The organism is Chryseobacterium caseinilyticum (genome assembly GCF_014837145.1).
GTDB classification, from domain to species: Bacteria; Bacteroidota; Bacteroidia; order Flavobacteriales; family Weeksellaceae; genus Chryseobacterium; species Chryseobacterium caseinilyticum.
Window position 1 is genome coordinate 1 of the sequence record NZ_JACYFS010000004.1, and the last position, 115,343, is coordinate 115,343.

Below are 115,343 nucleotides of genomic sequence, written 5' to 3' on the forward strand. Positions count from 1 at the left end.
CTCGGCTTGCATGTGTTAGGCCTCCCGCTAGCGTTCATCCTGAGCCAGGATCAAACTCTCCATTGTATGTTTGTCTGACTCACTCAAAGTTTCTTATATACGCTTTAGTTTTTCCTTAATTTTTGGTTGTTATATCTATTTTTCAATGATCTCTTTTCTTTCGCTTTTTAACCAAGACTACTTTTCTGTCAGTTTCGTCTCCGTATTTGCGAGTGCAAAAGTAATAAGTTATTTTCAATTGACCAAATGTTTTCAAAGAAAATTTTAAAGTTTTTTGATGACCTTAAATTTCTTTCTTTACATCCTCTCAATCAACTCCTGCGCTTCCCCATAATTGGGTCTGCAAATATACAACTGTTTTTTATTCTTGCAAATTTTTCAGTGTGTATTTTTTCTGAAGTTTCTTTCTTATCTTTATCCTCCTGCGCTACTTACTTCCTTCCGTTTTCAGTGGTGCAAAAGTAGAAACTTTTACATTCCCTACCAAACTTTTATTCATATTTATTTAACATAATTAAGCAACAGACTGATTGTGTGGAGAGAAAATGTGTTAGAGGGTTGGAGGGTGCGGGTGAGATTTGAAATTTGATGTTTGAGATTTGAGATTTGAGATTCGGGGTACGGTATAGGAGGATTGGGATTTGGTGGATTCGCGGCGCAAGTAATGGATGCGAGGTGCGGGATGTAATGTAGGAAATGGGAGTTTGGAAAGAATCATTGTGCATGGTTACGTGTTATTTTTCTGCAGGCTGGTGAGCTGGTTGAATATATATTGTTGGGAATTTTTGAGCATCATTGTTTATTTTGTAAGGCTTTTCGGTGAAAATGACTATGCATTGCATGATTTGAAAATATACAAAATGAGTTTTCAGGTCGCTTTTGTGGATGTTTTTAAGATGGCACTCCTACGGAGTGCTGTTATTTTTGGAATGGTGGTTTCTACACAGATGGCACTCCTACGGAGCGCTGTGGCGTTAGTTGTCGCTTTTGCTACACAGATTTTACTCCTCCGGAGTAAGGTGGAATTTTGATTTTTGAAAGGTGTGGGAATTGCTGACATTACGTGAGTGGATTCTGATTGGATGAAAAGTGTTTTTGGCTGAACGGGTGCGAGTTCGTTTTACATAGTATCGGTGGTACGTCCGCAGCAGCAGATGGGATGATTTGAAATTTGAAGTTTGAGATTTGAAATTCGGACTGCAGAGTCCGGATGTGGAATGTGGATTGTGGGTACGGGCGGGACGACAGAATCAGCGGTGGATCCTCTGGATGCAGAATTCTGGAACAGGTAGACTGTTAAATAAGAGCAGATGGGTTTTTGAAAGTTTTATTTTTGATGAAGTTTATACTTCTATTGCACGTAAGGTTAATTTTGCACTGGTGTAACCACCCCGTCTAAAATCTGCGATTTTTGACATCCCCTCCAGAGGATGGGAATGGTTCAACGGGGTATTGGAAATAAGGGAAGTTTGTTTTTTACTGCTGGCCGGACTGAAAATGTAGTGAGAATTGATGGTTAAAACTTTTGAATTGAAGTTTTGGCTTTCCGATTATAGTTTTTGCTGCTTTCTTTAATGAGATTATTGTAGATTAATTGCTTACTGGTGATTACTTATTGCTCATTACTTATCAAAATTCAACAGTTCTCAAAAAGCAAAATCGTTACTAGCCCCGATGGCAGCGACATCCTTTTTTGTGGCGGACGTTGCGGAGTGGAGACCGGCACAAAAAAGATACAGCGGACAGCGGGTTCCCGGCTCCTGAAAATATGAGCTATGAGTAATGAGTAATAAGAACGGAATGATAATTTATTAAGTTGTAAAGGGAGTTGGCAAGCTTTTGAGATGCTGGCAATATGAGTATAGTGGGGAGGCGCGAAATAAGAGGGTCTGAATCAGAATTTTTTCGTGAGAAATTTGTAAGTGTAATATCCGATGAGGCAGCCGACGGTGTCTGCGACGATGTCGAGGGTTTCCATGGATCGGCCAAGCTTCATTTCTTCCTGGAAGATTTCTGTCAGGAAGGCGTAAATGAGGATGATCTGAATATAATAAGCAAATTTTATTTTGGGGAAGGATGCTATGAGCAGAAAGCCCAATGCCGCGAAGATACTTAAGTGTAAGACTTTGTCTATGCCATTAAACATAAACCAATATTCATGGTTTTCCTGGCCCGGCCTGAGGAGCATAAAAGTAAGAAATGCCCAATAAATGGGCAAAATCTTATTAAATATGTTTCTGTAATTATCCAATGACAGCCTGATATTCTTCTGCAGTTAGCAATTCTGACTGATCTGCACCTTCCGCGATTTCCAGTTTGATGATCCATCCGTTTCCGTATGGGTCGGTGTTTAGTAATTCCGGCTGGTCTTCTAATTCAGCATTGAACTCGATTACTTTCCCAGCGATTGGAAGGAAAAGGTCTGACACTGTTTTTACTGCTTCTACACTTCCGAAAACGGCTTCTCCTTCAAGATCTTCGTCTACCGTGTCAACGTCTACGTAAACGATGTCGCCCAACTCGCCCTGTGCGAAATCTGTAATTCCGATTGTAGCAACGTTTCCTTCAATCCTGATCCATTCGTGGTCTTTGGTGTACTTTAGTTCTGCAGGTGTATTCATTTTTATTTTTTTATACCGACAAATTTAATTTAAAATTGGTGAATGGTCAAAAGAAAATTTAATTTTTGTTGGGTTGGTAGTTCGGGATGCGAGTTACGAGATGCGATTTACGGGATTTGTGTTTTGGATTTAAGGTTAAGGTTATGGAAGATAAAGATTTATACTAAGATTTGATTTAATGCAAAGCCAGACAATGATATTATATTTTAGTTGGTTTCAATATAAACAAAGCCATAAACTTTGAAAGGAAATATAAAGTGAATAAATGTACAAGATTTTCAAAAAAAAATCCCTTTCAGTTTTCTGAAAGGGATTTTTTTGAAAATTATTTTTAGAAACCTCCTGCGTCTCCGAATGTGAAGGTCGCTCTAAGCCCTGCTCTTACGGTTGACAGCGGGAAGGCTGTGGATATTTTATATTTTGAAGTCATCTGTTCATAGAAAACTGCAAGATTTAAATTTTGTGAAACGTTGTAGTCTGCAGATAATTTAATATTCATCAAACGTTGTCCGCCTGTTACCTGAGAATCATCCAGCAAGATATTCATTATACTTGTACGGCTGTCGCGAAGGGAAATATCTCCTCTGATATTCAGGTCTGCTCCCTTATTGTTTCTGCCTCCTCCACCGGCATTTCCTAATCTGAAGTTTCTGACAATATACCCCAGACGAACTACATATTCGGTATTTGAATCTTCGGTAATTGTTTGATTTACCAAACCAAGCAACAACATTCTGTTTCTGTTGTACTGAATTCCAAACTGCATATTGTTTCGCATTGTCACATCTATTCCTACAAGCGGTGCAAAAGATTCTACATATCCCACCTGTGAGAATGTAAATGGATTGATGCGGTCTCCGTTAACGTCGAAACTTCCCGGATTATTAAAATAATCGATGCTCGACTGTACACCTGTTGCAGTGTAAGTTGCATTGTAGCTGTGAAGGATATCAAACTTGGTAAACTGACCGCTGATCACCGGAATGTTTTTTAAACCAGACCATGTGATTCTCCAGTTCGGAAAAGGAAGTCCGGATTTTCTTGCGTTACCAACCTGTCTTGGAGCCTTACCTTCTACTGCTGCACGGAATGCAGGAATCAAAACATAAGCATTCGCAATACTGTATCCTGCAGCGTAACCGTTAGCTCCCGGAGCTCCGCCCAATTGCTGCGAAATTGCCTGGGCATTTTGTCTGATCGCTGCATAAATAGCTGTATTATCTTTAAATGAAGTTTTCACCAGACTTACCGAGTTGGAATAGCTGATTAAATCTGTCGCAAAGGTAAGATTCGGATTAGCATTGCCGAAGCCATCTCTATAGTTGAAACCTGTTTGCGAGAAGTTTCTGTTATAGGTTTGAATGACATTGAAATCTATTCTTAAATCATTGACCGGCATCATCTGGAGATTAGCCCGCAAATCCCGGGTCGACATCCGGACGTAAGGATCAATCATTAAATCTGAAGTACTTACCCATCCGTTTTCAATCACTGTTCTTCGGATATCTGCCTGCGAACCGAGAAGAAACCCTACTGTTGGACCACCCAAAGTCTGCCCTGTTCCGTACCAGTTTGGTGCAGAAATAAGACCCGGAAGTACAGTTCCGTTATTTTCTGAATAGGTTACATCCAACTGTTTGAATGAGGTAAGGAAAAATGCTGCTCCCTGTAATGCTGTGAGTTTATTTTTGTATTTATATTTTTTGTAAGCATATCTCTTTTTCTCCCAAGCCTGCGTATAAGCTGTATTCAGAGAATCTGTCTCCTTTTTTCTTTTTCCTAAAGTTTCAGTAATTCTCTTAAAATAACTAAACTGACTGAAGAAACGAGGAAGATCTGCTGTAGCATTTGCCTGAATCACATTTGTGTTTTGACCAATGGAACCTAAACTTCCTTCAGGACTTGACAATAACGCTGTGGATCTTGCATTCCAGTTGTAGGTGAAACCGTAGCCAACCTCAGCATCAATAAATTCTAAATACGGAAGATATTGGAAAGGTAATTTATAATTTAACTGAACTCTGTGATTGTACAATACCGGTCTACCCGCTCTGAAAACATTTCCGAAGATGGAAGAATTATCCATCGTGTTGACATCCACCTGATCATTTAAAGTTCTTGTAGCCGAGTTGATTTCCAGTTTTAAAGATTTAGTGAAATTAAATCCTAAACCATACTGCCAGCCGAAGTAGAAGTTTCTGTTTTTAATGGCTGCGAAATCATTTCCAGGGTTTCCACTTAAAATCGATTCAATATTTCTGAATTCAAGCTCATTGTAATTTCTGTCGATTTCAGTTCTGAAAGATAATCTTGTAGGAATCGGATTAAAATTAAATTCTTTTACCCATTTCAGATATTTATACGATTTTGCAGTATCACTGATCAGTTTATTGAAAGGCTTAATCACCCAAGGTTTAAACTGATAATTATAATCTACATACCCTCGCAGATATTGTCTGTAGTTTTTCTTGGTATAAATATCTCTGTAATGATCGTCATTATATACAGCAGTCACAGAAATGTTTTCTACATCATAGAATTTTGGTTTTTTGTCAGGATTTACTCTTTCCTTATGCATATTAACAACACCTAAACTTCTCTGCTGAGTGTAAGTACGTGCTACTTTTTTAAGCTCTTCTCTATTGGCAGCCTTGCTGAATTCTACATCGGTATCTAAAGGATTGTACTTCGGATCTTCGATGGTTTGTGAGTAAGAATAGTTGACAGGAATTTTGATTCCGGTTTTTTCAGGTAGGAATTTATCTGCGTTGATAGCCGTATTAATGCTGAATGCTGACTGACTTGCCTGACTTCTCTCGGCAGGTTTAGAATCAATATTTCCGAAACCTACAGATGAATAAGATGCATTGGTGTTTACGGTTGCAAAATCACCAAGGTTGAAATTTAAGCTTGCATTTCCGGCGTAACCTCCGTCGTTTTCAATTTCAGAAAGACGAATTTCGTTGACCCAGAGAACTCTTCCGTTATCAGCAATTCTCCCACCCTCATTTCTTACACCAATCATGATGGTAGTAATATTTCCTAAACTTGGACGTCCTTTTATGTAGATTCTTTTATTATCATCCCCAAACTGGGTATCTTCTCTTCTCTCGACTATGTTACCCGGGAAATTCCGGTCTCTTCTGATTTTAGCATCTACGAAATCCTGAACATCAAAATTCATCTCATTCTCAATTGGCCAGATTTCCATCGGTGTAGTCGCCGTTCTTTGGGTATATTTTACCGAAGATTCATATTCATAATAATTATCTGCACCATCACTACCAAAACGAATAAAGAATTTCAGTTTAGGATCTAATTCTGAACTTGTTGGAGTGTCAAGATTTTGTGCATGTACAAAAAGTCTCAGTTTTTTGTATCTTCTCATATCCAGCGTAGTATTTTTGAAAACACCTCTAGATTCATTACCCATATTTCTTACTTTCAGATAAAGAGAAGATTCATTCTGTCTTTGTGCACCTGCATTTCCGCTCAAAACCTGTCTGTCGATTCCAGGAGGCAAAACGTAAGGTGGCTGGTTCAATGCATTTTCTTCAATATTTACACTTCCAACTTCGAAATTATCGTTTAATGTTGGAGACCCTGTTGTACCTTCGGTAGGTGAGTCAACTGTTGAGCTTGCAATTTGATTAGGATATTTTCTCCAGTCTGATCTTACCAAATCCATGGTTCCGAATCTTAACGTAGAAACATTATCAAAACCAGTTAATAACATTCTTGCGAAACGTACATTATTTAAGATAGACGGGTCTTTATCACCACCTGCAAGCGGATCATTGTATTTGTTAACCGGAATTCTGAAAAGGAACCATTTCACATCGTCGGTCTGACCGTTTTGAAAAGTAGCCTGAACAGTTTTTACATCAACAATATTGTTCTGTCCTAAAATTAAACTTGACTGATCAAGATTAACAACATATTCATTATAGTTTTCACTTTGATCTAAATTGTAATCTCTGTTGATATCTTCGGCGTCCGGAGTCTGTGAAGCTACTTCAAGAGAATTGCTCACTGAATTTCCTTCAGGACCTCTGAAATATTTGTAACGCTGAACCAATGATGATGCTAAATTTCCTGTAAATCTTGTAGAAAGATAAAATACGAAATCATCAACTGCGGGGTCAGCTAAGTTGGTAACGGGATTCACAAATGTATTACCGAAACGTGCCGCTTCCTGATCTGAACTCAAACCGTCATAACCTAAATCCTGCGCAGTTCTGTCTGTACCTTCTGTAGAGAAAGCATATAAAATCGGAGGTTGTTTTGGCTGAATACCCCAGTTTGAATTGGTTGTGGTAGAAGGAGCAGAAGGTACCGGAAGACCATTTTCGTACTGCATCAAACCATCCTTCAGAATATCTTCTGAAACATTTCCTAATTGAAGCAAAAGTTTCGGTGCACCTCCCGGCTGACTTAAAGGTCTGTTATCGGCATACGGATCCATCATCCAGAATTCCACGTATTCAATATTGGAATTGATGAAGTTGGAAACACTGATCGGACGCATAATACCCGCCCATCGTTGCTGCGTGGTTTCAGTTGCTGGATTTACGTTGTAAGGTCCTTTTTCGTTTGGATAGTAAGAAACATCGAAAGTATTGGTAAATGTCTGTTCACCTGCCACAAAATCTCTGTTGTTAAAAATCTCTGAAAACTGAACCCTTCTTGAAGCGTGATTGGAAACAGACTCCGCTGTAATTCCTTCCGGAGGTCTTCCTCCTACACCCCAGAATCTCGGGTCAATATTGTACCATGAAAGCAAACCTCTTCCGTAACCATTCGTAATATCATTATTTGCTCCGGCACCGTTGAAAAGTGGGTTACCCTGATTCTTTTCCGGTTTTGAAGCTAAGCTCCATGCCGTTGGTTCTTTTAAAGAAATCTTTGAAGTCGTCTGTTCAAAATCGTCAATGTACGACTGATCGTTTGTTCCTTTATTGATTCCCGGAATAAGATAGGCACCTTCCATTCTGAAATTCAGATTTGAAGGAGCTTCGGTATTAATTCCAGGGATTTTATCTGTAAGTCTTGTGAGGAAAGGCAATTGGTTGTTGTACAACATATTGATACCCGCCATCGTGTTATTCACCGCTTCCTGACCGTAATTTACCTTTTGAGTTAAAGGTGATTCGGAATAATTGACAACCGTTCCGCCAAAAATGAAGTTTTCGCTGACTCTTCTTTCTAAATTTAGACCTAAAAATCTTTTACGCTGTGTATTAAAAGTAAGCTGATTTTCAAGTGAAATATTGATAGCCTGACCGGATTGTTTTACATTTTCGTTGATGATCGTCACAGATCCCAACATATAATCTACGGTATAATCTACACCTTCTGTTAGCTGAACACCGTTAGCTGAAACTTTTACTGAACCTTGAGGCACGTTCACCGCTCCAAGTGAAATCCCCTGACCTTGAGCTCCTTTATATCTACCTTCAAGCGTATATCTCTGAGGTACATGTTGGGCATCCTGCTTTTGCCTTGCATACAAATCAGTTTGAACATATTGAGGATCATTTGTACCCAGAACCTGTGCCATATAACTTCCAAAAGGCTGAGCTTTTGTGAAAATCAGTTTCCCTAATTCTGGTCTCACGGTAATTCCACTTACGAAATCGAAAATTCCATCGCCCAAAGTACCGTTGTTTGACTGTAAGTCACCATTCAGATTGAGTCTGTCCCAGTTTAATAATTTCAATAAATTAATATCTGCAACCGAAGTACCCGGTAAATAATTTACCTTACCTCCTGTTTTTGGATCACGATAGAGCACATTCAGGATAAATCCGTCCTGATCAACCTGTCCCGCATCCAAAGCGTAGATGTTTTTCATCATCAGCTGCCACATTGGAGACGTAACTTTAACCTGAGAATTTGATTTTAGCAATTTGGTAATCAAAACAGGACTTTCTTCAGAAAACTCACCCACTTTATAAACCTGGTTGGTACCATTTACGGTGTAGGAATAGGAGACCGTTAAAAGTTGTTGTTCATTAAGTCTTTGATTTAATGAAATATATCCTAACTGTGGATGAAACGTATATTCGTTACTGTTAAGTCTTCGTGCTTTTTTATTAAATAAAAATTCTTCTCCGTTTGTATAGGGCGTTGCGCTTCCGGGAAAAGTCTGTCCCAAAAGAAGCTCACCATAATTAATTGCAGGATCTCTGGGAGCACCCATTACATTGCTTACTGCTTGGTAAAGACCATTTTGAGTATTATCCGGAGTACCGGAAGCACCCTGCCCCAAATCTCTGATCCCAACGATACCTTTTTGATAAGCAAGATTTGAATTTCCCTGATCCAAGACCCAGACTTCCATCCTGGAAATATTGATTCTTGAATTAATCTGCGGGTAATTCTGCAATGCCGCATCATAATTATTTAGAAAATACTGATCTATAAAATAATGCTGATTGTCTTCGTAATCGATGGCGTTTATTTTAAACGTATTCATCACACCACCTCCCTGTACAACGATGTTTCTGGCCTCACCCTGCTGTTGAGACATTACAACCGTTCCAAAAGTTTTCCCAAGCTGAAATTCAGATTTTATCCCGAAAAGTGACTCTGAACCACGGATTAAACTTGTAGAAAGTGGCATGTTGACATTACCAAATTCTATTCTTTTTATGATTTTATCTTCGCCTCCGGCACTGGGTTTGTTTACATCATTTAAACCTTTGGTCTGAAGATCTTTCCATGTGCCTTTTGACTGCCAAACGAGATTCATTCTGTTTTCGAATGCAAAACCGCTTTGGGTATCGTAATTGGCTTTTAACTGGAGATTTTCACCCACCTTTCCAATCAAACCCAATTGGATTCTCTGGTCAATATCGAAGGTGAAACTTGTTCTGTTTTGAGGTAAAATTAAAGGATTATCAATTTTCTGGTACAAGCCTGCGAAGTCAAAAGAAGCATATCCCGAAGGAATAATTTCGATTTTATTGCTTCCGAACATTGCTTCGAAAAGTCTGTTATTGATGGTTAAGGAAGGAATTAAACCTAACCTTTCTGCCTCCGCTTTATCCTTACGGAACATCAGACTGTATCGGTTTGATTTGTCCCTGTAATACTCCTTTGCCTGCTGGGCGTCCATAAACTCTTTGTAGTCCTGGGGCGACATTGCAGTAGGCGGACCGGTAACCGTATTTCCTACCTTTGGATAGACGAAATACATTCCGGTTTTGATGTCGTAATAGGCTTCGTAGTAAGTAGGATCTTCTACCTGCCAGTCTTTTTTTATGGTAAAACCGGTAGGTTCCTGCTGTGCAAAAGTGCTGCCTGAAACCAACAGTAAAATGAAGACCGAAAATATATTGAGAAAACTAATCTTTTTCACCAACCCTTAAATATTTTTTAAAATTTGCTTTACGAGTTCTTCCGTTGTGATGTCTGCATTCTGCTTGATCATGCGGTCTGCGATCTTCTCGCTCATCCTTTTCGGAATTCCCAAAACTTCTAATGCTGATAACGCATCTTCCTTGGTTTTATTATTCACAACAGCCGAAATCTCTTCGCCTTCAACCTTGAATTTCTGCACCTTATCTTTGAGATCTACAATGATTCTTTCCGCAGTTTTTGCACCGATACCTTTCGCTTTTTGAATCAGAGCACTGTTCGCAGACAAAATTGCTGTTGCGATTTCTTCAAGATTTAATGTTGATAAAAGTATAAGTGCGGAAACGGCTCCTACCCCATTCACGCTGATAAGAAGATTAAACATTTCTTTCTCTAAACGGGTATGAAAACCAAAGAGCAAATGAGCATCCTCACGGATAATCTGCTGAATAAAAAGAAAAGATTCTTTGTTGTGAACCAGTTTTTGGGAAGTCATTAAACTTATGCCAACATAGTATCCAACGCCTTGTACATTGAGTACAGCATAGGTGGGACTAAGTTCCTGAACGGCTCCCTGTAAAGAAAATATCATTATCAATTTTTATAACTCCCAAATATAGTAAATTAAACTAAGTAATACTTTCATCTCTGAAAGGAATGATTTTATTTGTTTTCTTTATTAAATTTTTCATAGAGAATCTAAAAATTTTATGAATGTGAAAATTAATTCATTTCACAAATTCGGTCGCATTAATTACATTTGCGAAAAACTTTGCAGACAAATGAGTTATTTCGTTGTTGACGTCGAGGCAGATGGCCCAATTCCCGGCGATTTTTCTATGGTTTCCTTCGGAGCCGTTTTGGTTGATGAAAATCTCAATCGCACATTTTATGGTAAAATAATACCAATTTCTGAACAGTATATTCCAGAAGTTCTTTCCATATCAGGATTTAGTCGTGAGGAAACTTTAAAATTTGATGACCCTTTTGAAACGATGCTGAAATTTGAAGAATGGATAGCAAAAAATTCTAAAGGAAAACCTATTTTTATAAGTGACAACAATGGATTTGACTGGATGTTTATCTGTTGGTATTTCCATCATTTTTTAAAAAGAAACCCTTTCGGATATTCGTCAAGAAGAATTTCTGATTTATATTGCGGAATTGTGAAAGACACATTTGCCCAATGGAAACATTTAAGAAAAACCGAACACACTCATAATCCTGTAGATGATGCTCGGGGAAATGCCGAAGTTCTTTTATACATGAAAAATGAACTTGAACTTAAAATTGATTTAAGATGAAAAAAGGCGAACAGAATTCCACAAATTCCGTTCGCCTTTTTTATAACTTTTACTGATAGGATTTCATCCTAACTTTTGGAACTTTTTATTTTTTAGCTTCTCTTCTCTGCGCATCCAAAACTGCAACCGTAGCAAGATTCACAATCTCATCTACACTTGAACGCATCTGTAATACGTGAACAGGCTGTTTCAGTCCCATCAGAATTGGCCCAATAACCTGTGCCACCTTCATTCCTCTGATGATTTTATATGACAGGTTTGCTGACTCAAGATTTGGGAAAATAAATGTATTAGCCGGAGTTGTTCCTAGTTTTGAGAACGGATAATCACTCAGATGATCAGAATTCATCGCAAAATCCGGCTGAATTTCTCCGTCAACTATCATTTTTGGGAATTTCTCGTGAAGAATACTTACCGCTTTTGCGACTTTTTTCGAAGTATCAGAAATCGCTGCGAAATTTTCAAAACCTAACATTGCAATTCTCGGTTCGATAGCGAAAGATTTTACGGTGTGCTCTGCCATTTTAGCAATATTTACCAAATCTTCAGCCGTAGGATTTTGATTGATTGATGTATCAGCGAAGAAAATAGGTTTCTTTTCAGACAGAATCATCATCATTGCCGCTACTTTTTCGACTCCTTTTTCTTTTTCGATCACTTCTAAAACAGGTCTTAAAGTTGATACGTAGTTTTTAGAAAAACCAATAATCAAACCGTCTGTGTCTCCGTGTTTCAGCATTAAAGGCCCGAAATAATCTCTCTGGCGCACGTATCTTTTTGCCTTGTACTCGTTCATCCCTTTTCTCTGACGGAGTTTCCAAAGTGTTTCTCTGTATTTCCTTCTGTTTTCCTTTTGGTCGTCGTCACTCGGGTCGATAATCGGAACATCAATGTTGATTCCGAAACGCTCCATTTGTTCTTTGACGTATTTTTTATCTCCTAAAAGACTTGGGTAAGCGATTCCTTCTTCATATAAAATCTGAGCCGCTTTCAGAACATTGTATTCTTCAGCATTTCCTAAAGTGATTCTTTTAGGATTCGCTTTTGCGCGGTTCTGCATCATTCTTACCAACTTCTCATCTCTTCCCATTCTGTCAAGAAGCTGAGTTTCGTATTCGTCAAAATCAGTAATCGTTTTTCTTGCAATTCCACTGTCGATCGCAGCTTTGGCAACAGCACTTGAAACTTTGGTAATTAATCTGTTGTCAAAAGGTTTAGGAATGAAATATTCTCTTCCAAACTGTAAATTCTGAACGTTATACGCTAAAATTACTGCCTCAGGAACGGGTTCTTTCGCCAAATCAGCAATCGCATGAACGGCAGCCAGTTTCATTTCTTCATTAATTCCTTTAGCCTGCACATCTAAAGCACCACGGAAAATATACGGGAAACCTAGAACGTTGTTTACCTGATTAGGATAATCACTTCTACCCGTTGCCATGATCACGTCTTTTCTGGTAGAAAGTGCTAAATCATAAGCGATCTCAGGGTCAGGATTGGATAATGCGAATACAATCGGGTTTTCATTCATGCTCAAAAGCATTTCAGGAGTCATCACATTTCCTTTAGACAAACCAATGAAAACATCTGAACCTTTACAGGCATCTTCCAAAGTTTCGATGTCGGTCTGAGCGATGAAATCTAATTTTTCAGGCGTAAGGTTTTCTCTTTTGTGATTGATAACGCCTTTGCTGTCGCACATCAACACGTTTTCTCTTTTTAAACCTAAAGAAATATACAGATTGGTACAGGCAACAGCCGCAGCTCCTGCTCCATTCACTACCATCTTTACCTCATCGATATTTTTGTTGGCAATCTGAAGCGAATTAATTAATGCCGCCGCAGAAATAATTGCTGTTCCGTGCTGGTCGTCGTGCATCAAAGGAATATCTAATTCTTCCTTTAATTTCTGTTCGATATAAAAAGCTTCAGGAGCTTTGATATCTTCAAGGTTGATCCCTCCGAAAGTCGGGGCGATACCTTTTACAATCTGGATAAATTTATCGGGATCTTTTTCGTCAATTTCAATATCAAAAACATTGATGTCAGCGAAAATTTTAAATAAAAGTCCCTTTCCTTCCATTACCGGTTTAGAAGCTTCAGCACCGATGTCGCCCAAACCAAGAACTGCTGTTCCGTTTGAAATTACGGCAACCAAATTACCTTTTCCTGTATAATCGTAAACCGTTTCAGGATTTTTCTCAATTTCAAGACATGGAATTGCCACTCCCGGAGAATATGCCAATGACAAATCTCTCTGTGATGAGTGCGGTTTTGACGGGATAACTTCAATTTTTCCCTTTGGTTCAGCTTTATGGTAATCTAAGGCGGCCTGATTGAAATTTTTCTCGTCGCGATGGGTTTTATTTGACATAAAATTTTATTTTTTTATTTAACATTTACCAAATTGAAATTCTTAATGTTCTTTTGTCTTAAAACAAAAGGACCAAAAGTTCAAGACTGGATTTCTGCGCTAAAATTTTAAAAACTTCCTAAATTTCCAAACTCGGGCGGAAACATGTAATCTTATTATATTTACAATTTCTGCCGCCACTCAAACAATGGAAATTTATTTACGGAATTTTTTAAAATTTCTTAACGCTTCGAATTCCTGAGTCATTTTTGAGATGTCCTGCATCAACTTAGATGCACTTACCAATCCAATTCGATATTAATTTACTATTTTCTTTAATGACTTACTATCAGTATTACAATATATATTGAATGTGGTAGTTGACCAGACTCTCAATAGGTTTCTGTACAACGTGTCCCACATTTAATCCGAGCTCTGCAGCTGCAGAACGCAAAATATCTTCATAATAATAAGCGATAGAGCCGATGAAATTAATCTCGGCATTTTTGGATTCTTCATAAGGAAGAACCTGATAATCGAAGAAATTTTTCATCTCTTCCAAAACCATAGTCTGGAAGTAGGGATGATTTTTTCTTTCGACAACAAATTTATTGAAATCTGCCAGATAGGCATTAGGTCTCGTCTTGTGATACATATTCTGCAATGCATCATCAATCGTCAACCCATAAATTCCTTTGAATTCTGAATGTAAATCCTGAGGAAGTTTCTGCATGAAGAATCTTCGTACCAGCTGTTTTCCGATGGCACTTCCGCTTCCTTCGTCGCCCATGAGGTAACCCAGTGAAGGAAGTTTAATATTTAAATTTTCTCCGTCGAAATAACATGAGTTTGAACCTGTACCCAAAATACAGACAATTGTCGGTTTACCGTTGTAAGCAGCGTACGCAGCAGCGTAAAGATCTTCTTTTACAACAATATCTGCATTGGTAAAAACTTTACCGATTTCCTGCTCAATGGTCTCGCAGTTTTGGCGGACACCACAACCTGAACCGTAGAAAAAAATTCTTGTAATCGAATTTTTAACTGATGTCAGACTGTGATTTTTCTCAATCTCAGGTACAATAAGTTCTTTGCTGATAAAATTGGGGTTGAAACCAATAGTTTCGGTCTTTAAGAAAACATTTTTGAAGTCATCCAGGATTACCCAATCAGATTTAGTAGAACCACTATCAACAATAGCAACCATATTTTACAATTTCATTTAAGAGTGCTAAAATATGAATTTATCTTGAAAGAGCGGGGTAAAGAACAATGACTTTATTCACAAAAACTAGGATTGCACCTCATTCTGTGATGTATTATACTGATGTAACCAGTCTTCGATTTCATCTTCGAGATAAGTGGTCTGGAGGATCATGGCGTCTAAAAAATCGTCCGGTACTGCCTCGCCCTCAGCATTTTCGAGATTCCAAAGCTCTTCCGACATATTTTCATACTCAGAGTACACTCTTTTGAACCGCGAGTTCTGTCTTTCCAGATCTGCAATTTTCTTTTGCTGAAGCTGAAATTTTCTGTATTTGTTTTGACGTTCCATACAAATATATTGGTGTTTGATGTGAATTTGGTTTAGTGAAATAAGCTGTAAACAAGCACTACAAGATAGAAAAAACTCCAATCTCAATAGATTGAATATTAATTTATTATCAGGTATCAATTCTTCAGTTCTGAAAATTAAATTTAGAAATAATTTTCAATGGAGAAAAAAAATTAACATCTTTTTTTAGTGTTTAACATATAGTTATAACTTTGCAGTAATTGATCAATTTGATGAAAGATATCCTAATAAGGCAGAAACAGGTACTTTTTTTTATTATTGCCGGCGGCCTGAGTGCCGTGGTAGAGATTGGAAGTTTTAAGATTTTCAGTTCGTATTTACCTCAGCTCATTGCAGAAGAGAAAAATTTCCACGGAATACATTTTCCTTTGAGCAATATTTTCTCCACTTCATGCGGTATTATCACCAATTACTTCCTCAGCATCTGGTTTGTTTTTGAGCGCGGAAAACATTCCAAGAAAAAAGAATTTGTCTACTTCATGGCGGTTTCTGTAGTTTCTACCTTGTTCAGTTTACTATTTTTTCAGATTTTCTACAGTTTTATATTTAAAGATAACATAGATCTTATCATTTATACATTGAGTCCTGAAATACTGAGTAAAATTTCGGCGATTCTTCTGGTTTCCATTTTAAATTACTCCGTAAAGAAAAAAGTAATATTTAATGGATAAAATTAAAATGATCCTCAACTACCTTTGGCGGGGCTGGCTGATTCTTCTGGCGTTTGTACTCACAATCATTTTCGGAATTCCTGTGTACATACTATCTTATAAAAAGAAAACTTACAAGTACGCTTACAAATTTATCCGACTGTGGTGCTACGGAATTTTCTACGGAATGGGTCTCCGGTATGAACTTATCAATCTCACCGATAAAAAAATCGACAAAAACCAGCAGTACGTAGTGATTTCCAATCATACCTCGATTATGGATATTATGCTTCCCTGCATTCTGTTTCCCAATCATCCGCTGTGTTATGTCGGTAAAAAAGAGCTTGAAAAAATCCCCATTTTCGGAACTATTTACAGACGAATCTGTGTGATGGTAGACCGCAGCAGCGCGAGAAGCCGTGCCGATGTTTACAGAAGATGTGCAGAAAAAATGGAAGAAGGCAACAGCATCGTCATCTTTCCTGAAGGAGGCGTTCCCGATGACACTTCTGTTGTTTTGGATGAATTTAAAGACGGCGCATTTACGCTTTCATCAAAACACAATTCACCGATTGCTGTATTTACTTTTATAGGTTTAAAGGAAATTTTTCCGTTTGACAATTCGAAGGGACATCCCGGAAAAGTAAAGGTATATTTTAATGATATCCTCGAGCCGACAGCATCTCCCAAAGAATTAAAATTGTCCGCTTTTGAGACAATAAAAAAAACACTGACAGAATACAGTTAATTGCATAAATAAATTATATTTGTGTAATTAAAAATTCAAAATGGATTCAAACCCACAACAGACCAAGTGGTCTCAATTTCTATCACTCATTGTAGTGTTCTTCTTCTGGGGCTTTGTAGCCGCAAGTAATGATATCCTGATTCCGGTATTTAAAAAATGGTTTGTACTTTCACAGGTACAGAGCCAGTTGGTAGCATGGGCATTTTATGTAGCTTACTTTATAGGTTCAGTAGTTTTCTTTTTAATTTCAATAAAAAGCGATATCCTTCAGAAGTTCGGATATAAAAAAACACTGGCAGTAGGTCTTGTGCTCTCTTCTTTAGGTGCATTTCTATTTGTACCGGCAGCGGCATCGGCCAATTTCTGGTTCTTCCTTACTGCTTTATTTATCGTAGGACTTGGTTTTTCTGTTCAGCAGATTGTTGCCAATCCACTGGCTATTAAAATGGGAAGTCCGCAGACAGGTGCTCACCGTTTAACGCTTGCTGGAGGTATCAACTCTTTGGGAACGACCATTGGGCCAATCCTTGTAGGTATCGCCCTTTTCGGGATGGGGAATGATAAAGAAACCGCATCTGCCGATAAAGATCTTTCTAAAATCGAAATCGTAAAAAACGAGTACATTACGCACAGAGATGAGCTTGTAAAGAATATTGTATCGCTCAAACAGGATTCAAAAGATGATCCTGCCGTTGTGGCAAAAGCTGTAAATACTGTTCAGCAGAATGTAGATGCTTTAGATACTGAAATTAACCAACTGAATAATATCTCTACAGCAAGCGATCTGCAGGTTGATGAATTTTCAGATAAACTAGGGAAGATCAAAGAAAAGACTTCTGCGATCAGCTATCCTGTGGAGTTTGTGAAGGAAAATCTGAAACTGGTGAAAGGACCGTTTATCGTTTTGGGAATTGCCTTTATTCTTGTTGCAGTCTTTATGCTTTTCTCAAAAATTGAAGACCCTGCAAAAGAAGAGGAAGAAAATATTGAAGAAGGAAGCACAAAATTCAGTATTTTAAATTACCCTCAGCTGTATCTGGGAATGCTTGCTATCTTTATTTATGTTGGCGTGGAGGTTTCAATTATCAGTAATCTACCTGCCCTGCTTCATACCAAAGAATTTGGTGGCGTTTTGGAACATAATATCGCTCCATTCGTTTCTCTGTACTGGGGAAGTCTGATGATCGGAAGATGGAACGGAAGTATCAACGTTTTCAATATGTCGAAAACTACGGTTAACATTCTGAAATTTGTAGTTCCTTTTGTTGCGTTTGCAATCATTATTATTGCCAATACATTGAGTGGTAAAGATGTTTCTTCATTCTATATCTACGGATTCTGGATTGTTGCATTTATCCTGATGAGTTTCTTAGGCGGCAAAAATGCCGGAAAAACCCTGATGATCTTCGGTATTGCAGGCGTTTTGATGATGCTGATTGGCTTAGTTTATCCTGACAAAGAGATTGCAAAATACTTCTTTATCTCTGGCGGACTTTTCTGTTCCATCATGTGGCCATCTATTTTTGACCTTGCAATTGCAGGATTAGGCAAAAACACTGGTAAAGCTTCTTCTTTCCTTGTCATGATGATTTTGGGTGGAGGTATCATTCCTTTACTTCAGGGCTACATCTGTGACTTCGACAAAGTAAACAAAGACGGAATTTTCGGAATTACATGGACGCATTTCTCTTACGTAATCCCTGTTCTATGTTTCGTATATCTTGCATTCTACGGATTTATCACTCCGAAGATTCTGAGAAAACAAGGTATTGTAATGGGCGAATCTGAATCTCATGGACACTAAAAATGTTCCACTCATAAAAACAAAAAGATTTTGGGCAGGTATTTTACTTGCCCAATTTATTTTGTTTTACATCTTTTCAAAGTCTGAATACTGGATCAGTTTCTTTGATAAATTATATGACGTTCAGAAGAATTTTCATATCAGAATTTTCAGCTGGATACCTTTCTCTGCAGGTGATTTATTTTATATTCTTATTGGAATTTTTCTGCTAGTTCAGATCATGAACATCTTCAGAAAAAACAGAAGGAAAAAAGCACTGTTTAGGATTTTAATATTCTTAAATATCATCTACTTTACATATCAGATCTTTTGGGGAATGATGTATTTCCAGAACCCGATCATTAAAAAATTAGCATCGCAGGACAAACCTAATGTAGAGAAAGCAAAACTTTTAGCTTTAAAATACCTGAAGAAGGCAGGCGAAACCCGAAAATCCGCTTCAGAGGATAAAAACGGAGTTTTTGTGATTAAAAACAGGGAAGGTTTAGTACAGGAAATCATCCGTCGTCAGAGCTTTTTGCCTAACCAAATTATTTCAAAGAATACACTCACAAAGATTTCTGTGAAGGAAAGCCTTTTCAGCAACATAATGAGTTACACAGGAATCTCTGGCTATTACAATCCATTTACAGCTGAAAGTCAGTTTAATTCAAATCTTCCTCATTCCATTATTCCGTTTACAATTGCCCACGAAACTTCCCATCAGTTGGGGTTTGCCCGTGAGCAGGAGGCAAATTTTGTTGCTTACCTTACCGGCATCAACTCAGACAATCCCGAACTTCGCTACAGTGCTGAATATTTTACATTGAAAAGTCTGTTGAGATACATTTATACTGAGGATAAAATTTTTGCTGAAAATCTCATCAGGCAATATTCTCCTGCAATGAAAAGAGACCGTGCCTACGAAAGAAATTTCATGATAAGCCATGAAGGCAGACTGGAAGATTTTTTCGGATTCACCAATGATCTTTTTCTGAAAAGCAACCGTCAGGAGGGTTCAGTTACCTATTCTTACTTCGTCAATCTTCTTCTGAACTACGAGAAATAAAAAAAAGAACCGTATCAGGCGATACGATTCTAAAAACACAAATGATGAAAAAAAATTTATTACCTTGACTTGTTCCCTCATTCAAGGTGATGTAAAAGTACGACAATAATTTAATTTCCAAAATACCTGCGACTCTTTTTTACAAAATTTAGTACAAATTTAACAAATACCACATCGTAATATACAGATTTTCACAACAATAAGAATTAACTGTACGTTAATAAAACGCTAATTATATTGTCAAAATTACCTGAAATAGAGACACATTGCTTCATTAAGAAAAATTATATACTGCTATAATTATCAATCATTTGAGTCAAAAAAAACATGGATTCTGTTAAAAAATGTTAAAACGCTAAATTTGTCCATCTGACAAACATTTAAAATTACTTTCAAACTATGGTTAATACTGAGTTTTCTGAGATAAAAAACTTTAAATTTTACTGAAAGAATTTACCTTTTAAGTAAAAAAATGATTCTGAATCTCAATTTAAGATTCGTTTTACCTTTACTAATTTTTCTGCTATTTTTAACGAAAGTAAACCAAGATTGGAAAAACATGTTTTATAAATTACCTGAAAGCAAAAGCCATAAACTTGCAAAATTCATATTGGTACAGTAATAATTTACTGATTAATTTTGAAGAACCGACAGTGCAGGATAATTATTGATTCTAATAATATTAGTTTGCAAAATAAAGTTTTACAGAAAAGGAAATTTTTCCTTCCAACTAAATATGTTTGTCATTATGAAAAAATTCACGCTGATTCTCCTCGCATTTCTACTGTCAATACCGCTTTCCGCTCAATACAAACCGTGGACTTCCGCAAAGCAGCCTTTAAAAGAAATTAAAGCTTTAAAGAAACAAATCAAAGCTCCAAAATTCAGAAAAGCAGACTATCTGATAACGGATTTCGGAGCAGTAGGTGACGGAAAAACAAAAAATACGGAAGCTTTCAAAAAAGCGATTGAAAAATGCAGCGCTGAAGGCGGCGGACGAGTTGTGGTTCCAAACGGCGTTTTCCTAACGGGTGCAATTTATCTTGAATCTAATGTGAATCTTCATTTGACCGATGGTTCAACGATTCTGTTCAGTCAGGACAGCAACGACTACCCTATCGTCTTCACGCGTTGGGAAGGGATGGAATGTATGAATTATTCCTCTTTGATTTACGCTTATGAAGAAGAAAATATTGCAGTGACCGGAAAAGGAACTTTGGATGGAAATTCAGATTTAGACAACTGGTGGTTCTGGTGTGGCGCTACAAAATATGGTTACAACACATCGCGTCCGGGAAGACAAAATCCTGCAAGAGCTAAACTTCACGAATATATGGCCAACAGAACGCCTGCAAGAGAAAGAATTTTTGGGGACGGATGGTATTTAAGACCCAATTTCGTTCAGCCTTACAAGTCTAAAAACTTCTATATGGCAGATGTTTTGGTGAAAAATTCTCCGATGTGGAATCTGAATCCTGTTTTGTGTGAAAATGTTTTAATTGAAAGAGTAAAAGTAATCAGCCACGGACCAAACAACGATGGTTTCGACCCTGAAGCGTGTAAAAATGTATGGATTAAAGATTCTTATTTTGACACCGGAGACGACTGTATTGCCATTAAATCAGGTAGAGACGAGGACGGAAGAGATATAGGAAGACCTGCAGAAAACCACATCATCGAAAACTGCGAAATGAAAGACGGTCACGGCGGTGTTGTGATTGGAAGTGAAATTGCAGGCGGTGCGAAAAATATTTATGCCATTGGAAATGTGATGGACAGCAAGAATCTTGACCGTGCGTTGAGAATTAAAACAAGCTCAAGCCGTGGCGGAACGATTGAAAATGTATTTTTCTACAACACAAAAGTGGGCGCTTACAAAGAAGCTGCCGTTCGTTTCAATATGCATTATGAAAAGCCTGGAAATCACATTCCGACCATCAGAAATATCTGGGTTGAGAATTTAACCGTTGATAAAGGCGGGAAATATGCCGTATTTTCTGATGCTTATGAATCTTCGCCAGTAACGGATTTCACGATGATTAATGCAAAAATGGTTGGCGTTCAGATTCCTTACAAAGTAGATTACCTGAAAAATGTGACTTTAAAAAATGTAACCGTTAACGGACAGCCATTAACTGAGTTAAAACCATAAAATGCGAAGAAAAACCATTTTCGCCGGACTTCTGGTTTTATCGGCATTCTCACTCTCCTATTCCCAATCAAAACATTGGCAGAATAATGAGCGTGAACTGCATTACAAAGAAGACAAAGGCGATTTTTTATTGGTCAACGGAAAATACAGATTCAACCGTGCTTTGTATGGTGATAACCGTGCTTCGAGAGTTGAAGCGGGAGATTTGCCTGAATTTGCGCTGTATCTTCCGGGAATGGGCGGAAATCTTCAGTTCGTTATTCAGAAAGGAAATTCGATTAAGAAATTAATTCAGGCTGATAATATTGAAACACGTTACCGACCGGGTTCAATGCTGTATGAAATCAAAGACCCCATTCTTGGAAACGGAACTTTAAAACTGACCGTTTTGGCACAGGCTAAGGAAGAAGGTTTGGTTTTAAAAATGGAAACCGTGAATTTAGATTCTGCAACAAAAATTTACGCAGTTTACGGCGGTGCTAGCGGAACGACTTTCAGCAGAAACGGCGACATAGGTGCAGACCCGGAATCCGGATTTTATCTGCTGCCTGAATATTGTCTGAACAATCAGTTTCAGTTGAATAAAAATCAGTTTCAGCTCAATTATTTAAATAAGAAAAAAGAAACTCAATCCGTTTACGGAAGTTTTTCAAATGTCAATTCATTACAGCAAACTGATGCGACGACTTTAGAAAAACTGGCTGAGTTTACTCAAAATAAAGCAGACAAATCTCCGATTGTTTACGCTTCTTATTCTTCTCAAAAGCAACCGGTTTACATTCAGATTGCCAAAGGAAAATCAGATAAAAACTTTTCAGATGAAGATTTGAAAAACATCTTCAATGAGGCGGAAAAATCCCGTTTGACATTAACCAACAGAATTCAGCTAAAAACTCCGGATGCGGATTTAAATAATTTCGGAGCCAATTTAGCGGTCGCAGCGGATGGAATTTGGGAAAGTCCGACCTTTCTTCACGGAGCCGTTGCCTGGAGAATGCGCTTGAATGCCTGGCGGGGCGCTTACACAGCCGATGCGTTGAACTGGCACGACAGAGCGAAAGAACATTTTGAAAGTTATGCCAATTCGCAGGTTCTGAAACCCGATTTTGCACCTGTCGAAATGGACACGATGCGACATCTTGCCCGTCACGAGGAAAAAATGGGAACTTCTGTTTTTTCAAGCGGATATATTTCCAGGAATCCGAATGACAACACAAAACCGCACCATTATGATATGAATCTGGTGTTTTTTGACCAGATGTTTTCACACTTCAATTACACCGGAGACAAGGATTTCCTGAAAAAAATGTGGCCGACAATGGTTCGTCATATGAATTGGGAAAAACGGAATTTCAAGCGTGGTGATTTGTATGATGCGTATGCGGCGATTTGGGCAAGTGATGCGCTTCAATATTCGGGTGGAAAAGTAACGCACACTTCAGCCTATAATTACAGAGCCAACCGTGAAATGGCAAAACTGGCGAAAATCATTGGAGAAAATCCTCAGCCTTACGAACAGGAAGCGGATGCGATTTTAAAAGCAATGAAAAACCAACTTTGGCTTAGAGAAAAAGGGTATTTTGCTGAATTTAAAGATGCTTTGGGTAATCAAATCGTTCACGACAAACCTGGAATCTGGTCGATTTATCACGTTTCCGATGCGTTTATTCTGAATGAATTTGAAGATTACCAAAACTTACAGTACATCAATCATCACACACCGAAAATTCCGATTACGGTAAAAGGTGCGGATAATAAAGACTATTTTACTTTAGCAACAACAAATTGGCAACCATACGACTGGTCAATTAATAATGTGGCTTTGGCGGAAAACTTACAGACCGCTCTGGCGTATTGGCAAGCCGGAAGAACTGAGGATGCTTATCAACTTTGGAAGGGAAATCTGGTGGAGTCGATGTATTACGGCATCAGTCCGGGGAATTTTGAACAGCTTTCTCATTACGATGCATTCCGTGGAGAATTGTACCGTGATTTCGCTGACCCGATTGGTGTGGCATCAAGAACTTTGACGGAAGGGCTTTTCGGAGTTTATCCAAATTTGTTGGAAAATAAAATCAGCATCAAACCGGGCTTCCCGAAAGACTGGAATTCTGCCGAGCTGAAACTTCCCGATTGGGATTATCAGTTTACCAGAACTTCAAAAAAAACGGAATATTTATTTAAATCAAAATATCAGAATCCGGTATCGCTGGAAATGCATATTCCTGTAAATTATTCCAACATCAAATCGGTGAAAGTGAATGGCAAAAAAGTGGATTGGAAGATTAAACCCAATTCGATTTCACAACCATTTGTTCAGTTTGAAACGCCAAAAAGAAAAGATTTTAAAATTGAAATCAACTATTCCGGAGAAGAACTGAAAAATGAACAAACTGATTACGTTAATTATATTTCTGATAATCTTCAGTTAAATTTTGATTCAAAAAAGAAAATTAAAAATATCTACGACCCGCAAGGACTAATAAAAAATTCCTCTCCTCTGGAGGGGTGGATTCGACCGAAGGGAGAAGACGGGGTGGTTAACCAGGCAATTACATTGGATAATAAAGAAAGAAAAGGAACTTTTTTCGTTCAGGTCGAGCAAAACGGAACAGCCTGGTGGCAACCGGTGAATGTTGACATCCGTTTTCCTTTGGAGACAAAATGGGTGAATAAAAAATTGCAGATTCAGTCGAAATCTTCCAATCCAATTACTGGAAAACTGACGGTTAATGGTTTAAACAAAACTTTTGCGATTCAAAAAAATCAAAATACAAATATTGAAATTCATGTGAATGTTTTGAGCAAAGGAACCAATTCAATCGTCCTTGATTATAACGGAATTCAACAGAATATTGAAATTACAGACTGGGAAATAGAAAACCAAGGTCAATTCAACAACATTTCACTGGCTTCAAAATACAATGAAAAAGTAACCGAGACTTTCAATCAGAAATACCTTTCACCGAGATTGGAAGTTCCGACTTTACAGCTTCCGTGGCAGGGAATCGGAAACTGGTGTTATCCATTAATCACCGCTCAAATCGATGACAGCGGATTGATGAGCAAAAGAAAAAACGGTAAAGTAGAATTTCTTGGAATTCCTTTTTTAATAGACAAAACCGATAAAAATATTGCTTTTGTAAGTCAGTGGGATAATTATTCGGATGTTCTTGAAATTCCAGTTACAGGAAAAGGAAAGAAAATCTATTTTCTGATGGCTGGAACTACGAATCCGATGCAGTCGCAGATTGTGAATGGAAAAATTACGGTTCAGTATGCAGATGGTTCGACAGCTGAATTGGAGTTGAAAAATCCGACGAACTGGTGGCCGATTGAGCAGGATTTGTTTGATGACAATTTTGCCTTTGAAATTCCGGATGATAAAATTCCGTATCGCGTAAAACTGAAAACGGGAGAATTGTACAAAGGTGGAACTTTGAGCAAATACTCAAGCATCAAAGGATTTACCGACCGTCAGGTGGATGGTGGTTCTGCCACAATTCTGGATTTGCCGATTGATGCGAGTAAAGAATTAAAATCAATAAAATTAACGGCCGTGAGTAATGATGTGGTGATAGGAATGATGAGTGCGACGGTTTTGAAATAGGTGAAAATGCCACGAATGCACGAATTAAAATATGCTTAAGATTATAAAATTACTCCCTTTAGGGTTGGGGGAAGAATTTTGATGAAATTGGATAAGCTTTAGATAAATCATAAAAATATCCTTGCATTCGAGGCAGATAAAATAAAATAATGAAAAGGCTTTTAACCGCAAAAGCATCAAAAGAAATAATTGAAATAAAGTGATTCAAAAGTTTGCAAAATGTTGAATCTAAATACTGTCATCTTGCTGACTTTTGAGTATCTAGAAAACATATAAATCTTTTGTCTCTTTTGCGGTTAAAAACATCATCAACTAATAAAATTAATTGCGTAATGAAAAAAATTACAATATATCTAGGAATTTTCCTGATGGGATTTTCTTCAGTGAATGCCCAGAAAATCGACCGGAAAAAAGTCGTTCAGCGACATAATATTGTCAACACAAAAGCCGATACGCTTTCCACTTTTACGGTGGGAAACGGAAAGTTTGCCTACACGGTTGACATTACCGGAATGCAGTCGTTTCCTGAGTATTACAAGAACGGCGTTTCTCTCGGAACACAGTCTGAATGGGGCTGGAACAGCTTTCCGAACAAAGAGAATTATAAATTTGAGGAAACTTTAAAGCCTTACGATTTTAATAACGACGGGCGAAAAGCTTTATACTCCGTTCAAATCAAAGAACCGGAAAGAAATAAAGGGGCTGTGGAATATTTCCGTGTGAACCAACACCGTTTGCAGTTGGGAAATATCGGGATTGAACTGACGAAAAAAGACGGTCAAAAAGCGAAAATTTCAGACCTGACCAACGTCAATCAGAAGATTGATTTATGGACTGGAATTATCACAAGCGAATTTTCTCTGGAAGGAACTCCGGTAAAAGTCTGGACGGCTTCTTTCCAAAATTCAGATAAAATCGGGGTGAAAATTGAATCGGATTTGGTGGCTAAAGGAAAGCTTAAAGTTTTTGCCAAATATCCACATCCGTCGGGACAGTTTTTGGATGACGCTGCATTTTATGGAAGAGAAAATGAGCATACTACGAAAATTGTTTCTTCTCAGTCGACGCAGGGTTTGATTCAGCACAAACTGCAAAGCACGGATTATTATACTCAATTGAATTTTACGGAAGGAAAACTTCGTGAGGCTGGAAAACACTACTTCGTTTACGAACCTTCTTCGAAAAACAAAACCGTTGAGTTAAGTGTTGAGTTTTCCGCTAAAAGTCCGAAATCTAACAGAACTTTATTTGCAGATGCTGAAAAAGAAAGTACTTCTGGCTGGAAAAACTTCTGGCAAAGCGGTGCTGCTGTTGATTTTGAGGGAAGTACAGACCCAAGAGCCAATGAGCTTGAAAGAAGAGTTGTCTTGTCAGAATACTTAACTAAAGTTCAGTGTGGAGGAAATAATCCACCACAAGAAACAGGTTTGACTTTCAACAGCTGGTACGGAAAACCGCACACGGAAATGCATTGGTGGCACGGCGTTCACTTCGCTTTGTGGGGAAGACCGGAGATTTTGGAAAAACAGTTAGATTACTATTTCAGGTCGTTTGATAAAGCTAAAAAATTAGCCGAAAGACAAGGCTATAAAGGCGTTCGTTGGATTAAAATGTCGGACAATGAAGGAAATGAAAGTCCCTCTTCTGTTGCAGCATTTTTGATTTGGGAACAGCCGCACATTATTTATATGACCGAACTTTTGTACCGTAACAGCAAGGATAAAAAAGTTCTTGAAAAATATAAAGATTTGATTTTTGCGACGGCTGATTTTATGGCTGATTTTGCGACTTATGACAAGGAGAAAAACCGCTACAACTTAGGAAAAGGCGTAATTCCGGCTCAGGAAGTTTTTCCAGCAAAAGACACTTACAACCCGACTTACGAGGTGGCGTACTGGGATTGGTCGCTTAAAATCGCTCAGCAGTGGAAAGAAAGATTGGGTCAGCCGAGAGATAAAAAATGGGATGATGTGATTAATAAACTGGCTCCGCTTCCGGTACAGGACGGCGTTTATTTATCGACAGAATCAGCAAAAGATTCATTCACATTTCCAAAATGGATGACCGACCACCCAGCAGTTTTGGGCGCATTGGGAATGGTTCCTGAATCTCCGAAACTGGATAAAAAAATAATGAAAAACACGCTGGATATCGTTTGGGAAAGATGGAACTGGGAACATACCTGGGGTTGGGATTTCCCAATGACAGCAATGAACGCGGCAAGACTGGGACTCCCAAATAAAGCTTTGGACGCTTTGTTTATGAACATTCAAACCAATACCTATCTGAAAAACGGACATAATTTCCAGGACAAACGTCTTAGAATTTATCTTCCCGGAAACGGTGGTGTTTTAACTACTGTTGCAATGATGTTGGAAGGTTGGGATGCTTCGACAGGAGAATTTCCTGGTTTCCCGAAAGACGGAAGCTGGAAGATAAAAGCGGAAGGTTTTAAAAAGATGCCTTAAAAATTTCACATTCATATAGTTTCTAAAGTCTGTTCCGAAAGGGGCAGGCTTTTTTTTGAATAATAATCTGAAAATTATCAGCTGTGATTTTCTTTTAATTTATCCTGACAGGTTTCCAACCACATTCGTTTATTCGCCAAAAACTTCTTCAGGAAAAGTGCTTACATAATATTCTAAATAATTGAAGTCAAGATTAAAAAAATTTTGCCCCACTGAGGTATTTCTTTTTATTTCATCAATGATGTCAGCTTTTGAATACATTTCACCATTAAGCGTGGATATCATATTGTCTTCAACAGATTTTTTATATCTTTCAATCACAAGTTTCAGCCGTAACTGCTTATCCAGTAAAGAAAGAGGATATATTTTCTTATCACCCGAAGCTACTTCGTCATATAATACAAAACTGTCTGATTGCGGATTGTAGCTCAGTGGCTTGCTTTTAGCCTCATCAATAATTGCCGGAAGGTTAATTTTTTTCATAATGGTAAAAATAAAAAATCAGGAATTATTTCTGTGAAAAATTCCTGATTTTGTGTGATTACACAGATCTGTTGGCAAAATCCTTCAGACTGATATTGTAGAACACATACGGCAGAACGGTATCTGTTTTGCTGCCCCACGCCGCTCCACTTACGGGAGAACGCAGCAGATCACGATCCTGCATAAGCAGTGCCGCTGTACTCGTTCCCGGAACCGTCGCCATCCCCACATTAAACTGGTTGACTGTATCAGCAATCGCCTGCTGTACGGTTCTGCCAATTGCCATACTGATATCAAACTGCGAATCTGCCTTCCAAAAAAGTGTCGAATTTGCCCAGGTAAAGGTGAAATTTTCAGAATATCCAGTATACGACTTTGCACCTTTTGCGATTGTATTTGGTCCCAGATCACGACCTGTACGGCAACTTAGAAAATGAAGAGAGCAATCCTGCACTTCCAGCGGATCATAAGCTCCGATTCTGAGAACAGATGAATTTCCGTGACCTGTATACAAATCATAGTTACCATGACCGATCCCGCCAATGTAAACTACTCTGGATTCTTTAGCTCTTGCGGCAAAATTAGTTCTGTTATCATTCACTCCATCTAATTTAATGACCTCAAAACCTCTGTTTGCAAATACAGGGTGAACATTATTAATTCTGTACAAAGCTGCCTGATTGGTCACACTGTCTGTTGTATTTTCACAAAAAAGAACTTTATTTCTGAACGAAATCCATTTTGCTTTTGGAATAATTTTCCACTCAGCCGGAACTGCAGGCAAAGCAATTTCTTTAGGCATCACAAATCTATCCGAAAGCAAGGCCGTTTTTCCCAGCATTTGATTGAGAAGAAATTCAGAATATTTAATCTCGGCATCTGCAATTTGTTTTCCCAGCGAGGTTTGATTTTCAATGTGAGAGATGATCTCTCTCTGGTTATAAATTCCTTCGCTTATCACTCCGATTTTGAGGTCGGATTCCATTTTTATTCTTGCAATCGCTAATTTCGCTTTGTTTTGAAATGATGTAAGATCAAGACCAAACTTAGGAGGTGTTTTTCCGGCGATTATTTCTTTGGCATACATCAGTGTGCCATCGCCTCTTACTCCTATTGGTTTCTCGGCTGCAAATTGCGGTAAGGTCAATTTGCCTAATTTAACTGTACTCATGGTTTAAAAATTTTAGGTTCGTATTTTTGTTTATTAGTTTTTTTAAAGGTTTTTCAAAACAGAAATTTATTTTATCTGTTACAGAGTAAAAACTTTTACATTGTTGAGGATCAGAGAATTTCACACAGCGGGACACTGCAGATTTCCATAACAATTCGTTACGGGTCTGGCAGGAAAATTTCACACACGAATCCAACAATGCCTGACATTTTTTTGTCTTTCAACAATCAATTTGCCAACGGTGTGAAATTAAGTTGGGTTTTCCACTACAATTATACTTTGTATTCAAATGTTATCGACATCATCAATTAAAGGAAATCAAGATTGAAACAAACCAAAATATGTTGTGAATTACTTTAAATTTAAAATAGAAAACTCAAAAATATCAACAGAAATGTTGAGAATTGAAACACGAATTAATCGGAATAGAATTTTGTAATTTTTCTCATATTATCATTGTTATTAGTTAGATTAAAGTTAGATAAAAAACACAGACAAAAAAAACTTTTCAGCAATGATTTGATAATAATTTTAATCAAAATCTCAAAATTACTGTATAGAAAGCATATTGGAAGGGGGTTTATTGAACCTGTTTAATCTTGATCCATCATATAAAACTTGTATAATTTAGAAAAGCTGACTGTTCAAATAGACAAATTTTATTAAACCATTAGAGTTTATGACTTGGGGAATCTCACAGCCTGAGATTTTCACGATGTCAGAGTTCAGAAGATCCGAAGCTTTTACAGTTTTAAAAAAACTGAGCGTTGAAACGGGAGTTTCATAAAAATTTAAGTAATTCATTTATAATCTGTAAAGAATTGATAACTAACAGTTTTAGACTATCAACATTATAAAAAACATTCATGAATCTGTTACTTCAAATTTTTGTATCTTGTTTTCAGCTATTAATCGCTTTTGATTTTAGCTGTTTTTTAACTGAATTGCATTTCCTATCTGTAAAAAATCATGGCCGAAACATTAGAAATCAACATCAATGAAAACTCCAGAGTTCCGAAATACAAACAGATTGTAGATTCTATTCTGAACGGAATTGATGGAGGGCAAATAAAAATCGGAGAAAAAATTCCGTCAATCAATGAACTCAGCGAATCCTGCTTCCTTTCCCGGGATACCGTAGAAAAGGCTTACAAAGAGCTTCGCAAAAGACAAATCATTGAATCTGTAAAGGGAAAAGGTTATTATATTTCCCGCATCAACAAGAACGACATCATCAATATTTTCTTTCTGATCAACAAGCCGAGTACCTATAAAATGATGATTTACAATTATTTCGTCAATGCAATCGGTACCAAAGGCAATGTGGAGATGTACATCTATCATTGCGACGAAACGCTTTTTATCAATGCGCTGAAGAAAAATCTTGGTGGATTTGATTATTATGTCGTGATGCCTCACTTCCGTGATGAACAGTCGAAACATACGAGTTCCACACAGGAAGTTTTAGATATTATCGAACAGATTCCGAAGAACAAACTTTTACTTTTAGACAATACAAAACCTAATATTTCTGGGGATTACGGATCAATTTTCCAGGATTTCGAGCATGATATTTATGATGCGCTGAAGGAAGGTTTAGATAAAATTAAAAAGTACGAAAAGATTATTTTGGTCTATCCTGATAAATCCATTCATCCCTACCCTTTCCGCATTGTGCGCGGTTTTGAGCAGTTTTGCAGAGATTTTAAACTCGACTATGAAATTCTGGATGAAATTTATCCCGACATGGAACTGCAGGACAAAGATATTTTCATCACCATCCGTGAGCGTGATTTGGTGAATTTGGTGAAACAGATCCGTCAGAAAAACTTAAAACTGGGTGAAGACATCGGAATTATTTCTTACAACGAAACCCCTTTGAAAGAATTGCTTGGAATTACTGTAATTACTACTGATTTTAAGGCGATGGGAGAATCTGCCGCATATATGATTTTAAAAAACAAGAAAGAGCAGGTGAATAATGTTTTTAAATTTATTCAGAGAGAATCGCTATAGATGATTGATGATTGATAAAATTATAAATGAATGTCGATTGTTAAGCATAACGCTAAGATCAGCAGTCATTTTGTCATTCTGTAGGAATTTCAACACATCAAAATAAAGCAGTTCAGGGTCCTACTGAATGACAAACAAACCGTTCAAAACTAAGTTATTACTACTAACGGAAATTCATTATATTATACTTTAAAAGAATAAGATTCTAATAATTATCGGAACAAATTAAAATCTTTAAAAAATATATCTAATTATTTATGATTAAAAAAATAATTTTCGCCCTGAGTTTTTTAGTGGCAATAACTGTTTTCGGACAGAAAAAAAATGATATCCAATCTGTAACAGATGCAGCAGAAAAACTGAGATCAGCAATGATCAGCGGTGAAAAATCAGCACTGGAATCCTTAATTGTTCCAGAACTGACTTACGGACATTCGGGAGGTCATATTGATGATGCCAAAGAATTTGTTGAAAAACTGGTCAGCAAAAAATCAGATTTTCTAACGATTGATATTACGAACCAAAATATACAAATCGTCGGAAATACAGCGATTGTCCGTCATCATTTTTATGCAACGACTGCTGATTTGGGAAAGGAGCCTGGTGATGTAACTTTGGATATTTTATTGGTCTGGACAAAGGTGAAAAACGACTGGAAATTACTGGCGAGACAGGCAGTGAAGTCGGAGAAGAAAAAGTAATAAATTGTCAATTTGATAATAAATAATTTTTTGCAGAAGGGACTTAGATTTTTTAGTAAAAAATCGCATTAAAAACTTTAAAATTATTTAATCTATTTAAGTATATTTGAAGTTAGAAAAATTTCAAAACCTAAGATTAATTTAATGACATTAATAATTTCATGGGTTGGTGTAGATGATAAAAAAACTGGTAAAGAAATATCATCTCTTTATATAGCATCTGACAGTAGATATACAGCAGGCATCAAAACTAAATTTGATTATGGAATTAAGGTTTTTGGGGCTTCAAAATATCCTGAAATTTTCGGATTTTGTGGGGACGTATTATTTCCCTCAACGATATTAGGCCAAATTATTCCTCAAATTGACAACGGAATTTTATTAAAAGAATCCGATGACTGCAACTCTAAAAATTCAAAAATTTTTACTTATATAGAAACATCATTGAAAGAATACCCTGATACTTTTTTAGGTAATACTTTTACTATTATACATGGTACAAGATTTGGAAAAGATTTTAAACTTTTTAAATTTTTTTACAATAAAAAATATGGGATTGAAGTAAGTGAAATTCCATTAGGCAAAAGGTCCACAAAAGTTCTAAGTGATGGATCTGGTGCAAAAGAATTTGATAACAAATGGTCGAAAATTTGGAACAATCCCAAACATAATGATTATAGAACTAGCCGTGCGGTTTATCACTGCCTAAACCAAACACTTAAAGAAATAAAAGATCCTCATACAGGAGGTTTACCACAAATAATTGGACTGTATAGAAATAATAATTCAAGAATTTTTGGTATAGTAGAAAATGAAAGTAAGTATATTTATGGAAAACCTAGTAGTGAGGATATAAATTCCACAAGTATTGAATGGAGAAACGAAAATTTTGAAAGAGTCGATCCAAAAACTTTAAAAATATTAGAAGGCTCACAAAGACAGCCTTTACAAGACGCAACTCCCTGACTCTCCACAAATTTAATTTATCACCATTTATTTGGGGAGGTTGAGGTGACTGATGGTAGTAATACCATCATCAGGGTATTTAAAAACCAATTGTAGTGTAATTAGATAGCACGTCCATGTCTAAATGGAAAGTCTTGGTGCGAATCCAAGCGGTTTTTAATTCAAAACAATTTTTGTAGTTTTGTAAAATTTATTAGTATTATGTACTCTTAAAATTTCAGAACTCTACTTCGCAATAAGCACCAGTTTTTTTGTATTGATTACAGTCATATTATTATGCATCACTTCACCCTAAACTTTTGCAACTCGTCCGGCGTATCACAGCAAACCTGCTCTATCACCTGTCTGAACTGCATTTTCAACATTTCAATAATGTGATCACTACCTTTCCTAAAGCTCCGACGGCATACATACACGTTCTACCCATAAAGGTAAATTCTGCGCCGCAACACAAAGCTCACGTAACTTCTTCTCTTATGCCTCTGTTTATAATTATAATACCGGTTCAGACATCCTCAAAAAAAATGCTGAAGTTCACAGATAATTCTTACTCGCATCCACCGCCACAAAAACAAAATCTTTAGCCTCTCCGTTTTCTTTCTCAGGAGTAATCTGCAAAATTTTATTTCCATCAGACTCGCCAATGTATTTGTACCCGCCGGTTCTTGGATTGTACCACCAGCATTTTTTCTTCTTACCACTGATTTTCGACAAATCGATCTGCATATTTCTTCCGGTGTAATTATAGACGAGCAGGTAATCTTCTCCGCGGGTAGCAATAAGTCTTTCGTAGCGTTCACCCACTTCACCTTTAATAATACTTTGATCTGGAATTCTTTCAAAATATGGAAATTTTAGCATTAGATTTTTTAAATATTGCATCTGCGTAAAACCTGCATCATTAAGACAGTCGAACCACGCACGCTGAGCTCCGTATGCAGGCGACAGACCTGGTCTGTAAAACTGCATAATAGAATTATGGCCGTACGTATGCCCAAAAGAACCCGCAAACACAGACCAGTATGCATATCTTCTCACGTCATGATCTTTCCATCGTGGTTCGCTGGCATCGTGAAGTCCCTGTGGAATGTCTTCGTAGGAAGGTTCGCCATCGATGATGGGTTTTAAAGGTTTCATCGAAAGTGCTTTTTCGGCATATCTCCAGTTATCTTCTTCGGTATCGGCAATTTTTTTCGCTTCACCGTCACCTTTCCGCTGTCCATATCTTCTGTGACCGCTCTGGAACATATTGAAATCTAACCAACCGGCACTGTTAAACCAATCTGCCGAACTCGTAGCACCAAAAGGATGATAGGTCATTAAATGGTTTTTGTCAACGGACTTTATGCTGTTGGCCAAAGCTTGCCAGACTTCTGTTTTGATGTCGCCTCTCATATCGCCTCCGATAAACCAAATGATATTGGGCGAATCTTTGTACCGCTCTGCTAAAAACTGTCCGTACTTTTTTGCCTGATCTACATCCATTTTTCCTGCTTTTACCAAGCCGCCCCAGATGCAGACCATCCCGATGTAAATTCCGTTTTTCTCGGCTGTTTTTACAATGTAATCCATGTGATCCCAATATCCATACACGCCTTTTTGGTTGATGTTGCTGAAATCAAAACCGTCAGTCATTGAAGGCTGTCCGTATTTATTGAACGCAGGAACGGCATTGATGGTCTGTACCTGAACGACATTGAATCCGTTTTTTGCACATTGACTCAGATAAAAATCTACTTCATCCCGATCAGTACGTTCCGGCAGAAGCCATCCGGTTTCTCCTAACCAGAAAAATGGTTTTCCGTTTTTGTGCTGCAAATATTTGTTGTTAGAGCTGACCTGCAGCGCTCCATTTGACCATGGCATTTCCTGTTTTTTGTTTTGAGAAAAGGTAAAAACTGAATAAATAATGAGGAGCAATATGAGGAATTTTTTCATGACAGTAATTTGGTTTTTAAATGATTTCGTTTTTGATTATCTTTTGTTTTCACGATGTGATTTACTACTAAGAACACTAAGCATTTCACTATAAACACAAAGCTTGTGAACCTTGTGAAAAATCTTTGTATTCCTTGTGGTAAAAAATACATATGCAATAATTTTTCAAACATTACACAAATTGTTTTTAACGCAAAGATTATTTTAATGTTGCATATTTTTTAGAAAGCTAAGGCAAATAAATTTGATTCGCAAAGCTTGAAAACATTCTTTGCATATTGATTAAAATAGTATTATAAAACAAAAAATACAATTCACCGAACTGTATTTTTTTTGCTATGATTATTCAAAATATTTTATTTCAACGCAAAGTGCACAAAGAATTTTTAAATACTATCTGCTTTTAAGTTACACAAAGCCGTTTCACTTATACAAGCTCACTAAGCTTTTCATTCATTACAAAATAAGAACTTTTTTTAATATGAAAATTGGTGGTTCGCATTCTGTAAAGCTGTATTTAGATAAAAGATCTTTCAATGAAAACTTAAAAACTTCCAGCTTCCATCACTCAGCTTCCCACTCAAACTACTTCACCCTAAACTTCTGCAATTGCTCTGGCGTATCACAGCAAACCTGTTCCATCACCTGTCTGAACTGCATTTTTAGCATTTCAATAATATGATCGCCACCTTTGTCACCTAAAGCACCAACAGCATACATAAATGTTCTACCCATAAAGGTAAATTCTGCACCGCAACTCAGAGCACGGGCAACATCCGGACCGGTTCTTACGCCACTGTCCATCATAATTTTAATTTGACCTTTGTATTTTTCGCTGATCTCTTTTACTACAGCAATAGTAGATTCTCCTGCATCAAGCTGCCTTCCACCATGATTGGAAATAATCATTCCGTCAAAACCTAAACGAACTGCTTCTGCTGCATCTTCGTCGGAAGCCACGCCTTTGATGACCAGTTTTCCTTTCCACTTATCGCGGATGGCTTTGATTCGGTCTGAATTTAATCTGCCGGAAAAAGTGGAATTCATGAACTGTCCCAGTTGTTTCACATTCATGTTTTTGTCCATGTATTTTTCCATCGTTTTAAAACTCGGAACGCCATGTTTTAAAATTTCAAGACACCATTCAGGTCTTGCTAAGGCTTGCGAAACATTTCTGAAATTCAGTTGTGGAGGCATCGCCAAACCGTTTCTAATCTCTTTTGCCCGGTAACCGAACGTGGGAACATCCGATAAAACGCACAGAACATCATACCCAGAAGCTTCACAACGATCAAGAATATCGTCACGCAACCATTCTTCTCTTGGATGATAGAGTTGATACCATGCTTTTCCTTCGGTTAATTCGGCAATTCTTTCGATACTGCTCGTCGTTACCGTACTTAAAATAAAAGGAATATTATGCTTAAAAGCTGCTTTTGCTAAAATTTCAGGGGCATTGGGCCACATCAATCCTTGTAAACCAACGGGAGAGATTCCGAACGGAGCAGAATATTTTACACCGAATAATTCCGTTTCCATATTGGCTTCCGTGTAATTGTTGTTCAGATATTGCGGACGAAGCAGAACATCGCGCAATTCGCTTGTATTCCTATCGCGGTTGATATTTTCGTTACAGCCGCCATCCAGATATTCGAATGCGAAACGGGGCATTTTCTTTTTTGCTTTTTCGATCAGCAATTCGAGAGAAGCGTAGTTGGTATCAAATGGAAAGGACATAGTTTGTTGTTAGATGTTGGATGTTGGGTGTTGGGTGATGGATGTTTAATTTGATGTTAAAAACTAAATTACTGTTTTTATTACCGGCATCTGACTTCCAGCTTCCAACAAAATTTATAAATTAAGAATTAAAGGCTGAAGCACTTTCATCTGATAATGCTGCTGTAAAAAAGTTTCGTCTATTTTTTTGTTTGAAATCACCATTGATGCACCCAAAGCCGATCCCAACGGAGAATGGGTAGACATCACATTGTAATGCTGGAAATGGTGCGACATTAGTTTCATAAAAACATCGTTATCTGTGAAGCCTCCGTCGATATAAATATTTTTTATTTCTGAATTTCCGATCGCATTGGTAATCGTATGAATCTGCAAATCCATTAATTCGATCATTAATTGATGATAGGCTTCTTCGAAAGTTTCAAATGAATTTAAATCTGTTGCGGTAATCATTTTTCTTTTTAAAATAATCCCTTCAAAACGGAAATAAATGTTTTTGTTTTTCATCAGACGCAGGTACAGATCCTGATCAAACTGCACTTCTCTGTGAAAACCATATTCTTTTCCATAGTACGCACACAGTTTTTCAACCTGAATTTTATACTCATTTCCCATGAAAAAACGGGATGCTTTCACACGTTTTCCGTCAATTCGCATGTAGTTCAGACAGTTGTTTTCGATATCTTCATCCGTTAAACTTTCATCGTTGAATGGATTTAAAGAAATACTCCATGTTCCTGTTGAAAGCAGTAAAAATGGTTCTTTTTTACTTAAAATATAAGGCAACAGTGCGGAAGAACTGTCGTGAATTCCAACGCCGATTTTAATTTTTTTATTTCTGTAAGACGTGTTGATGCTTGCAGAGGTTGGAACAATTGGTCCCAATAATGCATCAATTCCCTCTTCATAAACCCAGTCATGATAATCTGCTTTGTCGTAATCCCAAAGGTTGGTATGACAGCCGATTGAGGTAAATTCAGAAACGCAAATTCCGGTAAATAAATACGATAAATACTGTGGTAAATGAAGACTGTAACGGATTTTTTTGAAAACTTCCGGATGTTTGTATTTTAACCAGAATAACTGCAGTCCTGAGTTCAACATTCCGGTTTGTGGAGATGCTGTTTCGCGGGCAATTTTCAGTTTGCTGCCATGTTTTTCGTAAAATAAATCAAGAATATCCTGATCCATTGGTTTGGTGTAGTTGTACAAAGGCGTCAGAACATTTCCTTTCTGATCAAGGTGCACAAAACTCGCTCCGTACGTAGAAAAATTGATGGCTTTTACTTCAAAATTTTCATCATCGAGAATGGCATTGAAGTTATCTTTGATCCAGTTTTGCAATGCTGCCAAATCTTCTGTGGGATAACCATCTTCATCGGTGGTAAGGGGAAGTTCGGTATATTCACGCACAACTTCTTTGTAATTTTTATCAAATAAAAAAAACTTTTTGTTGGTTTTTCCAATATCAAATACGATGGTTACCTTTTTTTTGGACATTCCTGAGATGAATTTAATGATTTATTATAAATGGGAATTAGTTTCTTTCAAAATTTGATTTAGAATCAGTTTAAAATTTTTTCTTTTAACGCAAAGAGCGTAAAGATTTTTCTTTAACTTTTCCTGCATATCTTCAGTTCGTCCCGAAGTTTCGGAATTTTACTTGGCAAGGAAATACGAATGTATAAATTTTAAAAACCATTAAAAAGTGTTTAGTTATTAATCCTAAACACTTTTAACGGTAATAATTAAGGATATATAATTAAACTTTCGATTGCACCTGAAAGTAATTATCAAATTAAAACGGATCTTACAATCCGGTTGCTTTTGCCCAGCCTCTCTCAGAAATCAAAGTTTCTCTCACCTTTAAATTTCTGTAAGCAGCGATCGGGTCTAAAGCCGCGCCAGTCTGCAGTCTTGCCGCTTTTAACAACGGACGGACATCTGTTCTGTATGCATTCTGCAAAATATCCTGCGCCGCAACAACGTCATTATTAAGTTGTGCTTCTTTTAAAGCTTTCTGATCAACCAAAAGTGCCTGAGCATAAGCGATTAAGATGGCTTCCAAAGACTGTAATAAATCTTCCAGAGGATCTTTGATGTTGTGACTTGCGTCAATCATCCAAGCCGGATAAGGATTGTTTTTATTATTTTCCATTCCGTACACCAATTCGTTGAAGATGAGGAATAAAGCATAAGGTTTGATAGAACCTACCGTCAAATCATCATCACCATATTTGCTGTCATTGAAGTGGAAACCACCCAATTTACCTTTGTACATCAATGTTGCAACAATTTGTTCGATATTCGTGTTTGGTAAATGGTGACCCAAATCAACTAAAGTAAAAGCTCTTTCGCCACAAGCGTTTGCCAACATGAAAGAAGTTCCCCAATCCTGAATTGTTGTTGAGTAGAAATTCGGTTCGTACGGTTTGTATTCGATGAACAATTTCCAGTCTTCCGGCATTCCTGCGTAGATTTCTTTTAAGCTTTTTTCAGTGTTTGATAAAGCAGTCTGGAAATTCAGCTGTCCAGGAAAACTTGCTCCGTCAGCCAACCAAACGGTTAAGCTTTTCGAATCTAATTCTTTTCCGATTCTGATTACTTCTTTGTTGTGTTCAACAGCATAAGCTCTCGAATCTTCGTTTGCAGAATTTAAAGAACCGAATTTGTACGAATGTTTTGCATCCGGCTGATCCTGAAATGTGTTTGAATTCATTGCATCAAAGATCAGTCCGTGAGATGCTGCACTTTCTTTCAAAGCACTTACATCACTAGGAATATCCCATGGAATGTGTAGTGAAACCGCTCCAGCAGAATGAGTCAGTGCGTGAAGCAATCCAACGTCATCTAATTTCTGTTCCAAAACAGCAGGTTCGCCACCGTAAGAAAATCTTCCGAAACGGGTTCCACCTGCGCCTAAAGCCCAGCTTGGAATTGCCACCTGAAAATCGGCGATTTTGTTAACGATTTCAGTAACGTCTGAACCTGATTTTGTTAATTTATCTGATAAATATGCGAAGTCTGAATTAAAATTTTCAACTTCGTTTTTATTGTGTTGTTCAATGATATCTTTTCCTATAATCATGATTTATTTTTAAATTTATTTTTACCACAAAAGTCACAAAAGCTTTCCTGAAAATTTCTAGCTTTAATGTTTTGCGCATTAAAGTTCAAATAAGCCTTGTCTTTTCAATTCAACAAATTTCGGTAATCCTTATTTGATCTTTTCAGAATCCGAATAATAACTTGAATAACTTTGTGCCTTTTGTGGTTAAATTTTTAATATTATCTTGGGAAAGCATTCGCCATTCCGCCATCTACATTGATGATATTTCCTGTGGTTTTATCTAAGATCGCAACACAAGCGAAAACTCCGTTGGCGATGTCTTCAGGAAGGATAATTTCGTTTAATAAATTTCTTTTTGCGTAAAATGCAGGCAATTCTTCTACAGAAATTCCGTTGGCTTTTGCACGGCCTTCTGCCCAAGAACCTTCCCAGATTTTGCTTCCAACGATAACCCCGTCAGGATTTACAACGTTTACACGGATTTTATCAGCTGCCAATTCTGCTGCCAATAATCTTGTCATGTGCTGTTGCGCTGCTTTTGCAGTTCCGTAGGCTACGTTGTTTGGTCCGGCAACCAATCCGTTTTTACTTGCAATGCTTACAATGTCTCCACCTAAATTTTGCTTTTTCAAAACCTCAGCACCACTTTTCGCCATTAAGAACTGACCTTTTACCAAAACATTTTCCAGTAAATCCCAGTCTTTTGTAGTGGTGTCTTCTAAAGATTTAGAAATAGCCAAACCTGCAGAATGCACGATAATGTCTACTCCACCAAAAGCTAAAACAGCTTCTTTGAAAGCGTTCGCGATTGCCTCTTCGCTGGTCACATCACAAGTCACGGCTACAGCCTGATCTTTGCTGTATTTTGCTGTTACAGATTCTACTGCTTCCTGATTTAAATCTGTGTAAACAACGACTGCACCTTCCTGAACCATTTTGTCAGCAATTGCCTGCCCGATTCCACCACCTGCTCCGGTTACGATAGCAACTTTTCTCGAAAGTGGTTTTTCTTTTGGCATTCTCTGAAGCTTCGCTTCTTCCAATAACCAGTATTCGATATCGAATGCTTCCTGTCTTGGCAGAGAAGTGTATTCAGAAATTGCTTCTGCGCCACGCATAACGTTGATTGCATTCACGTAAAATTCATTCGCAACACGCGTTGTCTGCTTATCTTTTGAGAAACTGAACATTCCAACTCCCGGGTAGATGATGATCACCGGATTCGGGTCACGCATTGCAGGGCTGTTTGGATGTTTGCAGGTTTCGTAATAGTCTTTGTATTCCTGTCTGTACTGTTCGAAAAGTGGATTTAATTTTTCTAAAATAGCTTTCGAATCACCTAAATCTTCATTTTTATCTAAAGTCAACACTAAAGGCTGAATTTTTGTTCTTAAGAAGTGATCCGGACAAGAAGTTCCAAGCGGAGCCAGTCTTTCTAAATCATTGCTATTAATATATTCCAAAACAACGTCGCTGTCTGTGAAATGACCGACCATTCTGTTTTCAGAAGATGCTAAACCTCTCAACAAAGGCATGATTTGAGCAGCTTTGTTTTTACGTTCTTCAGCAGGTAGAGATTCTACTTTCTGTCCTCCAAAAACCTGTCCTTTTTCTTCGATTTTTTTAGCGATATATTCAGAAGCCATTTCGATTACTTCCAGACTGTTCATGTAAGATTCGTAAGAAGTGTCTCCCCATGTGAACAGACCGTGGCTTCCCAAAACGATTCCTCTGATTCCTGGATTATCGGCTAAACATTTTTCCAACTGTAAACCTAAATCAAAACCGGGACGCTGCCATGGAACCCAGCCCATTGTATCTCCCCAGATTTCTTTGGTAATCGCTTCGCTGTCTTTAGCGGCAGCTACTGCAATTAATGCATCCGGGTGAAGGTGATCGATATGTTTGAATGGAAGTAAACCGTGAAGTGGCGTATCAATAGAAGGCGCTTTGCTTTCAAGATCAAAAATACAGTGGTCGAATAAACCAACCATTCTGTCTTCGTCTGCAAGACCTCCGTAAACATTTTTTAGATTTCTTAATCTTTCCGTATATAATCCGGCGATCCCTTTTCTGGTAAGCGTTCCGATGTCTCCACCTGAACCTTTTACCCACATTACCTCAACTTCTTCGTTGGTCAAAGGATCTTTTTCGATGGTTTTGCAACTTGTGTTACCACCACCATAATTGGTAATTCTAAGGTCTGCTCCTAATATGTTTGAACGGTATAAAAATAAAGCCACCTGGTCGTCGCCAAATGATGCAGCTTTTTCTTCGTCCCATAAATAATCTACGTATTTAAATGTTTTTACGTTTTCCATTTGTTTTCTTTTTGTTTCTGAATTTTACTCAAATTTAGACTGTTATCTAATTTACAGCATCCCGTACTATACTGCTGAATGCTTCTTTTAGAAAATAATTAACATTTAATTTAAAATCAGATTAAATGTTTATGACAATCGTGAAGAGTAATTTATAATTAATAGTTTGTGATTGAGCGGATAAAAATTTAAACAGGTAATAAAAATCAAAGCAGTATCAGAGAAATTCTGAAAGAATAAAGGTCAATTTTGCCGTTTTTGTCACTTTATAAACACAAGCAATCGGTATAATATCGGTATCAGGTTCCTATAAGCTTCACTTGACATTGCGACTATTCAAATAAACTGAAGTTTGGCACTTTGACAAAAAGTTAAAAACTTAACTAAAAATGAACTTTGCTTAAAATTAAAAAAGCAGCCAAAGCGATAACTTGTTTATGGCACAGGGCTGCTTTTTACTGCTTATTTTATAATGTTTAAATTACATTGTTTTCAAATTAATAACCAGGCAACTGTGTAAGGTTAGGGTTATCAATCATTGGATGACCGGCAGCTTGGTTTGCGAACGGTAATAATTCTGTTTTATTCGGTACAAAACCATAGAATAAACCGTCACCACCACCTTCAATCCAGTTTGGATACGTTCCGCCATTTTCGGCCGAACCGGTTGGTTTAGTATAAATGATTGCTCCGATTTGAAGTACATTGAAACCACTTGTAAATCCTACTGCCTTTCTTGAGTTTCCGTTGAATGTACTTGTATAGGCTTCAAACATTCTTGCAGGATACCATTTATCATCAGTTGTAGAGGTTTGCCCGTTTGCTGCTGCAATTCCTTTAAGCGTAGTCTGGAAGGCTGCATAGTTTGCAGAACTTGTAGGAACTGCTGAGGCAGCGGCAATCTGAGCTGGGTTCGTTAAATCAATATACGTAACCGCCAAGAACGGATCTCCGTAAACCTGATTATTTTTATGATATTTGTAAAGACGAAGTGTCGGCGTGTTGGCATAAGCACCTGTTTTGTTTGAAAGATCTTTCATAGCCTGTCTTGTAGCCAGGATTTCGCTTTCAAGCTTGTTCATTCTGATTAAATCTGTACGAAGGTTAAACTCTCCTGCAAATTCCCATTTTCTTTCCTGAACAAGTGCCTGATCGAAAGCAGCCTGCCCTGAAGGAACTGCCATAGAGCCAATACCTGCACGGTTTCTGACCTGCTGTAATGCTGCAATACCTGCTGCTGTAGGACCATTATTTAAATAATTCTGAGTTTCTGCAAACATCAAAAGTACATCAGCATATCTGATCAAAGGTACATTCAGGTTACGTGAATCTGCAGCCTGAGGCTCTACACACCAAGAAATTCTGAATTTCCCCGGCATAATACATGAAAATGTAGTTCCTACATCAACCCAGGTATCAGTAGCTGCACCGCCATTTAAGAAATAGATACTGTAAGAAGTACAAGATACATCTCTTCTGGTGTCTCCCGGAGCGAATGACAGGTAGTACGTTGGCAATAAAAACTGTAAAGCTTTACGTGATCCATAAACACCACCACGACTACCCGGGTGTGCATACACTCCGAATCCGCCATTGGTATTAGGCCCAAACTGAGCAATCTGGAACATCACTTCCTGATTCAGCGTGCTTAAGTTTCTTCTGCAGAAGTTGAACCAAAGACTTTCGAAACCACTTTTACCTCCTGAGGCCTGCATCAAAGAGTTTTGACCTCCATTGATTACAGCTAAACATGCATCGTTTGCAATCTGATACAGTTGCTGTACCCTTGCATTATCGGGACGACGGGACATTGTACCTGGTGTAGAAGTATTTAAAGGCCAACGAAGTGAATATCCACCAGCATACAGTGCGATTCTCGCTAAAAGAGCATTGGCTGCAGGTCTTGTTAATCTTTCTGTGGTAGGGTAACCAGCCTGGCCTAAAGTTGGCATTGCCGGAATAGATTGCTGAAGATCTGCGATGATATGATCATAAATCTCGTCACGTGAAGCACGTTTTGGGTATAAAGTACTCGGGTCGTTAGGATCCAGTTCTTCGAGAGGCAACCAAACAGCAGGAACATCCCCATAGACTCTTATTAAGTTATAGTAGCAATATGCTCTGATTGCTTTAGCCTCCGCAATTAAAGCATCCCGTCTAGCACTCACTTCCAGTGTTGACAATCTACTGATAGCAATGTTTGTTCTTTCAATAGACTGATACATTGTAGAGTAAATACCCGTAAGTGTATTGGGCGTAAAAGCGTCGTATTTGTAATTACAGATATTGTATTTTGAATTGTTGGTAGAGCCATCTTCAGCTGAGTGCATTACGGTATCGCCTGCCCCCATCTGATAATACATTTCAGTAGGTACTAAAGCTCTGTAACATCCCTGTATAAACATATCTGCAGTTGGCAAATCTTTAAATGCCGATTCGGTATCTATAGCTGTGTAGGAAGGCTGATCGAGAAAATCTTCACTACAAGAATTAACGAATAGAGTGGCAATCACCAAAGAAGGGATGACCAGCAAGCTTTTTACAAAAGTATATTTTTTCATGATATTTAAATTTAAATAAGTTAGAATGTTAAATTGATTCCCAAAACATAACTTTTTGATCTTGGATAGGCAGAATTATCAAAGCCCGGTGTCACAGCAACCCCACTTGCAGATGAAACCTCAGGATCGTATCCCGAATATCCGGTAATTGTCGCCAAGTTATTCAAAGTTAAGTAAATACGAGCGTTCGACAATCCTACATTTTGCAAAAACTCTCTTTCGAAGCTATATCCTAAAGTAACCTGCGCAATTCTTAAATAAGAACCATCTTCCACATAATATGATGATGGATAGGTAATATTCTGAGAATTAGCATTGCTTAAGCTCCATGTACGTGAACCCTCGTCTGGATTTAATTCTTTTAACCTTTGAATATTATTGGTAATTTGCCCGGTATTAGGATCAATCAAACGGTAATAATTGCTTCCAAATTCGGTTGGCACGTTTTGATATAGAGCATACGGGCTTAAACTGTGCTTTGTTGCATTATAGATGTCGCCGCCTACACTGAATTTCATAAATACCGCAAGGTCAAAGCCTTTATAAGAGAAATTGTTCTGAAAACCTCCGAAGAAATCCGGTGTACCGTTTCCGATTTTCTGCAATTTTCTGGTAAACTGATCACCTGCTTCGTTGTCAGCGGCAAATTTCATATCACCCGGTCTTGCGGTACCTGTAGCCGGTTTTACAACACCTGGTTTCAGAGCTCCAAAAGAACCGTCAGTATTCACAAGGAAGTCATCTGTTGTATAAACTCCCTGATAAACATACCCGTACATATCTCCCAAACGCTCACCCACTGTAGCGTAATAGGTAACGACACCAGTTCTGTTTCCACCCACAGAGAATGTTTTATTGGGCTGGTTTTTCTCGAGTGATAATACTTCAGATCTATTTGCAGAGAAATTCAAATCGGTAGTCCATCTGAATCCTGCATTTTTAAAGTTGACGGTATTTAATGTAAATTCCATCCCACGGTTGGTCATTGATCCGATATTCTCAACCCGTCTTACATACCCTGTAGACGCCGGAAAAACGCTGTTTAAAAGCATTCCGACTACTTTATTATCATATACTTCAGCGGTTAATTTAATTCTGTTGTTAAATAACGCCAAATCCATCCCTAAGTTTGAGTTTTGAGACTCTTCCCAACTTGCGTTTTTATTTCCAAGGTTGGTTCCCGGCACGTAAGCAGGATTTCCCGGTGTGTTGTTGATTGGATAATCTGTCTGTACAATGTTGGTGAAAAATATGTTACTGTCAACATCATTGTTTCCTGTTACCCCATATTCATATCTGAATTTCACATCATTAATAACATTAGAGATCTTAGAGTTTTGCCAGAAATTTTCCTGCGATAGTCTCCAGGCTACAGCAGCCGAAGGGAACAGCCCCCATTTTCTCCCAATTCCGAATTTCGAAGAACCGTCATAACGAAGGGTACCTGTTACCAAATAACGGTCGTCATAAGTATAATTTACTCTCCCGAAATAAGAAAGTAAGGTATTTGGAGTACCTCTGCCAGCAGATTTATCCTGTACAGTTGCATTTCTAATATCATCCAGACCAGAATTCGCAATAGGGAATTTTATCAGCCTCATGCTGTTGCTTTCAGACTGAGAATAGACAGCTTCCTGCCCTGCCAAAGCACTTACTTTGTGCTTTTCGCCAAAAGTATTGGTATAATTTACGGTATTGGTAATCTGATATCTGTAAGACTCACTGTTTCCTATGCTTCCATTGATCCCCGTATTTACAGGATCTGTGAGGAATGCCCTTGAGTTTTCATCTGAAAAAGATGTAGATTTACTGTTGCTCCACTGGTATTGCCCTGCGGTTCTGAAAGTAAAGTTTTTAAGGAAATCAACTTCCAATCCCATATTAGCCAAAAACGTTCTTGAGCGGTTGTTTGAAGTAGACGCATTGGTCTCTACAAAAGGGTTTTCGGTATCATATCCGGAATCTAAACTTGAAAAATCCGGGAAAGTCTGCGTGTTGTACAGCTCATCATCTGTAAAAAGTGTCCCTCCGGTGATCGGCTGAAGAAGGATTTTTTTGATCCCACTGTACGCACCTCCACCATTGGTAGAGTTTGAAGTAAACATGGTGCTGAAATCTACTCTAAAGCCTTTTTTCAACTCTGAATTGATATTGGCACGCAATGAGTTTCTCGTCTCGCTGTAGTTTTGGAGCAAACCATCCTGTTTGTTGTAGTTATAACTTACAAAAGCCTGGGTTTTTTCGTTTCCTGTAGAGAAGTTTACGTTATGGTTTTGCGTCATCCCAGTACTTCCCAACATTTTTTCCTGCCAGTCTAAAGCACTTGCATTTCCGTAACGGTTTGAAATTCTGTTGAAAACACCGGTATAGAAACCAGGCGTGTCGGTACCTAAACTGTTGTCGAAGACGTTACTCCACTGCGTGGTTTTACCTTGCAGCTGAGCCATTTCATACTGATATTTTACAAACTGCTCAGAGTTTGAAATCATATCTATTCTCTTCGAAAGCATATCAAATGCCATGAAAGAATTATAATTAATTACGGTTCTACCTTTTTTACCGCTTTTCGTTTTGATAATGATAATACCGTTTGAACCACGTGCACCATAAATGGCGATTGCTGAAGGCCCTTTCAATATGTCAATACTTTCAATATCGTTGGGGTTGATTACGTTCAACGCATTATCAAGCTGGAAACCATCAACAATATATAAAGGAGAAGTACCCGAAGTGATGGATGCCCCACCACGGATGGTAACGTTGGCACCAGCACCGGGAGCTCCGCCTGATGTCACGATATTCAGACCTGCGGCTCTACCCTGCAAAGCCTGTAAAGCGTTCATTGCGGGAGTCGCCGCCAGTTCTTTTGCAGAAACCGAAGCGACAGAACCGGTAAGATCAGATTTTTTCACCTTTCCATATCCGATTACCACAACTTCCTCGATGTCTTTTGTATTGTCTGTTTTTACAGAATCATTTGCTTTCTGCTGTGCAAACATAAGACCTGATGCCAGCAAAAACAGCGGCGCCATGAGTGGCTTAAAATTCTTGTGTTTAACTTTGATAGACATATATTAATTTTTATTTACATTGAATTATGTTTGAAAAGTACATTCTTACAAATGTTTTAGCATCCTGCCATATCCTGCATTATAAAATTTATAATTTTTCTTAATAATTTATATATTATTTTATTTAAAAATGAATTTATTGTTAATTTAATCATTAAATAGCGAGAAATATTTAAATTTATACAACCATACCTGTGCTGATATTTATCATGTTTTCTCCTGAACAATTTCAATTATTGGCATAAGACTTGATAAAAAAGGCAACTAAAAAATTTAGTTGCCCATCAATAGCTAAATTGAACTCTAAAAAATATGTTAACTGAATATGAAATTTCCTGTTGTGTTTTTTTATTTTAAATAAAAAACTTCCTGTAAATCCGCGCTTTTCGGTGAATTGTCTTCATTGGTTTCCATTAAATCTTTCATGTAATCCCACCACTTCTGCATTATTGGCTGCAATGGAATGTTCTGATATCTGATTTCATCGTCATAATCCAGAACACCAAATAATACATTTGTTTCTTCATCCAAAAAAATTGAATAATTTGAAACTCCTGCATCCTTGAGCAAGTTTTTAATTTCTGGCCAGGTTTCCTCATGACGTTTTTTGTATTCAGCTTCAGCGCTTTTGTTGAGGAACATTTTAAATGCTTTCCTTGCCATTACCTTATTGAATTTCCGTATCCTACAATCAATATAGAAATAAACAGTACAAACATTCCCAATGAAATGGTAGTGATTGTTTTTTTGGAAACGCCTTTCCATTCCTTAATAATCACGCCCCAAAGGTTTGCTATTAAAATAATAAATGCCATGTGCAAAATCCATGAACTTGGGCCGTTCCCCATTTTGCTTTCTCCCATTCCGTAAAAGAAAAACTGTAAAAACCACATCGTTCCTGCCAACGCACAGAAGATGATGTTTTTTACGACAGGAACACTCTTTTTGGTATAATCTAAATATGATTTATTTTTAAATGAAAGATAAAGACAACCGATCAGATTCGACAACATACCGCCCCAAAGAACAACAACATACGTTACATTATTCTGAAAAAGAAATTCTCCCTGATTTGGATTTGCCAATTTCCATGCTTCATTGGCAACATTCGCCATTGGTTTTCCAGCTTCCAATCCGAAATTGAAACAGGCACTTAAAACTCCCGAAATAATCGCAACGATCAATCCTAAACCAAATTTATATTCCGTCTTTACTTCCATTCCGTGAGGATCGATCGCATCTGTCTGAAGTTCTTTATCTTTCATAACACCAGCTTTTCCGCTGATGATGATTCCGACAACGCAGACCAAAAGTCCTAAAAGAACCATTTTTCCCCAATCGCTGGAAAACATTAAACCGATATTGTCTTTTCCTGCTTCAGGATTAAATTCATAATAGATAGAAGGCAATAGTGAACCGATTACCATCGTAAGCCCCAACATAATGCTGCTTCCCAATGCGACACCCAGATAACGAACTCCTAATCCATACATAAAACCACCAATTCCCCAAAGTGCCCCAAATAGAAATGTAAATCCTATAATAGCCGAACTTTCATTCTGAATGATTTCCCAAAAATCAGGAATCGTAAGAAATGCAGCCAACGGCGGAACGATAATCCAAGAGAAAGTTCCTCCAATCAACCAAAAAGTTTCCCATTGCCATCCTTTTACTTTTTTGTACGGCATATAAAAACTGCCCGAAGCAAAGCCTCCGAGGAAATGAAATAGTACTCCTAATAGTGCGTTCATAATTTTTCTGATTGATTGAATTTGAAAATTAGCAAGATGTAACCGATTGCGCGTCTTGTAGTGTCATGTATGATGATTTTGAAAAATAATAAAATTCACACGATTTACAAATTTTGGTTTAAGTTGTTGTTTTAATGAATTTTATCTATAATATTTTATTCTTAAAACTTTTAAAATTTGCCCTAAATATTGTGACATTCTGGAATTTAGATTAAAACTGAAAATTAATCAGAGCTCTTTTTATTGTTTAGAGTAAAAATCCATTTCAAAAATGCGTTTGACTTCCAATTAATTTTTCATCCAAAAAACAAAAAACCTAACGGGTTTTGAAAACCCGTTAGGTTTGATCTATGGATGTTTGATGATGGGTGATTTCGTGTTAAAAAGATTAGTATTTTATTTTTAAAGACAGTTTTAGGGAAAGTTTAAAGCACGTTTGCAACATACAATCTACTTTAGGGGAAAGTTCATCACACGGGTGCGGCAAGGTTTCCCTCTTATGAGAAAGTTTATTCAATGTGTGCGATTAGGGTTTCTCATGATGAGAAAGTTTAAAGCACAGATGCATGAAACTATCTCATAAAAAAACCTTCAAGGTTTTAGAAACCTTGAAGGTTTGAGCAGACTTATATTTTAAAGATCTGCAAAATCACCTTGATCTGCGCGAGCTAAAAACTACTTCAATTTATAAACTTCACTACCCGCAAGCAGGAAACATCCTAATCCATAATCTTCGAAATCAGGAACTTTATCTACAGCTAAAGGTTGACCGTCTTTCGGCTCTTTTCCAGTTCCTTGAACCCAGCCTAAAAATCCGTTAGGCTGAACAGAATCTTTGACCATTGCATTCCATGCTTTAACCAAAACGGGTAGATAAGTAGCTCTGTCGATTAATCCGTTGTTCACGCCATACGCCATTCCATACACGAAAAGTGCAGTTCCTGTTGTTTCTTTTCCACCGAAATTGTTTGGATCGTGTAAACTCACATTCCAGAACCCATCTTCCTTTTGGATGGGAAGTAAAGCTGCCAACATATCTTTATAATCCTGCAGATATTCTTTATAATGAGGATCAGATTTAGGCGTGTCTTGCAGCGTTTTTGCTAACGCAGCCACTACCCAACCGTTTCCACGGCTCCAGTAACAGTCTTCACCATTTGGCTCTTTGTAAGGCGGTACGAAATCTTTGTCTCTCCACCAGATTTTATCGGCTTGATTATACAAACCGTTTCCGCCATGCTTGTATTTTGTATATGCATACATTTCGTAATTTTTGTCAAAATACTTTTGCTCGCCTGTGATTCTACCTAATTTAGTAAAAATCGGCATCGACATTTGAAGGGCATCAATCCACCACCAGTCATCTACTTTTTTAGTGGCAATCATGCTGTCCATCGCAGCTTTTACATTTTTAATTCTTTCAGGATGTTTTCTTCCGTCGATTTCGTAAAGGTCGAGATAGGTCTGTCCGCAAGCCTGATGATCGGCGTTTCGGGTGTATGTTCCACGCTGTAAATCCCACTTGTGATTGTTTGCCCAAGACATTGCGTAATCGTAATATTCTTTCTTTGGATCTACAGAGTGAAGCGCCATCAAACCTTCGTAGTATACCGCTCTCGTCCAGAGATTACTTGGCCAGACTTTCTTACCAACGATGTCCTTTTTGGTATCCGGCCACTTGTCCATAAAGTATTGGTTTGCTCTTCTTGAAACCTCCAAAACTTCTTTTTTGTTGGGAATTTCCACTTTGTTTGCTGAAGCATTCTTCTGTACCGAACAGGAAGTCAATCCTCCGATGATCAGTGCAAAAAAACCTGTTGTTAACAGTTTTTTCATAAGTATTATATATTTATTTTTCTCTAATTATAAGATTTAAACGCAACGTTCGCTATGCATTTATTAATTCTCTGCTGATTTTTTAGTTCGCAAAGGCGTTTCACTCAACGATGGCTTCTGTTAACATTTGCTGAACGGAGTGCCATTGCGAACGGAAAATATTCATAATGATTAAAAAATCCTTGCGCCCATAGCGTTTAGAATATTGTTTCGTTATTTTAAATACTTCTTAAGTTCACATTTCTTTAAATCCCTGATACCTTTCGCTACCAATTCAGCATTGAAAATGGCGCCTGCTTCATTGGTATGCGTATGGTCTTTTGGGAAATAGGCTTTTACTTTTTCGGCTCCCATTTTTTCATATTTTTTGATGACCATTGTATTTAAATCTAAAAAATAAGCGCCGGTTTGTTGGGCAACTTCCTGAGCCCAGATTCCGTATTGGTCTTTTTCAATTTTACCTTTCTCATCAAATTTATTTCTTGGAATTGGTGAAACGATGATGGGAATTGCACCTTTGGATTTCGCCTCATTTGCGTATTTTCTCATGTAATGACCGTAAGTATAAACCGTTTCGTCCACTTTACGGATAGGGTTGTAGATATCTTTCAACTCGTCTCCAATTCCTTTTATCGTACCTCTTGCCCTTAAAGTATCGGCCAGTTCGCCGCCATCGTTATGACCAAACTGCATCAAAACATAATCGCCTTTTTTAGTGGTTTTCATAATCGAATGCCACCGGCCTTCTGTGATAAAAGTTCTGCTGCTTCTGCCACCTTTCGCATGATTCTGAATCTCAATTTTTGCTGTATCTAAAAATAAATTCATAAAACTTCCCCATCCCCAAAGTGAGTCTGCACCTTTCCCAGAACCATTCTGTACGGTCGAATCTCCTATGATGTAAAGAACAGGTCTGTCCTGAAGTTTTTGAAATGACGCTCCGATAATTAAAATCAAAGCTAAAATTGGCAGCATGAACTTTATTTTCATAATACTTTTATTTTTTTGAACACGAAGCTCACAGAGTTTTTATTTAAATTTTTTTTTGTTTCACGAAGCCGCTTCGCTTAACTAAGGCTAATGTGAAAATCTTTGATTTTCGAAACTGATGTGCTCTCTTTAAAGGTCAAATCACAAACTCCAAATTACCAATGTGTTTAAAATCTTTTGTGATTTTGACTTCGTCGAATCTTCGATTTGTGGTTAAAATCTTTCCAGTAAATCTATTTTATAGTTACAACATTCGGTTTAGGCATTTCCTTAATCGATTCATCCAAATAATAATCGGTATGCGGTGGCTGATTGTACCCAACATTTTGCCACACTATACTCAATCTATATTGCGGATTATGCATCAAAGTGTACAGCCTGTGTTTCGTTGGAATTGTTGTAGAAAAAATTCTCAGTTCCTGATTATCGGCCGTTCTGTACATCACCTCTTCACGCCAGTCTCCGAATAAATCAGCCACCAAAGCCGGATTTTTCTTCGTTCCGTTATTCGATTCACACTGGAAACTTTTAGCATCAAAAATCAGGTTGGATTTTTCTTTTTTCCAGTCCCATTTTGATACGTTTGTTCCATCCAAAATTTCGCTTAAAAAATCACCGTCCCAATAAATTCCCATATTGGCTGGCGGATTTTTATTGCTGATTTTTTTTCCTTTCGTGTTATAAACTCCTTTCAATCCAGCTCCTGCAGCCCATGATTCCGAACCTTCGTAACGAGGGTCAATATTTAATGACAAACCTCGCCCCGGGCCCTGAAATTTACTGGATTCACTGTAAACAGTTGATGGTAATTTCCATAAAACTTTCCCGGTTTTGCCGTCCCTGAAATGCGCTCCTGCATCATCAAACCTCTCCTGAATATCAAAAATTTCCAATCCCGGATTGGATGGGTCTAAATCTCCAACGTGCAAAGCATCGCCGTGACCGAAACCTGTGCTGTTCAACACTTTTCCGTCGTCATCAACGGTCATTGCCCCGAAAACAATTTCATCTTTTCCGTCGTTATCGACATCCGCAATGCTGAGATTGTGATTTCCCTGTCCACGGTATTTTTTATTTTCTTCTGAGCTTTCGGTATCAAAAAGCCAACGAAGACTCAATTTTTTATCTTTATAATCCCAGGCTGCAATTGCCGTTCTGGTGTAATATCCTCTCGACATAATCACACTCGACGTTTTGCCATCCAGATAAGCAACAGCTCCCAAAAATCGGTCTAGTCGGTTTCCTTTCGCGTCGCCCCAGGTTTCTGTCATTTGTTCGTCGGTTGGATTTAAACTGCCTGCAAATCTTGGAACTTCATAATTGACGGTGTTAATTTCTGCTCCGGTTTCTCCGTCAAAAACAGTCAGAAATTCCGGTCCGGAGAGAATCATTCCGTTTTCGTTGACGTAATTTTTTGTCGGGTCGCCAATGAATTTCCCTTTTCCGTCTCTGCTTCCGTCGGCGGTTTTCATTACAATTTCAGCTTTTCCGTCCTGGTCTAAGTCGTAGACTAAAAATTGTGTATAATGCGCTCCTTCTCTGATGTTTTTGCCTAAATTGATTTCCCACAAAAGCTTGCCATCCATTTTATACGCCTGAATAATCGGCGGGTCGGTTTCTCCTTTTTGGCTGTTGTCTTTCGACCTTCCTGTCTGATGAAGGATGATTTCGTATTTGCCATCTCCGTCCAAATCGGCTACAGAAGCGTCGTTTGGAGTATAACCTGCTGGCGTTTTTAGAGGAATTGAAAAATAAGGTTTTTGATTCGCGACATAGTTTGCAGAATCAGTATCAACCGTTTTATCCTTAGTATTTGATTTGACGAAATAAGTGTAGTTTTTTGCTTTTTCAGCGGTTTTATCTAAAAAATTAGTTTCGTTTGAAAGTGGTTTTTCGTTCAGCTTTTTGGTTGAATTATTTTCAGTCCGGTACAAATCAAAATGAGTATTCTGAGCTTCTGTGCCAAGCAAACGCCAACTCACAAAAACACCTGAATCTGAAGGTATGGCAACAATTCCCCGTTTCAGATATTCCATTTGTCGTTGTGCTGACAGGAGTTCTGAAAAAAGAATTGCACCTAAAATAAATTTGAATTTTACATTCATAATTCTGATTTTATAAGTTTTGGTTAATGGTTGCCGTTTTCCAAAGGTTCATTTAATTGATTTTGCCCTTTCAAGGCTGTGTGAAATCTTCCTTTAATCTGTCATTGGGCATCACCCAATGCTTTTGATATTGCCCTTTCAGGGTTTTTCAAAATTTAAAAGCAATTTTGAACGGTGAATCTCTCGCAGCCCGACTTAAGCGGAGCTCTTTTTGTGAGGAGGATCGACGAGCAAAAAAGCGGGAGTCCTTCGACAAAGCTCAGGATTAACTACAGGCGGAGTAAGCTGCCCAAATAAATCTTGCTACACAACTTCAACCGATTGCACTTAAAAAAATTATTTCTTAGAAGTCTGTTTCAACAACCATTTCACCCACTCTTCAGTTCCCTGATAATTGGTGAAATCTGCAGGAAGTTTTTTGCCGTCGATATACTCGTTGTAGCACCACGGGTCGCCTAGTGCGAAAACAGTTCCTTTGCCTATTTTTGCGATGGCTGCGATGTTTTTGCCTTCCGCAGAAAGCAATTCTTTCGCCGGACTTTTCACGGAAACCGTTGCCACTTCCTTCATATATAATTTCTGCTCAGCGAAAATTTCGTTTCCGGCTGGAACCATCACTTTTCCCTGCTCAAATTCTCTTTTCTGAACTCGGTTGTAGCTGTCATCGTTGAAATGAATTCCAAATTCGCCAGCCAGTTTGTTGAAATGTTCGAACTCTGAATTGCCGTTATCGTTGCTCATCAGAACCAAAACACCACCTTTTTTCACCCAATCTGTCAGGTTTTTGATGCTGGTCGGGTCAATCAGATTCGCCTTTCCGCCGTACGCTTCTTTGTCAATATCGGCATCTACAATGATGTAAATATTGGTATTCTTCAAATCTTTTTTGGTCGGGGCCGTCGTCAAAGTACTGATTTCTGCACCTTGTTTTGTGAAGATTTCTCCCAACAGAGAAAACCCACCGTTGCTGGTGTCGTTCCACGTGTAATGCCACGACTCCAGAACTTTGGTTTCTTTATTTTCCTTTTTTTCGTTGTTGAAAAAGTTGTCTAAAACTACTTTCGGTTTTTGCTGAGCATTGGAAAAACTGAAGGTCAGCAAAGTTCCTAATGCTAATGTTTTTATGATATTTTTAGTCATAATTAATTTTTATTTCGAATAATGAATTGGAATTAATTGAATTTCTCCATCCAGACCGGAAGGCTGAACTTTCCAGTTGGATGCGTCAAACGGCTTATAGTTAATATTCACAAAATTAATTTCGTGGTAATTTCGCCACTGGATTTTCTTCTGGTCCATATCACGGATTCTGTTGGCCATCAGGTTGCAGACTTCGATTTGGATGGTATTTTTTCCTTTCTTCAAATATTTTCCGATGTTGATTTCAAAAGGCAGACTCCAGACAATTCCGGCATCCTGACCGTTGACAATCACTCGAGCACTTTCATAGAGTTTATCGAATTTCAGAAGATAATCGTCGGCGTTTTTCTTTTTTAATTTTAAAGTCGTCGTGTACACTCCGGTTCCGGAAAAACTTAGGGTTGAAGCATCTTCCGCGAAGTTCGTCCAAGGCTGAAGTTTGTCTAAAGTTCTGGTCTTCGGAAGTTCTGGACCGCCTTCTTTGAAAGTGAGTTGCCAAGGCTCGTCTAAGATAATTGATGAATCAATTTTTTCAGTGTAATTCCATTTTGTAATTGAATTATCCGGAATTTCAGAAGTTTTGAGAATTAATGATTCTCCAGATTTTAACTGAACCCTCACTAAATTATTCTGAATCTCTGCAAGTCCATAATCTCCATTTTCAGGATTCATAAAAGTCACTTGTTTTCCAACAAAATTCAACGGAATACTTTGATTGATTTCCTTTGAAGTATGGTTGACGATGTAATAGTATTTTCCGCCATCGAACTGTCTTCTGACGAATTTCAATCCCGTATCAGTCAGTTTTTCTCTTTCAATTTTTAAATATTCCAAAGCTTTTGCAACATCAGAACTCAGAACAATTTTTCCTTTACCAACGTTAGCAAATTTTACATTTCCGGACTGGTTTTGAAACGGAATCTGATTCCATAAAGATTTTAACTGCGTTCTTCTTTTTTCCACTTCAAAGTTTCCGGGAATATCTTTTGGTTCGTTTTGAAAGATAATTGATGCGCCGTTTTGTGCTAAATCCACTATTTTTTTTAAGGTAGATTCCGGCAAATACGTCAGTTCAGGAATAATTAAAACATGATAAGCCGAGCCTTCCTTTGAAACCTGAATTTTCTGATTTTGCGACGTCGATTCGCCAATCATTCTATCCGAAATCATATCGAGAGAATACCCCATTTTACTGAGCTTATTCATATTTTCGTACATCGGAGTCGGCACCAGCCATTTTTCCACGTTATGAACTTTGAACGTAACATCCTTCCCCTTCGGACTCGCCCACTGGTCGTAAATCGGCCAGTACATCAGCAGTTCGTTATCCGATTTTCCGCTTTGCAAAACAGATTGCGTGCGTTCGATATAAGAATTTAATCCTTTCAGATGCGGCCACAAACTGTTTTCAGGAACGAAATTCACCGACGCATAAAACAACCATCCCGGAAACTTCAAATCCGCTGGAGTATAAGTCGTACCATGATAAAAAACGTGGTTGATTCCTGATAAAAACACTTGTTCAACTTCCGGTTTCGCCTGTGACCACGAGGTTTTGAAATGTTCTGTCAGCCAGGTAAAAGTTTCGTTGGAAGTTAATTTTTTGCCTGTCACATTCGCTGCCGAAGAAGCAAATTTCAACATATTAAAATCCGGCATATCTGATTTCTGAATGTCCGCAGTATCTCTCTTCAACCCCGGAATCTCAAAAATCGAACTTCCGAAAGTTTCAGATTCGGGAATATCGACTGCTGCATATAAATCCAACAAATTTCCCGGCGAACCGTGTGCCTGATTGGTGTTTTTTGAGTTTTTGGAATGCGCCCAGTTGGTAAAATCTTTGGTGAAATTATTTAAAATCAATTCATTCAGAGTTTCTCTGTAATCCGATTTTACTCTTCCTGCAATTTCATTTTCCTCGTTGCTCACGAGATATTTGATGAACGGACTTAAATCATAACCTCGTCTTTTTTTGAATTCATTTAAAAAATCCGGCGTCCAATCGGCATTATAAACCTCATAACTGTCATTGAAAAAAGACCTGATTCCGTAGTTGGAATTTCCAAACGCCTTATCGAAAGTTTTCAGATAATCTTTGGTTGCGTCCGGCGAAAAGTGGTCTAAAGTGTAACCTTCGCCACCTGGCGCCGCACGTTTTACTTTTTGTAAAGTTTTGCCCACAAAAACCGCGTAAACCGTCCATTTTCCTAAACTAGGTTTCCAGTTTAAAGTTCCGTCAGCATTGATTTTATCCGTTAAAACTACAGCTTCATTTTTTTCATTGTAAGCCGTGACAACATCAAGTTTTATTGTTTTTAAATTCTTCTGTTTCTCATCTTTCAGAACGATTTTATCTGAAAATTTTTCACCCGATGAAATCGTATAGGTCTGAACAATCATCTTTGTCGCCGCATCCTGTTCGTCAACTTGTGGACCACCGATTGGCCAACCTGTTCCTACCGACATATCAACGCCCATATTCAGGCTTTTTGCTTTGTTGGTCGTGAACTGCAGCATTTTCATCCACTCCGGAGAAAGGTAAGTAAGATATTGTTTTTCAAAACCTTTTGCGCCGTAAATCGGCACGATTTCCACACCTCCAAAACCTGCTTGATTTAAAGTTGTCAGTTGTTTATCCAAACCCTTTTCGTCAACGGCATTTCCCATCCACCACCATCGGGTCCACGGTTTTGCGGTCTCGGTGGTTTTGGGCCACGGGTTTTGTGCGGAAAGATTTCCGAAGGCAAAACAGAGGAGACTGAGACTGACTATATTTTTAATTTTCATTTTTGACTGTTTAATTAACCACAAAAGTCACAAAAGATTTTTTGGACATATTAGTTATTTATTAGTGAATGATTCGACTGCTATAAAGAACACATTAGTTTTAAAAATCAAAGATTTTTTTTTGATACGTTCTGATTTCGCCCTTTCAGGGCTTGTTTGCTATTTCTTTCACTTTATCATTGGGCATCACCCAATGCTTTTGATAACGTCCTTTCAGGACATACCTGTTTCATCTACATTATTTCTCTTAACTTTTTCCTCGAGTATACTCAGAATGAAAGGAATTATTTTCTCATAACTCTCTTAGAAATTTTGCTCCCTTTAGGATTGGGGCAAACAAAATTTCGGTTCGAATCACTCTTAAATCCTAATTTCCATCAGGCTTCAAAGATTCCATAAAAACAGATTCCGGCCAGTGAAAGTCTTCAGCTTTATCAGGTTTATTTGGGTTAAAATTTTTATCATTTTTTGAAATATATTTCTTTAACGGTAAACTTTGGTCTACAATTGATTTCACGACACATTTCGCCAATTCGTAAGCTCCATACGTATTGAAGTGCGTGTCATCCGCCAAAGCCGCCGGTTGGTTGGGATAAGAATTTGCGGGATAATGTACGAATGCTTTTTTTGCTTCTTCCGGTCCCATCGCTTCGAATAAGGTTTTGCTTAAGGCATTCAAATCAATTAAATCGACTTTTTCCTCTTTCGCAATTTCACGCATTGCATCAGGAAAATCATCTAAAGTATTGACGATTTTATTATTTCCATCAAAAACTCTGCGGTTCATTGAAGTAACCAAAACAGGAATTGCTCCTAACTCTTTGGCTTTCAAAATCCATTCTTTTAATCTTTTTCGATAACCCGATTTAATGCTGTTGCCCGCTTTCTGGTCGTTGTGCCCGAACTGAATGAACAGATAATCTCCGGGCTTTATTTTATTCCAGATTTTATCGATTCGGTGACGGTCTTCGAAGGCTTTCAAGGTTTCTCCGCTTTCGGCGTAGTTGGCAATCACGACTTCATTCGGAACGAAAAAATACGGCAACATCTGTCCCCACGACGCCCACGGTTCGTACTGCGCATCCACAACCGTGGAATCGCCGGTAAGATAAATGGTTTTCGCGGTTTTGTTAGGCTGAATGATGACCGAACAAACTTTTGGTGCTTTGTCATTGAATTCAATCGTTAAAAGATTATCCCAATGCAAATATTTTCTTTCTCTCGGTTTCAGTTTTACAATTCCGATTTGAGTTCCTTCCTGATTTCGGATAATGCTGTCTTTGACGTGAACCGTGATTTGTTTTTCAATGATTTCTCCCTTTTTTGTTTTGATGTCATTCAACATCAGACGGCGGTTTTCTACTCTTACGGTTGTTTCCGAATTCCCTTCCGTATCTCCAAGATTTAATATAATATTATAATTTCCTTCAGGAATTGCGACTGAAAAATAGAATGGTTTTTCGCTGGTTATAAAATCTCCCGTTAAAGCATTTCCGCCATTATCAACAGATTTCAAACCGGAAATATCCATAAATCCGTAACCGATTTTCTTATCAAATTTCGATGTTGATGTGATGGGAATAAATCCGTTTTCGGTTCTGTCTGTGCCAAAATCAAACCTGAAACTCGTCTGTTGTGCGAACAAAAGCGAACCTAAAAACAGCGTCAAAAATCTTATCCAGCTCTTCATTTTAATCTGTTAAAATATTTTCTTTCGGCATTGTAAACTGTTTATTTTCATCGCCCAAATCCGGCAGGCCAAAATAGAAATACAGAGTTCTTTTAAAAGTTCCATTCAAATGGTTCGGTTCACTTTCAGGGCCTAAAGTCGAAGTGTCATTATTAATGTTAAACGCCAAGGCTGTTCCCAATGGAGGAATCGCATCGAAGAAAGAAATATTTCCCGTCGGTAGTTTCGGATACCCTTCAGCTCCGTAAATTCCGTAAAAATCAAAAAGTCTGACGAACATTTTTTCTTCTTTCGTTCCGACTGTTATTTTTCCCTCTGCCGTATTCAATTGCAACCACGAAATATCGTCAAAATAGCCTTTAAATTCAGGATAAATCCAAGGTGAAAAACCTGTTCTGGTTGAGTTCTTGAGATTTTGCCAAACGCTGTAAGTCTGTCCCTGAGTTCTGTTTTTCCAAACGTGATATGGACCTTTGCCGAGCCACTTCGCGCCGATGACATAATTTTCGGGATAGTCAAAACTTACACCTGCAAACTGATAATCTCCGGCAAGCGAATATTCATAATTCAATTCTAAAATACCATTCGGATTTAATCTCCAAACTGTTTTTTTTCCGTCTTTGTATGAAATCTGAATGACTTGATTTTGTCCTTCTGCAAAAGCTTTTATGGTTGATAATTCTGTTTTTCCATTCACGAAAACCGGTCCGTTTCGGAAGGTCATTTTTTTGCCTTTTTTATCTAATATGACAGACTTTAATAATCCATCTTTTTTTCCAAATGAAAATTCTTTCTCGTCTGATTTTAAAACAAATAAGGAATCATTTTCGATAACTGAAACCGGAAATTCTTTAATTAATGATTTTGAAAACTGTTTTGAAATTTCATCATTAGACCTCAATTTCCAAGTCCAGGTGTAAATCTCTTTTCCAAAGGAATCGGTAGCAGTCAGCCGTAGAACTTCATTTTCTTTCCAGTTGGTTGGAAGATTTAAATTAATATTTCCTTTTTGAGCCGGTTTTATATTTGGAGATTCTGCTTTTCCATTTTGAACAATATCAAATCCGGATTCTGAAGAAAATGGAGTTTTAAATTTGACTAATCTCCATTCAAACTGACATTCATTTAAGTTCGTAAAATGATACCGGTTTTCAACAGGAATTGTTCCATTAAAATCATTCGGCAACGTTTTCAAATCAATTTTTACCGGACTGTAAATTTCCCGAATCGCGTAAAAACTCCCCTCTTTTTCACGATGCGGACCCAACACTCCATCCGGAGCGTTGATTGCGTTCACATCGAGTTGATTATTAAAATCGGTTCGTACCAAACCTTCGTCTGCAAATGCCCAGAGAAAACCGCCCGCACCTTTTTTGGAATTCCAGTGAAGTTCCCAATAATCGGCCAGAGAAGTTCCGCCACCGCCGTCGTCCTGCGCGTGCAGAAACTCGGTTGGCATATAAATATTTTCTCCTTCAAGAATTTTTTTGGTGCTGTAATAATCTTCGTAATGGTTGCAGTCAATTCCGTTGAAAGCATTTCCAGGCTTGTGATGCGCGTGAATTACAGGACGGTTGGACAAGTCATATTTTGCATATTCCGCATCCAAATCAAAATTATGTCCGCCCTCGTTTCCGTTGCTCCAAAAAATAACGGATGGATGATTGGCATCTCGCGTAACCATTTCTCTCACGAGCCTTTTACCGACTTTGGTACTGTATTTTTTTTGCCACCCCGCCAATTCATCCAAAACATATAAACCCAAAGAATCGCAAATCTGAAGAAAGGATTTATTCGGTGGATAATGAGCGCATCGAACTGCATTCATATTCATTTCCTTGATAAGCTGAACGTCCATCAAATCGATGTTTTTGTTAACCGCTCTACCTGTTTCAGGCCACCAAACATGACGGTTGATGCCTTTCATTTTGACTTTGGTTCCGTTGATGTAAATTCCGTCGCCTTTGCGGATTTCAACCGTTCGGAAACCGAATTTTTCTTCGGTGTGGAAGATATTTTTTCTGTTTTTATTTAAACTGAATTTCGCCTTGTACAAATTTGGTGTTTCAGCTGTCCAGAGTTTTGGATTTTTAACCGAAAATTGAATCTGTTTTAAAGTATCTCCTTTTTGAATTTGAACGTGAGATTCGCCAGCAAGATTATTTTTAACATCAAAAATTTCAACCTTCACATTGTTGACAGAATTGATTCCTTTTAAATGAATATTAGAACGGAAAGTCCCGTCTGCTTTGGCATCGATGGATGTTGATGAAATATTTTCTTTAGGGTTGGCTTCTAAATAAACCGGACGGAAAATTCCACCTAAAACCCAATAATCTGCAAGACGTTCTGCGTTGTTAACCGTTTTGTCCGCAGACATTTTGGATACTTTAACTTCTAAGATATTTTCTTTTCCAAAAATTAATTTGTCCGAAATATCATATTTAAATTCGTAAAAAGCGCCCTGATGAATTTCTCCCGCTAATTTACCATTAATTTTCACCTCTGTGTCGGTCATCGAACCTTCGAAAACGATGTTCACTGATTTTCCTTTCCACGAATTCGGAACTGAAAATTTATGTTTGTACAGACCTACTTCATCATTGAATTTAAAATTTTTGCCGTAGGTGACGTAATCCCGCCCGTAGTTGTACGAGCCAAATCCCTGCTGTTCCCATTGCGAAGGAACCTGAATTTTGTTCCAGCTTACAGATTTTCTCCCGCCGGTTATCCAAAAATCCCATTCTTTCGTATGCTCAGAATCTGTCCCGCTCAGGAATTGGATTTCCTTAGATTGAGAATGCAGAAACTGTGAGCAAAAGCATAAAAGAACGAATATTTTGGTGAAAAAACTCATTTAGCAGAAATATCGGAATCGTCTTTTTTGTCGTAAGATTGCGTGAGAGAAGCAACCTGCGTCACATTGATATTTTTTTGCTTTAAATTCTGAATGTGATTCAGGTTTTGCATTTCAGGTTTCAGAGCTTTGATTTTGAAGTTTTCAAATGTGAAATCTTTTAAGTCAAACAAATCAGATTTTTCAACAGAGAATGCCGTTTCACAACTGATATCGATATTTTTTATGGTAATATTGTTGGCCAAACCTTTTCTCGGTCTTTCTTCACCTTTTAAATCAAAAAACTGATTCCAGCCTTTCACATATAAGAAAGTTTTTACATTTCCTGTAATGTTTTCAACCGTAAGAAATTCGTAATGCTGAGGCGTGTCGGGACGCATTTTTAAATGTAATAATCTCGATGCATCGTTCACTTTAGAATTTCGCAGAATCACGTTGTAATTATGAATTGATTCACTTCCGCAGGTCAAAACGCTGTGGCAAAATCCGAAGCTGTTGTCTTCGATAAGGACGTTTCTGTTTTCACCGTTGTTCGGGTCTTTATCGGATTTAGGACCTTTTCCACCTTTCAAAGCGATTGCGTCGTCATTGACTGACATGTAGCAATTTTTAATTAAGAAATTGGTGCACGCATCGATGTCAACCGCGTCTGTACTTGGCGCTTTTACAGGTTCTTTCGGAGCGAGAATCGTCAGATTTAATAATTTCACAAAATCACTTTTGTAATAATGTGTGCTCCAGAAAGGTGAATTTTTAATGGTAATACCTTCCACCTGAACATTTTTGGAATTTGAAACGTAGATAATTCTTGGTCTCATTTCATCCATATTAGTACATTTTGGATTCCACTCGCGTCTTTTCCAGAAAGATTTCCAAAAGCGAAGTCCGTTTCCGTCCAAAGTTCCTTTACCGGAAATCGTGAAACCGTCCAATCCGTCTGCGTTAATTAAAGCCGGAAAATATTTCACCGTCTGACCTTCCATTCTCGTGGTTACCACTGGAAAGTCATTAATGTCGTCACTTCCTTTTAATTTTGCTCCATTTTCGAGATGCAAATGCGTTCCCTGTTTGAAGAAAACCGAACTGATGAGAAAAGTTCCCTTCGGAACCACCACAACTCCACCTCCATTTTTTGCAGCCAAATCAATGACAGCCTGTAGTTCTTTGGTCTGAAGAATCGTGCTGTCGTTCTTCACGCCGTTGGCTGTAAGGATGTATTTTTTACCTAATTTATTGATGTCTGTTGGTTTGATTTCTTTAAACCACCTGTCGATTTTGGTTCCGTCCGGCCATTTGTCCTGGCTTTTCGCTAAAGGGGAAAAAAGAAAGACAATTAAAAAGGAAAACAGATGGATACTTTTATTTTTAAAAATCATAATCAATTTGCTGTAAAAATTTATATTTTCTGAGCATTAAAGCTAGTAAATAAAAATATACATTTTGAGAGCATGCAGTATCCTGCTCTTTCATGTCAAGGGCAAATGTATGGTAATTTGATAAAGGGTGGACAAAATAAAAAACCCCTTAAGAAAAGGGGTTTCTGTAGCGAAGACGGGAATTGAACCCGTGACCTCAGGGTTATGAATCCTGCGCTCTAACCAACTGAGCTACCTCGCCGTTTTGGTGGTGCAAATATAGAAAATATTTACAAACCTCCAAAATTATTTTAGCTTTAAATATTCCAAAACATCACCTACATGGTCTGGCTTACTGATAATCTTGTTATTAGCATCTAAAATAAAATAGGTAGGTGTTGCATGAATATTGTATTTTTCTCCATAACTGCTGTTCCAACCTTTCAATTCGGAATCATTGATCCATGGGAATGCTGCTATTTTTTTTGTATAAGCATCTTTATCCGTATCCATTGAAAGACCGATAACTTCTATACCTTTAGCTTTCATTTCCTGATATTTCGGTAGCAACTGCGGAAGCTCGTTCTCACAATGCGAACAGGTAGAAGACCAAAAAACAATCACCTTTTTGTCTGCCTTCACATCTGCCAAAGACTTCATTTTAGTATTTGTAGCGGAATAAAAAGTATAGTTTGGGAAGGTAGCACCCATCTCAACATTTGCATTGGTTTTTAATGTTGCTGCCAATCGGTCGGTGATGGTACATTTCAGATTTTTAGCCTGCGTAAGGTATTTAGTTTTAAATTCCTTCATATCGTAGGCGTCAAAAATATCAATCAGTTCAGAGAGCACTACTTGTCCTCTTGGTGTTTCCACTTTAAGTCTTTCCAAAAGTTTGTCTACCGATGCAGTGACATTATTATTACCGCCAACATTCAAATAAGATACGAGAACAGGTCTCAGTAAAGAAGATGTTTCAAGCATGTCATTAGATTTATCAATAAAATTAATAATATCGTCCTGCTTTACATCCTTCGAGTTTTCTGCCACCAAAAACTTATTGTAATTGATATTGTAGTAAGAGATGAATGGATGAGTGGAAAAATCAGAGGAAGTTTTATTTGAAAGTTTTGCAATCTCAGTATCTAAAGCTTTCCCAAAATCACTTGTACCTTTGTAATATTCTTTAATCTGAACCAATGCAGGTAAAATCATTTCTTTCTTCTGAGATCCTTCCTGTATAGAATTCATCAAAGAGTTGGCCTCATCAAGATATACAATATTCTTAACTTTATCACCATCTGTTTCCAAAGTAATGTCAACATTTTTATTTTCCGAGATAAAATTAAAACTGTTATTGGTATTAGGCAAAGTTACCTTCATCATTCCGACATAGTTTTTTGGATACTTAAAAGTCCAGACATTTTTCTTTGCCGTTTCTTTGGTGAAAATAATATCTTTTGAGCCATTGAGCGTATACAAAACAGCATCCTGTTCTTTAAAATTTGCCGGTGTTTTGATTGTTACCGTAAATTGAGCATTTATACTTAAAGCAGTAAAAAAAACTGCCGCTGCGAAAATTTTTTTCATAATGTAAAAATAAAAAAACTCCCTGATAAATCAGAGAGTTAAATATATTTTAATATAATTTTTAGATTTTTTGCGACTTGTATTTTTTAGCAAAAAACACAAGTAACATCACTGCTACAGCAGCTAGTACGTATACGTACATGTCAACTGGGATAGACTGAGCTCCAGTACCTGTAGTACCTTCACCCTCGCCAGGCGTAACGGGTGTAGTTGGCAAACCTTGCGCGTAAAATACAGATGTACTGAGGATAAAAAGCAGTGAAAAAAGTTTATTAATATTTCTCATTTTGTGTTTACTTTAAAATTTTGGTATTAACAATTTCGCCGTTATCAGCAACTATCTTTACAACATAAGCATTTTTGACAGAGCCATCTAATTTAATTACAAAATCAGTTTTTGTACTAACATTCTTTTCAGAAATAATTAATTTTCCACTCATATCATACACCTGAATATCTGCTTTTTTCCAGTTAGGATCAAATCTAACAATATAGTCTGTGATTGCCGGATTGTATATAACCATTGTTCTTGATGGTTTTACACCTTCCTGCGTACCTAAAGTACCAAGACTTGGTGCACCGTAATATAAGTCATACTCATTAGCTGAAATTGGAACTACAGAGTTATGTGCAATTTGTTGAGGTGTTCCATTTGGAGCCTTATAATAAAATCCTATCCCAGATGAAAGCGTGTTCGCACCATCTTGAATCAGCTCTGCATTTTCACGAATTTCAAACTTATAAGATACTGCAGCATTATTTACTCCATAATCATAATTAGCTAACTTCACATTTTTACCTAAGAAATCTACTTCATTAGCTTCGTTAATATACAACCAATACGCACTTGTGTAATTGTAATCATATCCGCCGTTAAGAGCTTCTTCAAATGTCCCTAAAATATTCCCGCTTGAATTTCCTGCCTGAACAGATGTATCTCCATTACTTTGATGTCCTGTTGTGAATGATCCTGAAACAACATAATAGGTTCTACCTAATTCCTTTCCATTAGCGTCAAGTGCAATTACACCAAGCTGCTTAACAGTACTTGGAGCACCATTTTTTGCAGCAGTAACACTATAACTTGTACCGTCACCTCTAAGTGTATAATTAAATCTTCTTAATGTATTGAAGTTTAAAGTTTGTGAAGCATTGCTTCTTAGTTTAATCACAAAAGTCTGCATTGGTTTGATCAACATTCCAATATCTCCTGTCGGAGCAATATTTCCCGCTGGATATGTAATAACTTTGGCACCAGTAGAATATGTTGAGCCATTACTTAGTGTCGTAATAGTTCCTGGATCATATCTTATACCTCTGATATTTGTAATATTGTTACCGTCACCCGTTACAGCTGTTTCAATATATCCGATTCTTGATAAATCTAAATTCGTCAAAAAAGGGTTACCAAACTGATAAATATTTTTTCCGTAGTTTGTACTCCAGGCACCAGCATCTGTTGTCTCGAAGCTATCCTGAAGATAAGTATTATACTTTTCTAAATATTGATTTGTTGCATTTCCTCCGGTACCATAATTAATTCCATTACCTGCATTTTGCAAAGTAACAGCAGAAGCTAAAGGAGCATACGGCACACCATTAAGTGTATAAACACTTCCCGAAGGAGTCGGTGCAATAGCAGTCATACTTGCTGGAGCAATAGCTGTATTTAGGTTTCCGTTCTTCGAACCTAACATGTAATAACCTGTAGGATCCGTAGTAGTGGTAGCTAAACTGGTATAGTGATCAGAGACAACAAGAGGGTTGTTGTATTTTAGAATTTCATTCTGAGTAAATCTTTGTGTAACGAATGTCTTTCCGAATTCTGTAGAAAGAGAACTAATCGCCTTTCCTGAAAAAGGCATAGCAACTTGTTGAAAATAAGAACCCGTAAGAGCTCCATGTCTTACCGCTCTAAATTCTTTACTTACGGTTGCTGTTACATTAGATTGGTTTAAACCATTAATGTAAAGTTGACCATACGTTAATACGGAAGGATCAGCGCCTGTAGGGTTATTTAATCTAATCACGATATTGCTACCTAATTGTCTGTTTCCACCAGTAGTGGTAATTGTTCTTACAACATCGTCGTTTGCCTGAACAGCCTCAATCATCATATTTCCATGAAGATCAATCATACCTGCTCCGCGGGTTTGCAAGCCTCCTCCGTTGTACACGAGAGTACCTTCGCTGATAAACATTTTAGCTGTATCATCTACGTGCAAAAGTACACTCTGCGCCTGAACAGAAAGACCTAAAGCTAAAAGACCAATAGTTAATAAATTTTTTTTCATTGTATAATAGTTTATGTGTTAATACAATATTCAATTGCAAAGATAGAATAATTTTGCTTTAAAAAAAATAATATCAGGAGTTTAAGGGAAATTTTATATTATGTTAATATGATCTCATCCTGCTCCCCAACACTGAACATGTAATCTTCCAGAACCTTTTCGGTGGTTCCACGAAGCCCTCTCGCACCAAGACCTTTCTCCATTGTATCGTCTACTATTTTCTCGATTGCCTCATTTGTAAATTCAAGTTTTGTACCATCCATTTTGAAAAGTTCAACAAATTGGTTCACGATCGAATTTTTAGGTTCTGTCATAATCTGAATCATCGTCTCCTTGGTTAATTTTTCCAGATAAGTGATGATTGGAAATCTTCCTAAAAGTTCCGGAATAAGACCAAAAGTACGAAGATCAATAGCATTGATACTTCTTAAGATATATTCATCTTCATCCACTTTATTGATTTTTTCCGCACTGAAACCAATGGCCTGCTTATTCATTCTTCGTTCAATGATCTCCTTAATCCCGTCAAATGCTCCACCGGCAATAAATAATATGTTTTGAGTATTTACCTGAATATATTTTTGATCAGGATGCTTTCTCCCTCCCTGCGGCGGAACATTCACAATACTTCCTTCCAGAAGTTTCAGCAACCCCTGCTGTACTCCTTCTCCGGAAACGTCTCTTGTAATGCTCGGATTATCTGATTTTCTTGCAATTTTGTCGATTTCATCGATAAAAACAATACCTTTTTCTGCTTTTTCAACATCGTAATCTGCCACCATGAGCAATCTTGAAAGAATACTTTCAACATCTTCACCAACATAACCGGCTTCTGTTAAAATAGTTGCATCAACAATACAGAAAGGAACATTTAATTCTTTGGCAATTGTTTTAGCTAAAAGCGTTTTTCCCGTTCCTGTCTCGCCAATCATGATGATGTTGGATTTCTCCAGTTCCACCTCACGGTTTTCTGTCTGTGCGTGAAGCAATCTTTTATAATGATTGTAAACCGCTATCGCAAGCTGTTTCTTAGCCTGATCCTGCCCGATTACATATTGATTAAGAAATTCTTTGATCTCTTTTGGTTTTTTTAAATCTTCCATACGTTCTGCCGGAGACAATGCAGAGTCTGTAGCCGCAGTATCTTTTACAATAGAGTGCGCCTGCTCGATGCAGCTTTCGCAGATAAAACCATTTTGCCCGGAAACCAGCATCTGTACTTCATTTCTCTTTCTTCCGCAGAAAGAACATTGGTTTGGATTCATTTTATATAGATGTATTATGAAAGAAAATCGTAAAAAATTTCTTTTCTACGATCCTCTGTATTTGTTAAGAATTAATAATTGAATTCTGAATTTCGGTGTATTCTTCAGAACTGAGTTTGAGTCTTTCGTTTTTGAAGTTCATATCTTCGACCTCATTTAAAGGAATGAGATGAATATGTGCGTGAGAAACTTCGAGACCCACTACTGCAACACCTACTCTAACGCAAGGAATTGCATTTTTTACCTGCTGAGCAACCTTTTGAGCAAATGCCCAAAGATTTTTGTACTCCTCACTTTCAAGATCAAAAATCAGATCAATTTCTTTTTTAGGAATCACCAAGGTATGACCTTTCACCAAGGGCATAGCATCCAGAAACGCGATGAAATTTTCGTCTTCAGCTATTTTATAAGCGGGAATTTCTCCGTTGATGATTTTTGTAAAAATGGAGCTCATTTTTCTCAGTTTTAAAAATGATAATTAGAGAGTAATATCTAAAACTTTAAATGAAAGTTTATTTCCGTTTGGTAAAACTATTTCTGCGGTTTCGCCAATCACTTTCCCTAATAAGCCTTTTGCAATGGGTGTGTTCACAGAAATCTTGCCAGATTTCAGATCACTTTCGTTATCCGGAACCAGTTTGAAGATCTGCTCTTTTTTAGTATCGTTGTTCAAAAGCTTTACAGTGGTAAGGATTGATACTTTTGAAGTATCCAACTGAGTTTCATCAATTACTTTTGAGGTTGTCACAATATCTTTCAGCTTGGAAATTCTCATTTCAAGCATTCCCTGTGCTTCTTTTGCTGCGTCGTATTCTGCGTTTTCAGACAAATCTCCTTTATCTCTTGCTTCTGCAATCTGCTGGGTAATTTTCGGTCTTTCAATTTTTTCCAATTGCTCAAGCTCGGCTTTCATTTTATCCAATCCTTCCTTTGTTACATAGCTTGCCATAATTTTAAAATTTTGTTTTAGTATAAAAAAATAATCCGACATTTGTCGGACAATGTTTTTGCGTGTTAATCGTTATTGTTTTACAAATATATAAAAATTTCAATTCAAATGAAAAAAACTTTTTCGCTCATCATATTTTCAATATTTCTGATTTTCAGCAATTTAAGTTTAAATTCATGCGGCAGCAGCAATGATACCGTAAGCTGTTTTCCCAATGCTCCGGTGAACGTTTCTTTAAATTTAAATCTTCCCGCCTACTTCAATCTTACACAACCTCAGGGATGGATTTATGTAGATGAACAGCAGTCTGGAACCCGTGGTTTGATTATTGTGCGAGGCTCCGGAAACACCTTCAAAGTATACGACAGAAATGCACCTCATATTTGCCCCGACGTAAACACGACCCTTGAAGTAAAAGACAACATCAGCATCGTCTGTCCAAAAGATAATGCAACATGGATTTTACTCACCGGAAATCCCACTTCCGTCACTTCACTTCCTCCTAAAACGTATCTATATAACTACGATCCTTCAACCAACGTTTTAAATGTTTATTTCTAAATGAAAGTTGTCATTCAGAGAGTTTCCGAAGCCAGCGTGAAAGTGGATGGCCAAACAGTTGGTGCCATTGAAAAAGGACTTATGCTTCTCATCGGGATTGATGAACAGGATAATTTCCCCGACGCTGACTGGCTGGTACAGAAGATTCTCAATCTCAGAATCTTCTCTGATGCTGTAGGTAAAATGAACCTGTCTGTAAAAGATATAGAAGGAGAAATTTTATGCATCAGCCAATTTACTTTGATTGCTGACTACAAAAAAGGAAACAGACCTTCTTTCATTAAAGCTTCAAAACCCGAAAAGGCGATTCCCCTCTTTGAATATTTCAAAAATGAAATTTCAAAATCCGGACTTAAAACTGAAAGTGGGATTTTTGGAGCAGACATGAAAGTTTCCTTACTTAACGACGGACCCGTAACCATTCTAATGGACTCAATTACAAAAATTTAATATTACCTCCACTTTTGGTGATTTCAAAAACACCAAATTACTCCTAAACCCGTGAAAACAGTACGGTTTCCATAAGAAACCTTTGATAGTTACAAAAACAAACTATTGCTGATTATACATCAATAACATATTATTATAACATAAATCGTAACATAATAGCATATTTTTTGCATTGGTATTATTAATTTTCACTAATTTAACACCACCTAAAAATTAAAACTTATGAAAAAATGTTATGTTTTGCTTGCTGCAGCTCTATGCAGTTATAGCATAAATGCACAGGTAGGAATTAACACTACAACTCCTAAAGGAACCTTAGATGTCACAGGAAGTCCTACAGTTACTACAATTGCAGATGGAATTATTCCACCGAGAATTACAGGAGATGCCTTAAAATCAAAGGAAAGCGCCTATGGTCCAGATCAAAACGGAGCTTTAGTTTACGTAACAACACCAGTCTCTACTACAACAGGTGCGGTAAAGACTGCTAATGTTGTGAGAAAAGGATTTTACATTTATGATGCTACATTCGTTAATTCTGGAAATGTTATGGGAACGTTTAGCGAAGTTGATATGGTCACGCCTGGTGGAACACCGGGAAATGGTGGTGCAACTGGCGACGGAGCCTATGCAGCGAGATTTACTGGTTCTTCATCTCTACTGAGTTTAAATGTGGGACTGGGCAGTACTTTTTATGCTGTACCGCTTAGCAATGCTGCAGTTGTTAACAATATCCCTTCGGTTCAGGTAGCAAATAATCAGTATACAGTTCCATCTTCTGGAATTTACCAAATCAATTACAGTTTCAGGTATGAGCAAGGCCTTATTGCCAGTGTACTTGCCAGTGCTCCCGAAATGAGAATTTTGAAAACAACATCAGGTGTCAGCTCAACTTTGGATTCAAGAACATTTGGCGGTATTACACTTCTACCAACTGTAACTCTACTTGGCATCTCTTTAGGCGCAAGTATTACCCTCGCAGATGGACAGATAAGTCATATTTATAACTTGCAACAGGGTGATGTCTTAACATTCGGAATTCAAAGAGGTGGATTGGATCTATCAGTTGCAAGTAATTCTGCAGCGGAAATTTCAGTATACAAAATCAAATAAAACTCTTCGAAAAAATATACAAATGCTTTCTCAATCTATGGGAAAGCATTTTATTTTAGATATCAATTAAGAATTTCCACAATAATTATTAGTTTTGTACCCAATAAATTTTTAGAATAAAGAATAAAAAATGAAAAAACAAACCATTGCATTGTTTTGCGTAGCAATATTCAGCGTTTCCTGCGCTCAGAAAAATGAAAAACAGGCTACTGATAAATTAACAGATGATCAAAAAGCTTCTTATTACATCGGGCTGAATATTGCCCAAAATATGAAAAAAGAAGGCTTCAAAGTAGATGCAGATCTTTTGGCACAGGCTATCAAAGAAGATTTAGAAGGGAAACCAAAACTTTTACCTGAAGCAGATATGAATACATTCATGCAGAGCTTTATGCAAAAGCAGCAGGAGAAAAAACAATCTGAAGCAATAGCCAGCGCAGGAGAAAACAAGAAAAAAGGTCTTGAATTTCTTGCTAAAAACAAACAAAACGCAAAGGTGAAAACTACTGCATCTGGTCTTCAGTACGAAGTTTTGGCAGAAGGTGACGGTAAAACCAAACCTACAGCGACCGGTATGGTTTCAGTAAAATACACCGGGAAATTACTTGACGGAACTGTGTTTGATTCTACAGACAAAAACGGAGGTGCACCAATAGATTTAAATCTTGGCAGCGTTATCAGAGGATGGACTGAGGGAATCCAGCTCATGAGCAAAGGTGCGAAATACAGATTTTATATTCCTGCAGATCTCGCTTATGGGGATCAAGGTGCCGGAGGTGCTATTCCACCGGGAGCAACAATTATCTTTGATGTAGAATTGGTTGAAGTAAAGTAATCTTTATCATCATAAAAGAATGTCTTTCAAAATATTTGAAAGACATTCTTTTTATTTAAAATTCTAATGTGATTATCTTACCGGTACACTGCTGAAATTGAGTGCTACTTTAAGCGTCATATCAGATGATGTCTGATTTTTCAATTCATAAACAGTTCTTACCGTAACTCCAGAACTTTTCACAACAGAATCCAAAAATCCTGTTTCGTTATTTAAATCCAGGTTTAGGTTTGAAGATGTTGTAGCAATATTTGATCTTGAAGCCACGAGTCTTTCGCTGGTTCCGTCAGAGGAAATATAGATTTTTACAGATTTTAATGCACTTAAAGTTCCGCCTGTAGGAGATGCCACAGAAATTTTTGCATCGGAAATTCTTACATCTTTAATCTGAGCGTTATTGTTTCCTCCAAACCAAGTCTGAACATTGGTAGCTGTTGATGTTGAAGAAACTTCTTTATCTGCAGGAACTCCGGTAGAAACCAAAACGCTCGTCGTATATGGAAACGTATTCTGTACAATAGATTGCACGGCACCGCAACTTGTTAAAACTGCTGATGCTATTACTGCGGTTGGAAATATTTTTTTCATTTTAATCAAATTTCTGTTTCTGGCATCAGAAATTATACCAATCATTCTACCGTCACTGAAAAGTCTCCTGTGATAATTCCGTCGGCCATATTGTTTTTGCCGATGACAAGCCACAGTTCGCCGGTTCCTTGCACCTCATGACTCAATTCTTTACCAAATGGCCCATCCATAGAGCCATCGGGCATCTTAATCTGATTGAATCTGATGTTTTGGTTCTTATCTTTCACTTTTATTATGGCTGAAATATTTGATTTTTTAAAGTTTGTGATTTTCAAAATCAGTTTATCATGATCTGGTGTAAACTTTTCTCCAATGGTAAACGGAAGCCTTTCTCCATCGGCCATTCTCACGATTACACGGTCTTTCTCCTCGCGCATCACACCGTTTTCTAATACTTCTTTGGTTTTTGGTGCATTGTTGATGACGGAATCTTTCATTTTTACTGCAACAGAATCTTTAGGATTTTGATTTACTGCCTGCTCATCAACTATTATTGAATCATTGGTTTGAGCTACAGTTTCCTGTTTTTCTTTCTGACATGATGTTAGAAATAACAGCGTGATAAGTATCGGTACAAATTTCATATTACTTAGTTTTGGTGGTTTCATAGAACAAAATTTTTGAAAGAAAAGTATTCTGTTTTTGCTGTTCAGTTTTTACAGTAACCTCTTTCAAGAGTTTCTCGTCTTTCTTTTCTTCAGCATATTTAATCAGTTGTTTTTCGCTGAAGCTGATGGAATGAAGATGAAAGTTGACGGCAAAATCACTTCTTTTGCTGTTTTGCATGGTGATAATTCCGCCCCAATTGATGAAAGAACATGCTAAAACTGTTCCATAAACAGCCCAAACCATTGAATTAAAAAGATATGCATTTGTTTTCTGCGTGTGAATTTTGATAAAAGTAAGAATCAAGCCAATCAGCGATAAAATGAGAAAAGCATACACTCCCATTTTTTTATATGTGAAACCCATATCAATGATGTACTCTGTATTTTTTACAAATGCCGAGATGATTAAAATGACATTTAAGAAGATCCATACTTTAGCCAGGATTTTTAAAGATTTAGCCTTCACGTCGAAGTTAAAACCACCTTTAAAGTACATCATAATAACCAAAATCGCCATGATGATTGATAAAATAACGGCATTTACTCTTTCGTGGGTTTCTTCTCCGAGCTGAATGGTTGTTTTCTGAACCTCTACAAACTGTTCATAATTAAAGGTGAAAATAAACACCGCCAACAAAATATTGAGGCAAAAAAGCGAAATGACACCGCTCATTCTTTCAGAATTTAAATCTAAAAATGAATAGGTTGGCTTTTGAATTTTCGCAGCTTCACCAAACTCATTATCCAGAATATGGTTTTGTCTGTAAATCAGTCTCTCGACAGCAAAATTCCAGTAGTTGAAAGCGATGAAAAATCCTAAAACGGTAATAACAATCAGCTGCCAGATATTGACATCCCATTCGTAATTGCTGAAAAGATCTGCGAAATGCGAACTTCCGGCAGCATAGATCCCGAAAAAGATCGCCACTAAAATCAAGGGGATGAGGACAAAAGCGATGACTTTCTGCAGCAAGCCTGAGGTATTGGTTTTTGGCAACCATTTGTCAAAGTTGAAAAACCTGCAGATAAAAGTAAAGCCGTTGACGACGAAAACCGGTATCAGCAGTAGAATTTTCATTTTTCTGTTTCTGGAGCGGTAAGCAAGTAGAAGATGCGAACTTAACACCGCAAGGAATGATGCAAAATCTCCGTACCATGCAAATGCAATACTTGAAAGAATGCTCATGACAAAAATAATAAGAAATTCTCTGGTTTTGTTTTGTCCAGGTGTTTTGTAGAGTGCTAAAACTGCGTAGGCGATTCCTACAATTCCGAGATTGAGACCAATGTCTTCGTTGTAAAATACGATGACGAAAATTAGAGTAGTAAGAAATATATAGTGATGTGTTTTCATGAGGGTGAGATTAGATGTTGGAGGAAGGATGTTAGAATAAAACCTGTGTTTCTTTTTGTCTGAAAAAATCTTTTACGTTTTCAAAATTCTGCCAGAGAAGTTCTTCAAAATCGACGTGGTGAAAGGCACGCATTGATTTTCCTTTTTGGTATGCGTTTCTGTAAATTTTATGATATTCAGGAAGAATGATGCTTCCCAAAATTATTGCGGCTAAAAGATGAGCATTGAGTTTTCCGTTTCCGAGGAGGAGGAACTGCATGGCAATCTCGTCTTCGAAATTGGTTCCGCAACCGGTGATGAGATGATGCACGTCGTGGTTTTCCATTTTCGGGATCATGGTGAAGCCGTGTTTTTTATAGAATTCACCGAGTTTTCTGCCGAGGGAATCTTTTTCAAATTCTAAAAGCTGTTTTTCATTGAACTGCCACTGTCTTTTCTTCTTTTTGAAGTATTTTCTGTAGAGTTTTTGTGTTTTGTCGTAAACGAAAAGCAGGAATTTTACGCGTAGTTTTTTCATAATGTTTAATGTTTGATAAATTTTATTTGAACACAGAGCACACAAAGCTTTTTAAAGAATTAAACTTAAATTTTTCACAGAGCCGTTTCACTTATTAAAGCCGACAAAACTGCGCTTAAGTTTCAAAGATTTTAGTAAAAAGTTATTTTAAGCATCAACGTTGAGGTTAAGTGATTGTAGACGGAGTTTTGCTTAGTTGAATTCGATCACATGATCTAGACATCGAATTGCACGCGCCCCGACCTGAACGGAGCTCTTTTTGTAAGCGATGGGAAAAGCCAAGGCACAAAAAAGCGGGAGTGGAGGGCGGATAAAGGCGCCCAAAAAGATTACCTTGCTAATAAATTAAATCCTATTATCGTATACAAGATGGCGATTGGTATATTGATGCAGATGATCAATGATGCTTTAATGCAGTGGTTAATGTAAGTTTTATGAATCAGTCCGTAAATCATTAGAATAATGATAATTAGCAAATTAAGAGGTGTTGCAAATATTAACAGAACGAATCCACAAGAGGCAAAATCCTCAATTTTCGTAAATATATATCCGAACAGACAGATGTTTGCTGAGATGAACGAGATCCAGAATGATATTTTACCGACTGCAAGTATATCTCTACTTTCCATATCTAAAATTTTAAGTTTGAGTTAATTTAAAAACCGTAATCTCCGGCCGCACCATAAATCTCACCTGATAAGAATGCCCGATGGCACGGTTGATGTAGAGCATTCTTCCATCCTGCAGATCAATTTCTCCGGAAACATATTTTCTGTTATTTACCGGAAGAATTGGAGTGATAATTCCAGGAATCCTGCACTGTCCGCCGTGGGTGTGACCGCTTAAAATCCAGCCCTGATATCCGTTCCAAACGTCCTTGTCACAAACATCGGGATTGTGGCAAAGTACCAGATTCGCTTTTTCCGGATCGTAATCTTTCATGACTTTCATCGGATCAAAATTGGGCGACCACAGATCGTCGAAGCCGATAAAATTTAATCCGTGACTTTCTTTCTGGAGATTGTTGATCATTGTAATACCATTATCTTTAAGAATTTGGCAGATGATTTCTGAAGTTCCGACATCCTTGAACTGTACTCCGTAATCATGATTTCCAAGAATTCCGAAAGTGCCCAGACTACCGTAGACCGCTTCTGCCATTACTTTTTTTAGGCTTTCATGATCTTCGGGAGTTCCGTGATTGACGTAATCGCCGGTGTACACTACAAAATCAGGATTGAAGTTTTTTGCTTTCCGGAAAGATTCGATGAGAAAGTTCCAGTCGAAGCGGTCTCCGACGTGTAAATCTGAAATCTGCATAAGGATTTTCCCTTCCAGTTCAGATGGGAGTTTTTTTATGGGGAGTTTTCTTTCGACAAATTCCACCCAAAACGGTTCGATCTGCCATGAATACAAAAACGGAAGTGCGCCGACTGCGGAAAGCTGCAAAAGTCTTTTGAGAAAATGTTTTCGGGTCATACTGAAAGTTTTGAAATTATCTGCTATTTACTAATTCGGATTTCAAGTCAATCTAATTTTATCTCATGACTCAATCTTCGCAATACGCTTCGACAAGCTCAGCGTGACATCTCTAATACTAACCTATTGATTTCACACTGTCAGGCTGAGCCTTTCGAAGCCTTTTTGTTTGCTATTAGAACTTTAAATAAAACCAAATCAGCTCCCAGCGATCGGTGATCCAAAAAGACCCACCGCCATTTCAACCCAGATGATCATGAGAATAAGAATAATAACGATGGAAATGATGGTTTTTGCTCTTACTGAAAGTTTTGAACTCACAATCATGTAAATAAATGAAGCCGTACCGAAGAGTAAAATGCCGGCAATCAGAAAGTCTGAACCCGTCCAGTTGAAGCCTTCCACAAAATGATTTGAAATGAAAGCTGCTATCATCAACAGAGATGGAATAGCGAAAATGACTGCTGTTTTTTGTTGTTTTGTCATCATAATTTTTAATTTTAATTTATTAAAGTACTTTGTGTTTCAAAGTTAATTTTCAAAAAAATATAGAGTTTATCTTCCTATTAATTTTTCTAGGGCATCTAAATGCTGTGTGAAAGCTGTTCTACCGGATTGCGTGACACGGTACGAAGTTTTCGGCTTTTTACCGACGAATTCTTTCTTCACTTCAATGTAATTGGCTTTTTCGAGAGCGTTGCTGTGACTCGCCATATTTCCGTCTGTGATTTCCAGAAGGTTTTTCATTTCAGAAAAATCAACCCAGTCGTTGACCATAAGAACGGACATAATGCCCAATCTCACACGGCTTTCGAATTCTTTGTTGAGTTTTGAAATGTTAATCATTTATATTAAAATTTACTTAAAAAAACTTCTTATTTTTTCTTAAAAAATACATTTCCAAATTTTTTTGATTTGAAAACATAATAAAAATTCCAATTGTTCCTCACCAATAAAGGTTCAGGATCAATTATCTGATGTTCAGGATCAACTTGAGTTAATCTTAAATGGGGACTTGCGTATCCATCAATAAATTCTACAATACCTGTATGCTTGCTTTTAATAATACCATTGTCGTAGTATTCAAAAAATATGAACTCGTCATTTTCTTTTATCTCAAAACTAAAATGCTCAAATTGCCAATCAGCGTTTTTGCCTTTAAACATATTTTTGTCGACAACATATTCTCCATACAAATCATCTTTGCCAACGTTTGTGGGACTATTTAAAAAGCCTGCAAATAACAAAGACAGAAACAATAAAACTAAAATCGCCCAATAACCAACAAATAATTTGATAAAAAGCTTCTTTTTGGTAACAAAATAGATAATGATGAAAATCGATGAAATACCGAAAAGTAGCAAAAAAAATATGACCCCAACAATAATCATCACTTATATTTCTTATGCATAATCAAGCCATACACAATATGCAGCACACCGAAACCAACCGTCCATGCGACCAGTCCCCAACCTAAAAACAGGAAGGAAAGTAATCCCAAAACAATCTGGCAATACCCTAAATATTTTATGTCTGTCAAAGTATATCTCTCGGCACTTACCAAAGCTAGTCCGTAAAAAATCAATGTTGCCGGAGCGACCAAAACGAACAAATGATGATACAAAAGTCCGAGACAGAAAAGCCCTCCAGTTACTAAAGGAACAGCAAAGGCAAAAAGCAGTTTTTTTGTCGTTGCATCCCAGATTTTCAATCCCTTCTTTTTGCTTTTGTTAGCTGTAAAAATGTATCCGCTTGCAATCGCAACAACGAGAATTACTGCTCCGATCACGACAAGTTCCTGCACCAAAGCTTTGCTGAAAATATTTCTGTCACCATCAAAATAATCGATTCCCTCTCTTTTAAAAACAAAAAAAACATAAGCCGCACCAATGATTGCCGCTAAACCAGCCACTACTCCCGACAGGCCACTCAGTGAAATAAAACGTGAGGACCGTTCCATCATAGAACGGATGTGTGATAAGTCTTCGTGATAGTTTTTTGATTCCATATAAAAGAACTTTGAATTGCAAAGTTATATTTTATTTTTAAACCGCAAAATTTTTATTTAAATAATTTGTCCAAATTCTTATCTTTAAGAAAAACATAATTATGGATAAAGAAATTCTGCGGTCAGAAATTTTCAGGCATCTGGATGGCGTTGTCACTGCGCCCATCGTCGCTTCACTGCTGAAAAAAGAAATTATCGCCTTCATCATTCAACGTGAACAAATTGTTTTAAGTGAGCTTACCGACGAGTTCAAAGCCAACGAAGGTTATCTGAACGTAGCTGTTCGGGCACTTGCATCACAGGGATTTTTGGATTACAGTGTCGATAATGAGAACGATGTGATTACAATTTCTACAAATGCTAAGACTCGATTTCTTCAGAAATACAGTTTGCTTTATTTAAAAGTAATTACGTTTTTGAAACATTCGACAGATATAAAAAATCAGATCAATGAAAGTTTGTTTATTGAAGAATTTACGCAGTTAAGTAATTCCGTAAAAGGTCACTTTGGGATCCAGCTTTCAGATGATTTCGATAAAAAAACTGTACAGGAACAGATTTTAAAACATATCGAAGGCTGTATCATCGGACCTGTCATCGTCTATCTCGGCATGACCGGAATGTTTCACAAATATTTTATGGAAACTTCTTTTCAGGCGGCAGAATTTCATAAAAATTCAGAGAACTTTGAAGTGATTTTAGATTTCCTGACGTATTTAAACTGGTTTAAAAAAACAGGAGACAACTACAAATTTACTGACACCGGAATTTATTTTGCCAAAAGAGCCGCATCGTACGGAGTTACAGTTTCCTATCTTCCGTTGTTGAATAAAATGGATGATTTGCTGTTTGGAAACGCTTCAAAAATCAGAGAAATTTCCGAAGGCGAAGATGAACTTCATGTTGACCGTGCGATGAATGTGTGGGGAAGTGGCGGTTCGCATTCCAATTATTTTAAAGTGGCGAATGATTTTATTATTCAGATTTTTAATCAGCCTATCCATCTGCAGCCGAAAGGTGTTTTGGATATGGGCTGCGGAAACGGCGCCTTTATTCAGCATATTTTTGAAACGATTGAAAGATATACGCTTCGAGGGAAAATGCTGGAAGAACATCCATTATTCCTGGTGGGTGCCGATTATAATCAAGCTGCTTTGAAAGTGACCAGAGCCAACCTCATCAACAATGATATCTGGGCAAAAGTAATCTGGGGCGACATCGGAAATCCGAAACAACTGGCTGATGATTTAAAAGAAAATTATGAAATTGAACTGTCAGATTTATTGAATATCAGAACATTTCTTGACCACAACAGAGTCTGGAAAGCACCGGAAAACAGTCAGCCTGAAAGAATGAGTACTTCGACCGGGGCCTTTGCCCACCGTGGAAAGAGATTACCTAATAATCTAGTTGAAGAAAGTTTAAAAGAGCATCTCGAGCTTTGGTTACCTTACATCAGAAAGAACGGATTGCTTATCATCGAGCTTCACGCTTTGGATTCGAAACTGACGTCTGAAAATTTAGGGAAAACTCCTGCAACGGCTTATGAGGCGACGCATGGTTTTTCTGATCAGTATATTCTGGAAGTGGATGTCTTTAAAAAGATTTGTCTGGAAACAGGACTGCAGATTGACAAAGAATTATTCAGGAAATTTCCCAATTCTGATTTGGCGACGGTTTCGATTAATTTACTAAAAAGCTGATTTTGTTTAACCAAAAATCGAAGATTCGACAAAGTCAATATTCACAAAAGATCAGACGGAAAATTAGTTATGCAAAAGGGCAAAAAAGGTGGGCGAATAAGAAAAACTTTACATCGAAATAATTGAATTTAAATCTCACGCAGATTTTAGGGATAGGTCAGATTGTTTTCATGGTTTAGACCTGCTAAATGTGAACAGTCAGCGTAAAAAAAAAAAAAAAATGACATTTGAAATATTAGAAACAGAACGATTGATCCTTCAGAAACTTGATTCAAAGAAAATGAATGAGATTTTTGCATTGAAAGATGATGAAAAAATAAGAGAAATTTTAGGCATTACGGATGAAGAAGAATTTGCACGACAGAAAAGGATGAATCATTACGGTTACGAATCTTACAACCGAAAAATGCTGAATTTTAAAATTGTGGAAAAGCAAAGTGGTAAAAAAATTGGAAACTGCAGTTTTCACACATGGAATCCACAGCATCACCGTGCAGAAGTGGGATATGATCTTTTTTCGGACGAATTCAAACGGAAAGGTTATATGAAAGAAGCTTTGGGAAAGGTGCTTGAATATGGTTTTAACGAAATGGATCTGAACCGGATTGAAGCCTTGATTGATGACGAAAACACACCTTCCAGGAAACTTCTGGAGCATTATGGATTTGTAAGAGAAGGCATTACGCGAGGTCATTATCTGGTAGACGGCATTTTTGAAGATTCAGTTCTGTATTCTCTTTTAAAATCTGAATTCACACAGTAAAAAAAGCGTTGTTAGTTTCGAATCTTGAACAACGCTTTTTATCAATTACTTAGCTCTTAATCTTTCTTTGATTGCCCCAATATTTTTCTTGGCAGAATCTTCCAGAATCAAGCTGGCACTCATGTGAATTCTTGCAGGCATCAGTTCGTTAGAGAGAAGGCATTACACGAGGTCATTATCTGGTAGACGGCGTTTTTGAGGATTCCGTTCTGTACTCTCTTTTAAAATCTGAATACAAAAAGTAAAAAAAGCGTTGTTAACTATTAAATTTTTAACAACGCTTTATATCAATTACTTAGATCTTAATCTTTCTTTGATTGCCCCAATATTTTTCTTGGCAGAATCTTCCAGAATCAAACTGGCACTCATGTGAATTCTGGCAGGCATCAGTTCGTTAAAATGCTCTGTTCCTTCCCACGACACTTTTTTAATTAAAGCCAAAGCATCTTCGCTTCTTGAAGCTAATGTGTTTAGAAATTTCTCTAATTTAGAATCCATTTCTGCAATGGTTTCAGAAACTGAATGGTAAATATTGTGCTGTTCTGCCCAATCTGCAGATCTAAAATCTGCATCAATCGCCATTGCAGAAAACTGAGACTTCCCAATCTTTCTTTCAACGTAAGGCCCGATTACGAATGGCCCGATTCCTAAATTGATTTCCGTTAAAGCCAATGCAGAATCTTTGGTGGCAAAACAGTAATCAGCACCGCAAGCCAGGCCTACTCCACCACCTGTCGTTTTTCCCTGAACTCTTACGACCACGATTTTTCCGCAATTTCTCATTGCATTTAAAACTTTTGCAAAGCCACCGAAAAATTTAGTGGAAGCTTCCAGTTCTTCAATTGCCAATAGTTCATCGAAACTTGCTCCGGCACAGAATGCTTTTTCGCCTTCACTTTTTACGAGAATGGCTTTTACTTCATTTTTTCCTCCTTCTTCAAGAATTGTTTCAGCTAATTTTTCGAGGATCGCACCTGGAAGGGCATTGCTTTTTGCGGTACCGAAAGTGATTTCGGCAATACTGTTTTTAATTTCTGATGTTACAAAATCGCTCATTCGTTTCTCAATATGATTTAAACAAAAATACTAACAATTGTTCGGGTAAAAAAATCATTAGGTATAAATACTGAATCGCTTAATTGGTTATTTCTACGCTAAAAAATAATTATGTTAAGTTTTACCTTTGACCTAACAAACTAACCCAAAAAACTTATTATTATGGACGAAATGATAGCAACAATCAAGATGTTCGCTGGAACCTATGCACCGGCAAACTTTATGTTTTGCGACGGATCTTTACTTCAAATTATGCAGTATCAGGCTTTATTCTCATTGATTGGTACAACCTATGGCGGAGACGGTATGAGAACTTTTGCTTTACCCAATCTAAACGGAAGGTTACCCGTTGGAGCAGGAAATTCTACAACAGGAAAATCTGTACAGCTTGGAGAAGCAGCGGGAAATTATCAAAATACATTAACAGAAGCTAACTTACCAAGCTTCAGCGGATCCATAAAAGTGGCAAAAACAAATGCCAATTCTACCACTCCGTCGGCTTCATCTTCAATAGCAATCACTGGGACGCCGAACGGAAGAGATTTTAATCCCATCCCAAGCTATGTAGATGGAAACCCTGATACTTTAATCAGTGGACAGTCTGTATTTCATCAGGGGCAAAGTGCGCCAGTGAATAACATGCCACCTTATTTGGGAATGAATTATATTATCTGTGTGAATGGAATTTATCCACCAAGACCTTAAATAAATCTAAAACAAAACCGTCATGAAAAGAACAACTATTTTCTTAATCTGTAGTATGTTCATCTCTTTTCTGTCATTGGGACAGGCACCCACTACAGAGGTTTTTGAAACTGAAACACATCAGAGTACAAGTTTTACCGACAACAGTGTTGTTTTTAATATCATTTCGCATAATGGGCTGTTCCGTAATTTTACTGCCACATCTGCATGGGGGTGGAATGGAACCGGCGCAGACAACCGATTCATAGATAATACTGGAAGTATACCCGCGACGACATCACCGTCATTCAGCATCAAGACAAGTTCAAATTTATTTAAAGTGAACAGTTTCTGGATATTTTGCGGAGATCTTAATACAAATCCCAATACTACAGGAACGCTTACGGTAACCGGAAAACTGTCAGGTGTTGTAAAATTTTCTAACATAAAATCTTCCGGATTTATAACATCGAATACGACGAACAATGGTTATACCTTCATTAACATGGCTAATTTTATGGACCAGAATTACTCCAATATTGTCATCGATGAACTGATGATTACAGGCGCCGGAAATTTCCGATATCTGGGTCTGGATGCCTTCACATGGGTGAAAGATAGTAATCTTGTTTTGTCCACCTCTGAAATGAAAACAAACAGGAACACGCAGGAGATTTATCCTAATCCTACTTCCGGACCGTTGACCATCACTACTCAAAAGAATGAAACATTTAAAATCTACAGCACATCCGGAAATCTGGTAAAGACTGTAAATGCACAGAAAGGTGAGAACAGAACAGATATTTCCGAACTTCCCAACGGAGTATACATTCTGAAATCTGAAACCTCATCTCAAAAGGTTATAAAAAAATAAAAACCACCACGAAAACTCTTTTTTTGAATGAAGATTATTTCAAACGATTCTAAAACATGATGAACAAAACTTCCCGGGCAACCGGGATTTTTTGGTTTTAAAAACTTCCTATCTACTTCCGTACATTAAAATTCTTTTGAATGGATAAATAGCCGGAAATCTTTCAAATTTTTCAGCAATCCGAATTTTAAATTCTGCAGTAAAAATTTCCTGCTGTGTTTTATCCAGTCTTTCTAAATACGAAATCAAAGCCGAGCCGGAAATAAACTTAAATAACTCTTCTGCATCTTCCGCAATAATCGGGTAAACTTTAATAGAGATATTTAAATCTTTCAAACCTGCATCAAACATCATTTTTGCATATTCATCCAGACTCAAAACAGGAGAAATTCTGTTGAAACTGTTTAACTGAGTTTTAAAAGGTTCTTCAGAAGCGAGTTGAATTAAAATTTGGTTTAAAATATTCTCATTCTGCACAGGCATCTGTACTGCAAACTGTCCGTTCTCATTTAGCAGAGAAAGAAGTTTCTGAAAAAACTTTTCATGATCATCAGACCACTGCAAAGCCGCATTGCTGAAAATCAGATCCCATTTTTCATCCGATTCATATAGTTCTTCAATGGTTTGCTGTTTAAAACTTAAATTTTCGTTTTTAAATTCTAAAGATTTTTGAAGCATTTCAGCAGACGAATCGATTCCCAAAAACTGTGCATCAGGAAATCTTTCGGACAGAATTTTTGTCTGTTCGCCGGTTCCGCAGCCTATATCAATTGCGTTATCAAGATTTTCAGATGAAATTAAATTCATCAAATCAAAAAACGGCTGGTAGCGGATGTTTTTGAATTGGTTGTAGATGTCGGGATTCCAGGGCATGAGATTTATTCACTGATTTTTAATATTGTGTAATTGCGCACAGATACCACAGATTTTCACAGAGAAAATTAGGTTTGCATCATTTTTACTAAAAGAATATTTACAAATAGCCATTAATCATTCTGACAATATTATGATTAATCTGATGCGTGTTAAAATTAACCAAAATTCCAAGATGTAGTTTAGTTAATTTCAAATAATTGAGCAGTTGTTTATGATGAAATGGACTTAACTCTTCAACCGATTTAATTTCAACTATAACTTTTTCTTCAACAATTATATCAGCCCGAAAACCTAAATTCAAATCGATATTTTTGTAATAAACAGAAACGGGAACCTGACATTTAACATTCAAACCCTGGAGCTGAAGTTCGATCATCAAAGCTTTCTCATAAACACTTTCCAGCAACCCTGGCCCAAGATTATTATACACCTCAAAAATAGATTTTCTAATAAGAAAGGTTAATTCATTTTCAGTTTTCATCATCTCTAATTTTTATCGATAGTACCTGTGTTTTTGTATAATTCAAAAGTTTACTCAAATAAATTTATAAAAAAATCTGTGCAAATCCGTGAAAATCTGTGCGCAAAACGAAAAACAGTGCAACAAAATTGTTACACTGCTCAATCGTTATATAGATATATTAATTAAACCAATCCAAACTGCTCAAAATGATGCGTAAAATGCTTTCTCTGGAAAAGCTCCATCATCTCTTTATTTAAATGCCCGAATCGTGGATTATAATGTTCTGCAAAAGGATTTTCCTTGAAATAGACGGTAAACTCTTTCAGTGTTTCTACGAGCTGAGTTTTAGCTGCATCCAGATTTTTATTTTTATTCTGAGGCACTTCACCTTCTTTCCACAAAGGATATTGCGCTCCCGGACGGATCTTTTTATCGGTGTACAGCCAATCCTGAAGTTTTTCTAATTTTTCTTCCGGAATTTCATCAAAATCTTCCGGCTTCAGATCGCCGAATCCATTTCTTAGAACCTCTTCCAAATGTTCAACCATTAATTGCGGGGTGAAATCTCCGAAAATGGGTTGCGTATTTTCAGTTAAAGCATTTAATTTTTTCTGAATATTCTGAACTTTAAAATCAATAAGTGGAGAATGTTTTGCCACCAATGTTAAAATTGTCGCTACACAAACCACCTCATCTCTCTGGTTTACTACTTCAACCAACCATTTTACAACGCCTGAAGGAATATTTCTTCCCTTCACACCTCGGTTTATTTTTTCTTTTGCCGTTAAATAAACGGTAATCGTATCTCCCGCATAAACCGGTTTGAAGAACGAACAGTTTTCCAATCCGTAATTGGCGATAACAGGACCTTTTTTGCCTGAAACAAACAATCCGGCTGCTGCAGAAAGGATGAAATATCCGTGAGCCACCGTTTTATCGAAAATCGTACCTGATAAGCTTGTCGCGTCGGTGTGTGCATAGAAATGATCCCACGAAACATTGGAGAAGTTCACAATATCTGCATCAGTTACTGTTCTTCCTGCTGTTTCCAGAGAATCTCCAACCTCAACTTCCTCAAAGTACTTTTGGAAAGGATGTTTGTCTGAATATTTTTTCTCAGCGCCTTGCTGATACACTTTTGTAATCGCCGTCAAAATATCCGGTGAACCCTGAATGGCCGTTTTTTGAAGGAAGAAATGAAGACCGTTCAGTCCGCCCATTTCCTCGCCGCCACCAGCTCGTCCCGGACCTCCGTGCATCAAAGTTGGAAGCGGAGAACCGTGACCTGTACTTTCTTTCGCGTTGTCTCTGTTTAAAACGAAAATTCTTCCGTGCTGAGAAGCCATTTTCCATGAAGTTTCGGCTACGAATTTTTCGTCGTGAGATATGATTGATCCTACCAAACTACCTTTTCCTCTTTTAGCCAAAGCTGCAGCTTCTTCTGCATCTTTGTAAGGCATCAGCGTAGAAACCGGACCGAAAGCCTCGACATCGTGAGAGATATTTTTTGTGAACGGAGAATCATTTAAAAACAGTTTCGGAGACATAAATGCGCCATTGTCATAATCTGCATCTACAAGCTCATGTTTTCCGTCATAAATAAGTTCGTTTTCCGTTTTCAGAATATCCACTTTTCGTAAAACCTCGTCATACTGCTGTTTTCCAACCAAAGAGCCCATTCTTGTTTCTCTGCTTAGCGGATTTCCAATTTTTGTCTGATCCAACGCTTTAGACAAAGCATTCTGGACATCACCAATTAAGTTTTCAGGAACCAAAATTCTTCTGATCGCTGTACATTTCTGTCCGGCTTTAGTTGTCATTTCGGTACGAACTTCTTTGATGAATAAATCAAATTCCGGTGTTCCCGGTTTTGCATCCAATCCAAGGATTGAACAGTTCAGTGAATCAGCTTCCATGTTGAAACGGACGGAATTTCCTGAAACAGATGGCAAAGATTTTAATTTTCTACCCGTCGTCGCGGAACCTGTAAACAATACGGAATCTCCATCCTGAACATAATCCAGAATATTTCCAGGCTCACCGCAAACCAATTGAAGCGCACCTTCAGGAAGAACGCCACTTTCAATCATATCCTGAAAAACAGCATTCGTTAAATAAGAACCGTAAGGCGAAGGCTTCACAATTGAAGGAACACCCGCTAACAAAGAAGTCGACAGTTTTTCCAACATTCCCCAAACAGGAAAATTGTAAGCATTGATTTGTACAGAAACCCCTTCACTTGGTGTTAAAATATGAGTTCCGAGAAAAGTTCCGTTGGCAGAAATTTTCTGAGTTTCCCCGTCTACCCAAAACGGTGTGTTTGGAAGCATTCTTTTTGCCAATCCTGAATATGTGAAAAATGTTCCGAAACCACCTTCAATATCAACCCATGAATCTGCGTGCGTGGCACCGGTTTTATAGGATAAATCGTAATATTTTTTCTTTCTTTCCAAAAGGTACAGCGCTACCTTTTTCAACATTTCTCCACGATCGTAAAATGTCATCGATGAAAGATTTTTATAGCCGACTGTTCTTCCGAAATCGAGAGCCTGTTCAAAATTCAGCCCTTCTGTATCTGAAATGGCAACCTGCTCTCCCGTCACAGCGTTGTATAAAGGAATTCCGCTTCCGGTGCCTTCAACCCATTCGCCGTGGACATAGTTTTTTAATTTTTCCATAAAATATTTTATATTTTAGTTTAACAATGTATCAATGTAACAGTTGACCAATTAATACATTCTTAGCTTTATTTATTTTAAATATTAATTTTCCGATCTTTTTATAAATTCCAAAGTTTCATCAAATCTTTTGCTCCAGGGGAAAAAGTACTGTATAACCATTGGAATATGTTTTTTATTGATGAAAACAGGTTTTACATTGGGTTGGAAAGGATGAAGTGCTTTCAAAAAATTCTCATTCGCCACTTTGATTGAAGGGTACGTTTTTTCACCTACATACATTAAAAAAGGCGGTGTCTTTTCGTTAATAAAATAGATTGGAGATGCCTCTTTCCATTTTTGCGGATCCGTACTCCACGTAACATCATAATTACTTTCTGATGTCGGTGGATTTTTTTCGAGATAATTTTTCATATCTATTCCCGCCGCATCAATTAAAATAATCCCCGAAACTGTATTTTCCGGAATCTGGTATTTCGGATTCATCACTGCAGAAGCTGCCAACTGACCGCCCGCTGAGTGTCCTGAAACAAATATTTTTCGGGAATCTCCGTTATATTTCTGAGCATCTTCTTTTGTAAACTGTATCGCTGCAGCTATTTCTCTGGTCATCTGATCGACATCAGCATTCGGACTCAACGTATAATCAGGAATTACAGCAATAATATTTTTTCGGGCAAAGTTTTTACCCATCAGAGTATAGGTTTTCTTATTTCCTTTGTTCCAGTTTCCACCGTGTACAAAAATTAAGACTGGATAATTATTTTTATCTGCTTTTTTAGGTGTAAAAATATTGAGTTTAATATCAGTTCCTGCAGTGTTTTGAGTAAACGGAATATCTTTATAGACAGCTGTAGATTTACAGCTACTTACAATCAAAACCATTATAAAAAATATGCAGAAACTAAATCTCATTTTGAAATATTATTTAAGTAAATCGGTTACTTCGGTTCCTGATACGGAAATAGTTTCACCAAACCTTCATACAGACTTCTGTGAAGAATTGTTGCGTGATTATCTGTTTCCATCATTTTATATTCTACCATCCAGTTTTTCTTATTCGATTTTTGAAGAAAAGTATAGAAGTCTTCTGCATCTTTAACCATCACTTTATGTTCACCCTTTCCGACAGAAATGTAGACAAATTTATTGGTATCCTTAATTTTCGCTAATAGTTGCGGTGCCTGTTTCAAAAGACTTTCATCATCCCACCACAAACTCGGACTGATGATAAAATAATCATTAAACATTTCAGGTTTTTTCAGCAGAATTTCTGTTGCTAAAAGTCCACCTAAAGACTGTCCGAAAATATAGGTTCTGTCAGTTTTAAACTGATTTTCGATGTACGGTTTTAACTCTTTTTCAAGAAAGCCAATGAACTTGTCTGAGTGCCCTGTTGTAGGATACTCTTTCTGCAAATCTTTTAAATCTGTATGAATAGTGAAGTCTCTTTTACGATCGACATTTGCAATTCCAACCACAATCGTTTCCGGCATTGCGTACATCTGATTAAAGAACTGCACCAACCCTGTTACATGAATAAAATCTTCATTCATACTTCCATCCAAAAGATAAATGATCGGATAGGATTTTGTTTTATCGAAATTCTGCGGAAGATAAATATTCAGCGTTCTTTCTTCTTTTAAGATTTCAGATTTTAGTTTTCTGATTTCCCCAATCGTCAATGGTTTTACAGTTCCATTCTGGGCAGAAACCGTGAATTGGAATGTAAATAAAAAGTTGACGAAGATGAGGAGTTTTTTAATCATTTCTTATTCTGAAATTTAATTCTTTATTAGCAATACTTTGTTTAAACCTAACGGGTTTTAAAAACCCGTTAGGTTTGGCTGCGTTTATCAACAGCTATTCTATATTTAAGAAATCATATTCGACATTTGAGTGATGATAATTTTTGAAGATTTCCAACGACTCGAAATATTGCATAATCTCAGTTCTATTCAATTTACTTGCTTTTAAAATATTTAAATATGAATTATAAGATGAGTACTTCCATAGATTGATTTCACTTGTGAACCCATGATTTACGGGATTATTATGAATGTAATGCAAAACTTTTAGTAAATATTTCTCATCTGTAATCTTCTTTCGTTTTACTGCATTGAGGAAAAGCGCACCTTTTCGGTTATACTTCTTATTAAATGCTTTTGCGTAAGAATTAAGAAAATTACCAAAATTCTTCATTAAAAACTGATGTTCATCTTCAACATTTACATTTTCACTATTTTTAAATCTTAGCAGTAAATGAAAATGGTTCGGCAACAAACAATATGCATAAATATCTGCAATTTGGATAATGTATTTATCTAACTGCTTTAGAAAAAATTGATAATTTGTTTCTTCTCGGTAAATCAACTCTCTCCCATTCACATGAGAAAAAATGTGATACACGGAATCAAATTCAAAATTTTCTGTGTTAATCATTTATGTCTTAAAAATTCAATTTTATAAACCTAACGGGTTTCGGAAACCCGTTAGGTTTGACCACACTTTTAAATTTTATTTCACATCATCCCAAATCCCATAATCAACAACCTTCGTAGGAATCTGCTGAACATATTCTGTAAAAGGTTCACACAGTTGAATCGCATCCTTCCCTTCTCTCGCCAATTCCTGATAGAGTTTTGTCCCTTCTGTTTTCCATTTGATCATTTCATCAGAAACATCACGGATAATTTTTGCCGGACTTCCAACGATCAGTTTTCTCGCATCACATCTGAAATTTGCAGGAACAAAGGCCAATGCACCGATAATACATTCATCACCGATTACGGCTTTGTCCATAACAACAGCATTCATTCCAACCAGACAGTTTTTACCGATGTGTCCGGAATGGATGATCGCTCCGTGACCGATGTGTGCGGATTCTTCCAAAATGGTTTCAATTCCCGGAAAAACGTGAAGGGTACAGTTTTCCTGAACATTCGCACCGTCTTTCACAATAATTTTACCCCAGTCGCCACGAATCACCGCATTAGGACCGACATAAACTTCTTCGCCGATTTCCACATTTCCGATGATCACCGCCTGTGGATGAACATAAGCAGAGGGTTTTATTATTGGACGAATTCCGTGGTATGAGTAAATATTCATAATTTTAATTTGAAAATTTGAAAATTTGAGAATGGGTTAATTTGGAAATTGACAGTGAGAAAATTTGAAAATTAAACTCTAAGCAAAATTTTCAAATTCTCAAATTAGCACATTTTCAAATTAAACCTTTTCAATTACCATTGCATAACCCTGACCGACACCGATACAAAGCGTACACAACGCATATTTTTTATCTTGTTTCTGAAGTTCCAAAGCTGCAGAACCAATAATTCTTGCTCCGGAAACTCCAAGTGGATGACCGATAGCAATTGCGCCTCCGTTTGGATTTACTCTTGAGTCATCATCTTTTAAACCTAAACTTCTCGTTACCGCCAAAGACTGAGCAGCAAAAGCTTCGTTTAATTCGATCACATCCATTTCGTCTAATGAAAGATTTAATCTTTTTAATAATTTCTGAGTCGCTTCAACTGGACCGATTCCCATAATTCTTGGCTCAACACCAGCAACGGATGATCCTAAGATTTTCGCCTTCGGTTTTAAACCATATTTTTTTACAGCTTCTTCACTTGCTAAAATTAAAGCAGCTGCTCCGTCGTTCATTCCAGAAGCGTTTCCAGCCGTTACTGTTCCACCGTCTTTTCTGAAAGCCGGACGAAGTTTTCCTAATACTTCCATTGAAGAGGTCGGCTTGATAAATTCGTCTGTATCAAAAATTTTAGGTTCGCCTTTTCTTTGTGGAATTTCAACTTTTACAATTTCTTCCGCCAGTCTTCCGCTTTCCTGAGCTTTAGTTGCTTTTTGTTGAGACCAAAGGGCAAATTTATCCTGATCTTCACGGCTGATACTATGCATTTCTGCCAAATTTTCAGCGGTGTCTCCCATCGTGTCTACACCGTACATTTCTTTCATTTTGGGATTCACAAATCTCCATCCGAAAGTCGTGTCAAACATCTGGCTGTCCCTCCCGAAAGCAGTACTTGGTTTTGACATCACATAAGGTGAACGCGTCATGTGCTCAACGCCACCTGCAATGTAAATTTCGCCTTCTCCGGAAGCGATCGAACGGAAGGCATTTGCCACCGCCGACATTCCTGAAGCGCAAAGTCTGTTCACCGTTTCACCTCCGATTTTGTACGGAAGTCCGGCCAGTAAAAGTCCCATTCTCGCGACATTTCTATTATCTTCACCTGCCTGATTGGCACATCCGAAAATAACATCCTCAATGTCCTCAACAGGAACTTCAGGATTTCTTGCAACAATTTCTTTTAAGACGATTGCTGCCAAATCATCGGCACGAACTTCTGAAAGGCCACCGGATAGTTTTGAAATTGGTGTTCTGATGTAATCTATGATATATACGTTGTTCATTTTATTTAATTTGAAAATGTGTTAATTTGAAAATCTGAAAATGATATAATTACTATTTAATTTAATGAATATTTGAAGCTTGTTTTCTTAATTTTAAAGCCTCTTTTAAAGAAAACGGTTTGTAAACGAAATCTTTTCCGAACAGATCTTTAGCATTTTCTTCAATTGTATTTTTAAATCCGGTTTCTTTGCGCAGTTTATTAACATTCTTCTCATTTTTTATTGGCCAGATAAAGTTCACAAAATCTTCTTTTCCATTTTTATTAATGAAGAATTCTCCAGCTCCCTGAGTTCCATAAATTTGCTCCTTTCCACTGTTCATTAAGAATCTGTCTTCCATCATCGCAGCTAGAGTAAAGGGTATTTCTTTTTCTTTTCCCGCCTTTTTAATTATTGGTAAATATTTACTGATCTTACTTGAATGTTGGATGACATACCAAGCGGATTGATTTGTAGGTTCCTCAACGAGAGATTTTCCAGGATAGCCGTATTGAGAAATAATCTGTTCAATTTTCTGCATATTCAGACTGTCTATATCCAAGACTAATTGCCATTGTTTTTCCTCAAAATCCTTTTCATCGATATTTAATTCTTTGAGAATCTCACTTTTTTTCTCAGCAGTAATACCATGGTCGAATAATCTTCTGTAAGTTTGATCTAATCTAAGCATTTCATCTAACTCTTTCTTAAGGTTTTCATTAACCTGTTGTTTTTGAGCATTGACAAAACTTATTAAAAAAACTAAAATAAACGACGCAAAATATTTCATCAAATAAAATTTAAAGTTCGACCACTTTTTTTCCGATCTTATAAACCGTTCCGACAAATTTTGCAACCAAATCATGATTCTGGTTGCTAATCTTAATATCGTAGATAGCTGTTTTTCTGGTATCATTTACCAAAACACTTTCGGCTCTGAAAATATCGCCTTCTCGTCCGGCTTTGGTGAAATTGATGGTTACGCTCAATGCGACAGCTGCATTTCCATCGTTGTTGGAGGAAAAAGCAAACGCTGAATCGGCAAAAGCGAAGGTTACTCCGCCGTGAACTGTTCCCAGGCCGTTGAGCATCTGTTTGGTGATTTCCATTTCAATTAAAGCGTAATTCTCTTTAATATCAATGATTTTTATTCCTAAAAATTGGGAGAAATGGTCTTTCTCCATCATATAATCTACAACCTGTCTTGGATTCATTAATTGTTATTTATTTTTTTTAAATTTAACCACATCTCTCCATGAATTATCTCTGCCGTCAAAAATAAAATACATTAAAAAAATGCCGGTGAAATAAATTGTGAAACCAATGATGTTGAAGCCTTTTTCGTCCTCCCATCCTACATAATACAGGAGAAGTTTGAGCAGAAAAAAAGCGACAACAAAAATGAAAGCTCTCATCAATGACTTCAGAAAATTCTTTAATGTAAAAATCCTTTTAAGCATCGTCCTTAAAATCCTACTTATTGTGTCTAAAATTTAATTTTTATTTAGTATCTGTCTGTTATTTCCTCATATAATTCATCAGCCAGCTTGTCATAAATACTCATTGTTTTCCCTAAAATTACCTGTTCAACCGTGAGATGATCTGCTGAATTTCCTGAGACATCAAGAGCATTTAAATCTATTCCTTCTTCACTGGCAATCCGTTTGATGAGCTCTCTGTATTTTTCGTTGAATTTTCCCAACAAATCCAGCTTTTCTTCATTCTTTGCTGTCGGAAGTTCCTCGATAATATATTCTTTTTCGTTGGAAAGTCTTGTTTCCAATTCGGCTTTGAAACACTCAATATTCATTAAAACATATATTATTTCATCAAGTCTTTTCGGTCAGGATTTTTCAAATATCTTTTACCATCTTTGTCAAAGCCCCAAACATTCGATATTTCTCGTAATTGTAATAAATCAAAATCTCCCTTATGAATTTTAGTTCTATTCAATCTTCTCAATTTTCTATTGGCTTCTAATTTATTTTTCTTTTCTGTCTCAGCAGTTGTTATTCCAATGATTGGAGTTTTCTTTTTTGACCTACTCATAAATAAATTAGTTTATCATTTATAATTTTCTTAGCAACGGGCTTTGTCTGTATCTCTCTTCCTGATATTCTTCGTAAAGATTCTGTAGGGTTTCAGAAATTTTTTTATATCCAATTTCTTCTCCCCAAGCCAATAATCCTTTTGGATAATTGACACCTTTTTGCATGGCTAATTCCAAATCCTCATCATTCGCAATGCCTAATCTTTTCGCTTCAACTGCTTCATTAATTAACATTGAAATAATTCTTAAAAATATTTGCTGATACAATGCTTCGTCTTTCGTTGGTTCAGTCTTTACAGCTCCTTCAGCATAATCATAGAATCCTTTTCCGGTTTTTCTGCCGTGAAGTTTGGCTTCAGACATTCTCTGCTGAAGAAGAGATGGCTTGTATTTGGGATCGTAGAAATATTCGTTGTACACAGTTTTTGTTACAGAGAAATTGACATCAACACCAATTAAGTCCATCAGCTCAAAAGGTCCCATTTTGAAGTTTCCTATAATTTTCATTGCGTCATCAACCTGTTCTACCGTTGCGATATTTTCTTCAACAATCCTCAAACCTTCTCCATAAAAAGGACGGGCGATTCTGTTGACGATAAACCCAGGAATATCTTTGGCAATCACAGGAACCTTGCCCCACTCTTTCATGAGGCTGTACATTTTTTCAGCTAAAGATTTTTCTGTTAATAATGACGGAATAATTTCCACCAAAGGCATCAGAGGAGCCGGATTGAAAAAGTGAATTCCGATGAAACGCTCCGGTTTTTGCAGTTCTGCACCGAGTGACGTAATGGAAATAGATGATGTATTGGAAGCAATCACGCAGCTTTCAGAAACATGTTGCTCTAATTCTGTGAAAACTTTTGTTTTGATTTCTTTATTTTCGATGATGGCTTCAATAACAAGTTCGCAATCTTTGAAGTCCTTCAGTTCTGTAGCAATGGAAATATTAGATAAAATTTCAACCATTTTCTCCGATGAAATTTTCTGCTTATCCACCAATCTGGTCAGTGTTTTTTCCAGACCTACGGTTGCCATTTCTACCTGTTTTGCGTTGGCGTCATAGACCCAAACTTTGCATCCGTTGGTTGCGGCTACTTGTGCGATGCCAATTCCCATCGTTCCGGCACCGATAATTCCTACATTTCTCATGTTGTATAATGTAAAATGTATCACGTAAAAAGTATTTTAAAGTACGTTGTACATTTTACTTTCTTACATGATACAAGTTTTTTATTTTCCTTTATATTCAGGTTTTCTTTTTTGTAAAAAGGCCTGTACACCTTCTTTGAAATCTTCTGTTTCTGCGGCTTCCTGTTGCAAATCGCCTTCCAATTCCAATTGATCTTTCAATGAATTATTGTAAGAAGCAGCGAAAGCTTTTTTGGTTAATTTTAAACCAACGGTCGGCATATTCGAAACTTTTTCTAAAATTTCCATTGATTTTGAATTAAATTCCTCCTCAGTGAAAACCTCAGCAACCAAACCGTAAGATCTTGATTCTTCAGCTGATAATTTTTTGCCTGTAAATGCTAAATAATTCGCCAATTGTCGTCCTAATAATTTTGGTAAGAAATACGTTCCACCTGTATCAGGAATCAATCCTATATTGGAAAATGCCTGTGCAAAATAAGCTTTGTCATTCGCCAAAACGAAGTCGCAAATCAGAGCCAACATCGCACCGGCTCCCACTGCAGGACCATTGACCAAAGCCACAACAGGCTTTTTGCAACGGGTAATTTCAAGTACCAGAGGATTGTAATAATCGGTCACAATTCTTCTGATAATATCGTCATCATGGTGGTCATTTCCCTGAACGAAAGCATCGTCAAGATTCTGACCGGAACAGAAAGCTCTTCCTCTGCCAGAAATTGCCACACATCTTACCGTGGGATCATCGCTGCATTCCTTTACAAAATCTTTCAAGTCTGCCAATGATGGCTTCGTTAAAGCATTCATCGTATCAGGCTGATTGAGGTAAGCGATTTTTAATTTTCCGTCAAAATGCGATTCAATATCGAGTTGTGTGTACATAGTTTTAATTTTTATGATTAATGTAAATTTACAGATAAAAAATGTAGCAATGTATCAGTTTACCGTTATAACAATATTTGCTGCATTCAAAATTGTTACATTTTTACATTGCTGAATTGTTACATTAATCTAATGACATTTAAAATAATCAAAAGGTTCTAAACAATCTAAACATTGGTACGAAGCCTTACACAAAGTAGATCCGAATCTGCTGATCTGTTTTGAATTCATCGAGCCGCAACGTGGACATTTTTTTGGTTTCCCGATATGGTTTTCGTCGGCTCCTTTTTCGGGAGGTGTAATTCCGTAGACACGGAGTTTTTCTCGCGCTTCGTCCGTCAACCAGTCTGTTGTCCAGATCGGAAACATTTTGGTGACCACTTTAGCATCCCAACCATTTTCCTTCATGATCTTGATAATATCTTCCTCAATTGTAAACATAGCGGGACAGGCAGAATAAGTTGGCGTAATCGTCACTTCGCAAGAATTTTCGCTGGTAACTTTCGCTTCTCTTACAATACCCAATTCCACGATATTGATCACCGGAATTTCCGGATCGGGAACTAATTCTAATATTTCTAAAGGATTTTTCATAATTAATTTGAAAATTTGAAAATGTGCTAATTTGAAAATGATGCGTCGCTAGTAATTTTCAAATTCTTTAATTTTCAAATTAACTCATTGATTTTTACCACGTACATCCCGGATATGCTCTCTGCATATACTGCAGTTCGCAAAGGATAAATCCAAAGTATTCCGTGTGATAACCTGTTCTTGATTTTGGCTGCATGAAAGGATTGGCAGGATACTCCAAACCGAAATCCGCAAAATCTTTGGTGGTAATGGATACAAAATCTTCATACAAAGCATCAACATTCGGAGCGATGTTTAAAGCAATCAAATCATCTTCGCCTTCTGTTTTTGCAAATAAACCTTTGGTGTATTCCCAGATATTTTCGATGGATCTTTCAAGACGCATTTTGCTTTCTTCAGTTCCGTGTCCGAAAATTTTCATCCATGACGCAGCGTGAGTGTAATGATATTTAACTTCTTTCAGAGATTTCTGAGCGATAGCCGAAAGTTCTTCGTTTGTAGAATTCGACAAAGCTTCATACATCAACTTTTGATACACTGCGAAAACATACACTTTCAAAATCGTCTGAGCGTAATCTTCGTTGGGAAGTTCGGTCCAGTGCGCATTTAAATATTCGTGCTCGTATCTCAGGAAAGCCAAATCATCTTCACTTTTCCCGTTGTCGGCGACTCTTGAAGCGTACACGTAAAAGTTGTTGGCTTGTCCAAGCTCATCCAAAGCAATGTTTGTCAAAGCAATATCTTCCTCCAGATAAGGACCTTCACCGCACCACGCAGACAGACGCTGTCCCATAATGAAACTGTCGTCTGCTAGTTTTAATAAATAATTATATAATGGGTTCATTATTTTAGCTTTTGGCTTTTGGCGTCTAGCTTTTGGCCAATTGCCAGCAGCTAACAGCCAATCGCTGTTTTACATATTTTTCACATCGTTTGGAATATCGTAGAACGTCGGGTGACGGTACAATTTGTCATCTGCCGGATCAAAAAATGCTTCTTTGTCGATTCCTTCTGAAGTCACAATATATTTACTTGGAACAACCCAAACAGAGGTTCCTTCTTTTCTTCTTGTATAAACGTCTCTTGCATTCTGCAAAGCCATTTCTGCTGTTGGTGCCTGTACAATTCCAACGTGTTTGTGAGATAATCCCGGTTTAGTCTGAATAAACACTTCCCACATATCTAAATTTGCCATAGTCAAATTTTAATTTTTATCTAAATTTTAGATTTTGAATTATTTTAAACTTTAATTTTTTGAACCATTAAGAGCTATTAAGTTGTTAAGAATATTAAGTTAGCTTCGCTTTAAGCTTCTAAACAAAATCTTAATGGTTAAATATTTTTAATCTTTAATTACTCTTACATACTTTTTAATGATAACATTTTTATAATTTAACACTAAATTATTGCTATCAAGATTCATGATGTAAGCAGATTCCCATTTATTTAATGATCTATTATATATCTTTAAAGAATCTATACTCATTTTATAGCAGGTTTTTCTTCCGAATTTTGTGTGAAAGTAGTCAACATGAAATGATTTCAAATCCACATAGTTTTCATTTGCTTCACAACTATCTTTTGAGTAAAAATTAAATCCTAGATTTTCTCTTGGCGGAGGTGGCGGTTCTTCAAATCCTTCATTATCATATCTGGTAATAAAATATTCTTCTACAAAAAGCCACTTTCCTAAAATTTTCGATTCATAATTTTTGTTTTCTTTGGACTGGCATCCAATCAAAAGAAAAACTAAAAATATTTGAACCAAAATTTTCATCAAACAATTTATTTAATTTACTCTTTCGTTCTGCTTTTCAGCAAAAGCTTTCGCTGCCTCTTTTACCCAAAGGTTTTCCTGCTGTGCTTTTACTTTGGTCTGCAGTCTTTTTTTGTTTGCAGGGCCGTTTCCTTTTAAGATTTCCATAAATTCATCCCATGGAAGTTCGCCGAAATCGTAATGCTGTCTTTCCTCGTTCCATTTTAAGTTTTTATCCGGAACAGTTAAGCCTAAAAATTCAGCCTGAGAAACCGTAACGTCGATAAATCTCTGACGTAGACTGTCGTTGCTTTCTCTTTTCACTCGGTAGTTCATAGAGATTTTAGAGTTGGGCGAACTGTCGTCATTCGGGCCAAACATCATTAGAGCCGGCCACCAGAAACGGTTTAGCGAAGCCTGAGCCATTTCTTTCTGCTGTTTTGTACCACGGCAAAGTGCCATTAAAATCTCATAACCCTGTCTTTGGTGGAAAGATTCTTCTTTACAGATTTTCACCATCGCTCTTGAGTAAGGACCATAAGAATTCCCCATCAACATCACCTGATTCATAATCGCTGCACCATCAACCAACCAACCGATGGCACCGATATCTGCCCAGCTTAAAGTTGGATAATTGAATATACTTGAATATTTTGCTTTTCCTTCCAGCATATCTTCGTAGGTAGCATCTCTGTCGGCTCTGATTGTTCCGTTTCCTAAAGTTTCGGTGGCAGAATAAAGGTATAACCCATGACCTGCCTCATCCTGAACTTTAGCCAAAAGCGCCATTTTTCTTCTCAGTGAAGGTGCTCTCGAAACCCAGTTAGCTTCCGGCAACATCCCGACAATCTCAGAATGTGCGTGCTGTGAAATCTGACGAACCAATAATTTTCTGTAATCATCGGGCATTACATCTTTTGGTTCTACTTTATTTCCGTCGTGTACGTATTGTACGAATTTTTCATAACTCATAACATAATTTTTAATAAATTAATTCATTAAATAAAATCCAAGTATCTATAATAACGATTATTATAAATGAAAAAGAATAAAATATTTAAGATAAAAATGAGGGTATAAATTTTCGGATTATAATTTTTTATAACCAAAGCATAATAAATCAAAATAACAGTCATTGATACACTTACCATTCTGTAAACATCTGTTGCAACGATAATTTGAGCTAAAGCTATAGCAATAAAAACCGATAGATTGATATATCTTGTGTTCCAAAGCTTAATAAATACCAATGGAACAACCGCCCATAAAAAACCCAGTGAAACAATTATCTGAACAATTAATTTTAAATAATTTCTGTCTGCCAATTCCTTTTTAACATCGCTGTAATATTGAAGATAGGAATTTTGATTTTCAAAGAATATACCGGATCTTAATAAAATAAAAACACCTGCATATAATACAACTGCTATACCTGCATTCTTTAACCACGACAGATCATTCAATTTAAAGTTATATAAGATATACGTTCCAATTAAAAAAACACCGATGGTTTCTTTGAAAAAAGATGAAATCAGTATGATCATAAAGAAACTTAACATTCTCTGATCCAAAATACATATTACACCGAGTAACAAAAATAAACTTTCTACTAAACCAATGCTTACATCCACATGCAGGTTAAAATAACCCGCGTATGAAAAAACGAATGTAAAAGTTACCAATAGGGTTTGGAGCAATGTCAGTTCAAACTTTCTTTTTATCCAAAAATGAAGTACTGTAAGAAATGTTCCGAAGAACATGAGTTGGCTAATTAGATACAACTTCTGTATATCAACTGAAGTAACTGTATGTAATAAATATATTATAAAAGGAAGACCTACCCGGTAACCCCACGGGGAACCCACAAAATGGTTGATATCTCTGGACATATTATAATAATACTGCCCGTCTCCGAATATTTTACCTTGAAATTCAGGAACCGGATGTTCGGTAATATTTATTAAAAGTATTCCCGATAAAACATAAAAAATAAAATAAATGATCGCCTGAAATGAGAAACTTTTACTTATTGCAGGTGACTTTAAATTAGACATCATAATTTAACATTACTACGTTAGTCGTTGGGTGACACTGGCAAGTCAGAACAAAACCTCTGGCTACTTCGTCTTCGGTCAATGCGAAATTTTTCTCCATGAAAACTTCTCCTTCGAGAACTTCCGCTTTACACGTACAGCAAACTCCTCCTTTGCAGGCAAAAGGCACTGGAAGATTGTCTTTCAATGCTTTATCTAAGATACTCTCTTTTTTTGAATTCAAATGGAACGAATATTCATCATCATCGATAATCACCGTCACCATACTTTCAATATTGGCAATGGCCTTGAATTCATCGCTCATTTCCGCAGAATCTTCTTCGTCCGGAGCCGAGAAATATTCAAACAGAACCTGAATCGCAGGAACTTTTTTGTCTTTCTTTAAATAATCGGAAATACCTTTAATCATTTCCGAAGGCCCACAAATAAAATAAGTAGCTTCCTTCACGTCGATATCGGTATATCTATCAAATAAATGATCCAGTTTTTCAGGAGAGATTCTTCCTTCAAAAATCGGGTCAGCATGTTTTTCACGGCTTACAAGATAAACCACTTTCAGTCTTCCGTTAAACTGCTCTACCAACTTATCGATCTCAGCTTTTTTCATCACATGATTCATGCTTCTGTTGCTGTAGAAAAGATATGCGTTGGAATTTGGTTCCTGATACAGACTTTCCTTCAAGTTAGAAAGAATCGGACTGATTCCGCTTCCTGCCGCCAATCCAACGTAGGTTTTTGTGTTAGTCGGATGATAAGAAGTATTAAAACCGCCCATCGGAGGCATCACTTCCAAAACCTCATCCATGTGCAGATGCTCATTGAAATATCCGGAAACTCTTCCGCCTTCCAAAAGCTTCACCAAAACTTCAAGCGTGTTGCTTTTTTCGCTCGGCGCATTGCAGATAGAATAAGAACGGCGCTCTTCATTACCGTTAACCATAAGTTTAAAATTCAGATACTGCCCCTGTTTGAACCTGAATTTATCCTTCAGCTCCTCAGGAATTTCCAATGCTACATTCACCGCATCATTGGTATCTTTCTGAACTTTTACAGTTTTTAATTTATAAAATGAATTCATTTTGTCTTTAGTATTCTGTTAATTTTTCCACCTTCGCATTTCGGTAAGCTGTCCTGAGCGTGAATTTTCACTTTCGTGGTAATTCCTACTCTCTTTTTTATTTCGTTTTCGATGCTTTTCCCAAAATTTCCTGCGAAAATAAGATATTCAGCTGAATTTATATTTAAATTTTCTGAGGTCACCAATTCATCATCAATTTCTACGTCGATGTCGAGTGCCACACACATTTGTTCTTTCTCAATCGGAGTCAGATAATAATTTGGAACCACGCCTTTTACATGAGAAAAAGCTTCTTCAATCTGACTTGGGTACACATTTACGCCTCGTACAATCAGCATATCATCGGCTCTGCCCAGAATTGGTTTCATTTTAACCATGGTTCTTTTGGCATTTTCGTCGTAATACAGACTTGTAATATCATTCGTCCAGTAACGGAGAAGCGGCATTGCTTTTTTAGTTAAAGTAGTGATCACCAATACACCTTCTTCACCATACGGAAGCGGTTCTCTGGTAATAGGATCTAAAATTTCAGGATAAAAATGATCTTCCCAAATGTAAGATCCACCTTTTTCTTCAAAATCTTCCATTGAAACTCCGGGACCGATAATTTCACTTAAACCATAAATATTGGTTGCATGAACGCCCAGTCTTTCCTCGATGTGATGTCTTATAATTTCCGTCCAGGGCTCTGAACCTAAAACGGCATATTTCAAACTGATTTCGTCTGCCGAGATTCCTCTTTTAGCAAATTCATCAGCGATGGTTAATGCGTAAGAAGGCGAACAACAAAGAACTTCCGGCTGAAAATCGATAATAAGATCAACCTGTCTTGAAGTCATTCCTCCTGAAATCGGAAGAACGCTCATTCCTAATTTTTCTGCACCGTAATGCAGTCCGAGTCCACCGGTGAAAATTCCGTAACCGTAAGCGTTATGTAACTGCATTCCCGGTTTTGCTCCGGCTGCATTTAATGATCTGGCCACCACTTCGCTGAAAAGATCAACGTCTTCTTCAGTATAGCCAACGACTGTCGGTTTTCCTGTTGTTCCGCTCGAACAGTGAATCCTCTGCAGTTCATTTTTCGGAACAGTGAACAATCCAAACGGATAATTGTCTCTTAAATCCTGCTTGTAAGTGATAGGAAGCTTGGAAATATCTTCAATGGTCCTGATATCCTGATTTGTAATTCCTAATTCATCAAATTTTCTTTTATAAAAATCTGATTTCTCTTCAAGATAAACCACCAAATCCTTCAGTCTGTCGGACTGAAGAGCTCTCAATTGGTCAAGTTTTAAATATTCAACTGCAAAGTCCATAAACTAACTAACATTTGTTAGGTAAAATTAAAAAGAAAATTTCAGATGACAAAAAAATAACTGACTTTTATCATATTTTGAATGATTCTAAATAATTTTTAAAATTTAAAATATAGGAATAGCGAATCCGTAATTTGCATACGACAATCTTCATTTTGCATACATCCAATTCTTAATTTCTCTTGAATTTTGTATCAATAAAAATCAACAATATGAAATTGAATCAGGTAAAATTAGGAAGTCAGAGATTAATCATCCCGAATATCGGTCTGGGATGCATGGGAATGACCGGTTTTGGAGATGCAGATATGTACGGCAAAACAGATGAGCACGAAGCGATTGCAACTATTCACCGTTCTCTGGAACTGGGCGGAAACTTTCTCGACACGGCAGATTTGTACGGACCGTTTGCAAATGAGCGTTTAATAGCAAAAGCCATTGAAGGGAATCGTGACAATTACATTCTTGCTACAAAATTCGGTTGGGAAATCGATGACAACGAACAGGTCACATGGAAAATCAACGGGCAGAAAGATTATGTGAAAAAATCGGTTGAGCGTTCGCTAAAAAATCTGAAAACTGATTACATCGACTTATATTACATGCACCGTCTTGACAAGAATGTTCCGGTGGAAGAAACGGTTGGTGCGATGAGTGATCTGGTGAAGGAAGGAAAAATCGGGTACATTGGTCTGTCGGAAGTTTCATCTGAAACTGTGAGGAAAGCGCACGCAGTTCATCCAATCACAGCAGTGCAGAGTGAATACTCTCTGTTTGAAAGAACGGTTGAAGAGAAAGGCGTTATTAAAACTTTAAATGAACTGGCAATTGGTTTTGTGGCGTATTCTCCGTTGGGAAGAGGATTTTTATCCGGACAGATCCGTTCGATTGATGATTTGCCGGAAAATGATTTCAGAAGAGGAATTCCAAGATTTCAGGAACAGCATTTCCACAAAAATATTGAACTTGTGGAAGCGATTGAAAATCTGGCGAAGGAAAAAGAAATTACTGCTTCACAACTGGCTTTGGCGTGGATTATCAGCAAAGGAATTGTTCCGATTCCGGGGACGAAACGCAGAAAATATCTTGAGCAGAATATTGAAGCCAGTAAAATTGTCTTAAGTGATTCTGATATTCAGAAGCTGGAAAGTATTGTACCTTTGGGAACGGATACGGGAGCAACCTACGATGAATTTGGGATGGGACTTTTGGATTATTGATTTATTCGTGGCGATTCGAAGATGTAAACCTCATAGGTTTTGAAAACCTATGAGGTTTGTTTAAAACGCAATACGATTGCGCCCCGGCTTGAACGGAGCTCTTTTTGTGAGGAGGTACGACGAGCAAAAAAGCGGGAGTGGAAGACGGAAACAGGCGCCCAAAAAAATACTATCTTTAATATTTAGAATTTGAAGTTATGAACACCATACAGTCTATCTCGGCATTTCACAGGTTACTTTCGCTTCCGGAACCGAAACATCCGATGGTGAGTGTTATCAATCTTTCTGAAAGCATTTTTATTGAAGATGAGGTCTGGAAAGGTTTTGTGAGCCGCTACTACTGTGTTGCTCTGAAACGGAATGCAACCGGAAAAATAAAATATGGCCAGCAACATTACGATTATGACAAAGGTGTTCTGAGTTTTACGGCACCTAATCAGGTTCAGTATCTCGATTTGAAAACGATGGATTGTGAAAACACGGGTTATCTGCTGATTTTTCACGAAGATTTTCTATTGAAACAGCCTTTGGCAACGACAATTTCGTCTTACGGATTTTTCTCTTACGCCGTGAATGAAGCTTTGCATCTATCGGAAGATGAGGAAAATGATTTGCTTGAAATTTTAAATAAAATCGATAAGGAATGTCAGCACATCGACCAGCATACGCAGGAAATCATCCTGTCGCAAATTGAATTGCTGCTGAATTACTCCAAACGTTTTTACGAAAGACAGTTTATTACCCGAAAAAGCGGAAGCCATCAGCTTTTGACGAAATTTGAAACGTTTCTGAATGATTATTTCGATAAAGAATCTTCAGAAAAAGGACTTTTAACGGTTCATCAAATTGCTGAAGCGATGAATCTGTCGCCGAATTATCTGAGTGATTTATTAAGAATCCAGACCGGACAAAACACACAGCAACATATTCACGAAAAGCTCATCAGCAAAGCAAAAGAGAAACTTTCAACCACGGAGTTATCGGTGAGCGAAATTGCATATGAACTGGGATTTGAGCATTCGCAGTCTTTCAGTACGCTTTTTAAAAAGAAAACGAAAATGTCGCCGCTGGAATTTCGGCAGTCGTTTAATTAAAATGTAATTTAAAAATCTTTCGGCTACAGAAAAATACTTTTTGGATACACTGTTCATTTTGCGAAAACTGAACTTTGCATCATTAAATAATTTTAAAATGAAAGTATTTGTTACAGGTGCCACAGGTTTCGTAGGAACTGCCGTGGTGCAGGAATTATTGGCTAATGGCCATCAGGTTTTAGGTTTAGCGCGTTCGGAAGAATCAGCCAATAAATTGATTGCTTCAGGAGCAGAAGCACACCGTGGAGACCTGAATGATTTTGAAAGTTTGAAATCGGGAGCGGAAATTTCTGATGCGGTGATTCACTTAGGATTTGTGCATGACTTCGCAAGATTCGAGGAAATGTGCAGACTTGACGGTCAGGTCATCGAAGCTATTGGTGAGGCTTTGGTCGGAACAGAAAAACCATTTCTGATCACATCCGGAACTGCACTTTTTTCGAAAGATGGAATAACTACAGAAAAAGACCGTTCGGTAAACAATCCACATCCAAGAATCGCGACAGAAAATGCCGCTGATGCTGTCGCTGCAAAAGGCGTGAAAGTAGCAGTCGTGAGACTGTCGCCTTCTGTTCATGGTGAAGGTGATAAAATCGGTTTTGTGCCTTTAGCCATCAAAATTGCAAAAGAAAAAGGAATTTCTGCAGTCATTGATGACGGAAATAATTTTTGGCCAGCTGTTCACAGACTGGATGCTGCGAAACTGTACCGACTGGCTTTGGAAAAACCCTTTGAAACCGGCACAAGATATCATGCAGTGGCCGAGCAGGGAATTCCTTTTAAAATGATCGCAACAGAAATTGCTGAAAAACTGAATATTCCGGTTGTTTCTCTTTCAACAGAGGAAGCAGCAGAACATTTCACATGGTTTGCTCATTTTGCAAAACTGAATAACATGACTTCCAGCGAAGAAACCAAAAAATCATTAAACTGGAATCCGCAACATCCTACTTTACTGGAAGATATGAAAGGTTCTGCTTATTTTTCTGAGCGTCAGTAATTTGTATATTTAAACTGATTATATTTGAAACTGATTTCAATTTAATTCTAAACCTAAAAAGCTTATGTCTGAAAACCAACCGATAAGATTGAAAACGATTTCCGAATTTCATACTTTAAGAGGCTTGCCAAAACCAAAACATCCGCTGATCAGTGTGATAAATTTTGATGACATGGAACAGACTGAAACCGGCAGACAGAGTTTAATATTTGATTTCTACACCATCTCTGTAAAAAGAGATATGAATCATAAATACAGGTACGGACAGAAAGAATATGATTTTGATGAAGGCGTGATGTTTTGCATGGCGCCTCATCAGATTCTAAGCGTCACCAGAGAAAGAGAAGGCAAAAATCCGTCAGGATGGATGCTGATGATTCATCCGGATTTTCTTTATAATACGCCGATGGCAGGCGCAATCAGAAAATATGAGTTTTTTGATTATTCTGTAAATGAAGCATTATTTTTATCGGAAGATGAGGAAATGAAGACGCTGCAAATTATCGAAAACATAAAACAGGAATATCAGTCAAACATCGATCAGTTCAGTCAGAATATCATTCTTTCTCAGCTGGAAACGCTGTTGAATTATTCAGAACGCTTTTATCAGAGACAGTTTATCACCCGTCACAAAGCCAATCATCAGCTTCTGGAACAGTTGGAAATTCTATTAAATGATTATTTTAACGCAGAAGATTTCCTGATGAAAGGATTGCCGAGTGTGCAGTATCTTTCTGAAAAACTCAATATGTCTACAAAATATATGCGCGGTCTACTGAAAACACTTACCGGACAAACTACGCAGCAGCACATTCACGAGAAAGTGATCGATATTGCAAAAGAAAAATTGTCGACCACGCAGCTTTCTGTAAGCGAAATTGCCTATGAACTCGGATTTGAGCACCCACAGTCTTTCAATAAACTGTTTAAGGCAAAAACGAACTTCTCGCCTCTGGAATTCAGAAGATCTTTCAATTAAAGAATTATTTTTCAAAGACATCTTCTTTGAGATTCTTTTTATGAATTCTTCCCCACTCGGAAAGAGCCATAATCACAGTCTTCAACGTCTTGCTGTAATCTGTTGAAATATATTCTACAACCACCGGAGTCTGTTCTGAATGCACGATTCTCTTCACAAAACCATTCAGTTCCAAATCTTTCAATTCGTTTGAAAGTACTCTTGCCGATATTCCGGAAACGATTCTCTGAAGCTCATTGAACCTAATATTTCCATGTTCCTGAAGTGCAATAATAATTTTGAGTTTCCATTTTCCTCCGATGACGTAGATGGCATCTTCCACTGATGAAAGACTTTGCGAACACCGCTGAGCAGTAAGAGGCTCTTCAAAATCGATACTATTTTCCATATAACTATTTTTAGACTAACCAAAAGGTTACTGCTAACCTTTAGTTCACTACTAACTATTGATAAGCAAATGTACATAATTTTGTCAGAGAATTAAAAATTTAAAAAATGAAACAAATTTTGCACATCATCTCAAGTCCGAGAATAGAAGTATCCGCCAGCAGAAAACTAGGAAATGCTGTACTGGAAAAAATTCAGGAAAAATATCCTGACAGCATTGTAAAAGAACGTGATTTGACAAAAAATATGGTTCCGCTTTTGGAAGATGTTCACATCAATTCCTTCTTTACTCCAGCAGAGAGCCGTTCACCAGAACAGGAATCCATCAGCCAGTATTCCGAAGGCTTAATTTCAGAATTGCAAGAAGCTGATATTATTATCGTCGAATCGCCGATGTATAATTTCTCAGTTCCTGCGACACTTCGGGCGTATTTTGATTTTACTTCACGAGCCGGATATACCTTTCAGTACAGCGAAAAAGGACCTGAAGGTTTATTAAAAAATAAGAAACTGTATGTCGCTTTCACCTCAGGAAATATTTATTCTGAAGGTCCATATCAGGTTTATGATTCTAATGTTCCTTATGTGAAAAATGTTTTTGGATTTTATGGAGTTAATGATGTGAGTGTTTTCCGGGCAGAAGGTTTATCGATTCCGGGAATTATGGAGAATGCTTTAGAGAAAGGGATTCAAAGTATTGTGATTGATTAATTTTCAAATGATTATTAGATAATTTTCTCACGCAGATTGCGCTGATGAAGCAGATTTTAAATATTTATTATCTGCAGAATTTGCAAAATCAGCGTGAGATTTAAATTCTGTCTGAAGCCATTTGTTATTTAAATAAAAAAACGGACTAAAGCCCGTTTTATTGATACAATTATTGATAGACTTTGCTGATTTACTGTAAGATCAGCTCTATCGCTATAATCTGAGAGAGACAGAAAAAAAAAGACTGCAAATTTGCAGTCTTTCGATTTATTCTTCAACTTCAAAAAGCAGTCGCTCCCCAAATTTTTCTTCATTGATTTTTCCGTTTTCGTAAACTAAATTTCCGTTGACAAATGTATGGGTAACTTTGGAATTGAAATTCATTCCTTCAAGCGGGCTCCAGCCACATTTGTACAGAATATTTTCTTTGTCAACCGTCCAGCTATCTTCCAGATCAACCAAAACCAAATCCGCTTTGTAACCTTCTCTGATAAAACCTCTCTTTTCAATTCTGAACAAAATTGCCGGGTTGTGACACATTTTTTCAATAATTCTTTCTAAAGAAATTTTTCCGTTTTTAAAATTTTCAAGCATCACGACCAAGGAATGCTGAACCAAGGGTGCTCCAGAAGGGCATTTTGTGTAAACGTTCTGTTTTTCTTCCCAGGTGTGAGGCGCATGGTCAGTGGCAATTACATCGATTCTGTCGTCCAGCAAAGCTTCCCAAAGTCCGTCTTTGTCTTTTTGAGTTTTTACAGCAGGATTCCATTTAATTAAACCACCTTTTGTATCGTAATCTTCATTGGTAAAAGTCAAATGATGAACACAAACTTCAGCTGTTATTTTTTTATCTTTTAAAGGAATATCATTTCTGAACAGAGACGTTTCTTTTGCCGTCGACAAATGGAAAACATGAAGTCTTGCTCCTGTTTTTTCTGCCAGCTCAATTGCTTTTGATGATGACTTGTAACAAGCCTCTTCGCTTCTGATCAAATGATGAAATTTCACGGGAATATCTTCACCATATTCGTCCAGATATTTCTGAGTATTTTCTCTGATGGTTGCTTCGTCCTCACAGTGAACGGCAATCAACATTTTCGTATTACTGAAAATATTTTCAAGAGTTTCAGGGTTATCAACCAGCATATTTCCGGTTGACGAACCTAAAAACAATTTAATTCCGGGAACATTTCTTGGGTTTGTCTTTAAAACTTCTTCTAAATTATCATTCGTTCCGCCCATCATAAAACCATAGTTGGCAAATGATTTCTGGGACGCGATTTCGTATTTGTCAGCCAATAATTCCTGTGTTACAGCATTGGGAACAGTGTTTGGCTGTTCGATAAAACTCGTTGTACCGCCGGCAATTGCAGAACGTGATTCAGATTCAATATCGCCTTTATGCGTCAAACCGGGTTCGCGGAAATGCACCTGATCGTCGATGATTCCAGGCAAAAGATATTTTCCGGAAGCGTCGATAATCTGATCAACATTTTCCTCAGAAATATTTTTTGAAATTACTGAAATCAAATCATTTTCAATCAGAATATCACTTTGGAAAACAAGGTTTTCATTGACGATTTGGGCGTTTTTTATTAAAATTTTCATTGGTAAAGATTAAAAAATAACCCGAGCTCAGCCGGGTAAATTATTAAAATATAATTATTTATCGAGGTAATGTCCTAGAGCACGTACAACAGCGACCAAAATTTTGTCTTCAAAAATTTCGTACACAAACCTGTCCTTTTTATTAACCTTTCTACTCCAGACTTCACCGTCAAAGTTTTTCAGCTGTTCGGGATGACCTGTTCCTGCACGGGGATCGTTCTGAATTTCTTCAAGAAAGGATTCTACTTTTTTCAGGTCAGACTTGTTTCCTGATTTTTTAATTTTCGAAATATCCGATTTAGCTTTGTCAGTAACGATTAATCTATACTTGCCCATAGCTCTTCAGTGGTTGTAGGTTTTAATTTTCCTGTCTCCAAATCTTTTCTTGCTTTCTCAATTTCTTCTTTCAATTCTTCAAAAGTATAAGAATTGTCATCTTCAGTTTTTTTCGCTTTTATGCCCAAAGCTTTCAAAATCCCTACAAAGGTTTTGATCTCTTTTTCATCTGTAAGTTTTATCGTAAACGTGGTCATAATTAAAATTTTATACAAATTTAAAAAATTTTAAACTGAGTTCACAAGTAAAAGCTTGCGACTATAAATTTAAGGTTTATGAATGAATTTTAATCCCCACAATAAAAAATCAAATACTAAATATTTACATTTGCATTTTAAAAACCAGAAATTGTATAAGAAATTATTTGGACAAACCGCTGTATACGGGCTGAGTTCAGTTTTAGTAAGGATTTTCCCTTTCCTGATTGCACCTATCGTAACCAATGCATTCGGGCCGTCAGCATCATCACCTTTCGTGGATTGGTATTCGATTGCCGGAGTGATCACGGTTTTCCTTACACACGGAATGGAAACTTCATTTTTCAGGTTTGCACAGGAAAAAGAAATTGACAAAAAAACACTGGTTTCCACCTGTTCAATGAGCATTCTGGCGACAGGACTTATTTACTTAATATTAGGATATGTTTTCAGACAGGATTTAGCCAACGCTTTTGAAACTCCGGATCAGGTCAATTATCTGGTGATGTTTCTTTTCATTCTGTCTTTCGATGCCTTTGCTACAATTCCTTCGGCTGTTTTAAGATTGGAAGGAAAGCCGGTGCTGTACACACTTTCAAAAGTGATTGGAGCTGTAGTGTACTATCTTTTGGTATTTTTCTTTATTGAAATTCTTCCTGAATATCCGGATGGTATTTTAGGTTTAAAATATGATCCCGAAATTGGTGTGGGTTACGTTTTTGTTGCCAATCTCGTTCAGAGCATTATCACTTTAGCCATTGTTTCTAAAGAATTTGTGAATTTCAGCTTTAAAAAATTCAATTTTCCTCTTTGGAAAAGAATTATGAATTATTCGTGGCCGGTCATGGTTGCTGGATTGGCGGGAGTTATTAACCAGACTTTAGACCGACAGTTTCTTAAATTTTTGCTTCCAAAAGAAGAAGCTAAGCATCAGATCGGAGTTTACGGTGGGGTATATAAAATTGCCACTTTTATCACCGTCTTCAGACAAGCCTATCAGTTGGGAATTGAACCATATTTCTTTTCAAGCTTCAAGGATAAAAATAACCATAAAACCTATGCAGTTCTCATGGATGTTTTCGTGATTTGCAACTGCCTGATTTTTGCCGGACTGATGGTGAATTTACAATGGATTTCAGAGAAATATCTTGCCAATCCACTATATTTTGAAGGCATTGAAATCATTCCTTACGTAATGCTCGGAGCTTTATTTTTAGGAATTTATCTCAATCTTTCTATCTGGTACAAATTATCAGATCAGACGAGAGTTGGACTGTATATTTCTCTGATCGGTGCTGCTATTACAATTCTTATCAACTTCCTATTCATTCCGAAGTACGGTTATTGGGCAAGTGCAATCGCTGCACTCACCACGTATGGAAGTATGATGGTAATTTCCTACCTTTGGGGCAGAATTCAGTATCCTATTCATTATAACATAAAAAAAATAGGGATTTACATCATTTTTTCGGTGGCAATCTCGATGATCTCGTTTCACTTTTTCCGTACGAATTATTTTATCGGAAACGGTCTGTTTATCTTCTTTATCGGATTCCTGATATACAATGAGAGAACGATGATCAACAAAATTCTCAGAAAATCATAATTATACATTAAACTATATAAAAGATCAACACATGAAAATAATAGTTCCTATGGCAGGCCGTGGATCAAGACTGCGCCCGCATACACTCACCGTTCCAAAACCTCTTATACCTATTGCAGGAAAACCAATCGTACAGAGACTTGTAGAAGATATTGCCAAAGTGGCTGGTGAAGAAATCGAAGAAGTAGCATTTATCATCGGAGATTTCGGTCCTGAAATTGAAAGATCCCTATTGAATATTGCAGAAAAATTGGGTGCTAAAGGAAGCATCTATCATCAGTTGGAGCCATTGGGAACAGCTCATTCATTGAAATGTGCCGAAGCTTCAATGGAAGGAAATGTTGTGATTGCTTATGCCGATACTTTGTTCCGTGCAGATTTTATTTTAGATAAAAATGCTGACGGTGTAATCTGGGTAAAAAGCGTAGAAGATCCTTCTGCTTTTGGTGTTGTAAAATTAGACAACTATGGTTTCATCACGGATTTTGTGGAAAAACCACAGGAATTTGTATCTGATCTGGCGATTATTGGAATTTACTATTTTAATTCTGCTGAAAAACTGATGAGCGAAATCAATTATATCATGGATAATGATATTAAAAACGGTGGAGAATATCAGCTGACAACCGCGTTGGAAAACCTCAGAGCAAAAGGTGGAAAATTCAGCCTCGGGAAAGTGAATGACTGGATGGACTGTGGTAATAAAAACGCTACCGTAGAAACCAACTCAAAAATTTTGGAATATGAAAGAGAAGCAATGTCTCATTTCCCAATTTCAGCAAATATTGAAAATTCTTTAATCATTCAGCCTTGTTTTATTGGTGAAAACGTAAAAATTTCAAACTCTAAAATTGGGCCCGGCGTTTCTCTGGGAAACAATACTGAGGTGGTGAATTCAAATATTGAAAACTCTCTGATTCAGGAAAATACCAAAATCAACCACGGAAATCTTTCCAATTCAATGATTGGAAATTCTGCGCAATACTTTGGAGTTGCAAGAGAAATTTCTTTAGGTGATTTTTCCGTTTTGGATTTTTCTCCAAGTAAGTCATCTTAAATGAGTATCTTTAAATAAATAATTCCGGACCACACAAAATCTTTTGTGTGGTTTGGCGTTAATATTGCAAAGTTTTAGCAAATTTTTATATGAAAAAATGGATCCCATTAGTCATTCTTACCTTGTTCATTTTCAGCTGTAAATCCAAAAAAGCGGTGACTGACAGTGCACAGAATTCAGACAGTCTCGTTATTAAAAATTCAGATCCGAATGAACCCATTGATGCCGGTTCAAATGTGGCAGACAGACTTAATTTCTACGAGAAAATTTATCTTCATGAAAAATTTGACTACCTGAAAATATCTAGTAAAATAACGGCTGACAATATTCGTGTAAGTCCGCTTGATGCTACAATCTATATTGAAACCGACAAAAAAATATGGTCCAATATTTCCTTTCTAGTAATTCCTGCTGCCCGAGCACTCATAACTCCTGATGGAATTAAAGCAATGGACCGCTATAACAAAAACTACATCGATTCTGATTTTGAATATTTAAATAACCTGTTGAATGTTAATTTTTTCGACTATAAAAATCTTGAAAAATTATTAATTGGACGTACATTTTTCACCATCAGCAATCGGAATTCAAAGATTACCAAAAATATGCAGGGCTACCAGATGGAATCTGTTTCAAATCTGAAATTCACAACTGCAGGTGGCGAACGTGAATACAAGCTAAACCTGCAATACTCAGAAGATTACAATTTAACAGACTTAAAACTGAAAGATGTGAAATCCGATGACGCAGTAGAAATCGTATATTCAAATTGGGAAACGCAGCCAAACAATGTGAAGCTTCCGAAGAATGTTAAAATAATTATAAAAGGAAGCAAAAACAGTCAGATTTTATTAGAAAATACGAATTTTGTTTTTTCGAGGATGGATACACCTTATT

The 115,343-nt window shown here is 37.2% G+C and carries 97 protein-coding genes, 1 tRNA gene, 1 rRNA gene and 1 pseudogene (1 of these 100 running past the window's edge); 29 read left to right on the forward strand and 71 right to left on the reverse strand.

What is annotated here, in order from left to right; all coding sequences use genetic code 11:
• Positions 1-66 (reverse strand): 16S ribosomal RNA (locus IC610_RS12940); the annotation flags it as partial.
• A gap of 794 nt (positions 67-860) precedes the next feature.
• Between IC610_RS12940 and IC610_RS12945 the strand changes: the two genes are divergently transcribed.
• Entirely contained in the window at positions 861-1,031 is a 171-nt protein-coding gene (locus IC610_RS12945; protein WP_191737248.1) for a hypothetical protein, read from the forward strand.
• A 154-nt stretch (positions 1,032-1,185) separates the two neighbouring features.
• On the forward strand, positions 1,186-1,386 hold the full coding sequence (locus tag IC610_RS12950) for a hypothetical protein (RefSeq protein ID WP_191737249.1): 201 nt from the start codon (positions 1,186-1,188) through the stop codon (positions 1,384-1,386).
• Between the two features lie 508 nt (positions 1,387-1,894).
• Here the strand turns inward: IC610_RS12950 and IC610_RS12955 are convergent.
• From IC610_RS12955 to ruvA, 4 genes are all read right to left on the reverse strand, one after another.
• Positions 1,895-2,188 (reverse strand): VanZ family protein, encoded by a 294-nt coding sequence (locus tag IC610_RS12955; RefSeq protein WP_191737250.1) that lies wholly within the window; start codon positions 2,186-2,188, stop codon positions 1,895-1,897.
• Positions 2,189-2,243: 55 nt separating this feature from the next.
• On the reverse strand, positions 2,244-2,621 hold the full coding sequence (gcvH, locus tag IC610_RS12960) for a glycine cleavage system protein GcvH (protein WP_191737251.1): 378 nt from the start codon (positions 2,619-2,621) through the stop codon (positions 2,244-2,246).
• Between the two features lie 331 nt (positions 2,622-2,952).
• Positions 2,953-9,987, reverse strand: coding sequence for a T9SS outer membrane translocon Sov/SprA (gene sov / locus IC610_RS12965; RefSeq protein WP_194698926.1), 7,035 nt, complete (start codon positions 9,985-9,987; stop codon positions 2,953-2,955).
• A 3-nt stretch (positions 9,988-9,990) separates the two neighbouring features.
• Entirely contained in the window at positions 9,991-10,575 is a 585-nt protein-coding gene (ruvA, locus tag IC610_RS12970) for a Holliday junction branch migration protein RuvA (RefSeq protein ID WP_056076524.1), read from the reverse strand.
• A 190-nt stretch (positions 10,576-10,765) separates the two neighbouring features.
• Here ruvA and IC610_RS12975 point away from each other — a divergent pair, with 190 nt between their 5' ends.
• Positions 10,766-11,287, forward strand: coding sequence for a 3'-5' exonuclease family protein (locus IC610_RS12975; protein WP_191737253.1), 522 nt, complete (start codon positions 10,766-10,768; stop codon positions 11,285-11,287).
• A gap of 85 nt (positions 11,288-11,372) precedes the next feature.
• Here IC610_RS12975 and IC610_RS12980 read toward each other — a convergent pair whose 3' ends face one another.
• The 3 genes from IC610_RS12980 to IC610_RS12990 form a co-directional block, all read right to left on the reverse strand.
• Positions 11,373-13,661 (reverse strand): NADP-dependent malic enzyme, encoded by a 2,289-nt coding sequence (locus tag IC610_RS12980; RefSeq protein ID WP_056076521.1) that lies wholly within the window; start codon positions 13,659-13,661, stop codon positions 11,373-11,375.
• Positions 13,662-13,995: 334 nt separating this feature from the next.
• Positions 13,996-14,847 (reverse strand): BadF/BadG/BcrA/BcrD ATPase family protein, encoded by an 852-nt coding sequence (locus tag IC610_RS12985; RefSeq protein ID WP_191737254.1) that lies wholly within the window; start codon positions 14,845-14,847, stop codon positions 13,996-13,998.
• An 84-nt stretch (positions 14,848-14,931) separates the two neighbouring features.
• Complete coding sequence (locus IC610_RS12990) at positions 14,932-15,195, reverse strand: hypothetical protein (protein WP_056076517.1); 264 nt, start codon at positions 15,193-15,195, stop codon at positions 14,932-14,934.
• 233 nt (positions 15,196-15,428) lie between these two features.
• Between IC610_RS12990 and IC610_RS12995 the strand changes: the two genes are divergently transcribed.
• The 7 genes from IC610_RS12995 to IC610_RS13030 all read left to right on the forward strand — a co-directional run bounded on the left by IC610_RS12995 (position 15,429) and on the right by IC610_RS13030 (position 27,696).
• Complete coding sequence (locus IC610_RS12995; RefSeq protein ID WP_191737255.1) at positions 15,429-15,887, forward strand: GtrA family protein; 459 nt, start codon at positions 15,429-15,431, stop codon at positions 15,885-15,887.
• On the forward strand, positions 15,880-16,614 hold the full coding sequence (locus IC610_RS13000; RefSeq protein ID WP_191737256.1) for a lysophospholipid acyltransferase family protein: 735 nt from the start codon (positions 15,880-15,882) through the stop codon (positions 16,612-16,614). The genes IC610_RS12995 and IC610_RS13000 overlap by 8 nt, the downstream gene beginning before the upstream one ends.
• A gap of 40 nt (positions 16,615-16,654) precedes the next feature.
• Positions 16,655-18,418: an MFS transporter gene (locus IC610_RS20015; protein WP_228462925.1), complete on the forward strand. Its 1,764-nt coding sequence runs from the start codon at positions 16,655-16,657 to the stop codon at positions 18,416-18,418.
• A complete protein-coding gene (locus tag IC610_RS13015; RefSeq protein WP_191737257.1) occupies positions 18,408-19,466 on the forward strand; it encodes a DUF3810 domain-containing protein in 1,059 nt (352 codons plus the stop codon). The genes IC610_RS20015 and IC610_RS13015 overlap by 11 nt, the downstream gene beginning before the upstream one ends.
• A gap of 748 nt (positions 19,467-20,214) precedes the next feature.
• A complete protein-coding gene (locus IC610_RS13020; protein ID WP_191737258.1) occupies positions 20,215-21,618 on the forward strand; it encodes a glycoside hydrolase family 28 protein in 1,404 nt (467 codons plus the stop codon).
• Position 21,619: 1 nt separating this feature from the next.
• Positions 21,620-25,228, forward strand: a complete 3,609-nt coding sequence (locus IC610_RS13025; RefSeq protein WP_191737259.1) for a DUF4450 domain-containing protein — start codon at positions 21,620-21,622, stop codon at positions 25,226-25,228.
• 332 nt (positions 25,229-25,560) lie between these two features.
• Positions 25,561-27,696, forward strand: a complete 2,136-nt coding sequence (locus IC610_RS13030; protein WP_191737260.1) for a hypothetical protein — start codon at positions 25,561-25,563, stop codon at positions 27,694-27,696.
• Positions 27,697-27,825: 129 nt separating this feature from the next.
• On the opposite strand, the gene IC610_RS13035 is transcribed toward IC610_RS13030, so the two are convergent.
• A complete protein-coding gene (locus IC610_RS13035; RefSeq protein ID WP_191737261.1) occupies positions 27,826-28,179 on the reverse strand; it encodes a hypothetical protein in 354 nt (117 codons plus the stop codon).
• A gap of 58 nt (positions 28,180-28,237) precedes the next feature.
• Positions 28,238-29,350: a hypothetical protein gene (locus tag IC610_RS13040; protein ID WP_191737262.1), complete on the reverse strand. Its 1,113-nt coding sequence runs from the start codon at positions 29,348-29,350 to the stop codon at positions 28,238-28,240.
• Between the two features lie 969 nt (positions 29,351-30,319).
• On the opposite strand from IC610_RS13040, the gene IC610_RS13045 reads away from it, so the two are divergent.
• The 3 genes from IC610_RS13045 (at position 30,320) to IC610_RS13055 (ending at position 33,033) form a co-directional block, all read left to right on the forward strand.
• A complete protein-coding gene (locus tag IC610_RS13045) occupies positions 30,320-31,366 on the forward strand; it encodes a GntR family transcriptional regulator (RefSeq protein WP_056076505.1) in 1,047 nt (348 codons plus the stop codon).
• Between the two features lie 257 nt (positions 31,367-31,623).
• Positions 31,624-32,067 carry a nuclear transport factor 2 family protein gene (locus IC610_RS13050; RefSeq protein ID WP_191737263.1) on the forward strand — a complete coding sequence of 148 codons (444 nt, stop codon included), beginning with the start codon at positions 31,624-31,626 and terminating at the stop codon, positions 32,065-32,067.
• Between the two features lie 144 nt (positions 32,068-32,211).
• Positions 32,212-33,033, forward strand: coding sequence for a hypothetical protein (locus tag IC610_RS13055; RefSeq protein ID WP_191737264.1), 822 nt, complete (start codon positions 32,212-32,214; stop codon positions 33,031-33,033).
• A gap of 534 nt (positions 33,034-33,567) precedes the next feature.
• Here the strand turns inward: IC610_RS13055 and IC610_RS13060 are convergent.
• The 24 genes from IC610_RS13060 to greA form a co-directional block, all read right to left on the reverse strand.
• Positions 33,568-34,971, reverse strand: a complete 1,404-nt coding sequence (locus IC610_RS13060; protein WP_191737265.1) for a glycoside hydrolase family 140 protein — start codon at positions 34,969-34,971, stop codon at positions 33,568-33,570.
• A 585-nt stretch (positions 34,972-35,556) separates the two neighbouring features.
• The gene (locus IC610_RS13065) at positions 35,557-36,708 is read right to left on the reverse strand and encodes an alpha-hydroxy acid oxidase (protein ID WP_191737266.1); all 1,152 of its coding nucleotides are present in this window, start codon (positions 36,706-36,708) and stop codon (positions 35,557-35,559) included.
• A gap of 114 nt (positions 36,709-36,822) precedes the next feature.
• The gene (locus IC610_RS13070) at positions 36,823-38,208 is read right to left on the reverse strand and encodes an FGGY-family carbohydrate kinase (RefSeq protein ID WP_191737267.1); all 1,386 of its coding nucleotides are present in this window, start codon (positions 38,206-38,208) and stop codon (positions 36,823-36,825) included.
• Positions 38,209-38,518: 310 nt separating this feature from the next.
• Positions 38,519-39,796 (reverse strand): sugar isomerase, encoded by a 1,278-nt coding sequence (locus tag IC610_RS13075; RefSeq protein WP_191737268.1) that lies wholly within the window; start codon positions 39,794-39,796, stop codon positions 38,519-38,521.
• Positions 39,797-39,996: 200 nt separating this feature from the next.
• The gene (locus IC610_RS13080; RefSeq protein ID WP_191737269.1) at positions 39,997-42,099 is read right to left on the reverse strand and encodes a bifunctional aldolase/short-chain dehydrogenase; all 2,103 of its coding nucleotides are present in this window, start codon (positions 42,097-42,099) and stop codon (positions 39,997-39,999) included.
• A gap of 497 nt (positions 42,100-42,596) precedes the next feature.
• Positions 42,597-44,660, reverse strand: coding sequence for a RagB/SusD family nutrient uptake outer membrane protein (locus IC610_RS13085; RefSeq protein WP_191737270.1), 2,064 nt, complete (start codon positions 44,658-44,660; stop codon positions 42,597-42,599).
• Between the two features lie 20 nt (positions 44,661-44,680).
• Positions 44,681-47,731, reverse strand: a complete 3,051-nt coding sequence (locus IC610_RS13090) for a SusC/RagA family TonB-linked outer membrane protein (protein WP_191737271.1) — start codon at positions 47,729-47,731, stop codon at positions 44,681-44,683.
• Positions 47,732-48,079: 348 nt separating this feature from the next.
• Positions 48,080-48,394, reverse strand: a complete 315-nt coding sequence (gene rhaM / locus IC610_RS13095; protein WP_191737272.1) for an L-rhamnose mutarotase — start codon at positions 48,392-48,394, stop codon at positions 48,080-48,082.
• Entirely contained in the window at positions 48,394-49,482 is a 1,089-nt protein-coding gene (gene rhaT, locus IC610_RS13100; protein WP_191737273.1) for an L-rhamnose/proton symporter RhaT, read from the reverse strand. The genes rhaM and rhaT overlap by 1 nt, the downstream gene beginning before the upstream one ends.
• A gap of 675 nt (positions 49,483-50,157) precedes the next feature.
• Positions 50,158-51,318, reverse strand: a complete 1,161-nt coding sequence (locus IC610_RS13105; protein WP_191737274.1) for a glycoside hydrolase family 88/105 protein — start codon at positions 51,316-51,318, stop codon at positions 50,158-50,160.
• A gap of 213 nt (positions 51,319-51,531) precedes the next feature.
• On the reverse strand, positions 51,532-52,308 hold the full coding sequence (locus tag IC610_RS13110; RefSeq protein WP_191737275.1) for a rhamnogalacturonan acetylesterase: 777 nt from the start codon (positions 52,306-52,308) through the stop codon (positions 51,532-51,534).
• 233 nt (positions 52,309-52,541) lie between these two features.
• A complete protein-coding gene (locus tag IC610_RS13115) occupies positions 52,542-54,413 on the reverse strand; it encodes a rhamnogalacturonan lyase (RefSeq protein WP_191737276.1) in 1,872 nt (623 codons plus the stop codon).
• A gap of 336 nt (positions 54,414-54,749) precedes the next feature.
• A complete protein-coding gene (locus IC610_RS13120; protein ID WP_191737277.1) occupies positions 54,750-55,553 on the reverse strand; it encodes a DUF4350 domain-containing protein in 804 nt (267 codons plus the stop codon).
• A 9-nt stretch (positions 55,554-55,562) separates the two neighbouring features.
• Positions 55,563-58,340: a glycosyl hydrolase gene (locus tag IC610_RS13125; RefSeq protein ID WP_191737278.1), complete on the reverse strand. Its 2,778-nt coding sequence runs from the start codon at positions 58,338-58,340 to the stop codon at positions 55,563-55,565.
• Positions 58,341-58,707: 367 nt separating this feature from the next.
• On the reverse strand, positions 58,708-60,030 hold the full coding sequence (locus IC610_RS13130; RefSeq protein ID WP_191737279.1) for a rhamnogalacturonan acetylesterase: 1,323 nt from the start codon (positions 60,028-60,030) through the stop codon (positions 58,708-58,710).
• Between the two features lies 1 nt (position 60,031).
• On the reverse strand, positions 60,032-62,887 hold the full coding sequence (locus tag IC610_RS13135; RefSeq protein ID WP_191737280.1) for a glycoside hydrolase family 2 protein: 2,856 nt from the start codon (positions 62,885-62,887) through the stop codon (positions 60,032-60,034).
• Complete coding sequence (locus IC610_RS13140; RefSeq protein WP_191737281.1) at positions 62,884-64,263, reverse strand: rhamnogalacturonidase; 1,380 nt, start codon at positions 64,261-64,263, stop codon at positions 62,884-62,886. Before IC610_RS13140 ends, IC610_RS13135 begins: the two co-directional genes overlap by 4 nt.
• Positions 64,264-64,430: 167 nt before the next feature.
• Positions 64,431-64,504: transfer RNA gene (locus IC610_RS13145), tRNA-Met, on the reverse strand.
• 44 nt (positions 64,505-64,548) lie between these two features.
• Complete coding sequence (locus tag IC610_RS13150) at positions 64,549-65,832, reverse strand: TlpA family protein disulfide reductase (RefSeq protein WP_191737282.1); 1,284 nt, start codon at positions 65,830-65,832, stop codon at positions 64,549-64,551.
• Positions 65,833-65,893: 61 nt separating this feature from the next.
• Complete coding sequence (locus IC610_RS13155) at positions 65,894-66,118, reverse strand: signal peptidase (RefSeq protein WP_191737283.1); 225 nt, start codon at positions 66,116-66,118, stop codon at positions 65,894-65,896.
• A 7-nt stretch (positions 66,119-66,125) separates the two neighbouring features.
• The gene (locus IC610_RS13160) at positions 66,126-68,057 is read right to left on the reverse strand and encodes a T9SS type A sorting domain-containing protein (protein ID WP_228462926.1); all 1,932 of its coding nucleotides are present in this window, start codon (positions 68,055-68,057) and stop codon (positions 66,126-66,128) included.
• 167 nt (positions 68,058-68,224) lie between these two features.
• Positions 68,225-69,391: an ATP-dependent Clp protease ATP-binding subunit ClpX gene (clpX, locus tag IC610_RS13165; RefSeq protein ID WP_191737284.1), complete on the reverse strand. Its 1,167-nt coding sequence runs from the start codon at positions 69,389-69,391 to the stop codon at positions 68,225-68,227.
• Positions 69,392-69,455: 64 nt separating this feature from the next.
• Positions 69,456-69,845, reverse strand: a complete 390-nt coding sequence (locus IC610_RS13170; protein ID WP_191737285.1) for an HIT family protein — start codon at positions 69,843-69,845, stop codon at positions 69,456-69,458.
• Positions 69,846-69,869: 24 nt separating this feature from the next.
• The gene (gene greA, locus IC610_RS13175) at positions 69,870-70,340 is read right to left on the reverse strand and encodes a transcription elongation factor GreA (RefSeq protein ID WP_191737286.1); all 471 of its coding nucleotides are present in this window, start codon (positions 70,338-70,340) and stop codon (positions 69,870-69,872) included.
• Between the two features lie 108 nt (positions 70,341-70,448).
• On the opposite strand from greA, the gene IC610_RS13180 reads away from it, so the two are divergent.
• The 4 genes from IC610_RS13180 (at position 70,449) to IC610_RS13195 (ending at position 73,299) form a co-directional block, all read left to right on the forward strand.
• Positions 70,449-70,901, forward strand: coding sequence for a hypothetical protein (locus tag IC610_RS13180; protein ID WP_191737287.1), 453 nt, complete (start codon positions 70,449-70,451; stop codon positions 70,899-70,901).
• On the forward strand, positions 70,902-71,351 hold the full coding sequence (dtd, locus tag IC610_RS13185; RefSeq protein WP_191737288.1) for a D-aminoacyl-tRNA deacylase: 450 nt from the start codon (positions 70,902-70,904) through the stop codon (positions 71,349-71,351). It abuts the gene before it with no gap.
• 222 nt (positions 71,352-71,573) lie between these two features.
• Complete coding sequence (locus tag IC610_RS13190) at positions 71,574-72,464, forward strand: hypothetical protein (protein ID WP_191737289.1); 891 nt, start codon at positions 71,574-71,576, stop codon at positions 72,462-72,464.
• Between the two features lie 130 nt (positions 72,465-72,594).
• Positions 72,595-73,299 carry an FKBP-type peptidyl-prolyl cis-trans isomerase gene (locus tag IC610_RS13195; RefSeq protein ID WP_191737290.1) on the forward strand — a complete coding sequence of 235 codons (705 nt, stop codon included), beginning with the start codon at positions 72,595-72,597 and terminating at the stop codon, positions 73,297-73,299.
• Between the two features lie 72 nt (positions 73,300-73,371).
• Here IC610_RS13195 and IC610_RS13200 read toward each other — a convergent pair whose 3' ends face one another.
• The 9 genes from IC610_RS13200 to IC610_RS13240 all read right to left on the reverse strand — a co-directional run bounded on the left by IC610_RS13200 (position 73,372) and on the right by IC610_RS13240 (position 79,853).
• The gene (locus tag IC610_RS13200) at positions 73,372-73,887 is read right to left on the reverse strand and encodes a hypothetical protein (protein WP_191737291.1); all 516 of its coding nucleotides are present in this window, start codon (positions 73,885-73,887) and stop codon (positions 73,372-73,374) included.
• Between the two features lie 41 nt (positions 73,888-73,928).
• On the reverse strand, positions 73,929-74,495 hold the full coding sequence (locus IC610_RS13205) for a hypothetical protein (protein ID WP_228462927.1): 567 nt from the start codon (positions 74,493-74,495) through the stop codon (positions 73,929-73,931).
• Positions 74,473-75,849, reverse strand: coding sequence for a DUF4153 domain-containing protein (locus IC610_RS13210; protein WP_191737292.1), 1,377 nt, complete (start codon positions 75,847-75,849; stop codon positions 74,473-74,475). Before IC610_RS13210 ends, IC610_RS13205 begins: the two co-directional genes overlap by 23 nt.
• 31 nt (positions 75,850-75,880) lie before the next feature.
• Complete coding sequence (locus IC610_RS13215; protein ID WP_191737293.1) at positions 75,881-76,366, reverse strand: Coq4 family protein; 486 nt, start codon at positions 76,364-76,366, stop codon at positions 75,881-75,883.
• A 639-nt stretch (positions 76,367-77,005) separates the two neighbouring features.
• Positions 77,006-77,845: a metallophosphoesterase gene (locus IC610_RS13220; protein WP_191737294.1), complete on the reverse strand. Its 840-nt coding sequence runs from the start codon at positions 77,843-77,845 to the stop codon at positions 77,006-77,008.
• A gap of 198 nt (positions 77,846-78,043) precedes the next feature.
• Positions 78,044-78,334, reverse strand: coding sequence for a hypothetical protein (locus IC610_RS13225; protein WP_191737295.1), 291 nt, complete (start codon positions 78,332-78,334; stop codon positions 78,044-78,046).
• A gap of 66 nt (positions 78,335-78,400) precedes the next feature.
• The gene (locus tag IC610_RS13230; RefSeq protein ID WP_056076403.1) at positions 78,401-78,691 is read right to left on the reverse strand and encodes a winged helix-turn-helix domain-containing protein; all 291 of its coding nucleotides are present in this window, start codon (positions 78,689-78,691) and stop codon (positions 78,401-78,403) included.
• A gap of 29 nt (positions 78,692-78,720) precedes the next feature.
• Positions 78,721-79,236: a hypothetical protein gene (locus IC610_RS13235; RefSeq protein ID WP_191737296.1), complete on the reverse strand. Its 516-nt coding sequence runs from the start codon at positions 79,234-79,236 to the stop codon at positions 78,721-78,723.
• Positions 79,236-79,853, reverse strand: coding sequence for a hypothetical protein (locus IC610_RS13240; protein WP_191737297.1), 618 nt, complete (start codon positions 79,851-79,853; stop codon positions 79,236-79,238). Before IC610_RS13240 ends, IC610_RS13235 begins: the two co-directional genes overlap by 1 nt.
• Before the next feature lie 101 nt (positions 79,854-79,954).
• On the opposite strand from IC610_RS13240, the gene IC610_RS13245 reads away from it, so the two are divergent.
• Positions 79,955-81,556 (forward strand): class I SAM-dependent methyltransferase, encoded by a 1,602-nt coding sequence (locus IC610_RS13245; RefSeq protein WP_191737298.1) that lies wholly within the window; start codon positions 79,955-79,957, stop codon positions 81,554-81,556.
• 220 nt (positions 81,557-81,776) lie between these two features.
• Entirely contained in the window at positions 81,777-82,319 is a 543-nt protein-coding gene (locus IC610_RS13250) for a GNAT family N-acetyltransferase (protein ID WP_191737299.1), read from the forward strand.
• A 45-nt stretch (positions 82,320-82,364) separates the two neighbouring features.
• Here IC610_RS13250 and IC610_RS20190 read toward each other — a convergent pair.
• Positions 82,365-82,469: pseudogene (locus IC610_RS20190) on the reverse strand (enoyl-CoA hydratase/isomerase family protein); the annotation flags it as partial.
• Positions 82,470-82,610: 141 nt separating this feature from the next.
• On the reverse strand, positions 82,611-83,375 hold the full coding sequence (locus tag IC610_RS13255; RefSeq protein WP_191737300.1) for an enoyl-CoA hydratase/isomerase family protein: 765 nt from the start codon (positions 83,373-83,375) through the stop codon (positions 82,611-82,613).
• Between the two features lie 162 nt (positions 83,376-83,537).
• Here IC610_RS13255 and IC610_RS13260 point away from each other — a divergent pair, with 162 nt between their 5' ends.
• Positions 83,538-84,080, forward strand: a complete 543-nt coding sequence (locus IC610_RS13260) for a phage tail protein (protein ID WP_191737301.1) — start codon at positions 83,538-83,540, stop codon at positions 84,078-84,080.
• A gap of 22 nt (positions 84,081-84,102) precedes the next feature.
• Complete coding sequence (locus IC610_RS13265; RefSeq protein ID WP_191737302.1) at positions 84,103-84,933, forward strand: T9SS type A sorting domain-containing protein; 831 nt, start codon at positions 84,103-84,105, stop codon at positions 84,931-84,933.
• Positions 84,934-85,041: 108 nt separating this feature from the next.
• On the opposite strand, the gene IC610_RS13270 is transcribed toward IC610_RS13265, so the two are convergent.
• The 22 genes from IC610_RS13270 to IC610_RS13375 all read right to left on the reverse strand — a co-directional run bounded on the left by IC610_RS13270 (position 85,042) and on the right by IC610_RS13375 (position 104,251).
• Positions 85,042-85,806, reverse strand: a complete 765-nt coding sequence (locus IC610_RS13270; RefSeq protein WP_191737303.1) for a methyltransferase domain-containing protein — start codon at positions 85,804-85,806, stop codon at positions 85,042-85,044.
• A 100-nt stretch (positions 85,807-85,906) separates the two neighbouring features.
• Positions 85,907-86,290, reverse strand: a complete 384-nt coding sequence (locus IC610_RS13275; RefSeq protein ID WP_191737304.1) for a GxxExxY protein — start codon at positions 86,288-86,290, stop codon at positions 85,907-85,909.
• Positions 86,291-86,454: 164 nt separating this feature from the next.
• The gene (paaZ, locus tag IC610_RS13280) at positions 86,455-88,950 is read right to left on the reverse strand and encodes a phenylacetic acid degradation bifunctional protein PaaZ (RefSeq protein ID WP_191737305.1); all 2,496 of its coding nucleotides are present in this window, start codon (positions 88,948-88,950) and stop codon (positions 86,455-86,457) included.
• A gap of 84 nt (positions 88,951-89,034) precedes the next feature.
• The gene (locus tag IC610_RS13285) at positions 89,035-89,865 is read right to left on the reverse strand and encodes an alpha/beta hydrolase (RefSeq protein ID WP_191737306.1); all 831 of its coding nucleotides are present in this window, start codon (positions 89,863-89,865) and stop codon (positions 89,035-89,037) included.
• Positions 89,866-89,891: 26 nt separating this feature from the next.
• The gene (locus IC610_RS13290; RefSeq protein WP_191737307.1) at positions 89,892-90,719 is read right to left on the reverse strand and encodes an alpha/beta hydrolase; all 828 of its coding nucleotides are present in this window, start codon (positions 90,717-90,719) and stop codon (positions 89,892-89,894) included.
• Between the two features lie 94 nt (positions 90,720-90,813).
• Complete coding sequence (locus IC610_RS13295) at positions 90,814-91,392, reverse strand: transposase (RefSeq protein ID WP_191737308.1); 579 nt, start codon at positions 91,390-91,392, stop codon at positions 90,814-90,816.
• Positions 91,393-91,467: 75 nt separating this feature from the next.
• Complete coding sequence (locus tag IC610_RS13300) at positions 91,468-92,061, reverse strand: acyltransferase (RefSeq protein WP_191737309.1); 594 nt, start codon at positions 92,059-92,061, stop codon at positions 91,468-91,470.
• A 120-nt stretch (positions 92,062-92,181) separates the two neighbouring features.
• A complete protein-coding gene (gene pcaF / locus IC610_RS13305; protein WP_191737310.1) occupies positions 92,182-93,390 on the reverse strand; it encodes a 3-oxoadipyl-CoA thiolase in 1,209 nt (402 codons plus the stop codon).
• 61 nt (positions 93,391-93,451) lie between these two features.
• Complete coding sequence (locus IC610_RS13310) at positions 93,452-94,159, reverse strand: DUF6624 domain-containing protein (RefSeq protein ID WP_191737311.1); 708 nt, start codon at positions 94,157-94,159, stop codon at positions 93,452-93,454.
• A 10-nt stretch (positions 94,160-94,169) separates the two neighbouring features.
• On the reverse strand, positions 94,170-94,583 hold the full coding sequence (gene paaI / locus IC610_RS13315) for a hydroxyphenylacetyl-CoA thioesterase PaaI (RefSeq protein WP_191737312.1): 414 nt from the start codon (positions 94,581-94,583) through the stop codon (positions 94,170-94,172).
• A gap of 290 nt (positions 94,584-94,873) precedes the next feature.
• Positions 94,874-95,179 (reverse strand): hypothetical protein, encoded by a 306-nt coding sequence (locus IC610_RS13320; RefSeq protein ID WP_191737313.1) that lies wholly within the window; start codon positions 95,177-95,179, stop codon positions 94,874-94,876.
• A gap of 11 nt (positions 95,180-95,190) precedes the next feature.
• Complete coding sequence (locus IC610_RS13325; RefSeq protein WP_191737314.1) at positions 95,191-95,418, reverse strand: hypothetical protein; 228 nt, start codon at positions 95,416-95,418, stop codon at positions 95,191-95,193.
• 19 nt (positions 95,419-95,437) lie between these two features.
• Positions 95,438-96,571 (reverse strand): 3-hydroxyacyl-CoA dehydrogenase NAD-binding domain-containing protein, encoded by a 1,134-nt coding sequence (locus IC610_RS13330; RefSeq protein WP_191737535.1) that lies wholly within the window; start codon positions 96,569-96,571, stop codon positions 95,438-95,440.
• An 81-nt stretch (positions 96,572-96,652) separates the two neighbouring features.
• Complete coding sequence (locus IC610_RS13335; RefSeq protein WP_191737315.1) at positions 96,653-97,453, reverse strand: enoyl-CoA hydratase/isomerase family protein; 801 nt, start codon at positions 97,451-97,453, stop codon at positions 96,653-96,655.
• Positions 97,454-97,582: 129 nt separating this feature from the next.
• Complete coding sequence (gene paaD, locus IC610_RS13340; protein ID WP_047446914.1) at positions 97,583-98,047, reverse strand: 1,2-phenylacetyl-CoA epoxidase subunit PaaD; 465 nt, start codon at positions 98,045-98,047, stop codon at positions 97,583-97,585.
• A 94-nt stretch (positions 98,048-98,141) separates the two neighbouring features.
• Positions 98,142-98,948 (reverse strand): 1,2-phenylacetyl-CoA epoxidase subunit PaaC, encoded by an 807-nt coding sequence (gene paaC, locus IC610_RS13345; RefSeq protein ID WP_228462936.1) that lies wholly within the window; start codon positions 98,946-98,948, stop codon positions 98,142-98,144.
• A gap of 12 nt (positions 98,949-98,960) precedes the next feature.
• On the reverse strand, positions 98,961-99,242 hold the full coding sequence (gene paaB, locus IC610_RS13350; protein ID WP_034679196.1) for a 1,2-phenylacetyl-CoA epoxidase subunit PaaB: 282 nt from the start codon (positions 99,240-99,242) through the stop codon (positions 98,961-98,963).
• 147 nt (positions 99,243-99,389) lie between these two features.
• Positions 99,390-99,824 carry a hypothetical protein gene (locus IC610_RS13355; RefSeq protein ID WP_191737317.1) on the reverse strand — a complete coding sequence of 145 codons (435 nt, stop codon included), beginning with the start codon at positions 99,822-99,824 and terminating at the stop codon, positions 99,390-99,392.
• A 12-nt stretch (positions 99,825-99,836) separates the two neighbouring features.
• The gene (gene paaA / locus IC610_RS13360) at positions 99,837-100,775 is read right to left on the reverse strand and encodes a 1,2-phenylacetyl-CoA epoxidase subunit PaaA (protein WP_191737318.1); all 939 of its coding nucleotides are present in this window, start codon (positions 100,773-100,775) and stop codon (positions 99,837-99,839) included.
• Between the two features lie 26 nt (positions 100,776-100,801).
• Positions 100,802-101,860 carry a hypothetical protein gene (locus IC610_RS13365; protein ID WP_191737319.1) on the reverse strand — a complete coding sequence of 353 codons (1,059 nt, stop codon included), beginning with the start codon at positions 101,858-101,860 and terminating at the stop codon, positions 100,802-100,804.
• Positions 101,850-102,935, reverse strand: coding sequence for a 2Fe-2S iron-sulfur cluster-binding protein (locus IC610_RS13370; protein ID WP_191737320.1), 1,086 nt, complete (start codon positions 102,933-102,935; stop codon positions 101,850-101,852). The genes IC610_RS13365 and IC610_RS13370 overlap by 11 nt, the downstream gene beginning before the upstream one ends.
• Positions 102,932-104,251 (reverse strand): phenylacetate--CoA ligase family protein, encoded by a 1,320-nt coding sequence (locus tag IC610_RS13375; protein WP_191737321.1) that lies wholly within the window; start codon positions 104,249-104,251, stop codon positions 102,932-102,934. Before IC610_RS13375 ends, IC610_RS13370 begins: the two co-directional genes overlap by 4 nt.
• Before the next feature lie 212 nt (positions 104,252-104,463).
• On the opposite strand from IC610_RS13375, the gene IC610_RS13380 reads away from it, so the two are divergent.
• The 4 genes from IC610_RS13380 to IC610_RS13395 all read left to right on the forward strand — a co-directional run bounded on the left by IC610_RS13380 (position 104,464) and on the right by IC610_RS13395 (position 108,544).
• On the forward strand, positions 104,464-105,471 hold the full coding sequence (locus IC610_RS13380; protein WP_191737322.1) for an aldo/keto reductase: 1,008 nt from the start codon (positions 104,464-104,466) through the stop codon (positions 105,469-105,471).
• A gap of 197 nt (positions 105,472-105,668) precedes the next feature.
• On the forward strand, positions 105,669-106,565 hold the full coding sequence (locus tag IC610_RS13385; protein WP_191737323.1) for a helix-turn-helix domain-containing protein: 897 nt from the start codon (positions 105,669-105,671) through the stop codon (positions 106,563-106,565).
• A gap of 97 nt (positions 106,566-106,662) precedes the next feature.
• Positions 106,663-107,565, forward strand: coding sequence for an SDR family oxidoreductase (locus IC610_RS13390; protein WP_191737324.1), 903 nt, complete (start codon positions 106,663-106,665; stop codon positions 107,563-107,565).
• Positions 107,566-107,629: 64 nt separating this feature from the next.
• Positions 107,630-108,544, forward strand: coding sequence for a helix-turn-helix domain-containing protein (locus IC610_RS13395; RefSeq protein ID WP_191737325.1), 915 nt, complete (start codon positions 107,630-107,632; stop codon positions 108,542-108,544).
• Between the two features lie 4 nt (positions 108,545-108,548).
• On the opposite strand, the gene IC610_RS13400 is transcribed toward IC610_RS13395, so the two are convergent.
• On the reverse strand, positions 108,549-108,932 hold the full coding sequence (locus tag IC610_RS13400; RefSeq protein WP_191737326.1) for a winged helix-turn-helix transcriptional regulator: 384 nt from the start codon (positions 108,930-108,932) through the stop codon (positions 108,549-108,551).
• A 107-nt stretch (positions 108,933-109,039) separates the two neighbouring features.
• Between IC610_RS13400 and IC610_RS13405 the strand changes: the two genes are divergently transcribed.
• Positions 109,040-109,642, forward strand: coding sequence for an FMN-dependent NADH-azoreductase (locus tag IC610_RS13405; protein ID WP_191737327.1), 603 nt, complete (start codon positions 109,040-109,042; stop codon positions 109,640-109,642).
• 267 nt (positions 109,643-109,909) lie between these two features.
• On the opposite strand, the gene IC610_RS13410 is transcribed toward IC610_RS13405, so the two are convergent.
• From IC610_RS13410 to IC610_RS13420, 3 genes are read right to left on the reverse strand one after another with little or no spacing between them, the layout of a single operon-like run.
• Entirely contained in the window at positions 109,910-111,250 is a 1,341-nt protein-coding gene (locus tag IC610_RS13410; RefSeq protein ID WP_191737328.1) for a dihydroorotase, read from the reverse strand.
• Between the two features lie 54 nt (positions 111,251-111,304).
• Positions 111,305-111,586 carry a Txe/YoeB family addiction module toxin gene (locus IC610_RS13415; protein WP_191737329.1) on the reverse strand — a complete coding sequence of 94 codons (282 nt, stop codon included), beginning with the start codon at positions 111,584-111,586 and terminating at the stop codon, positions 111,305-111,307.
• Positions 111,568-111,783 carry a hypothetical protein gene (locus tag IC610_RS13420; RefSeq protein ID WP_191737330.1) on the reverse strand — a complete coding sequence of 72 codons (216 nt, stop codon included), beginning with the start codon at positions 111,781-111,783 and terminating at the stop codon, positions 111,568-111,570. Before IC610_RS13420 ends, IC610_RS13415 begins: the two co-directional genes overlap by 19 nt.
• A 151-nt stretch (positions 111,784-111,934) precedes the next feature.
• Between IC610_RS13420 and IC610_RS13425 the strand changes: the two genes are divergently transcribed.
• The 3 genes from IC610_RS13425 to IC610_RS13435 all read left to right on the forward strand — a co-directional run.
• Positions 111,935-113,389 (forward strand): lipopolysaccharide biosynthesis protein, encoded by a 1,455-nt coding sequence (locus IC610_RS13425; RefSeq protein ID WP_191737331.1) that lies wholly within the window; start codon positions 111,935-111,937, stop codon positions 113,387-113,389.
• A gap of 31 nt (positions 113,390-113,420) precedes the next feature.
• Positions 113,421-114,446, forward strand: coding sequence for a sugar phosphate nucleotidyltransferase (locus IC610_RS13430; protein WP_056076302.1), 1,026 nt, complete (start codon positions 113,421-113,423; stop codon positions 114,444-114,446).
• 89 nt (positions 114,447-114,535) lie between these two features.
• Positions 114,536-115,343 carry the 5' portion of a DUF4292 domain-containing protein gene (locus IC610_RS13435; RefSeq protein WP_191737332.1) on the forward strand. It continues 38 nt past the right edge of the window, so the window shows 808 of its 846 coding nt (coding positions 1-808); its start codon is at positions 114,536-114,538; its stop codon lies beyond the right edge, outside the window.

Excerpts from the sequence above, each read along its gene's own strand:
- IC610_RS13090 (WP_191737271.1), bottom strand. The coding sequence starts at position 47,731 with ATGTCTATCAAAGTTAAACACAAGAATTTTAAGCCACTCATGGCGCCG.
- IC610_RS13030 (WP_191737260.1), top strand. The coding sequence starts at position 25,561 with ATGAAAAAAATTACAATATATCTAGGAATTTTCCTGATGGGATTTTCT.
- IC610_RS13050 (WP_191737263.1), top strand. The coding sequence starts at position 31,624 with ATGATTAAAAAAATAATTTTCGCCCTGAGTTTTTTAGTGGCAATAACT.
- IC610_RS13365 (WP_191737319.1), bottom strand. The coding sequence starts at position 101,860 with ATGATGTCTAATTTAAAGTCACCTGCAATAAGTAAAAGTTTCTCATTT.
- IC610_RS13200 (WP_191737291.1), bottom strand. The coding sequence starts at position 73,887 with ATGAAAAAAATATTTCCAACCGCAGTAATAGCATCAGCAGTTTTAACA.
- IC610_RS13285 (WP_191737306.1), bottom strand. The coding sequence starts at position 89,865 with ATGAGATTTAGTTTCTGCATATTTTTTATAATGGTTTTGATTGTAAGT.
- IC610_RS13330 (WP_191737535.1), bottom strand. The coding sequence starts at position 96,571 with ATGAGAAATGTAGGAATTATCGGTGCCGGAACGATGGGAATTGGCATC.
- IC610_RS13130 (WP_191737279.1), bottom strand. The coding sequence starts at position 60,030 with ATGAAGAGCTGGATAAGATTTTTGACGCTGTTTTTAGGTTCGCTTTTG.
- greA (WP_191737286.1), bottom strand. The coding sequence starts at position 70,340 with ATGGCAAGCTATGTAACAAAGGAAGGATTGGATAAAATGAAAGCCGAG.
- pcaF (WP_191737310.1), bottom strand. The coding sequence starts at position 93,390 with ATGAACAACGTATATATCATAGATTACATCAGAACACCAATTTCAAAA.
- IC610_RS13120 (WP_191737277.1), bottom strand. The coding sequence starts at position 55,553 with ATGACTAAAAATATCATAAAAACATTAGCATTAGGAACTTTGCTGACC.
- IC610_RS13170 (WP_191737285.1), bottom strand. The coding sequence starts at position 69,845 with ATGAGCTCCATTTTTACAAAAATCATCAACGGAGAAATTCCCGCTTAT.
- IC610_RS13190 (WP_191737289.1), top strand. The coding sequence starts at position 71,574 with ATGAAAAAATGTTATGTTTTGCTTGCTGCAGCTCTATGCAGTTATAGC.
- paaA (WP_191737318.1), bottom strand. The coding sequence starts at position 100,775 with ATGAGTTATGAAAAATTCGTACAATACGTACACGACGGAAATAAAGTA.
- IC610_RS13070 (WP_191737267.1), bottom strand. The coding sequence starts at position 38,208 with ATGTCCAAAAAAAAGGTAACCATCGTATTTGATATTGGAAAAACCAAC.
- IC610_RS13275 (WP_191737304.1), bottom strand. The coding sequence starts at position 86,290 with ATGAAAACTGAAAATGAATTAACCTTTCTTATTAGAAAATCTATTTTT.
- IC610_RS13355 (WP_191737317.1), bottom strand. The coding sequence starts at position 99,824 with ATGAAAATTTTGGTTCAAATATTTTTAGTTTTTCTTTTGATTGGATGC.
- IC610_RS13310 (WP_191737311.1), bottom strand. The coding sequence starts at position 94,159 with ATGAAATATTTTGCGTCGTTTATTTTAGTTTTTTTAATAAGTTTTGTC.
- IC610_RS13025 (WP_191737259.1), top strand. The coding sequence starts at position 21,620 with ATGCGAAGAAAAACCATTTTCGCCGGACTTCTGGTTTTATCGGCATTC.
- paaI (WP_191737312.1), bottom strand. The coding sequence starts at position 94,583 with ATGAATCCAAGACAGGTTGTAGATTATATGATGGAGAAAGACCATTTC.
- IC610_RS13250 (WP_191737299.1), top strand. The coding sequence starts at position 81,777 with ATGACATTTGAAATATTAGAAACAGAACGATTGATCCTTCAGAAACTT.
- IC610_RS13300 (WP_191737309.1), bottom strand. The coding sequence starts at position 92,061 with ATGAATATTTACTCATACCACGGAATTCGTCCAATAATAAAACCCTCT.
- IC610_RS12975 (WP_191737253.1), top strand. The coding sequence starts at position 10,766 with ATGAGTTATTTCGTTGTTGACGTCGAGGCAGATGGCCCAATTCCCGGC.
- IC610_RS13390 (WP_191737324.1), top strand. The coding sequence starts at position 106,663 with ATGAAAGTATTTGTTACAGGTGCCACAGGTTTCGTAGGAACTGCCGTG.
- IC610_RS12995 (WP_191737255.1), top strand. The coding sequence starts at position 15,429 with ATGAAAGATATCCTAATAAGGCAGAAACAGGTACTTTTTTTTATTATT.
- IC610_RS13395 (WP_191737325.1), top strand. The coding sequence starts at position 107,630 with ATGTCTGAAAACCAACCGATAAGATTGAAAACGATTTCCGAATTTCAT.
- IC610_RS13180 (WP_191737287.1), top strand. The coding sequence starts at position 70,449 with ATGAAAAAAACTTTTTCGCTCATCATATTTTCAATATTTCTGATTTTC.
- IC610_RS13260 (WP_191737301.1), top strand. The coding sequence starts at position 83,538 with ATGGACGAAATGATAGCAACAATCAAGATGTTCGCTGGAACCTATGCA.
- IC610_RS13325 (WP_191737314.1), bottom strand. The coding sequence starts at position 95,418 with ATGAGTAGGTCAAAAAAGAAAACTCCAATCATTGGAATAACAACTGCT.
- IC610_RS13380 (WP_191737322.1), top strand. The coding sequence starts at position 104,464 with ATGAAATTGAATCAGGTAAAATTAGGAAGTCAGAGATTAATCATCCCG.
- IC610_RS13075 (WP_191737268.1), bottom strand. The coding sequence starts at position 39,796 with ATGATTATAGGAAAAGATATCATTGAACAACACAATAAAAACGAAGTT.
- IC610_RS13415 (WP_191737329.1), bottom strand. The coding sequence starts at position 111,586 with ATGGGCAAGTATAGATTAATCGTTACTGACAAAGCTAAATCGGATATT.
- paaB (WP_034679196.1), bottom strand. The coding sequence starts at position 99,242 with ATGGCAAATTTAGATATGTGGGAAGTGTTTATTCAGACTAAACCGGGA.
- IC610_RS13205 (WP_228462927.1), bottom strand. The coding sequence starts at position 74,495 with ATGAAACCACCAAAACTAAGTAATATGAAATTTGTACCGATACTTATC.
- IC610_RS13040 (WP_191737262.1), bottom strand. The coding sequence starts at position 29,350 with ATGAGTACAGTTAAATTAGGCAAATTGACCTTACCGCAATTTGCAGCC.
- IC610_RS12990 (WP_056076517.1), bottom strand. The coding sequence starts at position 15,195 with ATGGAACGTCAAAACAAATACAGAAAATTTCAGCTTCAGCAAAAGAAA.
- IC610_RS13420 (WP_191737330.1), bottom strand. The coding sequence starts at position 111,783 with ATGACCACGTTTACGATAAAACTTACAGATGAAAAAGAGATCAAAACC.
- IC610_RS13000 (WP_191737256.1), top strand. The coding sequence starts at position 15,880 with ATGGATAAAATTAAAATGATCCTCAACTACCTTTGGCGGGGCTGGCTG.
- IC610_RS13080 (WP_191737269.1), bottom strand. The coding sequence starts at position 42,099 with ATGGAAAACGTAAAAACATTTAAATACGTAGATTATTTATGGGACGAA.
- IC610_RS13015 (WP_191737257.1), top strand. The coding sequence starts at position 18,408 with ATGGACACTAAAAATGTTCCACTCATAAAAACAAAAAGATTTTGGGCA.
- IC610_RS13035 (WP_191737261.1), bottom strand. The coding sequence starts at position 28,179 with ATGAAAAAAATTAACCTTCCGGCAATTATTGATGAGGCTAAAAGCAAG.
- IC610_RS13265 (WP_191737302.1), top strand. The coding sequence starts at position 84,103 with ATGAAAAGAACAACTATTTTCTTAATCTGTAGTATGTTCATCTCTTTT.
- IC610_RS13155 (WP_191737283.1), bottom strand. The coding sequence starts at position 66,118 with ATGAGAAATATTAATAAACTTTTTTCACTGCTTTTTATCCTCAGTACA.
- IC610_RS13410 (WP_191737328.1), bottom strand. The coding sequence starts at position 111,250 with ATGAAAATTTTAATAAAAAACGCCCAAATCGTCAATGAAAACCTTGTT.
- IC610_RS13320 (WP_191737313.1), bottom strand. The coding sequence starts at position 95,179 with ATGAATATTGAGTGTTTCAAAGCCGAATTGGAAACAAGACTTTCCAAC.
- IC610_RS13245 (WP_191737298.1), top strand. The coding sequence starts at position 79,955 with ATGGATAAAGAAATTCTGCGGTCAGAAATTTTCAGGCATCTGGATGGC.
- dtd (WP_191737288.1), top strand. The coding sequence starts at position 70,902 with ATGAAAGTTGTCATTCAGAGAGTTTCCGAAGCCAGCGTGAAAGTGGAT.
- IC610_RS13230 (WP_056076403.1), bottom strand. The coding sequence starts at position 78,691 with ATGATTAACATTTCAAAACTCAACAAAGAATTCGAAAGCCGTGTGAGA.
- IC610_RS13020 (WP_191737258.1), top strand. The coding sequence starts at position 20,215 with ATGAAAAAATTCACGCTGATTCTCCTCGCATTTCTACTGTCAATACCG.
- IC610_RS13055 (WP_191737264.1), top strand. The coding sequence starts at position 32,212 with ATGACATTAATAATTTCATGGGTTGGTGTAGATGATAAAAAAACTGGT.
- IC610_RS13430 (WP_056076302.1), top strand. The coding sequence starts at position 113,421 with ATGAAAATAATAGTTCCTATGGCAGGCCGTGGATCAAGACTGCGCCCG.
- rhaM (WP_191737272.1), bottom strand. The coding sequence starts at position 48,394 with ATGGCAAGGAAAGCATTTAAAATGTTCCTCAACAAAAGCGCTGAAGCT.
- IC610_RS13195 (WP_191737290.1), top strand. The coding sequence starts at position 72,595 with ATGAAAAAACAAACCATTGCATTGTTTTGCGTAGCAATATTCAGCGTT.
- clpX (WP_191737284.1), bottom strand. The coding sequence starts at position 69,391 with ATGAATCCAAACCAATGTTCTTTCTGCGGAAGAAAGAGAAATGAAGTA.
- IC610_RS13060 (WP_191737265.1), bottom strand. The coding sequence starts at position 34,971 with ATGAAAAAATTCCTCATATTGCTCCTCATTATTTATTCAGTTTTTACC.
- IC610_RS13385 (WP_191737323.1), top strand. The coding sequence starts at position 105,669 with ATGAACACCATACAGTCTATCTCGGCATTTCACAGGTTACTTTCGCTT.
- IC610_RS13115 (WP_191737276.1), bottom strand. The coding sequence starts at position 54,413 with ATGAATGTAAAATTCAAATTTATTTTAGGTGCAATTCTTTTTTCAGAA.
- IC610_RS13255 (WP_191737300.1), bottom strand. The coding sequence starts at position 83,375 with ATGAGCGATTTTGTAACATCAGAAATTAAAAACAGTATTGCCGAAATC.
- IC610_RS12980 (WP_056076521.1), bottom strand. The coding sequence starts at position 13,661 with ATGTCAAATAAAACCCATCGCGACGAGAAAAATTTCAATCAGGCCGCC.
- IC610_RS13240 (WP_191737297.1), bottom strand. The coding sequence starts at position 79,853 with ATGGAATCAAAAAACTATCACGAAGACTTATCACACATCCGTTCTATG.
- IC610_RS13405 (WP_191737327.1), top strand. The coding sequence starts at position 109,040 with ATGAAACAAATTTTGCACATCATCTCAAGTCCGAGAATAGAAGTATCC.
- IC610_RS13085 (WP_191737270.1), bottom strand. The coding sequence starts at position 44,660 with ATGAAAAAATATACTTTTGTAAAAAGCTTGCTGGTCATCCCTTCTTTG.
- IC610_RS13225 (WP_191737295.1), bottom strand. The coding sequence starts at position 78,334 with ATGATGACAAAACAACAAAAAACAGCAGTCATTTTCGCTATTCCATCT.
- ruvA (WP_056076524.1), bottom strand. The coding sequence starts at position 10,575 with ATGATATTTTCTTTACAGGGAGCCGTTCAGGAACTTAGTCCCACCTAT.
- IC610_RS20015 (WP_228462925.1), top strand. The coding sequence starts at position 16,655 with ATGGATTCAAACCCACAACAGACCAAGTGGTCTCAATTTCTATCACTC.
- IC610_RS13065 (WP_191737266.1), bottom strand. The coding sequence starts at position 36,708 with ATGTCCTTTCCATTTGATACCAACTACGCTTCTCTCGAATTGCTGATC.
- IC610_RS13370 (WP_191737320.1), bottom strand. The coding sequence starts at position 102,935 with ATGAATTCATTTTATAAATTAAAAACTGTAAAAGTTCAGAAAGATACC.
- IC610_RS13045 (WP_056076505.1), top strand. The coding sequence starts at position 30,320 with ATGGCCGAAACATTAGAAATCAACATCAATGAAAACTCCAGAGTTCCG.
- IC610_RS12985 (WP_191737254.1), bottom strand. The coding sequence starts at position 14,847 with ATGGTTGCTATTGTTGATAGTGGTTCTACTAAATCTGATTGGGTAATC.
- IC610_RS13290 (WP_191737307.1), bottom strand. The coding sequence starts at position 90,719 with ATGATTAAAAAACTCCTCATCTTCGTCAACTTTTTATTTACATTCCAA.
- rhaT (WP_191737273.1), bottom strand. The coding sequence starts at position 49,482 with ATGAACGCACTATTAGGAGTACTATTTCATTTCCTCGGAGGCTTTGCT.
- IC610_RS13295 (WP_191737308.1), bottom strand. The coding sequence starts at position 91,392 with ATGATTAACACAGAAAATTTTGAATTTGATTCCGTGTATCACATTTTT.
- IC610_RS12945 (WP_191737248.1), top strand. The coding sequence starts at position 861 with ATGAGTTTTCAGGTCGCTTTTGTGGATGTTTTTAAGATGGCACTCCTA.
- IC610_RS13110 (WP_191737275.1), bottom strand. The coding sequence starts at position 52,308 with ATGAAAATAAAGTTCATGCTGCCAATTTTAGCTTTGATTTTAATTATC.
- IC610_RS13150 (WP_191737282.1), bottom strand. The coding sequence starts at position 65,832 with ATGAAAAAAATTTTCGCAGCGGCAGTTTTTTTTACTGCTTTAAGTATA.
- gcvH (WP_191737251.1), bottom strand. The coding sequence starts at position 2,621 with ATGAATACACCTGCAGAACTAAAGTACACCAAAGACCACGAATGGATC.
- IC610_RS13220 (WP_191737294.1), bottom strand. The coding sequence starts at position 77,845 with ATGACCCGAAAACATTTTCTCAAAAGACTTTTGCAGCTTTCCGCAGTC.
- IC610_RS13210 (WP_191737292.1), bottom strand. The coding sequence starts at position 75,849 with ATGAAAACACATCACTATATATTTCTTACTACTCTAATTTTCGTCATC.
- IC610_RS13235 (WP_191737296.1), bottom strand. The coding sequence starts at position 79,236 with ATGATTATTGTTGGGGTCATATTTTTTTTGCTACTTTTCGGTATTTCA.
- paaZ (WP_191737305.1), bottom strand. The coding sequence starts at position 88,950 with ATGGAAAAATTAAAAAACTATGTCCACGGCGAATGGGTTGAAGGCACC.
- IC610_RS13400 (WP_191737326.1), bottom strand. The coding sequence starts at position 108,932 with ATGGAAAATAGTATCGATTTTGAAGAGCCTCTTACTGCTCAGCGGTGT.
- IC610_RS12955 (WP_191737250.1), bottom strand. The coding sequence starts at position 2,188 with ATGCTCCTCAGGCCGGGCCAGGAAAACCATGAATATTGGTTTATGTTT.
- IC610_RS13375 (WP_191737321.1), bottom strand. The coding sequence starts at position 104,251 with ATGGACTTTGCAGTTGAATATTTAAAACTTGACCAATTGAGAGCTCTT.
- paaD (WP_047446914.1), bottom strand. The coding sequence starts at position 98,047 with ATGAAAAATCCTTTAGAAATATTAGAATTAGTTCCCGATCCGGAAATT.
- IC610_RS13125 (WP_191737278.1), bottom strand. The coding sequence starts at position 58,340 with ATGAAAATTAAAAATATAGTCAGTCTCAGTCTCCTCTGTTTTGCCTTC.
- IC610_RS13135 (WP_191737280.1), bottom strand. The coding sequence starts at position 62,887 with ATGAGTTTTTTCACCAAAATATTCGTTCTTTTATGCTTTTGCTCACAG.
- IC610_RS13215 (WP_191737293.1), bottom strand. The coding sequence starts at position 76,366 with ATGAAAAAACTACGCGTAAAATTCCTGCTTTTCGTTTACGACAAAACA.
- IC610_RS13105 (WP_191737274.1), bottom strand. The coding sequence starts at position 51,318 with ATGAAAAAACTGTTAACAACAGGTTTTTTTGCACTGATCATCGGAGGA.
- IC610_RS13140 (WP_191737281.1), bottom strand. The coding sequence starts at position 64,263 with ATGATTTTTAAAAATAAAAGTATCCATCTGTTTTCCTTTTTAATTGTC.
- IC610_RS13335 (WP_191737315.1), bottom strand. The coding sequence starts at position 97,453 with ATGTACACACAACTCGATATTGAATCGCATTTTGACGGAAAATTAAAA.
- IC610_RS13270 (WP_191737303.1), bottom strand. The coding sequence starts at position 85,806 with ATGCCCTGGAATCCCGACATCTACAACCAATTCAAAAACATCCGCTAC.